Below are 86,413 nucleotides of genomic sequence, written 5' to 3'. Positions count from 1 at the left end.
TTAATGCTTTTTAGGCCTAGCGGAGTGAACAGTAACCAATCCTGACATCCAGTTGCCGTGTCATTTGTTGAATACTGTTTTACGAACAGTCTGCGGACGTGAAGACCCACCATTATATCATCAGCTTTGACCCCAGAGATGCAGCCGACAATGGCTTGACCATGGAAACGGCACAGGCTCTTGGCCTGAAATTCTGCGAAGAAAACTTCCCCGGTCATCCCGCCATCGTCTGCACTCACCCGGATGGGCACAACCATTCGGGAAACATCCATGTCCACATCGTGATTGGCAGCGTCCGAACGCGAGAGGTGGAGCGCAAGCCCTATATGCAGAAGCCCCGCGATTGGCGTGAGGGCATGAAGCACTCCAGCACCTCCCAGACCATGCGGCACCTCCGTGTCGAGGTAATGGAGCTGTGCGAAAGTGCCGGACTGTACCAGATCGACCTGCTCAACGGCTCGAAAGAGCGCGTGAGCGAAGCGGAGTATTGGGCGCGCAGGCGCGGCCAGTTGAAACTTGACCGTGAAAACGCAGCCCTCACCGCAGCCGGACAGCAGCCCAAGCAGAAGAAGTTTGAAAACGTGAAAGTCGCTTGTCGGGGCGAGGCCCCTCCATTTGCTGCACAAACCGCTCGGTCACTCAAAAGCCCCACTGGGGCTTTTGTTGCTTCGCAAACGCGAACCTTGCGGAAACAGATTTCTTCGGTGTTGCACCGCACAACGAGTTTTGAAGATTTTTCCGATAGGCTCATGCAGCAGTATGGCATCACGGTCAAGGAAAGTCGCGGATGCCTAAGTTATCTGCCTGCTGGAAGAACAAAGTTCATCCGGGCGAAACATCTCGGTGACAAATTCGATAAAGCGGCAGTGCTTGCCACGTTGCAGGCAAATCCTGAACGCAAACCCAAGGTACAGTCCAAGCAGGATACCATCGGGAAACTGATCGACATCCAGTCGAGGATGACCGAGGGCAAAGGCATCGGCTATAAGCGTTGGCTCACGAAACACAATCTCAAAGTTATGGCACAGACCGTGAAGCTTCTGCAGGAAAAGGGCTTGACCGACGAGGACGCCCTGAACCAGCACATCGCTGAACTGGAAACCAAGTATCACGACGCACTGGCGGTGGTGAAAGACCTCGAAGGTCGCATGAAAGCCAACAATGAGCTGCGCTATCATGTCGCAGCCTATACCAGCACCAAGGGTATCGTACAGCAGTTCAATACTGCCAAACGACCCGCAGCCTTTGAGGAACAGCACCGTGCAGAGCTGACAGCGTACCGAGCGGCAGCAGCCTATTTCAAGGCAAGCAACATCACCAAGCTGCCCAGCCCGAAAAATCTGGAAGCCGAGTATGCGCAGCTGGCATCCGAAAAGGCAAAGTTTTATGAGCAGTACAAGGAAGCCAAGGAAGAACTGCTCAAACTGAAAACCGCAAAGCAGAATGTTGCGTCCTTTTTCCGGGAGGAAGAACCGGCGCAGCAGGAGAGATAAAGGAGTGTGCGTATGATCAATCTGAAAATCGACCCGGAGTTCCAGTCTCAGATTCCTCCTCTGACCGATGATGAATTTAAGCAGCTTGAAGAAAATATCCTGAAAGAGGGCAAGCTGCTTTCTCCTTTGATTGTCTGGAACAATACCCTTGTTGATGGACACAACCGTTATGCCATTCTCCAGAAGCACCCGGAGATTTATTTCTCCACCATGCCGCTCCGGTTTGAGAACCGCGAAGAAGCCGTTGCGTGGATTTGCAAGAATCAACTGGGGCGGCGCAATCTTTCCCCCGAACAAAAGCGTTACCTGCTGGGGAAGCAGTACGAAGCCGAGAAGAAAGCTGCAAAAATCTTTCGGGGCAATCAGTACACTTTAGCAAAGAAAAGTGGTGGTGATCACGGTGATAACCACCACTCCGGGAAGAAAACCTGCGACCGGATCGCAGAGGAAAACGGTGTCAGCCGTGCCTCCGTTCTTCGTGCCAGCCACTATACACGAGGCATCGACATCGCAGATAATCTCTCTCCCGGCATCAAGCAGAAAGTCTTTTCCGGCGAAGTGAAGTTCACCAACGAAGAAATGTCCAAGCTTGTGCAGGCAAGTGTCGAGCATCGTTCAGATGTCCTTGCTCAAATCCTGTATCCAGAGGCATTGGAAGTGTTGGAATCTGCCAGCGCAGAATTTGAACCTGAAAAAGCGGAATCCGTTCCCATGCCCACACCACAAACAGAAGAATTTCGGTGCTATCATGTACCGGACGAGTTTATGAAGGTTTACAAATCTTTGAGCCGTGCGACCGAAATGATGAAAAACTCATGGAAGAAAACGCTCAAAAACAATCCCAGCTATTTCACTGACCCGGAAAAGCAGAAGGTTCTCCGCTTCGCAATGCAGCGACCTGCTAACTACCTGACTGAAATCGAAACCTATCTGGAAAAGGCTCTTGCAGAAGCCCTTGAAGAAGAAAAGACCGCATAACAGCAGACACCTGTAAGCCATCAATAAGCCACCAGCCGCATGTGCAGGGCGGAAAACATCCGCGCCCTTGCGCCTGATAAGAATTGGAACTTTGATTTTCTCGCCCGGCTTTGCCACGGTGGGACGATCAAAGGAGCGTGCGTTTGAACAAAAAGAAAAAGTCCACAAACATTTCCCCTTACCCCGATGATGTCATCGACCGTCTGGCACGGGCGTTCTACCCGGCCATCCTTGCCTGCTGGAACAGCGAGGAAGGACAGCGAGAGTTTGCCGCATGGCAGGCGGAACAGGCTCATATCTCTGGCAAAGAAAAACAGGAAGTTCCCGCTGGGGAACTCCCTGCCTTACTTATCGTGTGTGGATTTTTGCAGGGTGCGTCCGGGTGGGCGCACCCTGTTTTTGTTTGTGCTTATTTCTTCAGAATCCGCATTGCGTTCAGAACAGCGATGATCGTGACACCCACATCACCGAACACGGCTTCCCACATACCGGCCATGCCGAGTGCGCCCAGAACAAGGAACACGCTCTTGATGCCAAGAGCAATCACGATGTTCTGCATCACAATCCGTTTCGTAGCCTTTGCAACATCAATGGCTTCTACAAGTTTCGATGGTTCATCTGTCATCAGAACAACATCCGCAGCTTCAATCGCGGCATCCGAGCCAAGACCTCCCATGGCAATGCCGACATCTGCACGGGCAAGAACAGGGGCATCGTTGATGCCATCGCCCACGAAGGCGAGTTTGCTGCCCTGCCGTTTCTGCTTATCCAGCATTTCCAGCTTTTCGACCTTCTGGTCGGGCAAGAGCTGTGCATAATACGCATCCAGACCAATTTCGTCTGCCACCGACTTGCCGATTCGCTCATCATCGCCGGTAAGCATAACAGTTTTTTCCACGCCGATCTTTTTCAGCTCTGCGATTGCGCACTTGCTGTCCGGCTTCACTTCATCTGCGATCAGGATACAGCCTACATAGCTACCATCCGCTGCTACATAGAACTTTGTTCCGGCTGCATCGCAAGCGGCATAGGCAATCTTTTCAGATTCCATCAGCTTACTGTTGCCAGCCAGTACCTTCTTTCCCTGCACCATAACGCTGATGCCGTGTCCTGAGATTTCCTCAAAGCCAGAGAACTGCTTCTGGTCGATTGGCTTTCCATAAGTCGCAAGAATCGACTTTGCGATCGGGTGGTTGGAATAACTCTCTGCCTGTGCAGCATACTCCAATACCTGCTCTTTTTGGTATCCGGCTGCCGGAATGATATTTGCGACCTCAAAAACACCCTTTGTTAAGGTGCCGGTCTTATCAAAGACCACCACGCTCACTTTGTTCAGTGCTTCCAGATAGTTGCTGCCCTTTACCAGCACACCGCGCTTGGATGCGGCACCAATACCGCCGAAGAAGGTCAGGGGAATAGAAATGACCAATGCACACGGGCAGGAAACGATCAGGAACACAAAACCTCTGCGCAACCACTCAGACCAGCCGCCGCCAAGGACGAGCGGCGGAATGATCGCCAACACAGCCGCCATTCCAACAACGACCGGCGTATAGTATCGTGCAAAGGTCGTGATGAAGTTCTCGGTGGGAGCTTTTCTTGCAGAAGCATTCTCCACAAGGTCAGTGATCTTCGATACCGTGGATTCCCCGAAGCTCTTTGTGACTTTCAGCGTCAGCAAACCGCTCTGGTTGATGCAGCCGGACAGGGCTTCATCGCCTTTGCGGATGCTTCTCGGCACAGATTCGCCGGTCAGTGCCTTGGTGTCCAGCATGGATTCGCCATCCACAACGATGCCATCCAGCGGGATTTTTTCACCGGGTTTTACCACGATGATCTCGCCCACCTCAACGCTTTCCGGAGAAACGACCTGCAATACGCCATTCCGCTTAACGGTCGCCGAATCCGGACAGATGTCCATAAGGTCAGAGATGGACTTTCTGGAACGCTTTACCGCCAGCGACTGGAAGAACTCTCCGACCTGATAGAACAGCATAACTGCAACAGCTTCCGGGTATTCCCCGATGGCAAATGCGCCGATCGTGGAAACACTCATCAGGAAATGCTCGTCAAACACCTGTCCTCTGGTGATATTTTTCACTGCCTGCCATACGACATCCCAGCCAAGAATCACATACGCCACAATCAGAAACGCCAGTTCCGCCAGAGTCGGCAGCTTTGCGAATACGGTCAATGCCATACCGATTGCATAGACCACAGCACCCACGGCAAGCCGTATCGTGCGCTTCTTATCCTCATCGTTATAGACCGCCGCTTTTTCATCCTTTTTGACAGGTGCAGTCGCTTCCAGCTGCTTTTCCGACACTTCAACATCCGGCTCATGGCTGTGTACGATCGTGGTAACGGTATCCAGCAAGGAAGCAGCTACCGATGTTCCAGCCTGAACAGTCAGCGTCTGGTTCATCAGATTCACGGTCGAAGAAGTCACGCCATCCAGCTCACCGACTTCTTTCTCGATCTTTGCTGAGCAGTTCGGGCAGTCCAGACCTTTCAGGAGATAGACTTTCGTCACCGCAGGTTCGGTCTTTTCCGACACTTCAACATCTGGCTCGTGGCTGTGGACGATCGTGGTAACGGTGTCCAGCAGGGAGGTAGCCACCGATGTTCCTGCCTGAACAGTCAATGTCTGGTTCATCAGATTCACGGTCGAAGAAGCCACGCCACCCAGCTCACCGACTTCTTTCTCGATTTTTGCTGAGCAGTTCGGACAATCCAGACCTTTCAGGAGATAGACCTTCGTCACCGCAGGTTCGGTCTTTTCCGACACCTCAACATCCGGTTCATGGCTGTGAACGATCGTTTCGACCTGTTCCGCCAGTGTTGCATCCGCAGACTTTTCTGACTGAACGGTCAGTGTCTGCTGCATTAAATTCACAACCGAGGATTCCACTCCCGGCAATGCTCCGACCTCTTTTTCTATCTTGGCGGAACAATTCGGGCAATCCAGACCTTTCAGGATGAATACTCTTTTCATTTTGACCTCCACTACGTTTTCTTAATTGTTCAATCGCTCAACTTAAAAGACAAAAAGATAATCGCTTGCGCGATCATCCTCTTAAATGCTCAAATCCCTTGTCGATGATCTCCTTTACATGATCATCCGCCAGCGAATAATACACGATCTGGGCCTCTCTGCGGAATTTGACCAGTCCGGCAAGCCGGAGTGCTTTCAGCTGGTGAGAGATCGCCGATTTGGTGACGCCCAGCAGAACCGCAAGGTCGCATACACACATCTCGCTCTGTTCCAGAGCATGAAGGATCTGCACTCTTGTGCCATCTCCGAACAGCTTGAAAAGCGATGCAAGCTGGATGTAGTCGTCTTTCGGCTGCATTTTGCCTTTTACATCGTTCACGATGTCCTCATGGATCACATCGCAATTACAGGTGTATAAAGAATTTGACATCAGACGTTCTCCTTGTTTTGTAGTTGAACAACCATTCAATCATATTATATCTGCTTTTCCTCCGTTGTCAAGAGGAAAAGTTAGCATCTGCTTCCTGCGATTTGTCGTCTAACAGACCTTGACAGCCTCCTTATTTCGCATACAATATAGTTGAGCGTTTACTCAACTGCCGTATTTTGCGCAGAAGATTTTTCATTTGAACAACCATGCAATAAATAAAAGAGGTCTGCCTGTGAAAGGAAAATTCATCACTCTGGTTCTGACATTAGGATTTCTTGCCGCGTTTGGCGTATTTATGCACTCGCCGCCCTCTATTCTGGATGGGTTGACCGGTGCGACCCCGAAAGCGAAACGTGCCGCACAGATGGCCGCACCGCTGGAGGGCAACTATCTGTTCTGCATCAACCCTGCGCTGGAACCGTTTTCCGATGCGGATTTCCGGAATGATCTGAAAGCATTTGTTTCCGGTGAGACAGAAGTCCTTTCCGATGCCGGACTGCCGCACATGACGCTTTCGGTCTGCGAAACAGACTATCCCTTGCTTTGCTATGCAACGGCTCTTTGTGAACGCCTGACTGCTGCCGGAGCAGATGTCACGTTGAAGCAGTACAGCGAAACCATGCTGCGTTCCCGTGCAATCAATGGGCGGTATCAACTGCTGCTGGTTTCGGAAAATACGCTTGATGCAACAGCATTGCCGGATGCAGACATCCTTCTGCTCTCCGCAGAAGAAATGGAGGACCCCTCATGCGAAAACTGAACACCATTCTCTCCGTTCTGCTACTTTTCATCTGTCTGCTTCATGGGCTGATGGGCAGTTTTATGTTGCTGGGCATCAGTTCCGGGGCAGGAAAGTTTCTGGCATGGATCGGCGTTGGCATTCTGGCGGCGCACACCGTCCTTGGGCTTTTGCTGACCGCACAGACATTCCGGGCTTCCCGGTCCGGCGGAAAACTCTACGGAAAGCAGAATGCTCTGTTCTGGGCAAGGCGCACCAGTGGGCTTGCTATTTTGCTCATGCTCTTTTTCCATATTGGCGTGTTCGGCAGAGTGCAGGACGGCGTATACATTCTGTTTCCGTTCACAACGGTCCGGCTGCTGACGCAGCTTTTACTGGTTGCTTCGGTATTTGTGCATCTTCTGCTCAATCTCCGACCCCTTCTGGTATCGCTGGGCATCGTCCGGGATAAGGAGCAGCGCGGCGACCTCTATCTGATTCTTTCTATACTGGTGCTGTTTGCTGCCGGTTCGATCATTCTATATTATATCGGGTGGAACAATGTATGAAACACACTTTGGTGATCGTGGGTGCAGGGCTGGCAGGGCTTTCCGCTGCTTTGACTGCTGTGAAAAACGGCTGGACGGTAAAGCTGGTGTCCTCCCTTGCCTCCGAGCGGGCGCAGTCTGTTATGGCAGAGGGCGGAATCAATGCAGCCTTGAATACCAAGGGAGAGGAGGATAGCCCGGAGCAGCATTATACAGATACCCTGACCGCTGCCTGCGGACTTGCTGACCCGAATGCAGTCTGGGGGATGACGCAGGCTGCGTCCGAACTGGTGCGCAGCCTGCACCATCTGGGAGTACAATTCAACGTGACAGATGACGATGAACTCGACCTGCGGAATTTTGGCGGACAGAAGAAAAAGCGGACGGCCTTTGCACAAAGCGATACGGGAAAGCAGCTAATGACCGCTCTGATTGATGCTGTGCGCCGGGAAGAAAGCGCAGGAACGGTCGAACGCTTTCCACACCATAAGTTCCGCACCCTGCTGCTTTCCGGGAACATCTGCGGTGGCTGCACAGTGCAGGACACCTATACTGGCGAACTGCTGCGGTTTGTATGCGATGCCGTCCTGATTGCCACAGGCGGGCTGCATGGCTTATTCGGTGATACGACCGGCTCTCTTGCCAATACCGGAGAAGTCACCGCAGAACTGTTCCGTCTGGGCGTTCCGATGGCAAATCTTGAAATGATCCAGTACCACCCTACCACGGTCGAACTGGGCGAAAAACGGATGCTTCTGAGTGAGGCCGCCCGTGGTGAGGGCGGGCGGCTGTTTGCATTACGGAACGGGAAGCCGTGGTATTTCATGGAAGAAAAATATCCGGAACTCGGCAACCTGATGCCGCGTGACATCACCGCGCGGGAAGTCTGGACGGTCAGCCGTGACTATGAGGTGTTCCTTGATATGACAGAGCTTCCTAAAGAAGTCATGGAGCATAAACTTGCCGGACTGGTGGATGATTGTCAGACCTATCTGCACAAAGATATTCGCAAAGAACCCATTCCGATTTTGCCGGGTATCCACTACTTTATGGGAGGCATTCAGGTGGACGAGCGGCACCGCACTTCGATGCGGAATCTGTACGCTGCCGGTGAATGCTGCGCTCAGTACCATGGCGCAAACCGTCTGGGTGGAAATTCTCTTCTGGGTGCGATCTATGGAGGACAGATTGCTGCGGAAACTGCCTGCCGGGAAACAGTCAGTTCCCCCAATATGCCCTGTGCCGAAGAATCCTTTCTGCCCGAACTTTCCCCGGACGCTCAAATGCAGATGAATCGTATTCTGCTGAACGCACTCGGTGTCGTGCGGGATGCACAGACATTGGAAGCGGGCATTCAGGAAATCCGCAAACTGTCTGGCACCCTTCCGCTTCTGGGCTGTGCCATGCTGGAAAGTGCCCTCGCCCGAAAAGAAAGCCGGGGTGCGCACTGGCGGGCAGATTATCCCCAACGCAACGATGCCGTTTACTGCAAAACCACCGTGGCACACTGGAACGGGCAGCATATCGCCATCAGCTTTGAATCCATCCCCGAAAGGCGGCATGATTTATGAACTACACCATCCGAATCAAACGGCAGGAAAACCCGCAGGCTTCACCCTGCTGGCAGGAGTTTTCCTTTGAGGGAAGTGCGGACACCTCGATTGCTTCGGTGTTGAACGAGCTGAATCACCGCAGCCCTCTGTGCGAAAAGAGCGGAACGGTCGTTTCCCCCATTGCGTGGGAATGCGGCTGCATGATACGCAAGTGCGGTGCCTGTGCCATGCGGATCAATGGTCTGCCTCGTCTTGCCTGTTCCGTTTTTCTGCGGGACTGTAAGGGAAGCGTTGTTACTCTGGAGCCTTTGAGCAAATTCCCACTGGTGAAAGATCTGGTCGTAGACCGTTCCGTGATCTTTGAAGCGCTGAAGCGGACAAAGTTGTGGCTGGAAGGAGATGCGTTCCAGACCAGCTATACGCACAGCCAGCGGTATCAATCTGCTAAGTGTCTGCTCTGTGGCTGCTGCTTGGAGGTCTGCCCGAACTTTGACCCGAACAGTGAATTTGCTGGAGCTGTTCTGCCCGTCAACGCTTACCGTATTCTGAACGAAGAACAGGATATTGCCCATCAGACAGAACTCGCAAATGCGTATCGTCAGCTTTATTTTGAAGGCTGCGGAAAATCTCTTGCGTGCCAGGACATCTGCCCAGCCGGAATCCCGGTCGAAGAACTGATGTCACGTTCCAATGCCGCAGCGGTCTGGAAGCGATAAAGTGTAAAAGGGTATGCGGTTTATAGCCGCATACCCTTTTATGCTTAATCTTCTAATCCGTGACTTCCCGCCACATTCTTCAGATACTCCTCTGGTTCGCCGTTCAGAATCAAGTCTGCATAGCCAAGCGGGTCATTGTAGATGAGATAATCTAACTCCAACCTCTGCGCCATGGTCACGTCCAATTCATCCTCGACCCCAGTGCAGTCAATGGAGATCGTTCTCCCATCCCGGAGCAGCAGCTCCACGCAGCCGGTATCCATGTTGAAATGGCAGGCTCTTGCATCGTACTTCATGTTTGTGTCCTTTCTGCCTTACGGCACCTTTACAGTTGTGACTTTTGTTATACGGTTCTTCTGATAAGGTTTTGGACACACAGCCGTCGGGAAGGAGCCTTCATTTTGCTTTCCGAAGAAAACAAAAAATCCGAACCCTTCTCCTATCGAGAAAAGGTTCGAATTTTCATGGTTTGGTGCGAGTAGTAATACAGAACTTTTCAAAAACCATCGTATTACAATTTGTTTTTGAGGCTGTCGGATAGCAATTTGCTTGTATCGCACACCGATGAGCAGCTATGTTTGAAACCCAGTTGCCTTTTATATACCACACAACCTGAAAATTATCAAGTACGCGCAGCGTTCACTTCTCCCATCACCGGGAGCAAATGGACGCTGCTTTTTTTGTTTGCAACGAAAGGAGGCATCCGTGAAATGGCAGTATTTCGGGTAGAAAAGAACAGCGGCTACACGGTCATGTCAAACCACCACCTGCGGAACCGAGCCTTGTCCCTGAAAGCCAAAGGCTTACTCTCCCAAATGCTCTCCCTGCCGGAAGACTGGGACTACACCCTGCAAGGGCTGGCCCGTATCAACCGGGAAAGCATCGATGCGATACGGCAGGCTATCCGGGAACTGGAACAGGCGGGCTACATCCAGCGTTCCAGAGAACGGGACGAGAAAGGGCGGCTGCGCGGTGCAGACTATGTGATCTTCGAGCTGCCGCAGCCCGTTCCTGCATCGGTTTCACCTACATTGGAAAATCCAACGTTGGAGAATCCCACGCAGGAAAACCCTACGTTGGAAAATCCAATGCAATTAAATAAAGATAAACTAATTACAGAAAAACAAAAGAAAGAGGGATTAAATACCGATTCCATTCCTATCCATTCCCCAAACCCCTTGCCTTTGGACGAGGACGAGGCAGCGGCACCGCCGCCGGAACGGACAGGAAGCCGAAAGGAAGCGGCCTATCAAATCTACCGGGACCTGATTTTGGAGAACATCGAGTATGACACCCTCATCCAGAATTCCCGGATAGACCGGGAACAGCTGGACGAGATCGTGGACATCCTGCTGGAAACGGTCTGCACTTCCCGCAAGTCCATCCGGGTGGCCGGGGACGATTACCCGGCAGAGTTGGTCAAGGCGAAATTCTTGAAGCTGGACAGCCATCACATCGAGTTCGTCATGGACTGCCTGCGGGACAACACCACCAAAGTCCGCAACATCAAGCAATACCTGCGGGCCATGCTGTTCAACGCCCCCAGCACCATCAACAGCTACTATGCGTCCCTTGTGGCGCACGACATGGCGCAGCCCGATTGGGGCCGCCCGCCCAACACCTGACCGAAAGGAGCGTCCACCCATGAGAACCCTTTACCTGCGGCGGCTGGTGGTTCCACCCTAGCTGCCGCTCTGAATTTTCTGCAACAAGGAGGGATTCATATTGCAGGAAGAAGTCACCCAAAAAACCATTGCCCTGTCTATGAAAACGGGCAAGCTCACTGCCCAAGCGTTGCAAGCTGCCCTGAAAAAATATTTGCAGCATCGGGCCAAGGGACCAAAGCTGCACCACGGCAGGCAAAGCCTGAAACAGCTGAAAGCCCACGGCGCAGCCCTGACCAACATTGAAGTCACGGAGGCGAACATCGGGGCGTTCAAGCCCTGCGCCAAGAAGTACGGCGTGGACTTTACCCTGCGCAAGGACAAGACCACCCAGCCGCCCCACTACATCGTGATCTTCAAGGCCAAGGATGCGGACAATCTGGAACAGGCGTTCCGGGAGTTCACGGCCAAAACGCTCTCCAAGGAGCAGCGGCCCTCCATCCGCAAGGTGCTGGCAGCAGCCAAGCAGAAAGCCGCCCAGCAGCCGAAACGCGCTAAAGAAAAAATTAAGCAAAGGGGGTTAGAGCGATGAAGCCTGAACTGAAAAAGCTGCTGTTGCTGAATCTGCCGTATCTGCTGTTCGTGTACTTGTTCGCCAAATGCGGGCAGGCGTACCGTCTGGCGGCGGGCGCGGATGCTTCGGCAAAGCTGCTGCACCTAACGAGCGGCATCTCCGCCGCCTTTGCAAACCCGCTACCCAGCCTGCATCCGTTTGACCTCTGCGTGGGCGTTGCCGGGGCGGTGGCTGTCCGGCTCATCGTGTACAGCAAGGGCAAGAACGCCAAGAAGTACCGCAAGGGCGAGGAATACGGTTCTGCCCGGTGTGGTGCATAATCTTAACTGTAAGGAAAACTATGTGGACGCAGGAGGTATGCACATGAACGAATATAATAAAATTACAGCCCTTTACTCCCGCCTTTCCGTCGGGGACGAGGACAGAGATGGCGGCGAGAGCAACAGCATTGTAAACCAAAAGGCATTTCTGGAACGGTACGCCCAACAGCAGAGATTAACCAATATCCGGCACTACATTGACGATGACGAAAGCGGCAGGTTCTTTGACCGCTCTGCCTATTCCCGCATGATGGAGGATGTGGAAAACGGAAAAATAGGCGTCTGCATTATGAAAGACCTGACGCGCTGGGGGCGTGATTATCTCCAAGTCGGCAATGCAATGGAGGTATTCAGACGGAACAATGTCCGCTTTATCGCGGTCAATAACGGCATAGACAGCGACAATCCCGATACATTGGAGTTTGCGCCCTTTATCAATATCATGTCGGAGTGGTACGCAAAGGACATCAGCAAGAAAGTAAAAACGGGTATCAGGACCAAGGGTGCAAGCGGCAAACCCATCGCCACCGAAGCCCCATACGGATATATGAAAGACCCGAACAACAAGGATTTTTGGATAATCGACGAGGAAGCCGCCGAAGTGGTACGCTTGATTTTCCGTCTGTTTATCGGCGGGAAGAACAGAAACCAAATTGCCGTATATCTCAAAAACGAGCAAATCCTCACGCCTACGTTCTACCTCAAACAGCACGACAGAGGGACAGCGAAAAGCAGACCGCTGAACGAGGAAAATCGCTATAAATGGAACAAAGCAACCTTAACCAAGATACTCACAAGGCAGGAGTATTGTGGTGATGTTGTCAATTTCAAGACCACAAAGCATTTTCGGGACAAGCGCAACCACTATGTAGATAAAAGCGAATGGCAGATAACCGAGAATGTGCATGAGCCGATTATCGACCGCGCCGACTTTGAAACCGTACAGCGGATTTTGGAAAACGCGCCTGTCAGACGCCCTAACGGGGACGGAGAAATCCACCCTTTGTCGGGCTTGATGTTCTGTAAAGACTGCGGCGCAAAAATGCACATTCGCATAGATTACAGGAACGGCGGCAAGCGTCATGTTGCCTTTTGCAGCGAGTACCACAAGGGCAAAGCCAAAAATCCCAAATGCAATTCCCCGCACATCATAGACGCTGATTTAGTCATGCAGACTATCGCGGATGTTCTGAAAAAAGTTGCAGAATACTCCATAAGCAACCGGGAGGAATTTGAAGCATTAGTCCGAAAAAACCTTGATATGCAGCAGACGGACAAGAGCAAAAAACAGCAGAAGCGTATTCCGCAAATTACAACACGCCTTGAACAGATTGACAAGGTGCTGAATAAACTCTACGAGGATAACGCCCTCGGTGCTATCCCACAAGACCGATACGAGCAAATGTCACAGAAATATTCGGAGGAATACTATACGCTGAAAGCGGAACTTGCAGAACTCAAAGAACAGTTATCCGCGTTTGAGGACGCAGGAGGATGGGCGCATAAGTTTTTGAAGCTGATAGAACGCTACGCCGCCTTTACCGACCTTACCCCCGCCATTCTCAATGAATTTATCAGCAGAATTGAAGTGCATGAGCGCGATAAGAAAAGGGCAAAACAAGCTGTTCAGCATATCGGGATATATTTCAGCTATATCGGCAAGTTTGAAAACGAACTGACACAGCTTGCAGAGCCGACAGAGGAAGAAATCCGGCAAATGCGGGAGAAAATCGAAGAAGCCCAAAAGGAAAAGAGCCGCGCTTATCATCGGAACTACTCAAAGGAATACCGGGCGAAAAACCTTGAAAAACGCCGGGAGTATGAACGCATCAAGGCGCGGGAATATCGGGCAAAGCGAAAGGCGCAAGCCGCTGCGCTGCCCGTATCGTAAAACAGAATAACCGACAGCAGAAAGGGATTTTCCAACTATGGGAAATCCTTTTTTTGCACCCAAAGGAAGGAGTGACCCAATGACAGAAAAGAAAACCACAACCACCGCGCAGAAGCAGCCGGATGGTATCATCACAACACAGCGGAACGGACAGACCATCGTTGCGGAGTTGTTTTTCAATCACAGAAGCGCAGAAACATTCCGCGACAAGCTGCTGAAAGCGATACTTGCCGACTATTCGCATTTTTCTGCGTCTGACGGTCAAGAGCCGTAAAAACGGAATATTTGACGATTGGAACACTCTGGACGAGGAATGTATCGCCAGAGCATTTTCTATTGAAAAAACGCCGTTTTTCCCAAGTCAAGAGCCGAAGAAAACACCCGAAAAATGCCCCTACTGCGTAACAGGGGCGCAGAAAGGAGAGTTTATGAAAACAGGACTGAAAAAGCAGGAAAAGACCACCGATATTTGGTTTGACGAGAAAGACCCCCTTATCCATATCCGCACCCACAACACCGACTTGAAGAACAGGCTGACCGCGTACAGCCGCCGCTTCCCCTCTGTCTGTAAGCTGACCGACAGCGACCCGGAAACGGGCTGTATGGAGTTTGAGATTGCAAAGGGACGCTTCTCTTTCCGTCTGACCGCACCATACAGCGAGGAACGCAGACAGGCGGCAAGCGACTATGCAAAGAAGCATGGTATTTCAGCCGGGAAAAGCAAGCCATGACACAAAGATACAGTAAAATTATTAGGTAAGGACGGTTGATGTCTATGTAAAACGAACAGGAGGATAAAAATTGACTGGAAGCATTTACGGCTATGTGCGTGTCAGCACAAGAGAACAAAACGAGGACAGGCAGCTTATCGCCTTACGCGAGGTAGGCGTTTCAGATAAGAATATCTTTATGGATAAGCAATCCGGCAAAGATTTTGAGCGTCCACAGTACAAAAAGCTGCTTAGAAAAATGAAAAAAGACGACCTGCTCTATATCAAGAGCATAGATCGTCTGGGACGCAACTATGAAGAAATCTTACAGCAATGGCGTATCATCACAAAGGACAAGGGCGTTGACATTGTGGTTTTGGATATGTCCCTGCTTGATACGCGCCGGGGAAAAGACCTTATGGGAACATTTCTCTCGGATATTGTGCTTCAAGTGCTGTCCTTTGTGGCAGAAAACGAGCGCACCAATATCAGACAGCGGCAAACAGAGGGTATCGCGGCAGCAAAGGCGCGGGGTGTGCGCTTTGGGCGACCACCACGCCCCTTGCCGGATAACTTTCATGCTGTTTATCAGAGGTGGCGTGCCGGGAAAATTACCGGCACAGCAGCCGCAAAAGAGTGTGGTATGCCCCTTGCGACCTTTCGCTACCGGGCAGAAATCTACGAAAAAGCCAAATTATTGTAAATAGGCGGTTTTACAGAAAGGTGTACTTTCCTGTAAACCGCCTATTGCTTATAGGTATTTAATATTATACTTCTTCAGACGGCGTTTTTCAAGTCTTGAAATGTAAATATTCGTTTATATCCCGGCTAATTTGTCGATAAAATGCGTTTACAGGAAAGTACACGTTACTAAAGGGATAAGAAGGAGGGATTCGTCATGTTGGTATTCCAAATGCGTAATGTAGATAAAACATCTACTGTTTTGAAACAGACTAAAAACAGTGATTACGCAGATAAATAAATACGTTAGATTAATTCCTACCAGTGACTAATCTTATGACTTTTTAAACAGATAACTAAAATTACAAACAAATCGTTTAACTTCTGTATTTGTTTATAGATGTAATCACTTCAGGAGAGATTATATGAACAAAAATATAAAATATTCTCAAAACTTTTTAACGAGTGAAAAAGTACTCAACCAAATAATAAAACAATTGAATTTAAAAGAAACCGATACCGTTTACGAAATTGGAACAGGTAAAGGGCATTTAACGACGAAACTGGCTAAAATAAGTAAACAGGTAACGTCTATTGAATTAGACAGTCATCTATTCAACTTATCGTCAGAAAAATTAAAACTGAATACTCGTGTCACTTTAATTCACCAAGATATTCTACAGTTTCAATTCCCTAACAAACAGAGGTATAAAATTGTTGGGAATATTCCTTACCATTTAAGCACACAAATTATTAAAAAAGTGGTTTTTGAAAGCCGTGCGTCTGACATCTATCTGATTGTTGAAGAAGGATTCTACAAGCGTACCTTGGATATTCACCGAACACTAGGGTTGCTCTTGCACACTCAAGTCTCGATTCAGCAATTGCTTAAGCTGCCAGCGGAATGCTTTCATCCTAAACCAAAAGTAAACAGTGTCTTAATAAAACTTACCCGCCATACCACAGATGTTCCAGATAAATATTGGAAGCTATATACGTACTTTGTTTCAAAATGGGTCAATCGAGAATATCGTCAACTGTTTACTAAAAATCAGTTTCATCAAGCAATGAAACACGCCAAAGTAAACAATTTAAGTACCATTACTTATGAGCAAGTATTGTCTATTTTTAATAGTTATCTATTATTTAACGGGAGGAAATAATTCTATGAGTCGCTTTTTTAAATTTGGAAAGTTACACTTTTTAATAACGGAGGGAATGGAATGAAAAAACTTGTAACATAATTCCCCAACAGGGCGACTATTTCCAAACCGAAGTAGCCGCCCTTTTCTTTTACTAAAAATCAAAAAGGAGGGCTACCATGTCGAAGAAAAAACCACCGACCACCATCGAGGAATGTAACGCCGAAATGGAACTGACACAGAAGAAAATCCGGCAGTATGAGAACAGGAACAAAATGCTTGACCGCAAACTTGCCATTGAGAAGCGCAAGGAGCGCAACCACCGTCTTTGTTCGCGGGGCGGCTACCTTGAAAGCCTTGTCCCGGCACTCATTGATATGTCAGAACAGGAAGCCCGCGACTTCCTCTACACCGCGGTTTTCAGCGACAAAGCGCAGGAGTTTTTGAGAAAACGAGCCGGAGAAGCGACACCGAAGAATTACCCTTGCACACAAGGGCGCACTTATACACCCTAACGGGCGTGTGCGCTCTGCCGAGGGCTTTATCTCCGCACCGGGCATTATTGCCTTGTGCAGAGATTGGCGGCTTGCGCCGCGACAGGGAAACCTACACTTTCCCTGCGACAGCTTGCGCTGTCTACCCTTTTGTGTACCCCACGAAAGCGAACACCTTGCTTTGCAAGCTATTCACTTTCATGGGGTTTTGTTGACCGTATCGGGAGGTGATACTATCGCAATCTACCATTGCAGCATTAAGATTGTCAGCCGGGGAAAGGGCAAATCTGCCGTAGCCGCAGCAGCCTACCGCGCCGGAGAGAAGCTGACAAACGAGTGGGACGGACTGACCCACGACTATACAAGAAAAGGCGGCGTTGTTCATTCTGAAATCATGCTGCCGCCCCATGCCCCACCCTCTTTCTCTGACCGTTCTATTCTATGGAACAGCGTGGAGCAAATCGAAAAATCGAATAACTCACAGCTTGCGAGGGAAATCGAAATCGCCCTACCTGTTGAACTTTCAAGAGAGGAACAGACCCGCCTTGTCCGGGAATACTGTTCCTCTCAATTTGTTTCCAAAGGAATGTGCGCCGACTTCAATATCCACGACACAGGCAACGGCAACCCACACGCTCATATCCTTTTGACTATGCGCCCCCTTGATGAAAAAGGCACATGGGCGGCGAAGTCAAAAAAGGAATATGTCCTTGACGAAAATGGGGAGCGCGTAAAGCTGCCAAGCGGCAGATACAAGACGCGCAAGGTTGACCTTATGGACTGGAACAGGCAGGAGAACGCCGACCTATGGCGCAAGGCGTGGGCTGACCTTGCCAACGACTATTTAGAGCGAAGCGGCAGCGCGGAGCGTATCGACCACCGCAGCCATGCAGAGCGTGGTATTGAGGAACTCCCCACCGTCCACATGGGTGTTGCAGCTTCCCAAATGGAGAAGAAAGGCATAGCCACCGACAAGGGAGAAATCAACCGCATGATACAAAAGACCAACCGACTTATGCGGGAAATCCGGGGCTATATCGACAGCTTGAAAGAATGGCTTGCGGAGGTTTTCGCCGCTAAGAAGCAACTGCAAGCTGCCCCGCACTCTCCCGATATTGCCACGCTGCTTACAAGGTATTTGAGCATTGAACGAGAGAAAAGCCGGAAGTATTCACAGGGCTGGCAGCAACAGCATACTGCCGGGGAATTGCAAAAAATCAGCAAGGCGATTGTCTATCTGCAAAGCAAGGGCATTGCTACCCTTGAAGATTTGGACGCTGCCCTTTCCTCTGTTGATGAAGAAGCAAAGCGGCTGAATACAAGCGTTGTTGCCAAGCAGAAGCGCATGAGGACATTGGAAAAGTTTATCGAGCATGGCAGCAACTACAACCGCTTGAAGCCCATTCACGATGAACTGAAAACGCTGAAAAACGGATGGGGCAAAAAGAGAGAAAAATTTGAGCAAGCCCACGAAAGCGACCTCATTATCTGGAACGCCGCCAACCGTTTCCTGCACGCAAATCTGCCGGAGGGTACAAAGTCTTTCAAGGTGTCCGAGTGGCAGAAAGAATTTGACGAACTGAAAGCCCAATCCACAGGCGAATATGAAGAACTGAAAACAAAGCGCAGCGAGGTTAAGGAGTTACAGCAAATCCGAAAGTGCATTGATATTGTAGAGCAAGCCGAGCAGCGCACACAGGAACAGACACACCAAACACCAAGACGCAAAAAGGAGGATATTTCCCTATGACCTACACCAAAGAACAGATTGACCGGGCAAATCAGACCGACCTTGTATCATTCCTGCAAGCCCAGGGCGAACAGCTTGAACGCGCCGGACAGGAGTACCGTTGGAAACGGCACGACAGCTTGACGGTCAGAGAAAACAGATGGTATCGGCACAGCCAGAGCAAAGGCGGCGGTCCGATTGATTTTGTCATGGAGTTTTACGGCAAAAGTTTTCTTGAAGCCGTTGAAATGCTGATAGGCGAACGGGGCGAAGCACCCCCACCCGTCTATCTGCAATTCAGACTACCACCCAAAAGCCCCGACAACCAAACAGCGAGGAACTACCTTACAGCCGCCCGGCGCATTGATGAAGATGTGTCGGGCTTTTTCTTTTCCTGCGGCGATCTCTACGAGGAAGCCGCCCACCATAACGCCGTATTTGTCGGCAGAGATGAAAGCGGCATACCGAGATATGCCCACCAACGGGGAACGGTGGGCAGCTTCCGGCTTGATGTGAAAGGCAGCGACAAGACTTTTAACTTCTGCTACCGGGGCGAGGGCGAAAGGCTTTTTGTCTTTGAAGCCCCCATTGACCTGTTATCTTTCCTCTGCCTGTTCAAAAAGGAATGGCAGAAACAAAGCTATCTGTCATTGGGCGGCGTGAGTGAAAAAGCCCTGCTGCGTTTTCTCTCTGACCGTCCGAATATCAAGACCGTCTATCTCTGCCTTGACAGCGACAAAGCCGGGACAGACGCTTGCAGCCGCCTTAACAGCATTATCCCCCAAGGCTACACCGTCAATCGCCTTGTACCGTTGTTCAAAGACTGGAACGAGGTTTTACAGCGTAAAGAGGAAATTACAGACGGAAAATATCTGCGCGAAGCTGTCTATGGCTTGCGTGAGCCGCAACAGGAAGAAACCGTTGAAATTATCCGCATGAGCGAGGTTGACACACAGACCGTTGAATGGCTATGGGAGCCGTATATCCCTTTTGGAAAGGTAACAATCGTACAGGGCAACCCCGGCGAGGGAAAAACCACCCTTGCCCTGCGCCTTTGCGCCGCCTGTACCAACCGCAAGCCCTTTCCGGCTATGGCAGAGCATGAGCCTTTTAATGTTATCTATCAGACCGCAGAGGACGGTTTGGGCGATACCGTCAAGCCGCGCCTTATGGAAGCGGACGCAGACCTTGACCGGGTACTTGTCATTGACGAGGGCAAACAGGAATTGTCCTTATCCGATGAACGCATAGAAAGGGCAATCCGGCAGACCGGGGCGCGTCTTATAATCCTTGACCCCATACAGGCGTATGTAGGCGAAAAAACGGATATGAACAAGGCAAACGAAATACGCCCTATCTTTCGCCGCCTTGCCGAAGTTGCAGAGCGTACCGGGTGTGCCGTTGTGCTTATCGGGCACTTGAACAAAGCTGCCGGAGGTCAGAGCGCATACCGGGGATTAGGCTCTATCGACTTCCGAGCCGCCGCTCGTAGTGTGCTGCTCATAGGGCGCGTGAAACGAGAGCCGAATGTGCGCGTTATCATTCACGACAAATCTTCCCTTGCACCGGAGGGTAAGCCTATGGCGTTTTCGTTGGGCGCGGAAAGCGGCTTTTCATGGATAGGCGAATATGACATTACCGCTGATGAACTGCTGTCCGGCACAGGCGGCAACACCGAAACCAAGACCGAGCAAGCGGAAAGGTTGATACTCGATTTACTTGCAGACGGTAAGGAAATGGCAAGCGAGGATATTGTCAAGGCGGCAGCCGAAGCCGGAATATCCGAAAGAACGGTACAAAATGCCAAGCGCAGCATGGGCGGCATATTGGGCGCAAGGCGCGTTGGAAGTCAATGGTACAACTTCATCAAGAAGAAGCAGCCGCCCGAAACTGCAAAATGAAAGTGCAAAACGCAGAGCCTTTGCACCTTGCACTTTCGCACTTTCACTTTATCAACTCGCCCCATGTTGACCGCATGGGGCTTTTCTCTTGAAAAAATCCTGTTTTGCGTCAATAAATTGCGAAAAGCACTTGACAAAACGCTTCATGGGGCACCGCCAAAGACATTGCCCCGTACATCGACCCCAAGTTTGAAAACAACATCCTACTGACCCAGACCGAACGCCTGACCATGACCGGGCGGCCCAAAGACCCCAAGACGGCCCGGAACAAGAATGTGCTGGTGATCGGCGGCTCCGGCAGCGGCAAGACCCGGTTTTACGTCAAGCCCAACCTCATGCAATGCTTTCCCACTTCCGACTATCCCACCTCATTTGTGGTCACTGACCCGAAGGGTTACAATAATATAGGACAGAGAAAAAGTCACACGGTAAGACGAAAATCTTCTGCCATGTGGCTTTTTCTGTACCCTATACGAATTTCCAGAAAGGAGGAAGCCAATGGAAACCAAGAAAACCAAGTACACAGCCCTCTATGAGCGATTGAGCCGTGACGATGAAATGCAGGGCGAATCCAACAGCATTACCAACCAGAAGAAATATCTGGAAGAGTATGCACGGTCACAGGGATTTAAGAATATCCGCCATTTCACGGACGATGGTTATAGTGGTGTTGATTTCAACCGCCCCGGCTTTCAAGCTCTGATTGCCGCAGTCGAAGCGGGAGAAGTCGATGTTGTCTGCGTAAAGGATATGTCGAGGTTTGGGCGTAACTATCTGAAAGTCGGCTTTTACACGGAAATCATGTTTCCCGAAAAAGGTGTCCGATTTATCGCCATCAACAACGGCGTGGATAGTGCCAATCCAAGCGAGAATGACTTCACTCCGTTTTTGAACATTATGAACGAGTGGTACGCAAAGGACACAAGCAACAAAATCCGTGCTATCTTCCGTTCAAGGATGCAGGACGGAAAACGATGCAGCGGTGCTATCCCTTATGGCTATAAGCGTGACCCAGAGGACAAGAACCATCTGCTGATTGACGAGGAAGCCGCAAAGGTAGTCCGCAGGATATTCCAGATGATTATTGACGGTATGGGGACAAAGGCGATTGCAAACAAGCTGTCCGAGGAAAAGGTGCTGATACCGTCTGCTTATCTGGAACAGTCCGAGCATGGGCAGAGCCGAAACCACAGCTACCATGACCCCTATCGTTGGAACTGTACCGCAGTTGCCTACATTCTTGAAAAGCAGGAATATATGGGGCATACCGTGTTGGGCAAGACCATCTGCGAGAACTTCAAGACCAAGAAGCGAAGAAAAGCTACTCCCGATGAACTCATCATCTTCGAGAATACCCATGAAGCCATTGTCGATGAAGAAACATGGCATCTGGCACAGAAGCTCCGCAGGAAAACAAAGCGTACTCTGGCAAACGGGACTTACTCCCACCGCCTGTCTGGACTGCTTTACTGTTCGGACTGCGGAAAACGCCTGTCCTATGCAAGCCCACATTCACAGCACAGAGCAGACGGAAAAACCTACGATGCAGACAGTAACTTCCGCTGTCCTACCTACAAATCCATGTACGGCGAGTGTACGATGCACTTTATCAAGGCATCCACTCTGGACAGTCTGGTTGATGAAGCTATCCGCAAGGTTGCCGCCTATGTGCTGAAAGATGAACAGGCATTTTTACAGCAAGTCAAAGAGCTTACAAGTGCCAGTCAAGCAGTTATGCAGACCGACAGCAAAAAGGAGCTTGTAACCGCAAAAAAGCGTATTGCAGAACTGGATAATTTCATCAAGAAACTCTACGAGGGCAACGCATCCGGCAAGATACCCGACAGGCAGTTTGAAAAGCTCATGGCTCAGTATGACACCGAGCAACAGGAGCTTGAAGCAAGGGTCGCTGAAATCGAAGCGAAGATCAGCGAACTCCGGCAAGAGGAAGAAAGCGGCGAAATGTTTGTCCGACTGGTAAAGAGATACCGTGACTTTACGGAAATCACACAGACCATGCTCAACGAGTTTGTTGACAAAATCGTTATCTTTGAAGCCACAGGCGGCAGAACGGTCAACCGTAGCCAGAGGATTGATATTTACTTCAATTTCATCGGTCAGTTTGTGGTGGAAGATACCGAAGAAGAAATCCTGTCAAAGCAGGAGGAAGAAAAGCGACTGGCAGAATTTAAAGAGCAGGAACGCAAAGACCGCAGAAATGAGACTGTCCGCAGATACAGACAGCGTAAAAAAGAGAAGCAAGCCGCCGAAGCGGAAGCTGAAAAATCCCGTTGTGCGTAATCATCAAAATATATTTTCAAGGAGGAAAACATTATGGAACTCAATTTTATCAAATGCGGAGACTACTATGTACCCGACATCAAGCTGAAAGAAACGAATATCCGTCTCGGAAAATGGGGGCGAATGAGAAAGGAGTATCTGCGACTGGCACAGCCCATCACTTTCTCCGAAATGGTACTGTCCGAAACGCTCTATGAGCATTGTGCGGAGATTGAGGAAGCCGCCAAGAAGCGACTGGAAATCATCATTCCGCAGCTTGCAAAGGCATACGGCGTGACGGAGCAGTTGAAAGCCGAGAACCAAATCGAATGGGTTCGCCAGATGAACGCTTGTGTTGCACAGGCAGAGGAAACCATCAAGGGCGAATTGATTTACTGCTGAGAAAGGAGGACACTATGGTTTTAGAAGCATTATTCAACGGAGGGATTTACGCAAGCGAGAATGTCGTGCCGAAATCCGACAGTTTCCGACAAGCCACCGAGGAAATCGCCAGAATTATGACTTTCTTCGAGGGCAAGCTACCCCCAGAGGACTACGCCCTGCTTGAAAAGCTCTGCGACAGACACGCAGACGAGGGCAACATCACAAACGAAGTCCAATTCAAATATGGTTTCACTCTGGGCGTTCTGATGATGTGCGAAATCTTCCACAGCCCATTCTTCCCTCATACCGATTAAGGGAAAAATACTGGAAGTCCAGACCTAACAATTTCATACCGTAAGCAAAGCGGCAGATATTTCCTTGTGAAGTCTCTGTCGCTTTTCATTTTCACAATTTCAAGGAGGATTTATCTATGAAAATGTCTATGAACGAAAAGAAAGCCCTGTATGCCTTTGGCTGTCCGAACCGTGAAGCCACCGTTGAACGCTTGCGTTTTGTGGCTGCACTTGCTCCCGATCCTGCGGCAAAGAAGCTGTTCTTTATGCTGTCCGTCAAGTTGGACGATGAAAGTTGCGACAAGTGGTATCGCTGTTTCTTCTACAACATGAGACTGGAAGTGGAACACTTCGCCCACCACAAGTATCGCCCGGACAGTCTCCGTGTTCAGATTAGGGAGAGCGATTATGAGTAAGCTGACAAAATACGAAAAGGAAACAATCGTCCTGTTCAATGAGGGCGAGGACACAGCAGACATTCAGACCTATAACGCCGGATTAAGAACCAGACTGGCGGCGTTCTCCAAGAAGTACCCCGACCTCTGCCGACTGGATAAGACCTATGAGCAAGGCGGTGTGTCCTATGCTCTGGACAAGTCCCGACTGTCTATCCGTCTGCAACCGCCGTACAGTGAGGAACGCAGACGAAAAGCAAGCGAGAACGCCAAGCAAAACGGTTTCGCCAGTCAGACGGAATAATGTAGCGTTTAGGGTTGATATGCGGTCAAAATGTCGGGTCTGCATCCGATGTTTTGACCGCAATTACATACGGGAGTATAAAGTATCGTCCTACCCCAAATATGCGAAAATGAGCGTTTCAGAGAAAATTTCGATTTGATTTTCTTGTTGGTGCGTTGATTTTTTCACATTTGCGTGATATAATATTAGATAAAGCGAAAAGGAGGGCGAAATAATGGCAGTAAGCTATAAAAAACTGTTCCATCTTCTCATAGATAAAGGCATGACTAACGCCGAGCTGATGGAAAAAGGCGGCTTTAGTGCAAACATTATTACCAGATTGAAGCGTGACAACTATGTGGCATTAGATAGCATCGAAAGAATTTGCTATGCCCTCGATTGTGGCGTTGACGATATTCTGGAATTTATACCTGATGAAAAGGAGAACAGAAACAATGATTGATACAAAGAAAGAACAAGAGCGTGACGAGCTGCACCGTGCGATATGGGCAATCGCAGATGAGCTTCGTGGAGCCGTGGACGGTTGGGATTTCAAGAACTATGTCCTTGGCACAATGTTTTACAGATATATCTCCGAAAATCTGACCAATTACATTAACGCCGGAGAACACGATGCCGGTAATACTGAATTTGATTATGCTCAAATGTCCGATGCCGATGCAGAGGAAGCCCGTGAGGGACTGGTTGAAGAAAAGGGCTTTTTCATTCTGCCGTCTGAATTGTTCTGCAATGTAAATCTCAGAGCCGACAATGACGAAAATCTGAATGAAACCTTGGAGCGTGTTTTCAACCATATCGAAGCATCCGCAAAAGGTTCTTCCTCTGAAAGCAGTTTCGCCGGACTGTTCGATGATTTTGATGTAAACAGCAACAAGCTCGGTTCTACCGTTGCAAAGAGAAATGAACGCCTTGCAAAACTTCTGCATGGTGTAGCTGATATGAACCTTGGCGATGTGAAAGACCATGACATTGATGCCTTTGGCGATGCCTACGAATATCTGATGACCATGTACGCATCTGGGGCAGGAAAATCCGGCGGCGAGTTCTTTACCCCTGCTGATGTTTCCGAATTGCTCACCAGACTCGGCACGGTGGGCAAGACTGAAATCAATAAAGTCTATGACCCTGCGTGTGGATCTGGTTCTCTGCTTCTGAAAGCAGAAAAGGTTCTCGGTAAGGATGCCGTCAGAAATGGCTTCTACGGACAGGAAATCAACATCACTACTTACAACCTCTGCCGTATCAATATGTTCCTGCATGATGTTGGTTTTGATAAGTTTGACATTGCTTGCGAAGATACTCTGACCGCACCGCAGCATTGGGACGATGAACCGTTTGAGTTGATTGTTTCCAATCCCCCTTACTCTATCAAGTGGGCGGGCGATGATAACCCTCTGCTGATTAACGACCCTCGTTTCTCTCCGGCTGGTGTTCTCGCACCGAAGTCCAAAGCTGACCTTGCCTTTATCATGCACTCCCTTTCTTGGCTTGCATCCAACGGCACAGCGGCGATTGTCTGCTTCCCTGGCATTATGTATCGTGGTGGTGCGGAGCAGAAAATCAGAAAGTATCTGATTGATAACAACTATATTGACTGTATCATCCAGTTGCCGAGCAATCTGTTCTTTGGAACTTCCATTGCGACTTGCATTATGGTTCTGAAGAAAGGTAAAGCTGACAACAAGACCCTGTTCATTGATGCTTCCAACGAGTGCATTAAGGTTACGAACAACAACAAGCTGACACAGGCAAACATGGACAGAATTGTGGAGACCTTTGCCGCCCGTGCCGAGGAAGAATATTTCTCACATCTGGCAAGTTATGAGGAAATTGCAGGAAACGATTATAACCTTTCCGTCTCCACCTATGTTGAAGCTGAGGACACCAGAGAGAAAATCGACATTGTAAAGCTCAATGCGGAGATTGAACAGATTGTCGCAAGACAGCATATTTTACGAGTTGAAATTGATAAGATTATCGCCGAAATAGAGGGAGGAAAATAAGATGAAAGTATTCTTAGAGAGAAAACGCACAAACATCTCCGCACAAGGAGAATTTGACCCTACCACCAAGACTTTGACTGTTTTTAAGGGTAGTACCCTTTCCGAGAGTATTGCATATACCGAGAAATTTAGAGGTGCTGCTACTATCGAAAAGCATAGAGCTGGCATTGTAGAGAACAATGTTCTGTTGAAAGATGTCGTTTTTAAGAGTGCATCCACAGCCGCAAATTTTGTTACTGGAAGTAGTACCAATGGTCTGACTGCATGGAAAACCTCTGATGGAAAAGCAATCAGAGATTTGGTTAAGGCAGAGAAAGCGGAGGCATAAGTATGACATATTTAGACAAGCTGATTGCCGAGCATTGTCCAGATGGTGTTCCATTCAAAACACTTGGAAAGATTGGAACATTTTACGGCGGTTTGAGTGGCAAATCAAAAGAGGATTTCAAAGACGGAAATGCGAAATTCATTACATACATGAATGTGTTCAGCAATATTTCTTTGCGAGTTGATATGCCGGAAACAGTTAAGATTGCTCCGAATGAAAAGCAGAATACCATTCAGTATGGCGATGTTTTATTTACTGGTTCTTCCGAAACACCTGATGAATGTGGTATGTCCTCGGTGCTTACCGTGCATACAGATGAAAAGCTCTATCTGAATAGCTTTTGTTTCGGATACCGATTTAATGACCCTAACCTTGTTCTGCCGGGATTTTCAAAATATTTATTCCGTTCGGAAGCGTTGAGAAAGCAAATCAAAAAAACAGCAAGTGGCGTAACTCGCTTTAATGTTTCAAAGAAGAAGATGGAAAGCGTGATTATCCCTCTGCCACCTCTTGAGGTGCAGAGTGAAATTGTCCGTATTCTGGACAATTTCACGGAGCTTACAGCGGAGCTTACAGCGGAGCTTACAGCGAGACAAAAACAATATGAATATTATCGCAACTTGCTCTTGACTTTCGATGATGCTGCCGAGACAATTATGACAGACAGACAGACAGACAGACAGACAGACAGACAGACAGACAGACAGACAGACAGACAAGGCTAACTGATCTTCGTCGTGCTGTCAAGTGGTTTGAACTTCAAGAAATTGCAAATTTTCGCAATGGAAAAGGACACGAGAAAGACATTGTTGCAGAGGGTCGATATATCGTTGTTAATTCCAAATTTATATCTACAAGTGGGCAAGTAAAGAAGTTTTCCAATAAACAGATTTGCCCTCTGTTCACGGATGACATTCTGATGGTTATGAGTGACCTACCTAACGGGAGAGCATTGGCGAAATGCTATTTGGTAGAAGCAGATGATAGGTACACCCTTAATCAGCGTATCGGTGCATTGAGCGTAAGAAAACACGATGTTGTCGATACCAAGTATCTGTTCTATATCTTAAATCGAAATGAACAGCTTTTGAGATATGATAACGGAGTTGACCAGACCAACTTGAAGAAAAACGATATTCTCAGCATCCGTATTCCTATTCCTTCAATGGATGTGCAGAAACAAATTGTCGAGGTTCTTGACCGCTTTGATGCTATCTGTAATGATTTGAATATTGGACTGCCTGCTGAAATCGAAGCCAGACAGGTGCAATACGAATACTATCGTGATAAATTGCTAACATTTCAAAAAATGGCAAGTTAATACAAACAGGAGGATGCCGCATGAGCACTTACAACATCATTGCCGCAAGCAATGAGAGTACCGTTGTAGCTGAATATACGCCGGAAAGCTCACGCTCGGACAGTTTCCAGAGTGAAGCGGCTCTTGAAAAGGAATTTATCCGTCTGCTGACCGCACAGGGATATGAGTACCTTACCATCCATGACGAAAACAGTCTAATTGCCAACCTCAGACGGCAGTTGGAGCTTTTGAACGACTACACCTTTACTGACAGCGAGTGGAAGCGTTTCTTCACGGAAACGCTTGCCAACGCCAACGAGGGCATTGTTGAGAAAAGCCGTACCATCCAGACTGACCATGTAAAGGTACTCCGCAGGGATGATGGAACTTCCAAGAATATTCAGCTCATAGACAAAAAGAACATTCACAACAACCGCTTACAGGTTATCAACCAGTACGAGGAAACCGAGGGCAAGCACGATACTCGCTATGATGTGTCTATCCTTGTCAACGGTCTGCCCCTTGTCCATGTGGAACTGAAACGCCGTGGCGTTGCAATCCGTGAAGCCTTTAACCAGATCAAACGCTATCAGCGAGATAGCTTTTGGGCGGCAAGCGGCTTGTATGAGTATGTGCAGATTTTCATTATCTCCAATGGAACGCACACCAAGTATTATTCCAACACCACCCGAAACAGCCACATCAAGGAAATGGGCGAATCTGCAAAACAGAAATCGAAGAAAACAAGCAACAGCTTTGAGTTTACTTCTTTCTGGGCGGACGGCAACAATAAGGTAATTGCAGACCTTATTGATTTTACGAAAACATTCCTTGCCAAGCACACCATTCTGAATGTGCTGACAAAGTATTGTGTTTTCACAACGGAAGAAATTCTGATGGTTATGAGACCGTATCAGATTGCGGCAACCGAGCGTATTCTGAACCGCATTGAGGTTTCGACCAACTACAAGAAGATGGGAACGATTGATGCCGGAGGTTATATCTGGCATACCACAGGAAGCGGAAAAACGCTGACTTCTTTCAAGACCGCACAGCTTGCATCCGCACTTCCTTATGTGGACAAGGTTCTGTTCGTAGTTGATAGAAAAGACCTTGACTATCAGACCATGAAAGAATATGACCGCTTTGAAAAAGGTTCTGCCAACAGCAACGCTTCTACAAGGGTATTGCAGAGACAGCTTGAGGACAGGGACGAAAAAGGCGGCTTCCACCAGTATAAAATCATCATCACGACCATTCAGAAGTTGGACAACTTCGTGACCAAGAACAAGGGGCATGAGGTATTCAACAAACATTGCGTTATCATCTTTGACGAGTGCCACCGCAGCCAGTTTGGAGATATGCACGCTAAGATTGTAAAGGCGTTCAAGAAATATCATCTGTTCGGCTTTACCGGCACACCGATTTTCGCCGCCAATGCAGGAAAAGGAAAGCACATGGAACTGCTGACCACACCGCAGACCTTTGGCGACCAGCTTCACACTTACACCATTGTGGATGCTATCAATGACGGCAATGTTCTTCCTTTCCGTATCGACTATGTGAACACGGTCAAGGAAAAAGAGGACATCAAGGACAAGAATGTATCTGCCATTGATATTGAAAAGGCAATGGGAGCACCGGAGCGTATTCGAGAAATTGTCAAATATACTCTGGAGCATTTCGACCAGAAAACCAAACGCAATAGTTTCTACTCATTGAAAGGCAAACGCATGGCAGGCTTCAATGCCATGTTCGCTGTTAGCTCCATTCCTATGGCAATGAAGTATTACAAGGAGTTCCAGAGACAGATTGCGGAGAGCCACCGTCAGTTTACGATTGCCACGATTTTCAGCTACGCCGCAAACGAGGAAGACCCCGAAGATGTTCTGCAAGAAGAAGGCTTCGATACCGATGCCCTTGACCAGACTTCCCGTGATTTTCTTGAAAGTGCAATCCAAGATTACAATGCTGCGTTCAACACCAACTTTGACACTTCCTCTGATAAGTTCCAGAACTACTACAAGGATTTGTCTATGCGAGTGAAGAACCGTGAAGTGGATCTTCTGATTGTCGTGAATATGTTCCTCACGGGCTTTGATGCCACAACGCTCAATACCTTGTGGGTGGACAAAAATCTGAAAATGCACGGACTGATACAAGCATATTCCAGAACCAACCGTATTCTGAACTCCGTCAAGACCTACGGTAACATTGTATGCTTCCGTGATTTGCAGAAAGCCACCGATGATGCAATCGCCCTCTTTGGCGATAAGAACGCAAGCGGTATTGTTCTTCTAAAGAGCTTCAATGACTACTGGAACGGCTACGAGGACAACAACGGCAAGTATCATCCTGGCTATGTTGATTTGCTTGAAAAGTTGGAAACGGAATATCCTCTCGGTACTCAAATTGTCGGGGAACAGGCAGAGAAAGATTTTATCCGACTGTTCGGCACTATCCTCAGTATGAGAAATATTCTTTCATCCTTTGACCAGTTTGAAGAAATGGACAGTATCGCCGCAAGAGATTTGCAGAATTATCAGAGTATCTACCTTGACCTCTATGATAAGTACCGCAAAAAAGGCGATGCAGAAAAAGAAGATATTACGGACGATATTGAGTTTGAAATCGAGCTTATCAAGCAAGTGGAAATCAATATCGACTACATACTGATGTTGGTTGAGAAATACCACGAGGGCAACTGCGAGGATAAAGAAATCCTTGCTTCTATCCGCAAAGCGGTTGATGCAAGTATGCAGCTCCGCAGTAAGAAAGAGCTTATCGAAGCATTTATCAGCCATGTCAATGTTGACACACAGGTTACTACCGACTGGCGTAGATTTGTTCTGGAGCAGGAAGAAACCGACTTGACGGAAATCATCACAAGTGAAAAGTTGAAGCCGGAAGAAACCCGAAAGTTTGTTGCCAATGCGTTCCGTGATGGAGCATTGAAAACAACAGGAACAGAGATTGACAAGCTCATGCCCCCTGTATCACGCTTCGGTGGTGGTGGCAGAGCCAAGAAGAAGCAAGGTGTCATTGAAAAACTGAAAGCGTTCTTTGAAAAATACTTCGGGCTTGGAATTGCAGAGTTCAGAGCCGAGGAACAAGAGCAGTCAGTTGTTTATGAAATCGAGCCTACTTATCAGATGGTAGCCGAAGAACCTGCACCGTATGGAACGAAAGAAAATTAAATAATGACTAAGCCAAAGGCGATCAACCGTAAAAAGTTGGTCGCTTTTGTTTTACCCATTATTGCGAAAGGAGTTGACCCGATGCCCAATGAGAAATTGGAAAAGCTGAAACACGAACAGTATGTTGCGGAGCGAAAGCTGACCGCAGCCAAGCACAAGGAAAAGCGACTGGAAAGCGAAATCAAGCGACTGACCCGAAGCGAGAGAACCCACCGCCTTTGCACCCGTGCCGGAATGTTGGAAACCTTTTTGAGAGAACCGACCATTCTGACGGACGATGATGTGATGGAGCTTTTGACTTTCATCTTCCACAGTGAAGCGGTTCAAAAGAAGCTGACTATGCTGATTGAGAACCGAAAGGAAACGGAGCAACCGAACGGGAGCGAAAAACCCTGTTGAGAAACAGGGCGCAATTATACACCACCTAAAGATGGTGATTGCGTTCTGCCGAAAGCCCCTTGCAGGGAGCTTGATGATTTCCACAAAAGTCTTTTGCTCCAATCATCCAGAGGAAGCTACACTTCCCCTGCGCTGTCTTGCGACAGCTACCCCTTTGTGGACTTGCCGCCGATGAACGATTGCAAGCAATCATTCACCGCCGACAAGTTTATATTTTCACCCCGACCGTGCTGAAAAGTATCGGTCATTTTTTATTGCACCGAGAAAGGAGGTTCAAACAAAAATGCCAGTACCCCATCTAAACATACGAATTGTTCAGAGAAGCAAGGGCAATTCCGCAGTTGCCGGAGCTGCCTACCAAGCCGGAGAAAAACTGTTTTCCGAGTACGACCAGAAACACAAAGACCACCGCAAAAAACAGCATGAGGTTGTTTACACGGAAATCATGTTGCCGACAAATGCTCCACCCGAATATGCAGACCGAGCAACGCTTTGGAACTCTGCCGAGGAAGTGGAGAAGCAATGGAACTCACAGCTTGCAAGGCGTTTCGTTGTTGCCCTGCCGAGAGAAGTGCCGCTTGAAATGTGTCCGCAGATGATGCAGGAATACTGCAATGAGTATTTCGTGTCCAAAGGAATGTGTTGTGATTTTGCAATCCATGACCCAGATCCACCGGGACACAATCCCCATTGCCACATCATGCTGACAATGCGAGCCATTGACGAAAACGGAAAGTGGATGCCCAAGAGCCGAAAGGTTTATGACCTTGACGAGAACGGCGAGCGTATCAAGCTCCCGTCCGGCAGATGGAAAAGCCACAAGGAAGATACCGTTGACTGGAACGAACAGTATCACGCCGAGGAATGGAGACACGGATGGGAAGTCATTCAGAATAAATATCTGGAGCTTGCCGGAAGTGCCGAGCGTGTGGATATGCGTTCTTATGAAAGACAGGGGCTTGATATTATCCCGACTGTCCACATGGGAGCCGCCGTGTCTGCTCTGGAACGCAAGGGCATTGAAACCAACATCGGCAATCTCAACCGAGATATTAAAGCCGCTAACCGCATGATGAACGCTATCCGCAGTACCATCAAAAGTCTGCGAGACTGGATTGCGGATATTGTGTCTGCCACAAAAGAAGCGTTTGCGGAAATGGAAGCCGAAAAGAAAAACGCTTCTCCCGACCTCTCCATTCTGCTTCGTGATTATATGAATCTGCGAAAGGCAGAGCGTAGCGACTGGTCGAGGTACGGACAGCAGAAAGGCACAGCCGATGATTTGAAAGCAGTTTCCAAAGCTCTGATCTATTTGAAAGAACACGAGCTTTTCTCTCTGGAAGATTTGGACACCGCCCTGCAAGGCGTGAACCAGAGAGCCGGAGCAATCAGCAAGGAAATGAAAACCGCATCCGACCGAATGAAAGTCATTACCGCTATTCAGACTGCGGTTGCCGACTGTCAGACCCACAAGGCAGTCCATGACAAGTATATCAAAATCGGTTGGAAAACAAGGCAAGCCGCTTTTGCTGAAAAGCATAAGGATGAACTGACTTCCTACAACAAGGCGTACCGTACTCTGAAAAAGCATGGCGTTGATTTGAATGTCAATCTGGATGCCCTGCAATCCGAGTATGACAAGCTGAAAGCGACCCACACCGAGCTTGCCGGACAGCTTGCTACCGTCAAAGAGGAATTACAGCCGATGAAAGAAATCCGCTACTGGGTGGGCAAAGTCCTCACGCCGGAACAGGCAGAGGTTGAGAAGAAGCCCGAACCGAAGCACTCCCTCAAAGAACGCTTGCAGTATGAGCAGGCAGAAAGCAAAAAGAAGCAGGAGCAGAAAACTCCGCAGCACAAAAAACAGAATATGGAACTCTAACAGGCACTTGCCGTTTTCTCTTGTGAAAATGTCGAGTGCCTTTTTGTTTCCCGAAAGGATGATGCAATGAATGTATTTGAAGCAGTAAAAGGCAATGTTACCACCCGACAGGCGGCAGAGATATACGGCATCCGTGTCAACCGTCACGGCATGGCAGTCTGCCCATTCCACAATGACAAAAATCCGAGCATGAAAGTGGATATGCGTTTCCATTGTTTCGCTTGCCAAGCAGACGGGGATGCAGTTGATTTTGTTTCCAGACTGTTCGGACTGCCAAGCAAAGAAGCCGCTATGAAATTAGCTGACGATTTCGGTATCTGCTATGACAGCAGACAGAAGCCATCCGTCAGACCCAAGATAAGAGAACCTACCCCAGAGCAGAGATACCAACAGGAAGAAAACCGATGCTACAAGGTGCTGACTGATTACTTCCATTCTCTCCGAGCGTGGAAACAGCAGTACGCACCGAAACAGCCGGAGGATGAATGGCATCCCCTGTTCGTGGAAGCCCTGCAAAGAGAAAGCTATATCGAATATCTGCTTGATGTTCTTTTGTATGGCACTCCCGAAGAAAAGAAAGCTCTGGTTGCCGAACAAAGAAAAGAGGTGATGAAACTTGAACAGCGATTTGCAGAACACACCGCCGAGCATGACCGTAGAAGAAGTCAGAGGAAGTCTGGACTTGACCGATAGCGGAGCAATCAAGAACAGCATAAGGAACTGTCTGACCGTCTTTCAGAATGACCCCCATCTGCAAGGTGCTGTCAGGTACAACATTCTCACGGAGCGTATCGACATTGTGAAGCCCCTTTGGTGGAGCAAGCAGACAGCGACCTTGAACGATACGGATTTGAATTATCTCATGCTCTATCTGGAAGATAAATACGGACTAACGAGCGAGAAGAAAATCCAGAAAGCTATTTCCATTGTCGCTGACTGCAATCAGTACCATCCCATCCGTGACTATCTGAACAGTCTGGAATGGGACGGCACGGAACGCATCCGTTACGCTCTGACCCGTTTCCTCGGTGCGGAGGACAGCGAGTACACTTATCAATGCTTGCGACTTTTCATGTTGGGAGCTATCAGCAGAGTGTTCAAGCCCGGATGCAAATTTGAAGTCATGCTCTGCCTTGTTGGTGGGCAAGGTGCAGGAAAGTCCACTTTCTTCCGACTGCTTGCAGTCAAAGACGAATGGTTTTCCGATGACCTAAAGAAGATTGACGATGACAATGTTTACCGCAAGATGCAGGGACATTGGATAATCGAAATGTCGGAAATGATTGCCACAGCCAACGCCAAGAGCATTGAGGATATTAAGTCCTTTATCAGCAGGGCGAAAGAAACCTATAAAGTGCCGTATGAAACCCATCCGGCAGACCGACTTAGGCAATGCGTGTTCGGCGGTTCTTCCAATACGATGGACTTCCTACCGCTTGACCGAAGCGGCAACCGTAGGTTCTTGCCCATCATGGTACACCCCGAAAATGCCGTGGTTCACATTCTGGAAGATGAAGCTGCATCCAGAGCGTTCATTGACCTTATGTGGGCAGAAGCCATGTTCATCTATCAGAATTTCCCTGTAAAGCTGACCTTATCAAAGGATATGGACAAGGAACTGAAAGAACTGCAAAAGCAGTTTATGCCGGAGGACACCAAGGCAGGACTGATACAGTCTTTCCTTGATAATTACAACGGCACACAGGTCTGCTCCAAGCTGATCTATGCAGAAGCTCTGAACCATCCCTTTGACGAGCCGAAGCAATGGGAAATCCGAGAAATCAACGAGATAATGAACAACAGCATTGAGGGATGGACACCATTCTCCAATCCCCGTATCTTTGCCAAGTACGGCAGACAGCGAGGATGGGAACGCACCCCAACGTCCGGCAACGAGCTATCGGCAACAGGCTCAAATCTGCTTGACGGTTTTCGGGAACTGACCGAGGAAGAAGCCCGACAGATGGAACTTCCATTCTGAAAAACTGACCGTGTTGCCGACCCTGTTGCTATCCCGTTGCCGACCCCGTTGCAGGGCTAATCCCTTAAAACCCCTTTGTTTACAGGGAGTTTTCTTCTCTGACAACGAAAGCAACGGAGAAATCAAAGAAAAAAGTAAAAATAGTAAAAGAGCCAGATAGGACTATGTTCGAGGTTTTTTGAAGCCCGTTGCCGGACTTCGTTGCCGACCCTCACACCCTGTCTGGCTTTTTCCATTTCAAGGAGGTATTCAATGGCAAAAGTAAAGAACACAGCAACCACAGCCACCGAGCAGACCGCACCCGTACTTGTCAGAAAGATTGGAAAGACCACCTACATGGTGGGCATCCATTTCAGCCAGACGAGCAAGGAAACAATGGACGATAAGGTGCTACGCCTTATCAAAAACGACATTCGCAACGCCGCTATGTGCGGATAAAACCACCGTCAAGGCTGAATGTGAGTTGTTCATAAAATGTTTGCAAATAAAATGCACATTCTGTCTTGACGAAACGCTTCCGAAAGGTACTCTGGTTCTCGAAACGGGCCAAATGTTCCAGCGGGCAGGCTACCGGGTGAAAATCCTGAACACGATAAACTTTTCCAAGTCCATGAAGTACAACCCCTTTGTCTACATCCACTCGGAAAAAGACGTGCTGAAGCTGGTAAATACCCTTATCGCTAACACCAAGGGCGAGGGTGAAAAATCAGCAGAAGATTTTTGGGTGAAGTCGGAACGGCTGTTCTACACTGCGCTTATCGGCTACATCTGGTATGAGGCCCCGGCAGAAGAAATGAACTTCACCACCCTGCTGGAAATGATAAATGCCAGTGAAGCCCGCGAGGACGACCCGGAGTTTCAAAGCCCAGTGGACCTCATGTTTGAACGGCTGGAACAGAAAGACCCGGACCACTTCGCCGTCCGGCAGTACAAAAAGTTTTTGCTGTCGGCGGGCAAGACCCGTTCTTCCATCCTGATAAGCTGTGGTGCCCGTTTAGCCCCATTTGACATCCGGGAGGTGCGGGAGCTGATGGAGAACGATGAAATGGAGCTGGACACCATCGGGGATGAAAAGACCGTGCTGTTTTTGATTATGAGCGACACGGACACCACCTTCAACTTCATTCTTGCCATGCTCCAAAGCCAGCTTATCAACCTGCTGTGTGACCGTGCGGATGATAAATACGGCGGTCGGCTGCCTGTCCATGTGCGGCTGATTCTGGACGAGTTCGCCAACATCGGGCAGATTCCCAACTTCGACAAGCTGATTGCCACCATCCGCAGCCGGGAAATCTCGGCATCCATCATTTTGCAGAGCCAGTCGCAGCTGAAAGCTATCTACAAGGATGCGGCCGAAATCATTTCAGACAACTGCGATTCTGTTCTCTTTTTGAGTGGGCGGGGCAAGAATGCAAAAGAGATCTCCGATGCGCTGGGGAAAGAGACCATCGACAGTTTCAACACCAGCGAAAACCGGGGTTCTCAAACCTCCCACGGACTGAACTATCAAAAATTAGGAAAGGCGTTGATGTCAGAGGACGAAATCGCAATCATGGACGGCGGCAAATGTATTTTGCAGCTGCGGGGCGTGAGGCCGTTCTTCTCGGAGAAGTTCGACATCACCAAGCACCCGCACTACAAATACCTTGCGGACGCGGACAAAAAGAATACCTTTGAGGTGGACAGGTTCTTATCCACCCTGCGCCGGAAACGGCAGCAGGTAGTCGCACAGGACGAAAGTTTTGACCTGTACGAAATCGACCTGTCGGATGAAGATGCAGCCGCCGAATGAGGCGGCATTTTTTGAAAAAATTTTTGAGTGCCGCAGAACAAGCGGCAGAAAGTGAGGACCTTATGGAATTTTTCAACAGCGCAGTTGATACTTTGCAGACGATTGTGGTCGGTCTGGGCGGTGCCCTGTGTGTCTGGGGTGGCATCAACCTGTTGGAGGGCTATGGACAGGATAACCCCGGCAGCAAGAGCCAGGGCGTGAAGCAGCTGGTCGCGGGCGGCGGCGTTGCCCTGATCGGCGTGACCCTTGTCCCGCTGCTGTCCGGGCTGCTGGGCTAACCTCAACTTATCCGTACATCCACCTTTGAGACCCCACCGCGCTCTCCCGCTCACATGGGAGGGCGCGGGAAAGGAGGTATCTTTGCTTGATTAGTGAGATCATCGAGAAATGGATAAAAGGCATTTTGATAGATGGCATCACGGGCAACCTCTCCGGCCTGTTCGACAATGTGAACGCCAAGGTGGGCGAAATCGCTTCGGACGTTGGTTCTACCCCGCAGGCATGGAACAGCGGCATTTTCAATATGCTGCGCAGTCTTTCCGAAACGGTGGTGCTGCCCATTGCAGCGGCCATCCTTGCCCTTGTGATGTGCCATGAGCTTATCCAGATGATTACCGAAAAGAACAATATGCACGACTTCGATACTTCCATGTTCTTCCGCTGGATTTTCAAGTCTGCCTTTGCCATCCTCATAGTCAGCAACACATGGAATATCGTTATGGGTGTGTTCGATGCCACCCAGAGCGTTGTCAACCAAAGTTCCGGCGTTATCATTGGCGAAACATCCATCCACTTTGACCGCCTGATACCCGGACTGGAATTTCAACTGGAAAGCATGACCATCGGCAGTCTGCTCAGCCTGTGGTTCCAGACCCTTGTGGTGGGCCTGACCATGAACATCCTGTCCATCTGCATCTTCCTTGTGACCTACGGCCGCATGATTGAGATTTACGTTGTGACCGCACTGGGGCCTATCCCGCTGGCGACCATGGGCAGCAGCGAGTGGCGCAGCACCGGGCAGAACTATTTGAAATCGCTTTTGGCGTTAGGCTTCCAAGCGTTCCTGATTATGATTGTCGTGGGCATCTATGCGGTGCTGATACGCAACATTTCAGGTGCAGCGGACATTGCCGGGGCCATCTGGGGCTGCATGGGCTACACCGTGCTACTCTGTTTCTGTCTGTTCAAGACCGGCAGCATCAGCAAGTCGGTGTTTGGTGCCCACTAAGGCCGAGAAAGGAAAAACGTATGGCGTATGTGACCGTTCCCAAAGATTTGACCCATGTAAAATCCAAAGTCTTATTCGGGCTGACCAAGCGGCAGCTGGTCTGCTTCGGCGGTGCGCTCCTCACGGGCGGACCGCTTTATTTTTTGGCCCGGAACTATCTTTCCAACAGTGCAGCGGCGTTGCTGATGATTTTTGCCATGCTGCCGGGGCTGCTGTTCGCTCTGTTCGAGCGGCACGGCCAGCCCCTTGAAGTGGTGATTCAGCAAATGATTCAGTGCTGCTTTATCCGTCCCAAGGAAAGGCCCTATCAGACCAACAATGCTTACGCCGCCCTTGTGCGGCAATACCAAATGGAACAGGAGGTAAAGGCCATTGTCCAGAAAAACGACACCCCGCGAAACCGAAAAGCCCAAAAAGCTCACCCGCGCCCAGAAAAAAGAAATTGATGCCGTTCTCCGCAAGTACAAGGGTGACGGCAAGCCCCGCACGGCACAGGCCACCATCCCGTATGAGGCCATCTACCCGGACGGTGTGTGCCGCATTGACCGACGCACATTCTCCAAGTGCATTGCCTTTGAGGACATCAGTTATCAGCTGGCTCAGCCGGAGACCCGCACCGCCATCTTTGAATATCTGTGCGACCTGTACAACTATGTGGATGCTTCCATCCATGTGCAGCTTTCGTTTTTGAATCGCAAGGTTGACCCGGTGCAGTACGCAAAAAGTTTTGAGATCGCACCGCAGGGGGATGATTTTGACGACATCCGCGCCGAGTACACGGCCATCCTGCAAAAGCAGCTTGCCAGCGGCAACAACGGCATCGTCAAAACGAAATACCTAACCTTCACCATCGAGGCCGACAGTCTGAAAACAGCGCGGGCCCGTCTGACCCGCATTGGCCTTGACCTGCTGGGCTATTTCAAGACCATGGGCTGCGTGGCGCACGTCATGGATGGGCGGGAACGTTTGGAGGTGCTGCACGGCATCTTCCACCCAGACGGCGAACCGTTCCGCTTTGACTGGGACTGGCTGGCACCCTTTGGCCTGTCTACCAAGGATTTTGTGGCCCCGTCCTCCCTCTGTTTCGGTACGGCCAAAACCTTTGGTTTGGGCGGCAAGTATGGAGCTGTGAGCTTTTTACAAATCCTTGCGCCGGAACTTTCGGACGAAATGCTGGCCGACTTCCTCAAAACGGAAAGCGGGATTCTCGTCAATCTCCATGTGCAGGCCATCGACCAGACCGAGGCCATCAAAACCATCAAGCGAAAAATCACAGACCTTGACGCCATGAAGATTCAGGAGCAGAAAAAGGCTGTCCGTTCCGGGTACGACATGGACATCCTCCCCAGCGATCTTGCCACCTACGGCGAGGATGCCAAAAAGCTGCTGAACAAACTGCAAACAAGAAATGAGCGATTGTTCATGCTGACTTTTTTAGTGCTGAACGTGGCCGACACCAAGCAAAAACTGGGCAACGATGTGTTCCAAGCGGCAGGTGTGGCCCAGAAGTACAACTGCTCTCTTGTCCGGCTGGACTACCAGCAGGAGCAGGGCCTTGTGTCCAGTCTGCCGCTGGGCATCAACCAGATAAGGATTCAGCGCAGCCTTACCACCTCCAACGTGGCGGTGTTTGTGCCCTTTGTAACGCAGGAGCTTTTCCAGAGCGGTGCGGCCATGTATTACGGCATCAACGCAAAATCCCACAACATGATCATGCTGGACCGCAAGCAGGCCCGGTGTCCCAACGGCCTAAAGCTGGGCACGCCCGGCAGCGGCAAATCCATGAGCTGCAAGTCTGAAATCGTCAGTGTGTTTTTAACGACTGCTGATGATATTTTTATTTCAGACCCAGAGGCCGAGTACTACCCGCTGGTCAAGCGGCTGCATGGGCAGGTCATCAAACTTTCGCCCACCAGCAAGGACTATGTGAATCCTCTGGACATCAACCTGAATTATTCCGAAGATGACAGCCCGCTGGCCTTGAAGTCGGATTTTGTGCTGTCGTTCTGTGAGCTGGTCATGGGCGGCAAAACAGGTCTGGAAGCGATTGAACGCACCGTGATAGACCGTGCCGTGAAAGCCATCTATCGCCCCTATCTGGCGAATCCCAGCCCGGAGAATATGCCGATTTTGTCTGACCTCCACCAAGCCCTGCTCGACCAGCACTTGCCGGAAGCGGACCGGGTAGCGCAGGCATTGGACTTGTATGTGTCCGGCTCGCTGAATGTGTTTAACCACAAAACGAATGTGGACATCCACAACCGGCTCGTGGCCTTTGACATCAAAGAGTTAGGCAAGCAGTTAAAAAAACTGGGGATGCTCATTATCCAAGACCAGATATGGGGCCGTGTCACCCAGAACCGCAGCCAAGGCCGGGCCACATGGTATTTTGCAGACGAGTTCCACCTTTTGCTGAAAGAGGAACAGACCGCCGCGTACAGTGCCGAGATTTGGAAGCGCTTCCGCAAATGGGGCGGCGTGCCCACAGGTGCCACCCAAAATGTGAAGGACCTTCTTTCTTCCCCGGAGATTGAGAACATTCTGGAAAACAGTGACTTCATCACGCTGCTGAATCAGGCATCCGGCGACCGCAAAATCCTTTCGGAACGGCTGAACCTCTCCGCAGACCAGCAGAAGTACATCGACAATTCGGAACCGGGCGAAGGACTGCTGATTTTTGAAAACGTGGTGCTTCCGTTTTCCAACCCCATCCCGAAAAACACACAGCTCTATAAGATCATGACCACCCGGCTCAGCGAGGTGGTGGAGCTATGAGCTTAACACATTTCAGCTTGTTTTCCGGCATCGGCGGCATCGACCTTGCCGCGGAAGCAGCGGGGTTTACCTCTGTCTGTCAATGCGAGTGGGCGGCATTTCCCGCCGCTGTGCTGGCAAGCCACTGGCCGGAAGTGCCCCGTTTTCAGGACATCACCACTGTAACAAAGGAGGCTTTCTTTGAAAAAACAGGACTTCGCACCGTCACCCTCATTTCAGGCGGCTTCCCGTGCCAACCGTTCTCCACCGCAGGGCGGCAGCGTGGCTTCCACGATGAACGCTATTTGTGGCCCGAAATGCTGCGCGTTATCCGGGAATTGCAGCCCCGTTGGGTGCTTGGAGAAAATGTTGCTGGCTTCCTCCGTATGGGGCTCGACAAAACGCTCATTGACTTGGAGCAGGCAGGTTACGATGTTCGGGTTTTCGTATTACCTGCTGCTGCCGTTGGCGCGTGGCACGAACGGAAACGGGTATTCATCATCGGCTCCGCTGCTTCCCACGCCCCTTGCCAGCGACACCGGGGATGTGGGCAAGGGGCTGGACATCCAAATCTCTGCGAATGGCAGTTACCGCAAGATGAACAAGGATGGCAAGGCGTGGACGGCGCGGCTTTCCCATGTGGTCTACCGAATGACACCCACCACGCTGGAAAAGCCCTACCTCAACCCGGACTGGGTAGAGTGGCTGATGGGTTTCCCGCGCAAATGGACGGACATTCCCTTTGGGCCGAAGAACCCGCCGACATCTCGCGCCTGACCGAAGATGTGCCGAACCGCAGCAAGCGGATGAAAACACTGGGCAATGCAGTTTCGCCGCCGCAGGTGTTCCCGATTCTCAAATACATTGCGGACATTGAAACGGGCCGCTGTCCGATGGGAGGTGAAGAACTTTGAAAGAATTGCAGGCAAAAGCCAAAGTCATCCAGACCATGACCCGTGACGGTCTGGTGGTGGAAAATCAAGCGGACGGCACTGTAGAGAATGTTTCCAGTCGGGAAACGGAACAGGACTACTCCACGGATGCCGAGGGCAAGGCCGAAAAAATTCTGGAACGGGCCGAGGACATCAAGGACGGGCATAAAAATAAAAAGAAAGCGAAAAAGGCAGCAGAAACAGCAGCCACCGCCGAAAGCGAAGATGGTCTGCACCGTTCCGCTGCCCGTCTGGAACTGACCGAGGACGAACGGGCAGACCCGGCGTTGCAGCCGTATATCCAAAAGGCGGGAGCGAAAGCCGACAAACTGGATGCAGCCCGCGCCGCTCTGCCGAAAAAGCGTGTTCCGGTCAAGGGAAAAGTCTACGATGCTGTCAGCGGCAAGGCAAAATCCACCTTGCGTTTTGAGAAGCAGGACAAAGGCCCACCCAGCCTGAAACCAAACCCGGCCAGCCGCCCGCTGTCGGAAGCGTTGCTGTTCGCTCACGGAAAAATCCATGAAGTCGAACACGAAAATGTGGGTGTGGAGGGTGGCCACAAGGGTGAAGAACTGGTGGAGCATCAGACCGCCAAGGTTATCCGCAGCGGCATCCGGCACCACAAGATGAAGCCCTACAAGGCCGTGGAAAAGGCAGAGCGTCAGCTCATGTCTGCCAATGCAGAATACTTTTACCAGAAATCCTTGCGGGACAATCCGCAAATTGCACAGGCGGCCAGCAACCCCATTTCCCGGATGTGGCAGAAACGGCGTATCAAACAGCAGTATGCCAAAGCTGCACGGCAGGCCGGACAAGCCGCCGCGCAGGGTGCAGCCGCCACCGCAGAGAACGGTTTCCGGGTAACGAAGCTGGCGGCCGAGGGCGGCGAACGGGTAGCCGAATTTGCGGCCCGGAACTGGAAAACCATTCTGATCGTGGCGGTGTTCGGTCTGCTGGCTCTGCTCTTGATAACGGGTTTGCAGTCCTGCACCGTGATGGCGGGTACCGCTGGAACCGGCGTGACGGCATCTTCTTATTTTTCCAAGGACAAGGATATGCTGGGTGCAGAGAAGGCTTATGCCAAGCTGGAACAAAAGCTGCAACGGTATCTCGACACCTACGAGGCCACCCACAACTATGACGAGTATCATTTTTATCTGGATGAAATCGAGCATGACCCCTATGTGCTGATCTCGATTTTGTCCGCGCTGCATGACGGCGTGTTCACACTGGCCGAGGTGCAGGGCGAACTTGAAATGCTCTTTGAAAAGCAATACATCCTGACCGAGACCGTGACCATGCAGATACGTTACCGCACAAAAATGATGGTCATTATTGGCCCGTATGGTGTGCCGCAGGTTATCACCTATCAAGAACCGTATGAATACTACATCTGCACGGTCAAGCTGAAGAACAAAGATTTGTCCCACCTACCCGTGGAAGTGCTGACCGAAGAACAGCTCAGTGCCTATTCGCTCTATATGCGCACACTGGGCAACCGGCCGGATTTGTTCGGTAAAGCGCAGTACCCCAATGCGTCCACCATCAAGCAGCCCACCTACTACGATATTCCCCCGGAAGCACTAAAGGATGATAGGTTTGCCGCCATGATGGAGGAAGCCACGAAGTACATCGGCTACCCGTATGTGTGGGGCGGCAGTTCGCCCAGCACCAGCTTTGATTGCAGCGGCTACATTTCGTGGGTGCTGAATCACTCCGGCTGGAACGTGGGCCGCCAGACCGCACAGGGCCTTTACAACCTCTGTACTCCTGTTTCGGCCGCACAGGTCAAACCGGGCGACCTTGTGTTTTTCAAGGGAACCTACGATACCCCCGGCGTGAGCCATTGCGGTATCTATGTAGGCAATTCCATCATGCTGCACTGCGGCGACCCGATCTCTTACACAAACCTCAACTCGAAATATTGGCAAGAACATTTTTACAGCTATGGGCGTTTACCGTGACGCCAGAAAGGATTTTGTATGGCAAAAAGACTTTCCCGCATTGAGCGCGACATTGAACGGCTCAAAGAAAAAATCTCTGAATACCAGCAGCAGTTGAAAGAACTGGAAGCTGCAAAGACCGAACAGGAAAACTTGCAGATCATTCAGCTGGTGCGCAGCATGAATATGAAGCCGGACGAGTTCGCGGCCTTCCTGCGCAGCGGTGCGCTGAATGCTGCACCCACCGCCACACCGTACCACAAACAGGAGGATGCCGCCAATGAAACCTGATTGGAACCGCCGTTTTGCAGCTGGGCTGCTGGCTATCCTGCTCTGCCTCTGCTCCTTTTCCATGCCCGCTTTTGCAAGCGGCTCTGACCCTGCCCCGGAACCTCTGCCGGAGATTATCGAAGAAGAACCCACCACGGGCGGCATGGAGCCGGAGGGTGTGCCCATCACGCCCAAGGGCAATGCAACACTGGTGGATGATTTCTATGGCGACAAGCAGCTTATCACTGTGACCACCAAGGCCGGGAATTATTTTTACATTCTCATTGACCGTGCCAACGAGGACAAAGAGACCTCTGTTCACTTCCTGAACCAAGTGGACGATGCCGACTTGCTGGCCCTGCTGGATGAAGAGCCGCAGGCCGCCGAAGTCTGCACCTGCACCGTGAAGTGTGATGTCGGGGATGTCAATGAAAACTGCCCCTTGTGTGAAAAGAGCCTGCGCAACTGCACGGCCCCGGAAGCTGTGAAAACTGACACTGAAACGCCAGAGGAAAAACCGAAGTCCAGCATGGGCAGTCTGATTGTCCTGCTGGTGCTGGCTCTGGCGGGCGTCGGCGCGGCACTCTATTATTTCAAGTTCCGCAAGCCCAAGGCCGATACCACCGGGCACGATGATCTGGACGAGTACGATTTTGGCGAGGACGAGGATGCAGACGAGGAACCGGCTGAAATTGAGAGTTCTAATGATATTTCCCAATAATCTTTCTCTTATCATAAAGGAACCGGGTCCACCCATTGTCGAGCAGACCCGGTTCTCATTTTTCAAAATCGTGAGAATTGGGATTGTACCAGCGAGAATCGTTCAAAAGAACAAGATTTCCTCTTTCTTTGCGCTCTCCCTCATAAATCGCGTGGCAATTAGGGCAGGTAAAGAAAAATCTATAATGGTTTGAACTACTCAGCGTTTCATACTCTCCTTGCATTTGTGAGCCGCAGAACTTGCACGTTTGAAACATTTTATCCCCCTGCCTTTATATCACTGATTGCTGCCTGTAACATTGCTGCCGCAACAGCAGCGGCAATATCTTTTACCGTATCCAATGCCAAAGGCAATCCCTTTTCCTTTATAACTTTTAGGGTTTTATTCCACACGGTGTCATTCTTTATTTTGTCTAGGAACTCATGTCCTTCCCAAGTTAGTCTGCCTACATAAAAAGCATACAATCTATCATCTGCATAACGCGACACATAGGAAGATACCAATTGCGCATCATGTAAAAGACTACAATGATATGCAACCACTTCTGGTGTATAATCGTTCAATCCCAAATCGTGATATGATAAAGCCCTGTCTGTGTATTTTTCCTCTATTGCAAAAAGAATTTTTCGGATTAGCACCATATCTCTTTCCATTGTATCACCCCTTTTTTAATCATTATACCACATATTTCATCTACATAAAAGGATGGTGTTCTATATGAATTTAGTTATTGCCGAAAAGCCCAGTGTGGCCCGCAGCATCGCCGCCGTGATCGGGGCCACTGAAAAGCAAAACGGCTATTGGCAGGGCGGCGGGTATCTGGTCAGCTGGTGCATCGGGCATCTGGTGTCCTTTGCCGAGGCGGGCCAGTACGATGAAAAATACTGTAAGTGGCGGTATGAGGATTTGCCCATCCTGCCCCAGCCGTGGCAGTTCATCGTCCCGGACGAGAAGAAACAGCAGTTTGAAATTGTCCGCGCTCTGCTCAACCGCCCGGATGTGGACAGTGTGACCGCCGCGACCGATGCAGGCCGGGAGGGAGAACTGATTTTCCGTTTCGTCTACCAACTAGCCGGCTGCACAAAACCCGTGAAGCGGCTCTGGATTTCCAGCATGGAGGATGCCGCTATCCGGGAGGGTTTTGCAAACCTGCGCCCGGATTCGGATTATGATGCTCTGTATCAATCGGCCCTCTGCCGTGCAAAGGCGGATTGGCTGGTGGGTATCAATGCTACGCGACTGTTTTCGGTGCTGTACCACAAGACCCTGACCGTGGGCCGGGTGCAGACCCCGACACTGAAAATGCTGGTGGACCGGGATGCAAAAATTCTGCGCTTCCAAAAAGAAAAGTATTACACGGTCGGCATCCAGTCCGGCAGCTTGAAAGCGGACAGTGGGCGCATTGCCAGCATGGACGAGGCCAACACTTTGAAAGCTACTTGTGCCGGAACATCTGCCATCTGTACTTCTATCAAGCGTGAGAGAAAGGCAGAACAGCCGCCTAAGCTCTATGACCTGACGGCCTTGCAGCGGGAGGCAAACCGTCTGTTCGGTTTCACAGCCAAGCAGACCCTTGATTACGCCCAGCAGCTTTACGAAAAGAAACTGCTGACCTATCCCCGCACGGACAGCCAATATCTGACCGAGGATATGGGCCAGACGGCACAACATCTTGTGTCTGACCTGCTGGGACTGCTGTCCTTTGCCCAAGGGCTTGACTTGACCCCGGAAGTGGGCCGGGTGCTGAACAGTAAAAAGGTATCGGACCACCACGCCATCCTTCCCACAGCCGAATTTGTAAAACAGGGCTTCACCGGCCTTGCGGAAAGTGAGTGCAAGCTGATGAACCTTGTCTGCTCCAAACTGCTCTGCGCGATAGCCGCGCCCCATGAGTACGAAACTGTGACTGCTGTGTTCTCCTGCGCCGGGAACGAGTTCACCGCCAAGGGAAAGACGGTGCTTGTTCCCGGTTGGAAAGAGATCGACCAGAGGTTCCGCTCCACCCTGAAAGCAGATACCGAGGAAGAAGTGCTGAACACCCTGCCGGAACTGGCCGAGGGACAAAGTTATTCTGTTGTATCTGATATTTCGGAACATTTCACGTCCCCGCCGAAAGCCTACACGGAAGATACACTCCTGTCAGCAATGGAGCGGGCAGGGTCCGAGGATATGCCGGAGGAAGCGGAACGTAAGGGGCTGGGCACTCCGGCCACCCGTGCCGCGATTCTGGAAAAACTGGTGCAAATGGGCTTTGTGCAGCGCAAGGGCAAGCAGCTTGTCCCCACCAAGGACGGCATCAATCTGGCGGTGGTTCTGCCGGAAAGCCTGACCTCTCCCGCTCTGACTGCTGAATGGGAAAACCGTCTGACCGAGATTGCCAAGGGCAATGCAGACCCGGACGAGTTCATGGCCGAAATTGAAGCGCAGGTGCGTCAGCTGGTCAAGACCTACTCCTGTATCAGCGCGGACAAACAAAACCTGTTCCAGTCGGAACGGGTTGTCATCGGCAAGTGTCCCCGGTGTGGTGAAAACATCTACGAGGGCAAGAAAAACTTCTACTGCGGAAATCGTGGCTGTCAATTCGTAATGTGGAAGAACGACCGCTTCTTTGAGCAGCGAAAAAAGGCGTTCACCCCAAAGATCGCCGCCGCTCTGCTCAAAAACGGCAAGGCAAAGATAAAGGGTCTCTACTCCGAGAAAACAGGAAAAACCTATGATGCAACGGTGCTTCTGGCAGATACGGGAAGCAAGTACGTCAATTACCGAATTGCGACAGATTCTATAATGTGATAGAATAAACTTAACTAACGGAACTTTGCAGGGGGATGCCGTAATGAAATTCACAGATAGATGTCCAGCTACTTGGAAAGAGCTACAGGATGATGTTGCGTTGCTTCTAAATCAATCGGGATATCGAGCAGTTAGCCCTTGTACAATTGATACCGTTCGTGGCAAAGTGGAAGTTGACGTTTTGGTCGAATCTCCTGACGAACTAGTTAAAAGAATTGTGTGTGAATGTAAATTCTGGAATTCTTCAGTTCCAAAAGAAAAAGTGCACGCATTCAGAACGGTTGTACAAGATTCTGGTGCATCATTGGGTCTTTTGATTTCACAAGCCGGCTTCCAATCCGGCGCGATTGAGGCTGCAAATCTTTCAAATGTACGCTTGATGACGTGGAATGAATTTACAGATATAATTGCCGACAAATGGACATTAACGCGATTAAAGCAGCTCAAAAAGGAATCTGTTCCATTGTCTGAATATACCAGCCCTCTTCATTTTCCATTTGATGACTTAAAAGATGAAGATGTCGGACGCTATCTAAAGGCTTGTGATAAATACAGGCCTTTGCGTACTACCTGTTGGGAAATTACTAGAAAAGATTTGAAAGAAAATGATTCTCTAACAGATTTTTGGTATAAGGGGTCGGAGTTCACAACAATCGAAAGCTATCTAAATTTTCTTTCAGATCAAGTAACAGCAGGTCTAAAAGAATTTGGCGAAATTCTTACAAATTCCAATATCACAATTCCACCTGAACGGCTCGAAAAGTCGTATGGGTATATTTATATGTCCCTTTAACAGATTTCGGATAAGTTCATAATAAAATTACGAGGGCCGGTTATGGTAAGGTGAAGCATTCATTTTGCCATAACCGGCTCTCTCTATCCGTAGGATAGGGACAGTTCTTTGAAAGGAGCGTGCGATAATGAGCGAACTATTTTCCATCCAGCTGCAAAATCGGCAGCAGCAAGGCAGGGATGGCGTCTGGCTGGACCTGCCTACCACAACCGAACAGGTACAAGCGGCCCTGCGGCAAATCGGCATTTCGTCCGATAATCCGCAGGGCCTTTTCATTTCCGGCTATTTTGCCGAGGAAGAAAAGCGTTTTGCCATCCCCTACAACATGGTGCTGGCATCCAATGTGGACGAACTGAACTTTCTGGCATCACGACTGGAAACACTCTCTACCGGGGAACGCGCAGAACTGAACGCCGCCTTGCAAGCCCCGCAGAGTGAGCTTTTCAGCATCGGGAGAATCACCGACTTTCCCGAAAACGTGGACTACTATGTGCATCTGCCGGATGTGCACGGGCCTGCCCAGCTAGGAGATTACTACCTGAATCGCTCCGGCATGGTGGATATGCCGGAAGAATGGAAAGGCGGCATCGACACGGCACAGTTTGGCCGGTATGTGGCTCAGCAGGAACAGGGTGCGTTCACCCAGTACGGCTACCTTGTCAAAAGCGGGGACGAGTGGCAGAAAGTCCACGAGGGCCAGCCCGTGCCGGAGGAATACCGGGTGCTGTCCTTTCCCACGCCGGAAGTTCTGCGGGATGCGGCCAACATCCCGCCGCCTGTTCAGCCTGAAACGGAACCGCAGAAAGTTATCCCCATCATCCTGAACGGCAAAGACAGCGCGGAACGGATGAAAGAAATTACGGACCGGCTGGAAACAGGGATTCAAGAGCTGTTCGACAGCGACCGCTACAAAGCCTACCTCACCACGATGGCGAAATTCCACAATTACAGCTTCAACAACACCTTGCTGATCGCCATACAAGGCGGGCAGCTGGTGGCGGGCTTCAACAAGTGGAAAGACACATTCCACCGCACCGTAAAGAAAGGCGAAAAAGGCATCAAAATCCTTGCTCCTGCGCCGTACAAGGTCAAGCAGAAGATGGAAAAGCTGGACGAACAGGGCAAGCCGATTCTGGACAAGGACGGCAAGCCGCTGACGGAAGAAAAAACGGTGCAGATTCCGGCCTTTAAGGTGGTTTCCGTGTTCGATGTCAGCCAGACCGAGGGCGAACCGCTGCCATCTATCGCAGTGAATGAACTGTCCGGCAGCGTGCAGGACTATCAAGATTTTTTCAAAGCGTTGGAGCAAGCTTCCCCGGTGCCCATCGGGTTTGAGGACATCGAGGGCGGGGCGCACGGGTACTTTCATCTGCTCGACAACCGCATTGCCATCCAAGAGGGCATGAGCCAGTTACAGACCATCAAGACGGCTATCCATGAAATTGCCCACGCCAAACTTCACGCCATCGACCCCACCGACCCGGAACAGACCAACCGCCCGGACAGCCGCACCCGCGAGGTGCAGGCCGAAAGCGTAGCTTATGCAGTCTGCCAGCACTACGGGCTGGACACATCCGAGTATTCCTTTGGTTATGTGGCCGGGTGGAGTTCGGGCCGGGAACTGGCCGAGTTGAAAGCCTCTCTGGAAATTATCCGCAATACGGCCCATGAACTGATCTCCGCACTGGACGAACATCTGGCAGAGCTGCGCCAGCAGCGGGAAACAGAACTTTCCACTGCACAGGAGGCTGCATTTGCGCTGGACAACGGCAATACGCTGTTCATCCAGACCTGCGATTCCGGCTATGACTACACCCTGTATGGCCCGGATAATAAGGCTCTGGACGGCGGGCAGTTGGACGCACCCGGTCTGACCCTGCCGGATGCCGGGCAGGAAGCGCTTAATCTGTTGGGGCAGACAGCCGCAGTGTCGGAAGTCCTGTTGGGCGACAAGCTGGCGGCGTTCCAAGAGGCGGCGGAAAAGGCCAACGAAATTCCCGCACCCGTTAAAATTCCAGACCCCGCCGCAGAACCTACGGTCACAATTCTTTGGAGCGAAAGTGACAAGCTGCAGGACGGCGAAATCATGCCGCTGTCCGTGGCAAACCGCGTCTTTGAAGAACTGGACACCGCCCAGCACACGGACCGGGAAAAGGACGGCTACACGGGCGGCTGGTACGACAAGACCGCATTCCGTATTGATTTTACCATGAACGGCCAACCCGACAACTACGAGGGACGGCAGGATTTTGGTGACGGAGAGGGTTCTTTGGTTCAGCATATCCAGAACTACCACGAATACTACGCCAAGGACGAGAACTGGAAAAACTTCGTGCTGCACAACAAAGGCCCGGAAGCGTGGGAACAAGACAAGGCAGAGCGGGAAATGGTGCTGACCGAGTTTATCCCGTACCTCAAACAACATTGCAATCTTTCGGCCATGGAGCAGGCAGCCACCGCCGCTTTGCGGGAGGGACAGAACATTTCGCCGGAACAGGCTGCCTATTACAACACTGTTGTGGCCTATGTGCAGGACTGCCGCCCGCTGCTCAACCAAGGCCAGTATAACTTGCCGGAACCGCCCAAGCTGGCCGACTTTGACCAGACCTTGCAGGACTATAAGGCACAGGTACAGGCCGAGATCGAGCAGGAAGCGGCTGCTGCCGGAATGACCGTAGAGGAATACGCGGCGGCAGGCTTTGAAGCACCGCAGCAGGACAGCTTTTCCATCTACCAGCTGCGCAATGAAGATTCCACCCGCGATTACCGTTTTGAGCCCTACGACCGCCTGCAGGCTGCCGGTTTGACCGTGGACAAGGCCAACTATACGGAAGTATACGCCGCGCCGCTGACTGCTGGCACCACGTTGGATGACATCTACCGCACATTCAATGTGGACTATCCGGCAAATTTCAAGGGACACTCGCTGTCTGTTTCGGATGTGGTGGTGCTGCACCAGAATGGGCAGGACACCGCCCACTACTGCGACAGCGTAGGTTTTCAACAGGTACCGGAGTTCTTGAGGGAAAATCCGCTGCGCACCGCAGAGCTTTCCACCGAACAGAACGAAAACATGATTGACGGTGTGCTGAACAATGCGCCCTCTTTAGGTGAGTTTGAAGCCAAAGCAAAGGCCGGAGAACAAATTTCTCTGACGGACCTTGCCGCCGCAGTCAAGGCCGAAGAAAAGGCACCGAAAGCCAAGAAGTCCCACACGGCCAAGCCGAAAAAGCCATCCATCCGGGCACAGCTGGATGCCGCAAAAAAGGAGCAGAGCAAGCAAACGCCGCCACGGGAAAAGGCAAAGGAATTGGAGGTGTAAACCGTGCAAAAGTTTGAAAATTTGGATGTGATTGCTGCGCTGGAAGCTATTATGCACCAGAACACCGCATACTATCAGAGCGATTTTGCCTATGACATCAAGATGCTGCGGGAGGCCGCCCGCAGCGACCAGCCGGAAGATAAGCTGCTGTTGTGGCTGTCCCGGCCTTCTGGAACATTCTGCTTCCGGGAACGGGACGTGCTGCTCAAAGACACGCAAGCCTACAACACATGGAAATTCTGCGGCGAACAGACCCATGACAGGATTCTTGCCTATGCGGTGGAGTTGACCGGTGCGGCCAACGGAACCGTGCAAGGCAATCTGTATGAACTGGACTACCAGCAGCATTTCCAGCCTATCCGGGATGCCGCTCTGCCCGTGGGCGCCAATCGCCTGATCTACGAAAGCGGGATGCGGGAGATTGGCCCGAAAGAGCATTTCGACAGCCGCCCGGATAAATATTTCGGGGAGTTCGTGCGGCATGAAATGCAGACCCGTGACCCGGAACTTCTGCAAACGGCCATCCGGCAGGAGCAGCGCAGTCGGGAATCTGCACAGCCCGGTGATTTCAAAGAACACCTTGCGGCATTGCACACCGGGCTGATCGAGGCCGAGGCCCAGCGCATTGCGGCAGACATGAAACGGCTGGCTGCTCCCAACAGCCCGGACAAGAATCATTTTATGGTGGAGGTATCGCCCTATTTTACCAAACTGGCATCCAGCCGGGACACGGACCAGCTGCTTGCCATGCTGCCGTACAAATCCATGCACCTTTCCAGCGTGAAAGACCGTTTCGGCATCTATGCGCTGGTTGACAAAAAGGAGAACCGGGACAGGGGCATCCGCAAGCCCCGTGCTTCCGTCCGCAAGCAGCTTTCCGAAACAAAACAGGCCGCCAGCCCGAAAAAGGCAGCGGCCCGCAGCAAACAACATGAAATGGAGGTCTGACCATGAATTTCAGCGTAGAAGAAGAAAATTTGATTTGTATGTACCACACTTCTGACCGCCACCGGACGATGGCGCGGATGCTGGCCGCCCTGCCGGATATGGATACGGAAATGCGGCGGCTGGCGAATGGCACCATTGCAAAATTGGAGCACATGACTGATGCCGACTTTGACGGACAGAGGTTTGATTTTACGAATGAATAATACCGCTAGCTCGACAACCGCACATTATTTTTAATCAAAGTAATGTGTCGTTGTCAACACAGAAATAGCCGGACACGGTGGCCCTGTGGCTGCTGTGTCCGGCTGTTTTTATTTTCGAGGGTGTTCTTTAGCTAATTGTTTTTCTTCCTCTTTCCATTTTTTTGTCGTTTCTAAGAACCACATTCGCTGTCTGGGGTTTGCCAGTCTCCGCATAGTAGTGATTTCATCCATGATTCCCTGTCCCCATTTAACATCAATCAAACCTATACGGTGATAAGTTATTTCGCTTGTGCATCGTTCAATCTTGGCATGACCTTCATTCTCTGGTAACAACGTATATGGATATTGTAGTCGTGCAATCGTTTGAGAATCTTTTGTCTTTGGATTGCTTTCGTCCCAACATAACAAGATAAATTGTCCACTGTTAAATCGAAATACATACGATAGGAGTAGCCCCTCCATGGATTCGATTTCCAGTTCTTTTCTTGGAAAGATTTTTCCAGTTGAATAATTGATAAATTCAACCATACTATTTGATAGAAAGACAGGCTTTTCTGCCCATTGTAGTTTTAGATTTCCAAAGAAGTAATCTGGAACAGGTGATGTGTTTACAGCCAGCCCTGCCAAAATAGATACATTTGAAAGCGGTGTAGCAAGAGTTTCATTTAATAAAAACTCCCGGACATCTTTTGTGAAAAACGATGTGTCTCCATGATGCGAACGCAAATCATTAAAGGCATATTTTAATAGTACCTTTTGAAGCAAAACATAGTTGTATTGAAAATCCAATATTGCATCTTCACTATAATCTACAACAAAATACTGTTCAATAAACTCCCGTGCATAATTGTCAATATATGAAAGTTTTTGATTGTTACACACGGAACATACATCTTTCACAACAGGGTCTGATGCATACGCTTTTCCTCTCGCATTATCTATGGTTGCAAAACATTCTGGAAATAAATCCAGTACGCTACTAGAAATAATATGCTCTTTAGTATAATCTGATCGTTCTCCACAGTATGCACAACTCATATATCCCCCTGATTTGGTAATTTCACTTCTTACTATCCTTTTCCTCTGGCAGTTCGGCGGCATCTGCTACAATGTCAGTTACAAGCTGCTGGAAGTCAACCGCATTCTTTTCCGTGATAACGGGTTTGCCGGTTTCCGCTTCAAGAGCCTGCCGCGCAATGCCGGCCACCTTGCCGCCGCGTTTGGCAACCTGCTTGTTTTCTTCAAAGGTCTGCGGCTTTGCAGTCTTGGAAATATCCGTAGTGGAGGCTTCGGCCAGCATGGTCAGAACAAGCTCTAAATCGGTCATATTGTCACGGAGATTTTCTTTTGTCAGACCTTTCAGCCGCTTATACTGCCCTGTGGTCATACCAGACCATGCACGGGAGATTTCATCGGTCAGAATGGCGTACTCCCTGCCTTTTTGCACTCCGCGCTTCTTCCATTCATCTGTCAGTTCGTTGCGGATGCGGATTGCCAAAAGCCGCTGGTGAATCCATTCTTCGGAGTAGCCTTTTTTCAAATAGGTATCAAGTGCGCGGTCGATGGCCTGTTCCGGGTCGATGGTTTCCTCGATGCGTTCCTTGCCTACCATTGCCAGCCATGCCTTGAACGGCTCAGCTTTTGGAGACGGAATAGACTGGATAATGCGTAGGAGCTGTTCAGTGTTAGCAACATCCGTCTTGTACCGTTTTCCATCAGAGGATAACATTTTCAGTTGTACGATTTTTTCGTACAACTCATTTGCTCCCTCAGTTTTCAGCTTACGTTTCAGGTCGCTCCAATATCGCCGTGGATTTGCTGTTCCAGTTAAAACAGAAATAACATCAATAATTGAAAAATACCATTCTTCCTTTTCTGCATCCCATGCAGTACGGATTTTCTGATCTTCAAAAAGCTGGATAGAGCTATTGTCTTTCACTTCTGCCATAGAGGGTTCCTCGCTTTCGTTGTCTGGTTCTATTTTACATGATTTCGGGTGGAAACGCCACCCAGTCTAAGCGTTTGTAGTTCAAAAATCCAACCAATATTTTGTGCAAATTTACCGTTCCTGCATCTGCTCCTTTCCCGGTGTTGTCCGCAGGATGCCATCCACATTCTGCTTGATGATACCATACTCCTGCATCTGGCGTTTGGCTTCGACGTACTGCCGCTGCAACTGGTCTTTCTGCTCGGCCAGCTGCTTATACTCGGCTTTCAGGGCGTAGAGATCGGGCAGCTTTTGGAGGCCCTGATTTTTCAGTGCCTTGGCCGCCGCTTCGTAGAGAATCAGAGCACCTTCGTGCTTGCGCCGGAACTGCTTTTTATCAGCGGCCCGCTGATATTCCTGCACCAGTGGGCGCAGTTCCTTACAGGTGGTGACATCCTTTATCAGTACGGCCATTTCTGCAAGCCGGCGTTCGGCTGCTTTCAGCGCAGCGGCAGCCTCGGTGTTGGCGGCGGTGATCTTGGCCACCCGGCTTTCCAAATCCGGGTAACTATCAATTTTATGCTCCGTCAGGAAGTTCAGCGTCCGGGCAGCCTGTTTCAGATTGTGGAGTTTTGCCCACTTCTCATACCTTGCGGACTGCTGGGCCTTGATGCTGTTCTCCAAATCAATCCGCAGCGAAATTTTGCGGTTTTCTTTGGGCTTCCGCTCCGCAAACCGCCCTTTGATGCGCTCGGTGATAGCTTCCTCGGCGTAGGTTTCACCCAGCGTTTTGCAGCGGGTGAACCGTTCCTGTCCGGGCGCGCGGAACGAAACATACTTGCCACGCTTGACCTCGTAGCCCTGCTCCTGCAGGAGCCGCAGAAAATCGTCAAAATCCTTGGCCTGCGGGATGGCTGCATCTATGGCGATTTTCAGCTTCGCCTTCCAGCTCGTGCCCTTGCGGTGTGCATCCCACTCGGCATAGCTTTTGCCCCGGTCTTGACCGGGCATCACCACAGACAGACCATGTTCCTTGCACAGCCGGTCGCTTGTGCGCCGGATGTAGGCATAACTCTGTCGGTTGGAAACATACTTTCGTTGGTTCACCATGTCCACGGCACAAAAGATGACGTGGTTATGGATGTGCCCCTTGTCAATATGCGTGGTCAGCACATACGGGTATTTGCCTTGCAGGACTTCATCTGCAAGCTGCCGGCCAATCTCGTGGGCCTGCTCCGGCGTGGTTTCGCCCGGCGCAAAAGACTGTATCAGGTGGTGGGCCAGATTGTTGCCTTTCTGCATGGCTTGTGATAGCAGCAGTTCAAATTCGATGTCGGCGGTTTCATAGGAGCAGGCAAAGGAGGACACCAGCATTTTTTCATCCGTCTTGGCTGGATTCTCGATGTAGTCCAGTGCCTTTTTCAGCGTTGACTTGATAGGATGTATCTTTGTAACTGCCATATCTGTGCCAGCGCTCCTTTGATGTCCGCAACATCTTGTGTGTACAGCGGCCCCATGCTGTTCAGCCGCCGTGCGATCTGATTGACGTTGACACCAATCTTCTGCAATTCGGCGGTCTGCGCCCGGATGTCGGTGGTGTCGATGTGGACAACATAACCATCTATCAGCATCTTCCGGGCGTATGCAGAAAAGTTCCGGGTATGCAGCAGAGCCATCTTCTGCCGGATAAGTTCCTGTTCCTCCGGCGTCACGGGAACCCGCAGGACAATTTTTCGGGTTCGGTTCGTCATAGTTTCACCTCGTTTCTTGGGGGTCTGGGGTACTCCCCAGCAAGCATTTTTGCCGGGAGTGGCTACACTCCCTATGCTTGCTACGTTACCTTTCCCCACTACTATGACACCACAACACCCCCGTTTTGCCCGCAAAATGCAAAAAAATAAGAGGACGCTTTTGCATCCTCTCAATGACCGTGCATGACAATCAGACACACACGGGCTCTTTTTCCTGTTCATGGATTCGTAAGGCACCGTCAATGGCACCTTCTACGATGGGTAAGTATTCTTCCGGGCAAAGCTGCAGCTTGTGGCTGACCCGCTGACGTTCCGCACTTTCTTCCCGCATGAGTTCCGGGTTGAAGTACCGCTCCACGGGCAGACCACATATTTTTATCAGCTGAATCACCACCGGCAGGCTGGGCAGCGTGCCTTCGTTTTCGATGTTCGCAAGATACCGGCTGTCACAATGTATCATGTCAGCCAGCGCACTGCGGGAAAGTTGTTTTGCCTTTCGAGCTGCCTTGACATCCGCTCCGAACGTTTCAAAGCCGGGACAGTCCTCAATTTTCGCCATTCTGCATCACCCATATACATTTTATAGTTCATGAGCGATTGGCGAAATGTTGCTATATCCGTTCTGTCTACATTTTATAATTCATATTTTGATACTACTATCATTCACTTGATTATACATAATCCTTTGCAGTAGTTGTCAAAGCGAACACAAGAATATAAACACGAACGCTTCCTTTCCTGCCAAGATCAAAATAACATACAGCATCCAGAAGTTCATTCCAACGATATGTAGAGAGTTAAAATGCCACTTGTTTGAGTAACAGTAAAGCTTAAATTCTAGGTAAACTGCTCTATTTTTTTTTCGTCTTTATTCTAAAGGATTTATTTGATTCTCTTTTAATAAAGCAATCCATGCTTGGATTGCTTCCACCAGTACATACTGCTGACGCAAAACAGCCATACCTGTTGCGGGAATACTGGGTTCATTTTCTTTTTTCTGTATATTATATTCCAGATAGGATTTTAAGGTACTAATATTTTCCTCAATTTCTGCTATACACGATTTTTGTTTTTCAGGTGGCAAGGAATCCAAATTCACAATAACTGCGTTGAAGTCTAGAAAAATGTTAATAGGTTTTTCAGAAATCTCAAACATGAGCCGTTCAAATTCTGCTTCTCCGGCATCCGTCAGGGAATAAATCACTTTTTCTGGCATCTTCCCTTCTTTTACGATTTCGCCTCGGATTAGCCCCTTTTCTTCTAACTGAATGGCTTTTTTATAAATGGATGGAGTGCTGATTTTTACCCATTTGGATATGTTTCTATATTCTACCAACTTTTGAATATCGTAGGCACTCATTGGCTCCTTTTTCAATATTCCCAATACAATTAAATCTATGGTTGCCATGTGGAATCACGTCCTTTCGCTATGTTTTCTGAATAAAAGAACACCGTCAAATTCACTATAAAATATAGTATTGTATTTTATACTTTTTGTCAAGATAAATTGCCTCACCTCTTGACATATACTATAAATTATAGTACTATTATTTATACTGTGCAGCACTATGGCCTACACTACTGTAAATTATACCTGAAGAGACGAAAGGAGTTTTAACAATGAATGAACGCAACAACAAACTTGAGCTTTTGGGCAGTGCGCCTATCCCCAAAGCTCTGATGGCTCTCGGCATACCGATTATGATTGGGATGTTGATCAATGCACTCTATAATCTGGTGGATGCCTATTTTGTGGCTGGTTTGGGAAAAAGTCAAATGGGTGCTATTTCTATCGTATTTCCGTTGGGACAAGTTGTGGTTGGTTTAGGTCTTATGTTCGGTAACGGAGCCGCATCCTATCTGTCAAGACTATTAGGACGCGGAGATAAAGATACCGCCGATAAAGTGGCAAGCACCGCACTGTATAGCAGTATTCTGATTGGTGCTATTATCATTCTACTTTCTACGATTTTCCTTAAACCAATTTTGGTGATGGTGGGAGCGACGGAAACAATTATGCCGTATGCCTCGACATACGCAAGAATTTATGTGCTGTCCTGTATTTTCAATGTGTTTAATGTAACAATGAACAATATTGTAAGTAGCGAGGGTGCAGCAAAAACGACCATGTGTGCCTTGCTATTGGGAGCCGTATTGAACATCGGATTAGACCCTCTTTTCATTTATATTTTGGACATGGGAGTAGAAGGTGCAGCAATCGCCACAGCAATTTCGCAAATGGTATCCACGCTTGTTTATCTCACCTATGTTCTTCGCAAAAAAAGCGTATTTACGTTCAGCATAAAAGAGTTTTCTCCTACGAGGCAAATGATGGCGGAAATTTTAAAAATTGGAGTTCCCACTTTGGTGTTCCAACTGCTGACAAGTCTTTCGATTGCGCTAATTAACCGCGCGTCCAGCAATTATGGCGATTCGGTCATTGCAGGTATGGGGGCGGTTACGCGAATTACTTCTATGGGAACTCTTGTTGTTTTTGGATTTCTGAAAGGGTTCCAGCCTATTGCTGGATTCAGCTATGGGGCAAAGAAGTTTGATCGCTTGCGCGAAGCAATCAAAACCTCAATCATTTGGTCTACAAGTTTCTGCTTAGTCGTAGGTTTGGTGATGGCTGTTTTTTCTATGCAGATTATCTCTCAATTTACTAAGGGAGATACTCAAATGATTTTAGTGGGTCAAAAATCACTGTTTGCAAATGGGATCACATTCATTCTTTTTGGTTTCTACACGGTTTACTCCTCTTTGTTCCTTGCCTTGGGTAAAGGTGCGGCAGGTTTCTTTTTGGGAGCATGTAGACAAGGTGTCTGCTTTGTTCCTGTCATTTTGCTGCTGCCTATGGTATGGGGAATGAACGGAATCCTATATGCCCAACCCATCGCAGATGTGATTTCCGTAGTAATCACTGTATTTATGGCGTTACACCTTCATCGGGAATTGTCTATGGCTGAAAAACAGGTTATGTCCAATTCGGAAATGTAAAGAGGCGAAGAAAAAACGTCAGCTTGCTATACGGTAGTAAAAGAAGAAAACTAAGCACAGAGGAAGATAAGATGAAGATAGAATGGATTTTATGTCCCTTTTGTGGAAGCAAAACGCGGTTGAAAATTCGCAATGATACAATACTGGATAATTTTCCGTTATATTGTCCTAAATGCAAACATGAAACCCTGATTGCGGTAAGAAAACTAAATTTATCTATCATCCAAGAGCCAGACGCACAGACGCAGAGCCGGTAATGCACAAGGTGAATTCACTTGTGATTATCGGTTCTTTTTTTCAGTATATGATGAGAACCTGCCCCGACTAAGGGGAAATAAAAAAGCCGTTGGTTTGAGCAGGTAATTTTATGCGCTCATTTTGAACCAGCGGCTTTTGAGAAAATCAAGGCCGCCGGTTCTTTTTGCTTATCAAAGCGTTCCATCGTCCGTATGGCGGCCACTAGGAGGATGCCGCTATGCGCCTGATATTCTATCGAACGCCTAGCTTTGAACTGTCAAAAAAAGCCTTGCTCCCGCACAGGGTCAGCAGGGCTTTTACTATGTACTATACGATGTAGCTGCTGCGCGTTTCGTGCTGTCATTATGCCCAGTTGGCCGTTTTCGGTCTGCTGGGCTTTTCTATTGCCGCCTGAAAAGCTGCCTGTTTCAAAAATATTTTTGGAAATTTTCAAAAAAGCGGGCAGAATCGGGTGTTTCAGGTGTCATATTAGCGGAAAGGGAAAAATCCACCCGACATCCCCACGGAAAGGGGGTGAGAAGATGGAAGCTATCCCTCGCAACGATGGCGAACAGTACCGATTCGATGCGTTCTGCAAAGCGGTGCTGCGAAATGAGGCCCGGAACTATCACCGAAATAAGAAACGTCTGCTTGACCGTGAAAAGTCATTCAGCGTTCTTTCGTTGGAAGAACTGGGGCAGCTCACGAGTGTAGACCATTATCCAAGTGAAGAATTTGTATTTTCATCCTACGGCTGTGATCTGCACATCGACAATGAACTTGTTGCCAATGCGTTTGCCACTCTGCCAAAGCAGGAACAAAGCATTTTGATTCTGTTTTGCGTTCTGGAACTGGGCGATGGCGAGATTGGCGACCTCATGGGAATGTCCCGGAGTGCTGTACAGCGCCACCGGACAAAAACGCTGAACGAGCTGCAAAAAAAGCTAAAGGCGCACTTGCCGGAGGGAGGTTAGGCGTAAATGAACTCCTATGAACACACGAGCAGAGAGTTTTTACCGCTCTCGGTGATTCGCTCTGCCTGCGCTGGGGACACCGATGCAGTTGAACAGGTTTTGCGACATTACAGAGGTTATATCAACAAGCTCTGTACAGGCATTCTCTATGACAAGCACGGTCAGCCTCATGTGTGCATAGACGAGTACATGAAACGCCATCTGGAAATCAAACTGATTTCTTCTATTATAACCAAAACCGAAACGGTCTGACCCTTTCCACGTTTCGGGACTGCACCTTGAAAAATATGCCCGCAGGACAATGGCGGTGCATCATAGGGCAAACGGATACGTTGCTGTCTGTATCGAGCCGGACGGCGGGTGCGCCACGATGCTTTTCTCTGAAAAGTGGAGCGATTTCCACCACGCCGCAATGCAAGCGCGGCTGCTTGCGGGCCATGACATATAGGCAGGCTGATACTCCCTTACCGTCAAAGTCCGAGCGTTCAGAGCGTCGCAGGCAATGAGTAGGGCTGCATGAGGAATGCAGGGGTGAGATTCCCGTGGGCTGCTGCCAGCAGCCATCCGTTGGCTCATTTTTTGATTTTTAAGAAAGGGGATTTTTACGATGCAAGCGAAAAAGACAAACCCTGAAAAAACAAAAAATCCAGAGATGCTTACTCTGGATTCGACTTATCGTATTGGCAATCGCTCCTTTATCGTTGAGCCGGTGTTCAAAGAAGAAAGCTCCCAGACCTTAGGAGAAGTTCTTCTCCGGCTGATGAAATCCGAAAGCGAAAAATTATAATGACCTTTCGGGAGGCAGCGGACAGAGAAAGCGGATCGTGTTATAATATAGGTATACAAGTGAATTTGCTATTCGACTGTCCCAAGAAAGGAGCGAGTATGAAACAGTCGAGTAACAAGAAATCCCGTGAAGTAACCGCTTTTCTCTATGAGCGTCTTTCCCGTGATGATAATTTGGAAGGCGAGAGTTACAGCATCGGCAACCAAAAGAAACTGCTCACCAAGGTTGCAAAGGAAAAAGGCTATACCAATCTGGTTCACTTTCTGGATGATGGCATTTCCGGCGTGACCATGAACCGTCCCGGTTTCGTTGAAATGATGCAGCAGCTTGAACAAGGGAAAGCCTCCGCTGTGTTCGTCAAAGACCTTTCCCGTCTGGGCCGAAACTATATCGAGGTCGGGCGGCTGACAGAAGAATTTTTCCCAGACCATGACATCCGACTTGTTGCCGTTTCGGACAACATCGACACGGCCGAGGGCGAAAACGAACTGGCACCCATCCGAAACCTGTTCAATGAGTGGTATGCCCGCGACATCAGCAAGAAACGCCGTATCAGTAATAAAATCAAAGGCAACTCCGGCGAACCGATGGGACTTCCTCCCTATGGGTATATCAAGGACCCGAACAATCCCAAGCATTGGGTCATTGACGAAGAAGCTGCACAAGTTGTCCGGCGCATTTTTGATATGACGTTGGAGGGCTTTGGCACGGAACAGATTGCCACCCAGTTTGAAAAGGAAGGCATCCTGACGCCGCAGGCCTACTGGATTCAGAAAGGCATCGGCCGTCCCGGAAGGAGCAAGATTCGTCCAGCCACCAAGTGGAATGGCTCCACGATTACCCATCTTCTGTACCAGCAGGAGTATTGTGGTGATGTTCTGAACTTCAAAACCTACTCCAAGTCCTACAAGAACAAGAAGCGGATTCATAACGACCCGGAAAATTGGGTGGTGTTCCAAGATGTTCACGAACCCATTATTGAACGTGCCGTGTTTGAGCAGGTACAGCAGAAGCGTGGAAAGATGCGCAAACGCCGTACCAGCAACGGAGAACACAATATGTTCTCCGGCCTACTTGTCTGCGCAGACTGCGGCTGCAATCTGCACTTTCACTTCAATCAGGGCAACCCGGAAATCAAGTATTTCAACTGCTCCAACTACAAGGGCAACCGTGGTACCTGCCAATCCACCCATTACATCCGTGTAGACTTTCTGGAAGAAGTGGTGCTGGGCGAAATTCGGCGGCTGACCAAGTTTGCCAGCCTCTATGAGGACGACTTTTTGAAGGCTGTTATCGGGCACTCCCAGCAGGCGGACGAAGCCGACCGCAAGCTGAAAGAGAAAGAGTTGAAAGCACTCCTTGCCCGTGATGAAGAACTGGACGGCCTCTTTGAGCGCATCTATGAGGACAATGTTTCCGGCAAAATCTCTGACGAACGCTTTTCCAGAATGTCCCGGAGATATGAGGACGAGCAAAAGGAGCTGACCGAGAAAATCAAACAGCTCCGCTCCGAAATCGAAAAGCAGAGCAGCCGCACCATGACAACGGATATGTTTATCAGTCTGGTTCGCAAGTACACCAGAGCAAAAAAGCTGACACCCCGGATGCTGAATGAACTGGTGGAAAAAATCGAAGTGTTCAATGCAGAAAAGGTCAACGGTGTATGGGAGCAGCGGCTCCGCATTCACTACAACTGCGTGGGCACCATCGAGATTCCAAGCGCACTTCCTTTACCGACACCCGATGTATCGGTGAATACAAGAAAAGGCGTAGTTGTGAACTACGCCCCCTGTGATGTCGCTATTTAGCAAATAAAAAAATGACGAATGTTCTTTGACAGCTAAATGCTGTAAGAACATTCGTCATGGTGCGGATAAGAGGACTTGAACCTCCACCGAGTTGCCCCGATTAGAACCTGAATCTAACGCGTCTGCCAATTCCGCCATATCCGCATATTCTGTTTTGTTCGCTGCCGTTCGGCTCGGAACGATAGTTATTATACCACGGAAAACGGGAAAGTCAAGCTTTTTTTCAAAAAAGTTTTTGCATTCTTTTCCGCATATTTTATCTTGCGTCCCTGCGCACAAAAACACAGACATCTGCCCCGGTGATGCCTGCTTCCGGGGCAGATGTCTGCCAGACCACGCTTTTTCTTTTGCAGTTTTTCCTGAATTTTCTCAGATGCCCCAGAACAGCCAGAGGCTCCCTGCCCCCACGAGAACTGCCGCCAGTGTGAAGGGTACGCCGATGCGCAGGAAGTCCCGGGTGCGGACAGTCTCGCCGTTCTTGCGGAGAATGCCGATGGCCGCGATGTTGGCCGACGCGCCGATGGGGGTCAGGTTGCCGCCCAGCGTCGCGCCGGTAAGCAGGCCGAAGTAGAACAGCTCCGGCTCAATGCCCGCGCCGCCGTTCATGAGGGCGGCGACGCCCTGCACCACCGGCAGCATAGCCGCCACATAGGGGATGTTGTCGATGAAGGCCGACAGCCCTACCGACGCGGCCACCAGCAGCAGATAAAGATGCAGCGGCTCGTCTCCGGCTGCGGAGTGGAACAGCTGCGCCGCCGCATCGATGACGCCCGCCCTGCTCACTCCTTCCAGCAGAATAAAGAGGCTGAAGAGCAGCAGCAGGGTGTCATAGTCCAGCGCCCGGAACGTCTCGGCCAGCGGCTTCAGGGAGCGGCTGCGCCAGCAGGCGCGGGCGGCACCGAAGAGGCACAGTCCCATGCAGACGAGCCCGCTGCGCAAGGTGTAGAGCAGATGCAGCACGCCGCCAGAGGGCTCGGGCAGGAAGGACGCCGCGATGAGCAGCCCCACCGTCAGCAGAAGAAGCGCCGTGGGGACATCGTCCTCCACCTCCGTTTCCACCGTGACATGGACGGGCTGGCGCTGGTCCCGGAACAGCCAGAACAGCACCCCCAGCGAGGCCAGCGCTCCCAGCTCCACGCTCCAAAAGATGCCGGGCCGGCCCTCCATCCAGAAGAAATCGAAGAAATTCATCCCCGCAAAGCCGCCCAGCAGGATGCTCGTGGTGTCTCCCACCAGCGTTGCCGCGCCCTGCAGATTGGATGATACCGCAATGGCGATGAGCACCGGCACCGGCGATAGCTTCAGCCGCCGGGCGATGGCAAGCCCTACCGGAGCCACCATAAGCACGGTGGCCACATTGTCCACAAAGGCACTGATGAACCCCGCCAGCAGCGCCAGCACCGACACGGCCCACCGGACATCCGGCACATGGGCAATGAGCTCTTCGGCCAGCCGAGCGGGCATCTTGCTCTGGATAAAAAGAAAGACCGTACCCATCATTCCCGCCATCATCAGCAGGACATTGAAGTCTACGGCCCGGGCGGCGTCCGCCAGCGTGAAATCATACACGCCCAGCTTCCCCAGCAGCAGGAACGCCCCGGCGCCGCCCAGCGCGACCCAGGGGCGGTACTGCTGCACCGCCAGCATCAAAATATAAAACAGGACAAACAGGCTCAGCGCCAGTGTCATTTCGTCTCCTCCGCAGGTTCCAGAGGCTTTGCGTCTTCTTCTATCATCCGATAGCCCACGCCAAGCTCGTTGAGGATATAAGTATTGCTGCCCGGGCGGCTGCCCAGCTTTTTGCGGATATTGGCCATATTCACCTGCAGCTTCTTGGTGCTGCTGGCGTCCGTGTCGCCCCAGATGGCCCGGACGATGGCCGCATAGGTCATCACGCGCCCGGCGTGCTCGGACAGGAAAGCCACGATGTTGTACTCCGTCTGGGTCAGGCGCACCTCCTGCCCGTCCACGAACACCTTGCGGCGCTCGTAGTTGATGGTGAGGCCCTGTGCGCTGAACACCCCGCCGGGCAGACTGCCGCCGCCATAGCGGTTCACCCGCAGCGCAGCCCGCACCCGGGCCAGCAGCTCACCGGTACCGAAGGGCTTGGTGATATAGTCGTTGGCACCGAGGTCGAGGGCCTCGATCTTATCCTGCTCGGTGGTGCGGGCCGACAGGACGATGATGGGGGTCAGATACTTCTGCCGGATGGAGCGGATGGCGTCCAGACCGTCCCGGTCGGGCAGACCGAGGTCCAGGATGACGAGGTCCGGGTTATAGGAGATGAACATGGTCATGCCCATCACGCAGGTCTGGGCCACCAGCGCCTGATAGCCGTTGGTCTCCAGCAGGGTCTGGATGAAGCTGCAGATGTTCGCCTCATCCTCGATGATAAGTACCTTGAATTTATTATTGCTCATCCTCTGTTTCCTCCGTATCCACTTCTTCGGTCTCCAGCCAGAACCGGATGGTCGTACCCTCGCCGGGCGTGCTCTCGGCCTTTATCTCGCCGCCGTGGGCTTTGATGATGGCCGCGCACACCGACAGCCCGATGCCCATGCCGTGCTTGCCGCCCGACGAGGTATCCTGCGTCAAGGTCGTGCCGGTGAAGAGGGTCTTGAGCCGCTCTTTCGGGATGCCGCAGCCGTTGTCAATGACTTCAAACACCGCCCGCTGCCCCAGCGTGAACACCCGCAGCGTCAGGCAGGTCATCCCCTTGGCGTGGAGCACCGCGTTTTCTAAAAGGTTCGTCAGCACCTGCTGGATGAGCATGGAGTCCATCGGGATGACGATGAAGTCATCCGGAAGCTTTACTTCCACCGGTACGCCGGGGTGGAGCTTCTGGAACCGCACCAGCACCGTATCCACCAGCTCTTCCAGCACGGTGGGCGTCTTCTGGATGGCGACGCCGTCGGCGTCGATGCGGGTGACGGAGAGCAGATTTTCCACCATCCGGTTGAGCCACTGGGCGTCGGCACAGGCCTCGGAAAGGAGCTTTATCTTCTGCTCCCGGCCCAGCGAGTCGTAGTTGTCGATGACCGTAGAGCAGGACCCGTAGATGGACGTCAGCGGGGTGCGCAGGTCGTGGGAGACAGCCCGCAGGAGGTTGGCCCGCATTTTCTCTGTCTCGCTCTCCATCCGCAGCTGCTCCTGCTTTTTGATGCGGGTGGTCAGGGTGCTCGTCATAAAGGAGACCACCAGCATCACCACGCCGGAGAAGATGTTCTCCGGGATGGTGAAGTTGAAGGCAAAGTAGGGCGTGCGGAACGCGAAGTTGACCGCCAGCACGCTGATGACAGAACCGGCCACGCCCCACCAGTAGCCGTCGGTGTACATGGAAACAAAAAACACCGCCAGCAGGAACACCATCGAGGCCACACCGTCGATGCGGCCGCTGATGAACTGGATGAGCGTCACACAGGCGAACGCCCCGATGAGCGCCGCCAAAAGTACCCAGACGTCCTTTTTCCGGAGCATCTGCTTCATTTGCTGTCCCTCCCGATCTATATTCGGTTACACTGTAAAAGTATACCACAAATAAATTAAAGATACAGCAAAGGGTGGGTATTTTTCCATGGTTTCAAAGGGTTGACAAACGTGCATTCCTGGCTCACAATAGAATCATCTTCTTTATCGTAATAAAGGAAAGGGAAAGAATATGCTGTATTTTGAGAACGACTACTGCGAGGGTGCGCATCCCGCCATCCTGCAGAAGCTGACGGAAACGAACTTCGAGAAGGTGTCCGGCTACGGCACCGACCCCTACTGCGCCAGCGCAAAAGAGAAGATCCGCGCCGCCTGCGCCTGCCCCGCGGCAGACGTCTTCTTCATCTCCGGCGGCACCCAGGCCAACTCCATCGTCATCGCCTCCACGCTCCGCCGCTGGGAGGGCGTCATCGCCGCCGCCACCGGCCATGTGGCCGGTCATGAGGCGGGTGCCATCGAGTTCACCGGCCACAAGGTCATCGGCCTGCCCCAGAAGAACGGCAAGCTGGATGCCGCCACGGTGGAGGATTTCTGCAAGACCTTCTACGCCGACTCGAACCACGACCACATGGTCTTCCCCGGCATGGTGTATATCTCCCACCCCACCGAATACGGCACCCTGTACAGCAAGGCTGAGCTGGAGGCCCTGTCCGCCGTCTGCCACACCTACCATATGCCCCTCTTCGTGGACGGCGCACGTCTGGGTTATGCGCTGGTGAGCGAAGGCACCGATGTGACCCTGGCCGACCTCGCCAGGCTCACCGACGTCTTCTACATCGGCGGCACCAAGGTGGGCGCACTCTGCGGCGAGGCCGTGGTCTTCCCCCACGGCGCACCGGCCCACTTCATGACCATGGTCAAGCAGCAGGGCGCTCTGCTGGCCAAAGGCCGCCTCATGGGCATCCAGTTCGACGTCCTCTTCACCGACGACCTCTACACCCGCATCAGCCGCAACGCCATCGAGACGGCCAACGCCCTCAAGAAGGGCCTCGCCGCCAAGGGCTACCGCTTCTTTATGGACTCCCCCACCAACCAGCTCTTCGTCGTGCTGGAAAACACCCAGCTGGCCGCGCTGGAAGGCAAGGCAAAGTTCGGCTTCTGGGAGAAGTTCGACGACAGCCACACCGTCGTCCGCATCGCCACCAGCTGGGCTACTAAGATGGAAGAGATCGAGCAGCTCATCGCTCTGATGTAACTGCCAAAACTTTTCCCTCCATTTTATGCGAAACGACGGTTGCTTTTGGGGCGTCAGTATGCTATCTTTGAAAGAAACATGAGTGGAAGGAAGGTTTTCTCTATGGGCTTTTTTGACAGGCTCTTCGGCGGCAGGGCAAAGACTGCGGAAGAGACGCGGTTCCCCGGTGAAAAGATGGTCGTCAAAGCCCCCATGGACGGCATCGTTCTCCCGCTGGAACAGCTCCCGGACGAGACGTTCGCCGCAGCCATCCTCGGCCCGGGCTGCGGCATCGAGCCCACCGGCAGCACGGTCTACGCTCCCTTCGACGGGAAGGTCACTTCCATCGTCTCCACCCTCCACGCTGTGGGGCTGGAAAGCACCGAGGGCATCGAGCTGCTCATCCACATCGGGATAGACACCATCGCCCTGCGAGGCAGCGGCTTCACCCCGCTGGTCAGGGAAGGACAGGCTGTCAAAGCCGGAACGCCCCTGCTGAACGTGGACCTCGACGCCATCCGCGCCGCCGGGCTCTCCACCGAGAGCGCCGTCATCGTGACCAACGCCGACGACCTGCCAAAGCTCCATATCATCGCGGGCGGCATCGTCTCCACCGGCACGCCGCTGTTCAAATTCGAGTAAGATACAAAAAAGACATCTGCCGTCGGCAGATGTCTTTTTTGTTATGCTCATGCTTTTTCGGGCTTATACTGCAGGACCCGCTCGGAGACGAGGCCGTTGAAGAACTGGATGAAGGGTCCGAGGCAGAACGCGCAGATGAGGGTGCCCAGACCCACAAGACCGCCCAGGAGCCAGCAGAGCAGGGCGCAGAAGGCGTCGGTGAAGACGCGGCAGCCGAAGTACTGGAAGTGCGTGTAGTCCCGCAGACCCAGCGAGAGGTAATCGTAGGGCGCGATGCCGAGGTCAGCTGTCTGGTAGAGAGACGCGCCCAGCGCCGTCACAAGGACGGCCAGCACCACCCACACCAGCTGTTCCGGCAGGGACGCTGCCGGGCCAAAGGCCGCGGCAATGGGCTCGTAGAAGAAGGTTATGATGAACCCCATGCCGATGCCGTTGACGAAGGTGCCAAGGCCGATGTACTTGCGCCCGAACCAGAATTCCAGCGCAAAGAAGAGGATGTTGGTGGCGACGTTCTGCACGCCCAGCGAGATGCCCAGCAGCTCGGCAAGGCGCATATTCAGCGCGCTGATGGAGTCGTTGCCGAGATGGGATTGCTTGAAGAGGGCGATGCCCAGACCAATAATGACAATGCCCACCACCATGCCCACGATGCGGCGGGTGGTCGGCTTTTGGGTGGTCGAAGTGCTCATGAAACGGCCTCCTGATCTATTTTTCTCTATTATAACGCGGCAGGAGGGTCAGCGCAATCAATATTGCACAATGATCTGTTTCATTGTGGAAAACTCATCGTCTCAGGTCTTCTTCCAACCGGGCCTTGTCCAGCCCCTCGCCGATGACGATGAGCACCTGCTGTCCCTGCGGGATGGGGGCCGCTGTCAGACCGTCGGCGGCAGCATTCAGCTCGTACCACCGGCCATCATCCTCCACGAAGCCTTTCACACGGAGGACATTTCCGCAGGCGGGGTCGGTGAAGAGGGACGGGATGTTCTTTTCCAGCTGAGCACGGGGCAGACCCAGCTCGAGGAAGTAAGCCGAGGTGAAAGCATCGTGCGCGTCGAAGTGGAGCTTTTCGCAGCTGGCCTGCCGATAGCCGCACTTTGCGATGCGGGCCATGTCGTCGGCCGTCAGATCGGCCCAGTCCTTCGCAATGATCTCCTCCGGGCCGAACTTCCGGGAGCACTTGCAGGCTTCCAGCGCACGGGCCAGATGGGCTTCTGCCCCCTGCTTCTGCGCCTCAGAGGCCAACTGACAGCGGCTCAGGAGGACGCTGCCCGCCCATGCACTCTCGGAAGCGAGGATATATTCTGCCTGCGGGGAAAGTTCTTCCGGCAGAAGGGCATCCACGATGGCGATGACATTGCCCAGCTGATACCAGCGGTCCAGCGGCTCGTCCCGCAGCACGTCAAAGAACTCGTCCACGTCAAAGATGCCGCTGGGCTCCACGATGACCCTCTCCAAGCCCCGCATGGCCATGGAGATGAGCTTTGTCCGCATCCGGCGCTGGTGGGTGTCGCAGTCGCAGCCGCCGCTGATGGTCTCCAGCTCCACGCCCCGGGCCTCGAGGTCCTGCAGGAGCATGGCGTCCACGTTCACCGCGCCGAAGTCGTTTTCCAGCACACAGACTTTGACGCCCTGCCCGGCCCACCATGCCGCGTATCTGCGCAGAAAGGTGGTCTTCCCTGCCCCGAGAAATCCTGTGATAAGGTCTACCTGTACCATATTCCGTCCCTCCGTCGGTTTCTTTTTCCGCTGTCAGTATAAGCGAACGAGGCCGGATTGTCAAACGCAAGAAACGGCCCTTTCCCGGTCTGGGAAAGGGCCGTTCCGCCGCAATGCTGGGAGTTCCTTACAGAAATTCGACGCTGCCGTCCTCGATGTGGTACATCGCACCGACGACCCGCAGGCCCGTTTCCTCCTTGATGTCATGGATGCACAGGCTCTTTTCGATCTCCTGCACACTGTGCCGGACATTGAGACAGCTGGCCTTGTAGGGGTCTGTTTCATCCCCGATGGCCTTCTTGATCTCGTCCGTGATGTAGCGGATATAGCCGGAGGGCTCGTGGTGGATGGCGGCATCCACCGCACCGCAGTGGGTGTGGCCCAGCACCACCACCAGCCGACAGCCCAGATGGCCGGCAGCGTACTCGATGCTGCCCAGCTGGTGGTCATCGATGATGTTGCCCGCCAGCCGGATGACGAACAGCTCACCGATGCCCGCCGAGAAGATGTTCTCCGGGATGACCCGGGAGTCCGAACAGGTGACGATGATGGCGTAGGGCGACTGGCCCTTCGCCCAGGTGGACATCCGGATACGGCGGGAAATATCGCCGCTCCCGTTTTCCGCGTTCAGGTATTTCAGATTGCCCGCCGCCAGCTTGTAGATGGCATCGGCCGCGGTGCAGACTGGGGTCTCACGCATTGCAGCAGCCTCCTTGGGAAAAAGTGGTAAAAAGTATCCTGCAAAAATGCCCGGCCGTCCAACGAAGGGCAGCCGGGCGGGAACTCAGTTTATCAGAAGTGGATGACGCCGAGGATCAGACCAGCGACGAGGCAGACGATGGAAACGCCCCACTGCCAGCCGAAGCAGTACTTGATGTGGTCCTTGATCTCGACACCGGCCAGACCGATGCCCAGATAGGTAGCGGGAGCCACCGGGCTGATGAAGGTAGCGCAGTTGCGGCAGACGACCATTGCGATGGCGATGTGAGCCGGGTTGACGCCGAACTGGTTGCCAACGCTGACCAGAACGGGCAGCAGGCCGTAGAAGTAGGAGTCGGTATCGAACAGCAGAGCCAGAGGCACGCTCAGGATGCCGATGATGATGGGCAGGAAACGGCCCAGAGATGCCGGGATGAAGCTTGCCATGACGACTGCCATCTTCTCCATGATGCCGCTCTTGCTCAGGACACCGAGGAAGACACCGGCACACAGAATGGTGGATGCCATGCTCAGACCAGCGGAAGCGTGGCTCTTGATGATGGAGTTGTGCAGCTTCTTGCCGCGGTAGTTGACCAGAATGCCCAGAGCGCAGCCGACCATGAAGACGTAGTAAGAGGGGAAGATGTCCAGAACCAGCACGATGATGACGGCCAGAGTCAGGATGACGTTGAAGATGAAGTTCTGGGGACGAGCCAGAGCCTCATCCTTCTTGCCGTCGTCGGAGTCGTCGTACTTGCCGGCGTCCTCAGCAACGATGGCATCGCCGAGCTTTGCGATGCGCTTCTTCTCCTGCAGGCCCCAGAAGATGGCGGTGCCGACAGCCAGCACCAGGCCGACGATCTGCATGGGCATGAGCTGGAACCACAGGTCGTTGGGCTCCATCTCGATGACGTTTGCGGCGCGCATGGTGGGGCCGCCCCAGGGCATCAGGTTCATGACGCCCATTGCGGTGACGCAGATGAGCAGCAGGGTCTCACGGCGCATGTGCAGGCGCTTGTAGACGGGCAGCATGGCGGGGATGGTGATGAGGAAGGTGGAAGCGCCGCCGCCGTCCAGATGGCCGATGATGGCGATGAGGCAGGTCATCAGAGCAACGCCGACGACGTTGTTGCCGACCTTCTTCATCAGCGCGCCGATGATCTTGTCGAACATGCCTGCATCGGTCATGACGCCGAAGAACAGGACGGAGAAGATGAACAGGACAGCCGTACCGTGGACGCCCTTGACGCCCTCCTTGATAAAGCCAGCCATTTCATCCAGGGTGAAAGCACCGGTAGCCACCAGAATGGCTGCGGTGATGGTCGAGACGCTGACGAATGCCAGTGCAGGGACCGTGACATTGCGCAGCAGCAGGACGATGACCGCAATCACCGTTGCAAAGCCGAGCAGAGCGAGGATCGTATCACTCATGGGTTTGTACTTCCTTTCCTTTTTTCATGTGCCGGGGATGCATTCCGTTTTATTCTCCGGAATCATTCCCCTTCGTTATGGTTCCAGTATACAGGCTCAAACTTACAGCCCAAAGCCCTTCTCGTTACGGTTTGTTAAGAAATCCCTTAATATCCTGTAAGATTCCGTATGGAAGGTTGGATACAATAAAACCGAAGCTGCGCAAAAAAAGAAACAAAAAAAACAACAGGCCCCGGGGTGTTTCCACTCCGGAGCCTGTTGTCATCTTTATTTATGGGGAATCTATCGCCTTGCGGCAGTCCTCACATGGGGAAGCGGGAATTAGGCGTTAGTCTTTGCGACCACATCGTTGACGATGACGACCAGCATGTACTTGCCGTCACTGGTCTTGGCAATGCCCAGCTTGCCGGTCTCAGCAACTTCATGCTTCATGTCGTTAACGACAGCGGCCTGAGCCTCGAACAGAGCGCCATTCACAATGCCAGCCTGCAGGTTTGCGTTCTTCGTGGCATTCTCGGTCTTGACCAGAGCAACACGGATCTGCTTGCCAACATTTGCCTTCTCGGCATCAGAGCCGCTGTTGAGCACGCCCAGAGCCTTCTGGACTGCACCAGTGGCATCGGTGTTGCCGTCGATGCGCTCCTGACTGATGACCTTGCCGGTGACCTTCTCAACAGCATTGTCCAGAGTGATCTTGTTGGCGGAGTCAGCAGCGATGATAGTCTCGATAGCCTTCAGGGTGTTCTCAGCAGTCTTATCCACGTCCTTGCTCTGCTCGACCTTGACGCCCATCTTGGTCAGAGAGTCAGCGATGTCCTTGCTCTTGACGCTATCGCCGCAGCCAGTCAGAACGGACAGTGCCAGAACGCCGGCGAGGGCGACGGCCAGAAACTTCTTTGCCATTTTCATGATTTTTGCCTCCATAATTATGAATGATCTTACAGGCAGGCTGTCCAGTTCCGGTCGTCGGCCTGTCGGCCTTATTGTACCCCCCCCCCCTATAGATTTGTCAATATATTCCTTGAATTTTTATCATATCATCGAATTATGAAGGATGCCTCTGTGCATATTCCACAAATTCACAAAAAACAGCCGCTCTTCACTCTTTCCGGCTGCTCCGTATCTGAGCCAGCAGCGTAGACGCCGACACCGGTTTTACCACATAGCCGTCGATGACGCCGTGGCTGCGGGCGTCCACGATCTCCCTTGTGGGGGCATTGGTCATCACGATGCGGGTCATGCCCGGGTAGCGGCCCCGGATGGCCATGCAGAGATCCACGCCGCTGCTGCTCATCAGGCTCTCGTCGATGGCGAGGACGTCGAAGGGCTGCTGCTCCAGCAGCTGGCGCAGCTCGCCCCGGCGGGAGCAGGTGGACACGCTCAGGCCCAGCGCGCTGAGGTCTTTGTCCAGCAGGTCGAGGACCTTGTTGTTGTCGTCCGCCGCCAGGATGCGCAGCTTGCTGTCCACGCCCCACTGCAGCTGTTCGCGCTCCTGCTGCTGCTCCAGCACCGGCAGATAGACATAGAAGGTCGTGCCTCTGCCGATGGTGCTCTCCGCCCGGATGCGGCCCCGGTGGGTGCGGATGATCTGGTCCGCCAGAGCAAGGCCGAGGCCGGTGCCTTCGCCGGTCTTTTTTGTGGTGAAGAAGGGCTCGAAGATGTGCTGCATCGTCTCCTTGTCCATGCCGCAGCCGGTGTCGGTGACGCTCAGGCAGACGTAGCTCGACCATTCTTCGGAAATCTTCTCTTCCGGGAAGAGCGCCGCCAGCTCACTGCGCGGCACGACGCTGCCCCGGATGGTCAGCTTTCCGCCCTCGGCGCCGATGGCGTGGATGGCGTTGATGCTGATGTTCAGCAGCACCTGCTGCAGCTGGGTCGCGTTGCCCAGAACACATTCGCCGCTCAGCTCATTTTCTTCCTTCAGCTCCACATTCTTCGGGCAGTTCGTCTCCACCAGCTTCCTCGTCCGATGGAGCAGTCCCTCCACCGACACGGCGTCGTAGACCGTCTCCACGTTTTTCCGGCTCATGGAAGAAATTTGTTTCACGACCTCCTGCGCCTTCTGCGCCGCCTCGCTGATCTCCATCGCGTTGTCATAGATCTCGCTGCCCGGGTCGGCGTCGGCCATGATGAGGTCGGCATAGCCGGTGATGGGGGTCAGGAAGTTATTGAACTCATGGGCGATGCCGCCGGTGAGGGTCCCCATCATCTGCAGCCGCTGGCCGTGGGCCAGCGACTCTTCGCTGCGGTGGAGCTCTTCGAGGGTCTGGTTCAGGGTCTTCAGATCGCTGATCTCGGTCGCGCTGCGGCGGTCGCGCTCCTGCAGCCGGAACATCTGGAACATAAAGAGCACCAGCACCAGCGCCACGCCGCCGAAGATGAGGACCACCTTCACGAAGCTCTGCTGTACCGGCTCGTAGAAATCGTCGTAGTCCACCACGGCGCTGACGATCCAGAAGCTGCCCCCCACGTCCAGATGACGGAAGGCGCTTATCTTATGCACCCGGGGCAGATCCGGGTCGGCCCACCAGTAGGAGTAGTAGTCCAGCGTGCCGGATTCCTCTTCCTGCTGAGCGCGCAGCAGCTCACTCAGACTGCTCATGTCCAGTTCCTTCCCCTGATAGATGCGCTGGCGGCCCTCCACGACCTTGATGCCCCACTGAACGGCTTCGGGGTGCATGACCACAAGGTTATCGTCATTCTTTATCATGATGTAGCCGTTCCTGCCGACATGGATCTCCGAGATGAGCTGCTGATACATGACCGTGGAGTCTACCACGAGGCAGGCTGTCTCACCCCCGGCCTTCTTCTTCATCACAAGATAGTGCTCGTCGCCGCTGTGGTACTGCCAGTAAGAGATGTCCTCCGTCCGGGTGATGAGGACATCGCAGACGGCGCTGAGGCCGTAGCAGCTGTAGATGACCTCGCCGTTGCTGTTTTCCAGCCAGACGTCCCGGATGGTATCGCTCCGGGCCACCGTGGGGCGGAACGCTTTGCCGGCCTCCGCTTTTCCGGCGATGGAGTCCAGCCGGTCGGCGTATTCTTCCAGCAGGACGCGGATGCTGTCGGCGGTGCTCTGCACCACCAGCTCCATCTGCCTCGTCTGGCTGTCCATCATGGCGGTGCGGTAGTCCTTCCACACCATACCCACCACGACAGCCAGTGCGGCTACCGTGACGACGCCGATGGCCAGCGGCGCCCACAGGGTGCGCAGCGTCTGGAAGCGTATCTTTTTCGGGGCGTTCTCCTTCATATCGAGTCCTCCTTTGGGGCGGTCTTGCTCTTCCTGTCTAAAAATGTTATAATTTTATTTATCGCAAGTGAAACAAATTTTCCGGTCAGAAAAGTGCAGGGAGTTACCATGTCGTATCATGTTCTTATTGTAGACGATGATCCAGCGATTTGCAAACTTTTATCGAAAGTTATGATAAGCAATGAGATGGACCCTCTCGTCGTCAACAGCGGCGCGGCGGCGCTGGACCTCATCGCGCGGCAGAGCAGCACGCTGGATATGATCCTGATGGACATCACGCTGGGCGACATGGAGGGCTTCGATGTCATCCAGACCATCCGGCGCAACGGCGTCACCACGCCGGTCATCATCATCAGCGGCCGCAACGAGGACTACGATTTCATGTACGGCCTCTCGCTGGGCGCCGACGACTATGTCACCAAGCCCTTCCGTCCCCAGATTTTGGGCGCAAAGGTCAAGGCCCTCATCCGCCGCAGCAAGAGCTTCTCGCAGGAGAACAACCAGCAGATCAGCTGCGGCCCCTTCCTCTGCGACACCACCACCATGCGCTTTTATAAAAACAATGTGGAGCTGAACCTCTCCGAGAAAGAGCGCAGCCTGCTGCTGCTCTTCGTGCGCCACCCGCAGCAGGTGTTCACCAAGGATATGATATACGAGCAGATCTGGGGCAACCTCATCGCTGTGGACGACAACGCCATCATGGTCTATATCAACCGCCTGCGCAGCAAGATCGAGGACAACGCCCGCACGCCCCAGCACATCATCACCATCCGCGGCGTCGGCTATCGTTTCGTGCCGTAAAGACGCGTTTTTCTTGCGTCTCTCCTGAAAATATGGTATTCTTGAATCGTTTTCCGTCAGGAGGTGCATTCTATGGGACTTTTAGAAGTCAACGGACTTTCTCTGCCACTCCTTGCAGAGCTTTCGTATCCATCCCAACTGGGGCGTTCGCTCAAAAACAACCTCGGCTCTTTTGACAAAGAGTCTCTCCTTCTGGATGCGCTGTCTGCCGCTGAATGGCTGGACATGAATCCGCTCTTGGGTGAAGTCGCCATCGACTATCGCATCAAGTCAGAGGAATCCATCCGCACCAAGTATGAGCGCTACTATCCTGACCGTCCTGTTCTGAAAGTTTTCAACGACATTCTGGGCTTCCGCTCCTGCTGTGACGATTACACGGAAGTCCTTTCTCTCGTTTCCCCGCGGCTCAAGGTTGTGGATATGTCTCGCGGAAAAGCCCGTGATGACGGCTACCGGGGTGTTCATCTCTATTACCATGCCGACAACTTCCACTATCCGATTGAGCTGCAGTTTAACACGCTCTATGACCGCCAGCTCAACAACTGGCTGCACGATTACCTTTATAAGAAAGACTATCCAAACTCCATCGGTTGTATCCTGAGAGAACGGTATGAGCATGGAGAATTTTTCAATCTTGAAACCTTTGAGGAGGTGCTGCACGATGTGCTATCTGGTTGCCAAAAATAAAAATGCCCACGGCTGCTACGCGCTCAAGACCGTTCATGGTGTCCACCTTGTGGATTTGAAGCGGCAGCTGAACCAGTTTGCAGTACCACATGGCATTCAGCTTGTGACCATCAGCCGTCCCAACGCTTACGGAGAGTATGCACCTTATCACATTCTGGACAGCGAAGAGGATTTTGTCCAGACTGTCCGAAAACTCTGCTCCATGTAAATCCGCATTTTTATTTTTGCCAAATCGATCCGATAAACAAAGAAGAGCAGCCAACTGCGCGCGGTGCAGTCGGCTGCTCTCTGGTTTTATGCCGGTATAAAACACAAAACCTTGAAAAAGGAGAATCGCATGAAGTTTGTGTGCATATTTAGCCGCAAAAGCGGGGGTGAGAAGAGCGAAGGAATCTCCGTGAATCCATTCCGAAGCGTGGTTGGCAAGCCACATTCCCGCTTTTACGCTATATCACTCAATCTTCGCGGAAAGAGAAAGGCTTGACTTCGCGGACGACGTCCATGACAGTGCCGTCGCGGGCCTCGATGATGCCCACGATGCGGTCGCCGAACTGGACCTTCTCCGGCTCGCCGACGATGGAGTAGGCGATGTCGCGCAGCTCCTCGATGGTCTTCAGAGGCACGCAGTCAGCGGCCTTCAGAGCCTCCAGCAGGTCGGGACGGCGGGGGTTGACAGCCACGCCGTAGTCGGTGACGACGATGTCAACGCTCTCGCCGGGGGTGGTGACGGTGGTGACGTCGGTGCAGATGGCCGGGATACGGCCCTGCAGCAGAGGAGCGATGACGACGGTACACTTTGCACCCTGTGCGGTATCGGGATGGCCGCCCTGTGCGCCGGTGATGATACCATCGGAGCCGACGACGACGTTGCAGTTGAAGTGGGTATCAACTTCCAGAGAGGCCAGGATGACGTAATCCAGCTTGTTGACGAACGCGCCCTTGTTCATCGGGCTTGCGTACTCGCCAGCAGAGATGGGGAAGTGGTTGGGGTTGGAAGCGACGTTGTTGACAGCGTCCAAATCGAAATCCTGGGTATCCACCAGCTTGCGGGCCAGGCCGCGGTCCAGCAGCTCGCACATGGGCTTGGTCAGACCGCCGACGCCCAGACCCATGTGGATGTTCTTCTCTTCCATGATCTTGGACAGAGAGATGGTGGAGGCGATGGATGCGCCGCCGACACCGGTCTGATAAGAGAAGCCGTCCTTGAAGTAGGGGGTGTTTGCAACGACCTGAGTGCAGTACTCTGCCATCAGGATCTTGCGCTGGTCGGTGGTGGGCTTGGCTGCGCCGGTGGCGATCTTCTCGGGGATGCCGATCTGGTCCACGACGCAGACGTAATCCACCTTGGTCTGGTTGATCTCTGCGGGGTAGTTGGGGTAGTCCACGAGGCAATCGGTGACAGCGACGACATAGTCAGCCATCTCAGCGTCCACGTAAGCATAGCTCAGGACGCCGCAGTTGGTCTTGCCGCCCATGCCGGAGCAGTTGCCGTACTCGTCGCAGGAGGGTGCGCCGATGAAGGCGATGTCCACATGGGTCTCGCCGGTCTCAATGGCGCGGACACGGCCGCCGTGGCTACGCATGGTGGCCAGCCCCTTCAGCTTGCCATGAGAAATAGCATCGCCGATCTTGCCGCGGACGCCGGAAGACTCGATGTTGACGATGGTGCCGTCCTCGATCATGGGGACGAGGGCGTCATGAGCCTTGCCCAGAGAGCTTGCGCTCAGGGTGATGTTCTTGAAGCCCATCTTGTGGATCTCTTCCATGACCATGCAGACCACGAGGTCGCCCTCGCGGAAGTGGTGGTGGAAGGAGACGGTCATGCCGTCGTGGGCGTTGCACTTGACCAGAGCCTCGTGGATGTCCTTGACCATCTTGTCGTGGTCATTGCGCATCACGGGGGTGACCTTCGGGCTGGCCTTCTGGAAGGCCTTGCCGTCCTTATAGTTGTTGCCCTGGAAGACCTCTTTGCCGGTGCGCTCGAGGATCTCTTCGGGAATTTCTCTGCCGACTGCGTTCAACATAATTACAAATCCCCCTTATACACGCCGGATGCCTTTGCCAGATCGATGGTGCGCTTTGCACCGTCGTAGAAGGCGATGTCGATCATCTTGCCGTCCACGGTGAAGACGCCGATGCCCAGAGCCTTCTTGGAGTCGATCTCCTTGACGACCTTCTCAGCGAAGATGATGTCCTTCTGGGTGGGAGTAAAGATCTCGTGGACGATGGGGATCTGACGGGGGTTGATGATGGATTTGCCGTCGAAGCCCATCAGGTGGATGTTCTCGACGTCCTTGCGGAAGCCGTCCATATCCTTCAGGTCGGTATAGACGGTGTCGAAGCACTGCACGCCTGCTGCGCGGGCTGCAATGATCATCTGCTGGCGGGCGCCCATCAGCTCAATGCCGGTGCCGGTGATGTGGGTCTGCAGGTCCTTGGTGTAGTCGCCGCCGGACAGTGCGATGCCGAACAGGCGCTCATCGCTCTCGCAGATCTCCAGAGCGTTCATGACGCCGCGGGCAGACTCCAGAGCGGCGATGATGAGGACTTCGCCCTCGGGACGGCCATAGGTCTTCTCGTCCTCGGCGATGGCCTGCGCCACGCGGTGGACATCCTCGGCGTGCTCGGTCTTGGGGATGCGGATGGAGTCGCAGCCGCCGGCCACGCAGGCGCGGATGTCTTCCCGCCAGTAGGGGGTGTCCAGACCGTTGATACGGACGACCCGCTCTGCACCGCGGTAGTCCACGGTCTTCAGGGCGTGATACAGGCTGAAGCGGGCGACATCCTTCTGGTTCTCGGCCACAGCGTCCTCCAGGTCCAGCATCAGGGAGTCGGCCTTATAGATGTAAGGGTCTTTGATGAGGCCGGGCTTCTGCGCATTCAGGAACATCATCGTGCGGCGCAGGCGCTTCTTGTTCGGATTATTCATCGAATGGCACCTCCCCAGGGCAGATTCTCATACTGGTCAACAGAGCGGAACACCGCGCCCTCGATGCGGGCCTTCAGGGTGCAGTCCAGCGCACCCTTGTCCACGATGGTGATGCGGACGTTGTCGATGTCCAGATCCTTCAGGGTCTCCAGCGCGACCTTGCGCAGCTGGTTGCCATACTGGTGGATGACAGAGCTTTCGAGGGAGAAATCGATCTTGCCCTCGCCCGGCTCGACGGTCACCATGCAGTCGCTGGATTCCAGAGTGCCAGCCGTGGCTGCTTTCTTGATCTCCATGCTTTTTTCCTCCTTGACAGGTGGTTTCTTCAATCGTTATACCGTTCTTGCGGGGCGGCACCTCACTGCGCCGCTCCTGATGGTTCTATCATAATCGGACAATCTTACAAAAGGCATAGCGTCAGTCTTAATATTCGTTAAGAATCGCCAAAAATTTCTCTTGTACACAAGATTTATTCCATTTGGTCATGCTGCTGGCGCATTTTCTCTTCCATTTTCCCTCCTTTCCTGCACGAGATGCCATCCGGCGCTGTTTTTGCCTTTTTCTCAGCTCTATCCTACCGCACCCGGCGGCATTTGTGAAATGAAAAGATGGAATCCTTATCCATCCAAAAAGGGAATGGGTAGTGCAAAGCAGGCAAAACCACTGGCTGTGCGTTTTGCCTGCTGCGGAAAGATCCTTTTTTACACAGGGCTGAAACCCTTACCGATGATCTCGCTGGAGTTTTCTATCATGATAAAGGCTGTCGGCTCCTGCTGGCGGATGAAGTTGCGCAGGCGGATGGCCTGACTGCGCCGCATGGTGGTCATGATGACCGTCTTGTGGGCGTCAGAGTACGCACCGCGCGCTTCAAAGGTGGTCGCGCTGCGGTTCAGCTCGTGGATGATGAAGTTGCAGATAGGCTGCGGGTGCTCACACACGATGTTGAAGCACTTGCAGAGGTTCATATTCTCGATGACGTTGTCCACCACCATCGACTTGGCCACCAGACCCATGACGGAGAACAGACCGGTGGAGGGGCCGTACATTGCAAACGAGAGGCCCACAGCCGCCACATCCGCTGCCATCAGGGCAGAACCGATGTTCATGCTGGTGTACTTTTTCAAAATCATGGCGATGACATCCGTTCCGCCCGAGGATGCGTCGATGTTGAACAGGATCGCCGAACCGATCGCCGGGAGCATAATGGCAAATACCAGCTCCAGCATCGGCTGGTCGGTCAGAGTACCGTGCATCGGCACCAGCGCGTCCAGTACCTGCAGGCTCACCGACATCACGATGGTCGCATAAACGGTGCGGACGCCGACGCTCTTGCCCAGAAAGATGAAGCCCAGTACCAGCAGCGCGTAGTTGGCAGCGGTGGTGAAGGTACTTGCCGAGCAGTGGAGCAGCTGGCTGAACACGGTGGAAAAGCCGGTCACGCCGCCGAAGGCGAAGTGGTTCGGGAATTTGAAAAAGTAGATGCCGATGACCATGATCCAGATGCTGACGGTGATGAGGCCATACTCCGCCAGCGTCCGGAGCCATGGATTTTTGATTTCCTTTATTGTTGACGCCATAGTCTGATTTTTTGCCGCCTTCCGGTTTACATGGGGCCAAGGTGGATCGCCTGTGCGATCATCAGCATCACAGAACCGACGGCCAGCCAGATGAGGAACAGCTTCCACATGAACTTCATCCAACGGTCATAGGGGATGTTCACGGCGCTGATGATGCCCATCAGAGCGGTGGAAGTGGGCAGGACGTAGTTGCAGAAGCCGTCGCCGAAATTGAAGGAAAGGATCGCGGTCTGACGGGTAACGCCCACGAGGTCGGCCAGAGGTGCCAGAATGGGAATGACAGCTGCGGCCTGACCGCTGCCGGAAGTCAGGAAGACGTTGATAATGGTGTTTGCCAGCAGCATGGCGGGTCCGAGCAGGATGGTGGGGACGAAGTTCAGGCCGTTTGCCAGTGCATGGACAACGGTATCGGTGATGTGACCGGCGTTCATGATGCTGCTGATGGCCTGTGCCATGCCGATGATGAAGGCCGCGCCCAGCATCTTCTTGCAGCCCTCAAGGAACTCCTTGGAGATCGCGGAGGGGCCAAAGCCGCCCAGTACGCCTTCGATGACAGCCAGTGCGAGGAAGACAGCTGCGGTCTCAGACATATCCCAGTCGAGCTTGATGCCGCCGTAGACGATGAGGATAAGGGATGCGAAGAAGACCAGCATGATGAGGATCTTGCGGGCGTCCAGCTTGCCGAAGGAGTCGAGGTCCGCAGCGTCGCGGAACTCGCTGGTCTTGTCGAGCTCGTACATAGGGCTGAGTTCGGGGTTCTTCTGGATCTTCAGTGCGTAGCGGATGAGGTAGATGTTGGTGATAACATAGAACACAGCAAAGCAGATAAAGCGGTATCCCACGCCGGAATACAGCGGCAGCCCGGCGATTTTCTGAGCCACGATGGTGGTGTTGATGTTCAGAGGGCCAGTGGAGAAGCCGATCGCGCCGCCCAGCAGGATGATGGATGCACCGGTGATGGAGTCCAGACCCATCGCAAAGGCCATCATGACCATGATGGGCGCAAAGGCAATGAACAGGTTGACGCCCTGCGTGGTGCAGATGAGGCCGAACACCAGCGTCAGGATGGGCAGGAACAGATAGACGCGGGTGGAGAAGACCTTCGCCATCTTGGCCACCACGGCGTGGAGTGCGCCGGTCTTGGTCAGGATGTGGAAAGCACCGCCTGCGAACATGATGACCAGCATCAGATCAATGCGCTTGATGAAAGCCTTGACGATGTACAGAGGAATTTCAAGCGGATTGACGGGAGTCTTATCAATGTAGTTGAAATCGTTGGGGTCGATGACCTTGATGCCTGCTTCGTTCTCGAAGCGGGTGTAGGAGCCTGCCGGGATGATCCAGGTCAGCAGGACCGCAAGCAGGATGATGATGCCGATGATGACGAAGGTATGCGGCATCTTGAATTGTTTCTTTTTCGTTTCCATAATTTTTCCTCTCTTTTGACACACCAAAGCGTCAGCTCTGGCCGTTCAGTTCTTTGGCCAGATTCTCATGGAATTCCTTCTTGATGGCTTCCAGCTTTTCCGGGTCTTCAATGAGCCGTGCTCCCGTCAGAGCCAGGATCTTTGCGCCGTAGACCACCGCATTGTGGGCCTCTTCGGTCTTGCCGGCGTCCAGATACTCCTGCGAGTGAGCCGCTGCGCCCTCCGGGACAAAGGCCACGCGGATGCAGGTGCCGGGTACATGGCGCATCACGTTGCCGAAGTCGGTGGAACCGGTCTTCTGGCGGGCCGGACGGATGCAGGGAGCCTTGACCTTCTCGGCCTGCTCCATCACCAGCTCGTTGAGAGCCAGCACCGGGATCTTGTTGTCGAGGCTCTTTTCCTCGATGATCTCCACTTCCGTCTCGGTCATCATGGCCGCGCCCTGAAGTACCTTCCTGACGCGGGCCACCACGCCGTCTAACTCCGTGCGGTTGTAGGAGCGGACATACATACTCGCTTCTGCATAGCCGGGTACCACATTTGCCGCCGTGCCGCCGCAGTTGACGATGGTGTAGTGCATCCGAACATCCGAGGGAACATGCTCCCGCAGGAACTCGACGCCCTGACAGGCCAGGATCAGGCCGTCCAGTGCGCTGCGGCCCTTTTCGGGCTTGAGCGCTGCGTGAGAGCAGACACCATGGTAGATGATCTTGAGCTTGTTGAGTGCCAGCGACTTGACGTCCACCTGCGTGGCCGGGCCGCCGTGCATCATGAGCGCCACATCCAGCTCCTCAAAGGTGCAGCCGTTTTCCAGCATCACGACCTTGCCGCTGATGCTCTCTTCGGCAGGCGTGCCGTAGACCGTGATGGTATACGGTGCGTCGATGGCTGCATCTTTCAGTGCCTTGGCTGCGCCCAGAATGGCCGGTCCCTGCATGTGGTGGCCGCAGGCGTGGCCCAGACCGGCCAGAGCATCGTACTCGCAGAGCAGGCCAATGTTCGGGCCGCCCTCGCCGTGCTTCCAGACAGCTCGGAACGCGGTGTCCATACCAGCAATGCCTCGCTCCACAGTGAAGCCTTCTTTTTCCAGCCAGCCGGTCAGGGTCTCAAATGCATGAAACTCCTGCAGCCCCACTTCCGGGTGGTCGAAGAAGTCGTCTGCCATTGCAGTCAGGGCAGCTGCGCTCTGCTCAACGCTTCGCTCCAGTTTTTCCTCCAACATAATAAGCACCTCCGTTTTTTGGTACTTTCAGTTTACCAAACCGGAGGTGCTTTGTACATTTTGAAAAAATTATATCTTCATTTTGGAATTCTTATGTTCAGTTTATCAGAGCTTCAAATACTCCTCTGCCGCATCCTTCATCTGCATGATCATCGCCCGCATGGGTTTGGTCAGCTCCACATCCCGGCGGTAGGCCACCACAACGTCCTGTCCGTACCTGGAAATGTCGATGGTGTAGTATTTCACCGGCTTTGGATAGTGGATGTTCTTCTGATAGCCCTGCCGGATAAAGCCCACGCCCAGACCCTCGGCCACCAGCTGTGCGCCAAGCTCCATATTGCGTACTACCCGGATGCGGCCCGGCTTGACCTTGTGATCTTTCAGGATCTTCTCTTCCACCCGCCGGGCGCTCTGCATCTCGGTGTTCAGAAATATCGTCTCACCGCTCAGAAGGTGCGGGTCAAGGAAGTCGAACATTGAGCCTTCGACGGGGACCGCCTTTTCGTTCAGCGGGTGGTCTCCGGGCAGTATCAGCAGAAAATCTTCCATGCCCAGCGGGACAGCCTCCATCTCGGACGTTACGTCGCTCTGGCTCAGCACCACAAGGTCAAGCTCCCGGTTTTTCAGCATGATGGTCAAATCGGCCAGATTTCCTTCCCGGATGACCACATCCACCTGCGGCCACTCCCGCTCGTACACCGACAGTACCGCCGGCAGAAACCAGATGCCGCGCCGCTGTGCGATACCGATCCGCACCTGCCCGGCATTCTCCCGCTCCGCCTGCCGCCTCACCGCCTCGAACTGCCGCTCCAGCTCCAGCATCTGAGAAGCCTTTTCCACATACTGCTTGCCTAGCCACGTCAGCTCGAATTTCCGGCCATTCCGCTCGAACAGCCGCGCCCCCAGAATCTTTTCCACATTATTGATGTACAGGCTCAGTGCGGGCTGTGAGATATACAACCGCTCCGAGGCGCGGGTCAGGCTCTTGCATTCCGCAAGGGTGCAGACGTACTTTTGCTCCTTCAAGTCCATTCGATTCCAGCCTCCTCACCAAATAACGACATTTTTCTTATTATAGCACATTTGAGCACAAACAAAAAAGCCCACCTGCATCTTTCCTCGCTGAGGAATGACACAGATGTGCTTATCCTGCTGATTATTTTTTATGCGTGATTGAAGCCCTTGCCGAACACCTCGGTGGTGCTGAGCATCGAGATAAAGGCGTTGAGGTTTTCCTTGTGGATAAATGCCTGCAGCTGCAATGCCTCGCGGTGGGTGAGGGTCGTATAGATCATGTAGTGGGGCCGGTCGGTGTAGGCACCGTAGCAGGGCGTATAGGTCGCGCCGCGCACCAGCTTGCGCATGACGAAGTCACAGATGGGGTCTTTGTCGTCGCAGATGATGAGGATGGCCTTGCACATCTTCATCTGCTCGAGGACGGCATCGACGACGAGGCTCTTGACCGTCAGACCCACGAAAGAGTAGAGAGCGGTGTAGAGGTCGAAGACGAAGCAGGCTGCCAGCACCATGGCGAGGTCGGTGATAAAAAGCGCCTCGCCGGTGTTCTTCATATGGGTGTATTTTTTCAGGATGAGGGCGACGACATCGGTGCCGCCGGAAGACGCGCCCACGTTGAAGAGCAGAGCCGACGCAATGGCGGGCAGGGCGATGGCGAAGACCAGGTCCAGCATGGGCTGATCGGACAGGGGGCCGCTGAGGGGAACATATTTTTCAAAAAGAGCCAGCTCTGCCGTCATGACGACAGTGGCCCAGCCGGTGCTGATGGCAAAGTCCCTGCCGAGGAATATCCAGCCCAGAATGAGCAGGAGGATATTGGCACCGGATGAAAAAGCTGAGGCCGACAGGGGCGTGAGCTTTGCCACAAGGGCCGCGCCGCCGGTCACGCCGCCAAAGACGAAGTTGTTGGGGAATTTGAAGAAGTATACGCCGATGGTCATGATGCTGA

General features: G+C 52.0%; 83 protein-coding genes, 1 tRNA gene and 5 pseudogenes (1 of these 89 running past the window's edge). 61 read left to right on the top strand and 28 right to left on the bottom strand.

Features of this window, described 5'->3' with window-relative positions; translation table 11 throughout:
• Window positions 1–98: 98 nt before the first annotated feature.
• Both F3G95_RS02685 and F3G95_RS02680 read left to right on the top strand, forming a co-directional pair.
• The gene (locus F3G95_RS02685; protein WP_243130249.1) at window positions 99–1,493 is read left to right on the top strand and encodes a relaxase/mobilization nuclease domain-containing protein; all 1,395 of its coding nucleotides are present in this window, start codon (window positions 99–101) and stop codon (window positions 1,491–1,493) included.
• A 12-nt stretch (window positions 1,494–1,505) separates the two neighbouring features.
• Window positions 1,506–2,471 carry a hypothetical protein gene (locus F3G95_RS02680; protein WP_149793696.1) on the top strand — a complete coding sequence of 322 codons (966 nt, stop codon included), beginning with the start codon at window positions 1,506–1,508 and terminating at the stop codon, window positions 2,469–2,471.
• A 409-nt stretch (window positions 2,472–2,880) separates the two neighbouring features.
• On the opposite strand, the gene F3G95_RS02670 is transcribed toward F3G95_RS02680, so the two are convergent.
• Both F3G95_RS02670 and F3G95_RS02665 read right to left on the bottom strand, forming a co-directional pair.
• Window positions 2,881–5,466, bottom strand: coding sequence for a heavy metal translocating P-type ATPase (locus F3G95_RS02670; RefSeq protein WP_149793695.1), 2,586 nt, complete (start codon window positions 5,464–5,466; stop codon window positions 2,881–2,883).
• A gap of 73 nt (window positions 5,467–5,539) precedes the next feature.
• Window positions 5,540–5,896, bottom strand: coding sequence for a metalloregulator ArsR/SmtB family transcription factor (locus tag F3G95_RS02665; protein ID WP_015536701.1), 357 nt, complete (start codon window positions 5,894–5,896; stop codon window positions 5,540–5,542).
• Window positions 5,897–6,128: 232 nt separating this feature from the next.
• Between F3G95_RS02665 and F3G95_RS02660 the strand changes: the two genes are divergently transcribed.
• The 4 genes from F3G95_RS02660 to F3G95_RS02645 are packed head-to-tail and all read left to right on the top strand — an operon-like array spanning window position 6,129 to window position 9,431.
• Window positions 6,129–6,656 (top strand): hypothetical protein, encoded by a 528-nt coding sequence (locus F3G95_RS02660; protein WP_005935827.1) that lies wholly within the window; start codon window positions 6,129–6,131, stop codon window positions 6,654–6,656.
• The gene (locus F3G95_RS02655; RefSeq protein ID WP_005935830.1) at window positions 6,644–7,183 is read left to right on the top strand and encodes a hypothetical protein; all 540 of its coding nucleotides are present in this window, start codon (window positions 6,644–6,646) and stop codon (window positions 7,181–7,183) included. The genes F3G95_RS02660 and F3G95_RS02655 overlap by 13 nt, the downstream gene beginning before the upstream one ends.
• Before the next feature lie 11 nt (window positions 7,184–7,194).
• Window positions 7,195–8,733, top strand: coding sequence for an FAD-binding protein (locus F3G95_RS02650; RefSeq protein ID WP_347562899.1), 1,539 nt, complete (start codon window positions 7,195–7,197; stop codon window positions 8,731–8,733).
• Window positions 8,730–9,431, top strand: coding sequence for a 2Fe-2S iron-sulfur cluster-binding protein (locus F3G95_RS02645; protein WP_149793694.1), 702 nt, complete (start codon window positions 8,730–8,732; stop codon window positions 9,429–9,431). The genes F3G95_RS02650 and F3G95_RS02645 overlap by 4 nt, the downstream gene beginning before the upstream one ends.
• A gap of 44 nt (window positions 9,432–9,475) precedes the next feature.
• Here F3G95_RS02645 and F3G95_RS02640 read toward each other — a convergent pair whose 3' ends face one another.
• Window positions 9,476–9,727, bottom strand: coding sequence for a DUF6061 family protein (locus F3G95_RS02640; RefSeq protein WP_149793693.1), 252 nt, complete (start codon window positions 9,725–9,727; stop codon window positions 9,476–9,478).
• A 414-nt stretch (window positions 9,728–10,141) separates the two neighbouring features.
• Here F3G95_RS02640 and F3G95_RS02630 point away from each other — a divergent pair, with 414 nt between their 5' ends.
• From F3G95_RS02630 to F3G95_RS02445, 39 genes and pseudogenes are all read left to right on the top strand, one after another.
• A complete protein-coding gene (locus tag F3G95_RS02630; RefSeq protein WP_149793691.1) occupies window positions 10,142–11,056 on the top strand; it encodes a DUF6017 domain-containing protein in 915 nt (304 codons plus the stop codon).
• 100 nt (window positions 11,057–11,156) lie between these two features.
• The gene (locus tag F3G95_RS02625) at window positions 11,157–11,627 is read left to right on the top strand and encodes a PcfB family protein (RefSeq protein WP_149793690.1); all 471 of its coding nucleotides are present in this window, start codon (window positions 11,157–11,159) and stop codon (window positions 11,625–11,627) included.
• A pseudogene (locus F3G95_RS02620) lies at window positions 11,624–11,923 on the top strand (conjugal transfer protein TraG); the annotation flags it as partial. The gene F3G95_RS02625 and the pseudogene F3G95_RS02620, both read left to right, overlap by 4 nt.
• A gap of 49 nt (window positions 11,924–11,972) precedes the next feature.
• On the top strand, window positions 11,973–13,820 hold the full coding sequence (locus tag F3G95_RS02615) for a recombinase family protein (RefSeq protein ID WP_207732025.1): 1,848 nt from the start codon (window positions 11,973–11,975) through the stop codon (window positions 13,818–13,820).
• Window positions 13,821–13,899: 79 nt separating this feature from the next.
• The gene (locus tag F3G95_RS02610) at window positions 13,900–14,094 is read left to right on the top strand and encodes a transposon-encoded TnpW family protein (RefSeq protein ID WP_071143486.1); all 195 of its coding nucleotides are present in this window, start codon (window positions 13,900–13,902) and stop codon (window positions 14,092–14,094) included.
• 154 nt (window positions 14,095–14,248) lie between these two features.
• Window positions 14,249–14,551 (top strand): hypothetical protein, encoded by a 303-nt coding sequence (locus F3G95_RS02605; RefSeq protein WP_071143485.1) that lies wholly within the window; start codon window positions 14,249–14,251, stop codon window positions 14,549–14,551.
• Window positions 14,552–14,621: 70 nt separating this feature from the next.
• Window positions 14,622–15,233, top strand: a complete 612-nt coding sequence (locus F3G95_RS02600) for a recombinase family protein (RefSeq protein ID WP_149793688.1) — start codon at window positions 14,622–14,624, stop codon at window positions 15,231–15,233.
• A gap of 195 nt (window positions 15,234–15,428) precedes the next feature.
• A complete protein-coding gene (locus tag F3G95_RS02595; RefSeq protein ID WP_001814874.1) occupies window positions 15,429–15,512 on the top strand; it encodes a 23S rRNA methyltransferase attenuation leader peptide in 84 nt (27 codons plus the stop codon).
• A gap of 124 nt (window positions 15,513–15,636) precedes the next feature.
• Window positions 15,637–16,374, top strand: coding sequence for a 23S rRNA (adenine(2058)-N(6))-methyltransferase Erm(B) (erm(B), locus tag F3G95_RS02590; RefSeq protein WP_001038795.1), 738 nt, complete (start codon window positions 15,637–15,639; stop codon window positions 16,372–16,374).
• Window positions 16,343–16,411, top strand: a pseudogene (locus tag F3G95_RS13930) (rRNA adenine methyltransferase); the annotation flags it as partial. The gene erm(B) and the pseudogene F3G95_RS13930, both read left to right, overlap by 32 nt.
• Window positions 16,412–16,532: 121 nt before the next feature.
• Window positions 16,533–16,868, top strand: coding sequence for a DUF3847 domain-containing protein (locus tag F3G95_RS02585; RefSeq protein WP_071143482.1), 336 nt, complete (start codon window positions 16,533–16,535; stop codon window positions 16,866–16,868).
• 160 nt (window positions 16,869–17,028) lie between these two features.
• A complete protein-coding gene (mobQ, locus tag F3G95_RS02580) occupies window positions 17,029–18,597 on the top strand; it encodes a MobQ family relaxase (protein WP_242700206.1) in 1,569 nt (522 codons plus the stop codon).
• Window positions 18,594–20,477: an AAA family ATPase gene (locus F3G95_RS02575; RefSeq protein WP_071143481.1), complete on the top strand. Its 1,884-nt coding sequence runs from the start codon at window positions 18,594–18,596 to the stop codon at window positions 20,475–20,477. The genes mobQ (F3G95_RS02580) and F3G95_RS02575 overlap by 4 nt, the downstream gene beginning before the upstream one ends.
• A gap of 96 nt (window positions 20,478–20,573) precedes the next feature.
• A pseudogene (locus tag F3G95_RS02570) lies at window positions 20,574–20,872 on the top strand (type IV secretory system conjugative DNA transfer family protein); the annotation flags it as partial.
• A 103-nt stretch (window positions 20,873–20,975) separates the two neighbouring features.
• Window positions 20,976–22,778 (top strand): recombinase family protein, encoded by a 1,803-nt coding sequence (locus F3G95_RS02565; protein WP_149793687.1) that lies wholly within the window; start codon window positions 20,976–20,978, stop codon window positions 22,776–22,778.
• A gap of 33 nt (window positions 22,779–22,811) precedes the next feature.
• Window positions 22,812–23,159 carry a TnpV protein gene (locus F3G95_RS02560; RefSeq protein WP_149793686.1) on the top strand — a complete coding sequence of 116 codons (348 nt, stop codon included), beginning with the start codon at window positions 22,812–22,814 and terminating at the stop codon, window positions 23,157–23,159.
• 14 nt (window positions 23,160–23,173) lie between these two features.
• Complete coding sequence (locus F3G95_RS02555; protein ID WP_149793685.1) at window positions 23,174–23,455, top strand: DUF6809 family protein; 282 nt, start codon at window positions 23,174–23,176, stop codon at window positions 23,453–23,455.
• Window positions 23,456–23,571: 116 nt separating this feature from the next.
• Window positions 23,572–23,850, top strand: coding sequence for a ferredoxin (locus tag F3G95_RS02550; protein WP_243130248.1), 279 nt, complete (start codon window positions 23,572–23,574; stop codon window positions 23,848–23,850).
• Window positions 23,843–24,133, top strand: a complete 291-nt coding sequence (locus F3G95_RS02545) for a molecular chaperone (RefSeq protein ID WP_149793684.1) — start codon at window positions 23,843–23,845, stop codon at window positions 24,131–24,133. The genes F3G95_RS02550 and F3G95_RS02545 overlap by 8 nt, the downstream gene beginning before the upstream one ends.
• 214 nt (window positions 24,134–24,347) lie before the next feature.
• Entirely contained in the window at window positions 24,348–24,575 is a 228-nt protein-coding gene (locus F3G95_RS02540) for a helix-turn-helix transcriptional regulator (RefSeq protein ID WP_149793683.1), read from the top strand.
• On the top strand, window positions 24,568–26,136 hold the full coding sequence (locus F3G95_RS02535) for a type I restriction-modification system subunit M (protein WP_149793682.1): 1,569 nt from the start codon (window positions 24,568–24,570) through the stop codon (window positions 26,134–26,136). The genes F3G95_RS02540 and F3G95_RS02535 overlap by 8 nt, the downstream gene beginning before the upstream one ends.
• A 1-nt stretch (window position 26,137) precedes the next feature.
• Window positions 26,138–26,464 carry a DUF4357 domain-containing protein gene (locus tag F3G95_RS02530; protein WP_149793681.1) on the top strand — a complete coding sequence of 109 codons (327 nt, stop codon included), beginning with the start codon at window positions 26,138–26,140 and terminating at the stop codon, window positions 26,462–26,464.
• 2 nt (window positions 26,465–26,466) lie between these two features.
• A complete protein-coding gene (locus tag F3G95_RS02525; RefSeq protein ID WP_149793680.1) occupies window positions 26,467–27,189 on the top strand; it encodes a restriction endonuclease subunit S in 723 nt (240 codons plus the stop codon).
• A 32-nt stretch (window positions 27,190–27,221) separates the two neighbouring features.
• Window positions 27,222–27,785, top strand: a pseudogene (locus tag F3G95_RS02520) (restriction endonuclease subunit S); the annotation flags it as partial.
• A gap of 20 nt (window positions 27,786–27,805) precedes the next feature.
• The gene (locus F3G95_RS02515) at window positions 27,806–30,961 is read left to right on the top strand and encodes a type I restriction endonuclease subunit R (RefSeq protein WP_149793678.1); all 3,156 of its coding nucleotides are present in this window, start codon (window positions 27,806–27,808) and stop codon (window positions 30,959–30,961) included.
• 81 nt (window positions 30,962–31,042) lie between these two features.
• The gene (locus F3G95_RS02510) at window positions 31,043–31,360 is read left to right on the top strand and encodes a DUF3847 domain-containing protein (protein ID WP_149793712.1); all 318 of its coding nucleotides are present in this window, start codon (window positions 31,043–31,045) and stop codon (window positions 31,358–31,360) included.
• A 283-nt stretch (window positions 31,361–31,643) separates the two neighbouring features.
• A complete protein-coding gene (gene mobQ / locus F3G95_RS02505; protein WP_149793677.1) occupies window positions 31,644–33,242 on the top strand; it encodes a MobQ family relaxase in 1,599 nt (532 codons plus the stop codon).
• Between the two features lie 66 nt (window positions 33,243–33,308).
• Entirely contained in the window at window positions 33,309–33,935 is a 627-nt protein-coding gene (locus tag F3G95_RS02500; RefSeq protein WP_149793676.1) for a CHC2 zinc finger domain-containing protein, read from the top strand.
• Entirely contained in the window at window positions 33,892–35,223 is a 1,332-nt protein-coding gene (locus F3G95_RS02495; RefSeq protein ID WP_149793675.1) for a virulence-associated E family protein, read from the top strand. Before F3G95_RS02500 ends, F3G95_RS02495 begins: the two co-directional genes overlap by 44 nt.
• A 252-nt stretch (window positions 35,224–35,475) precedes the next feature.
• Window positions 35,476–35,661 carry a transposon-encoded TnpW family protein gene (locus F3G95_RS02490; protein WP_149793674.1) on the top strand — a complete coding sequence of 62 codons (186 nt, stop codon included), beginning with the start codon at window positions 35,476–35,478 and terminating at the stop codon, window positions 35,659–35,661.
• Between the two features lie 79 nt (window positions 35,662–35,740).
• Window positions 35,741–37,015, top strand: a pseudogene (locus F3G95_RS02485) (type IV secretory system conjugative DNA transfer family protein); the annotation flags it as partial.
• A gap of 62 nt (window positions 37,016–37,077) precedes the next feature.
• Window positions 37,078–37,293, top strand: coding sequence for a Maff2 family mobile element protein (locus F3G95_RS02480; RefSeq protein ID WP_005922889.1), 216 nt, complete (start codon window positions 37,078–37,080; stop codon window positions 37,291–37,293).
• Between the two features lie 86 nt (window positions 37,294–37,379).
• Window positions 37,380–38,243, top strand: coding sequence for a VirB6/TrbL-like conjugal transfer protein, CD1112 family (locus tag F3G95_RS02475; protein ID WP_005927770.1), 864 nt, complete (start codon window positions 37,380–37,382; stop codon window positions 38,241–38,243).
• 20 nt (window positions 38,244–38,263) lie between these two features.
• Window positions 38,264–38,689, top strand: coding sequence for a PrgI family protein (locus tag F3G95_RS02470; RefSeq protein ID WP_008982752.1), 426 nt, complete (start codon window positions 38,264–38,266; stop codon window positions 38,687–38,689).
• Complete coding sequence (locus tag F3G95_RS02465) at window positions 38,616–41,018, top strand: VirB4-like conjugal transfer ATPase, CD1110 family (protein WP_149793673.1); 2,403 nt, start codon at window positions 38,616–38,618, stop codon at window positions 41,016–41,018. Before F3G95_RS02470 ends, F3G95_RS02465 begins: the two co-directional genes overlap by 74 nt.
• Window positions 41,015–41,911, top strand: coding sequence for a DNA (cytosine-5-)-methyltransferase (gene dcm / locus F3G95_RS02460; protein WP_149793672.1), 897 nt, complete (start codon window positions 41,015–41,017; stop codon window positions 41,909–41,911). Before F3G95_RS02465 ends, dcm begins: the two co-directional genes overlap by 4 nt.
• Entirely contained in the window at window positions 41,908–43,893 is a 1,986-nt protein-coding gene (locus tag F3G95_RS02455) for a C40 family peptidase (RefSeq protein WP_149793671.1), read from the top strand. Before dcm ends, F3G95_RS02455 begins: the two co-directional genes overlap by 4 nt.
• Window positions 43,894–43,911: 18 nt before the next feature.
• Window positions 43,912–44,163: a DUF4315 family protein gene (locus F3G95_RS02450; protein ID WP_117554029.1), complete on the top strand. Its 252-nt coding sequence runs from the start codon at window positions 43,912–43,914 to the stop codon at window positions 44,161–44,163.
• Window positions 44,153–44,863: a DUF4366 domain-containing protein gene (locus F3G95_RS02445; protein ID WP_149793670.1), complete on the top strand. Its 711-nt coding sequence runs from the start codon at window positions 44,153–44,155 to the stop codon at window positions 44,861–44,863. The genes F3G95_RS02450 and F3G95_RS02445 overlap by 11 nt, the downstream gene beginning before the upstream one ends.
• Before the next feature lie 257 nt (window positions 44,864–45,120).
• Here the strand turns inward: F3G95_RS02445 and F3G95_RS02440 are convergent, their stop codons facing one another.
• The gene (locus F3G95_RS02440; protein ID WP_112121137.1) at window positions 45,121–45,516 is read right to left on the bottom strand and encodes a DUF2513 domain-containing protein; all 396 of its coding nucleotides are present in this window, start codon (window positions 45,514–45,516) and stop codon (window positions 45,121–45,123) included.
• Window positions 45,517–45,580: 64 nt separating this feature from the next.
• Here F3G95_RS02440 and F3G95_RS02435 point away from each other — a divergent pair, with 64 nt between their 5' ends.
• From F3G95_RS02435 to F3G95_RS02415, 5 genes are all read left to right on the top strand, one after another.
• A complete protein-coding gene (locus F3G95_RS02435) occupies window positions 45,581–47,653 on the top strand; it encodes a type IA DNA topoisomerase (protein WP_149793669.1) in 2,073 nt (690 codons plus the stop codon).
• Between the two features lie 43 nt (window positions 47,654–47,696).
• Window positions 47,697–48,446 (top strand): restriction endonuclease, encoded by a 750-nt coding sequence (locus tag F3G95_RS02430; protein ID WP_120120746.1) that lies wholly within the window; start codon window positions 47,697–47,699, stop codon window positions 48,444–48,446.
• A 127-nt stretch (window positions 48,447–48,573) separates the two neighbouring features.
• Window positions 48,574–51,768: a YodL domain-containing protein gene (locus F3G95_RS02425; RefSeq protein WP_149793668.1), complete on the top strand. Its 3,195-nt coding sequence runs from the start codon at window positions 48,574–48,576 to the stop codon at window positions 51,766–51,768.
• Window positions 51,769–51,789: 21 nt separating this feature from the next.
• On the top strand, window positions 51,790–52,716 hold the full coding sequence (locus F3G95_RS02420) for a hypothetical protein (RefSeq protein ID WP_149793710.1): 927 nt from the start codon (window positions 51,790–51,792) through the stop codon (window positions 52,714–52,716).
• Between the two features lie 2 nt (window positions 52,717–52,718).
• On the top strand, window positions 52,719–52,919 hold the full coding sequence (locus tag F3G95_RS02415) for a transposon-transfer assisting family protein (RefSeq protein ID WP_149793667.1): 201 nt from the start codon (window positions 52,719–52,721) through the stop codon (window positions 52,917–52,919).
• Between the two features lie 108 nt (window positions 52,920–53,027).
• Here F3G95_RS02415 and F3G95_RS02410 read toward each other — a convergent pair whose 3' ends face one another.
• The 6 genes from F3G95_RS02410 to F3G95_RS02385 form a co-directional block, all read right to left on the bottom strand.
• A complete protein-coding gene (locus F3G95_RS02410) occupies window positions 53,028–53,957 on the bottom strand; it encodes a hypothetical protein (RefSeq protein WP_097793620.1) in 930 nt (309 codons plus the stop codon).
• A gap of 22 nt (window positions 53,958–53,979) precedes the next feature.
• Entirely contained in the window at window positions 53,980–54,867 is an 888-nt protein-coding gene (locus F3G95_RS02405; RefSeq protein WP_097793621.1) for a Bro-N domain-containing protein, read from the bottom strand.
• A gap of 111 nt (window positions 54,868–54,978) precedes the next feature.
• On the bottom strand, window positions 54,979–56,307 hold the full coding sequence (locus F3G95_RS02400; protein ID WP_149793666.1) for a relaxase/mobilization nuclease domain-containing protein: 1,329 nt from the start codon (window positions 56,305–56,307) through the stop codon (window positions 54,979–54,981).
• On the bottom strand, window positions 56,268–56,597 hold the full coding sequence (gene mobC / locus F3G95_RS02395; protein WP_015536573.1) for a plasmid mobilization relaxosome protein MobC: 330 nt from the start codon (window positions 56,595–56,597) through the stop codon (window positions 56,268–56,270). Before mobC ends, F3G95_RS02400 begins: the two co-directional genes overlap by 40 nt.
• A gap of 190 nt (window positions 56,598–56,787) precedes the next feature.
• Window positions 56,788–57,156 carry a helix-turn-helix transcriptional regulator gene (locus F3G95_RS02390; protein WP_005927725.1) on the bottom strand — a complete coding sequence of 123 codons (369 nt, stop codon included), beginning with the start codon at window positions 57,154–57,156 and terminating at the stop codon, window positions 56,788–56,790.
• A gap of 309 nt (window positions 57,157–57,465) precedes the next feature.
• Window positions 57,466–58,005: a PadR family transcriptional regulator gene (locus tag F3G95_RS02385; RefSeq protein ID WP_097793623.1), complete on the bottom strand. Its 540-nt coding sequence runs from the start codon at window positions 58,003–58,005 to the stop codon at window positions 57,466–57,468.
• Window positions 58,006–58,217: 212 nt separating this feature from the next.
• On the opposite strand from F3G95_RS02385, the gene F3G95_RS02380 reads away from it, so the two are divergent.
• The 6 genes from F3G95_RS02380 (at window position 58,218) to F3G95_RS02350 (ending at window position 63,400) form a co-directional block, all read left to right on the top strand.
• On the top strand, window positions 58,218–59,594 hold the full coding sequence (locus tag F3G95_RS02380) for an MATE family efflux transporter (protein WP_097793624.1): 1,377 nt from the start codon (window positions 58,218–58,220) through the stop codon (window positions 59,592–59,594).
• Between the two features lie 71 nt (window positions 59,595–59,665).
• Window positions 59,666–59,851 carry a cysteine-rich KTR domain-containing protein gene (locus tag F3G95_RS02375; RefSeq protein ID WP_097793625.1) on the top strand — a complete coding sequence of 62 codons (186 nt, stop codon included), beginning with the start codon at window positions 59,666–59,668 and terminating at the stop codon, window positions 59,849–59,851.
• Window positions 59,852–60,373: 522 nt separating this feature from the next.
• Window positions 60,374–60,805 (top strand): sigma-70 family RNA polymerase sigma factor, encoded by a 432-nt coding sequence (locus tag F3G95_RS02370; RefSeq protein WP_118623520.1) that lies wholly within the window; start codon window positions 60,374–60,376, stop codon window positions 60,803–60,805.
• 6 nt (window positions 60,806–60,811) lie between these two features.
• Window positions 60,812–61,057, top strand: a complete 246-nt coding sequence (locus tag F3G95_RS02365) for a helix-turn-helix domain-containing protein (RefSeq protein ID WP_149793665.1) — start codon at window positions 60,812–60,814, stop codon at window positions 61,055–61,057.
• A gap of 355 nt (window positions 61,058–61,412) precedes the next feature.
• On the top strand, window positions 61,413–61,592 hold the full coding sequence (locus F3G95_RS02355; RefSeq protein WP_005927535.1) for a hypothetical protein: 180 nt from the start codon (window positions 61,413–61,415) through the stop codon (window positions 61,590–61,592).
• A 98-nt stretch (window positions 61,593–61,690) separates the two neighbouring features.
• Window positions 61,691–63,400, top strand: coding sequence for a recombinase family protein (locus F3G95_RS02350; protein ID WP_149793664.1), 1,710 nt, complete (start codon window positions 61,691–61,693; stop codon window positions 63,398–63,400).
• A gap of 57 nt (window positions 63,401–63,457) precedes the next feature.
• On the opposite strand, the gene F3G95_RS02345 is transcribed toward F3G95_RS02350, so the two are convergent.
• From F3G95_RS02345 to F3G95_RS02330, 4 genes are all read right to left on the bottom strand, one after another.
• Window positions 63,458–63,544: transfer RNA gene (locus tag F3G95_RS02345), tRNA-Leu, on the bottom strand.
• Window positions 63,545–63,769: 225 nt separating this feature from the next.
• Window positions 63,770–65,089 carry an SLC13 family permease gene (locus F3G95_RS02340; RefSeq protein ID WP_149793663.1) on the bottom strand — a complete coding sequence of 440 codons (1,320 nt, stop codon included), beginning with the start codon at window positions 65,087–65,089 and terminating at the stop codon, window positions 63,770–63,772.
• On the bottom strand, window positions 65,086–65,820 hold the full coding sequence (locus F3G95_RS02335) for a response regulator transcription factor (RefSeq protein ID WP_149793662.1): 735 nt from the start codon (window positions 65,818–65,820) through the stop codon (window positions 65,086–65,088). The genes F3G95_RS02340 and F3G95_RS02335 overlap by 4 nt, the downstream gene beginning before the upstream one ends.
• A complete protein-coding gene (locus F3G95_RS02330; protein ID WP_149793661.1) occupies window positions 65,810–66,886 on the bottom strand; it encodes an ATP-binding protein in 1,077 nt (358 codons plus the stop codon). The genes F3G95_RS02335 and F3G95_RS02330 overlap by 11 nt, the downstream gene beginning before the upstream one ends.
• Before the next feature lie 172 nt (window positions 66,887–67,058).
• On the opposite strand from F3G95_RS02330, the gene F3G95_RS02325 reads away from it, so the two are divergent.
• Both F3G95_RS02325 and F3G95_RS02320 read left to right on the top strand, forming a co-directional pair.
• Entirely contained in the window at window positions 67,059–68,081 is a 1,023-nt protein-coding gene (locus F3G95_RS02325; protein WP_149793660.1) for an aminotransferase class I/II-fold pyridoxal phosphate-dependent enzyme, read from the top strand.
• A 102-nt stretch (window positions 68,082–68,183) separates the two neighbouring features.
• Window positions 68,184–68,702 carry a PTS glucose transporter subunit IIA gene (locus tag F3G95_RS02320; RefSeq protein WP_149793659.1) on the top strand — a complete coding sequence of 173 codons (519 nt, stop codon included), beginning with the start codon at window positions 68,184–68,186 and terminating at the stop codon, window positions 68,700–68,702.
• Between the two features lie 47 nt (window positions 68,703–68,749).
• On the opposite strand, the gene F3G95_RS02315 is transcribed toward F3G95_RS02320, so the two are convergent.
• The 6 genes from F3G95_RS02315 to F3G95_RS02290 form a co-directional block, all read right to left on the bottom strand.
• The gene (locus F3G95_RS02315; protein ID WP_149793658.1) at window positions 68,750–69,391 is read right to left on the bottom strand and encodes a hypothetical protein; all 642 of its coding nucleotides are present in this window, start codon (window positions 69,389–69,391) and stop codon (window positions 68,750–68,752) included.
• Window positions 69,392–69,485: 94 nt separating this feature from the next.
• Complete coding sequence (locus F3G95_RS02310; protein WP_149793657.1) at window positions 69,486–70,421, bottom strand: GTP-binding protein; 936 nt, start codon at window positions 70,419–70,421, stop codon at window positions 69,486–69,488.
• A gap of 127 nt (window positions 70,422–70,548) precedes the next feature.
• Window positions 70,549–71,121, bottom strand: coding sequence for a carbonic anhydrase (locus tag F3G95_RS02305; protein ID WP_149793656.1), 573 nt, complete (start codon window positions 71,119–71,121; stop codon window positions 70,549–70,551).
• Between the two features lie 92 nt (window positions 71,122–71,213).
• Window positions 71,214–72,551 carry a citrate:proton symporter gene (locus F3G95_RS02300; protein ID WP_149793655.1) on the bottom strand — a complete coding sequence of 446 codons (1,338 nt, stop codon included), beginning with the start codon at window positions 72,549–72,551 and terminating at the stop codon, window positions 71,214–71,216.
• Window positions 72,552–72,872: 321 nt separating this feature from the next.
• On the bottom strand, window positions 72,873–73,460 hold the full coding sequence (locus tag F3G95_RS02295) for a hypothetical protein (RefSeq protein ID WP_149793654.1): 588 nt from the start codon (window positions 73,458–73,460) through the stop codon (window positions 72,873–72,875).
• Between the two features lie 190 nt (window positions 73,461–73,650).
• The gene (locus tag F3G95_RS02290) at window positions 73,651–75,804 is read right to left on the bottom strand and encodes an ATP-binding protein (protein WP_149793653.1); all 2,154 of its coding nucleotides are present in this window, start codon (window positions 75,802–75,804) and stop codon (window positions 73,651–73,653) included.
• 108 nt (window positions 75,805–75,912) lie between these two features.
• Here F3G95_RS02290 and F3G95_RS02285 point away from each other — a divergent pair, with 108 nt between their 5' ends.
• The 3 genes from F3G95_RS02285 (at window position 75,913) to F3G95_RS02275 (ending at window position 77,500) form a co-directional block, all read left to right on the top strand.
• Window positions 75,913–76,605: a response regulator transcription factor gene (locus F3G95_RS02285; RefSeq protein WP_149793652.1), complete on the top strand. Its 693-nt coding sequence runs from the start codon at window positions 75,913–75,915 to the stop codon at window positions 76,603–76,605.
• Between the two features lie 72 nt (window positions 76,606–76,677).
• Complete coding sequence (locus F3G95_RS02280; protein ID WP_149793651.1) at window positions 76,678–77,292, top strand: RelA/SpoT domain-containing protein; 615 nt, start codon at window positions 76,678–76,680, stop codon at window positions 77,290–77,292.
• Window positions 77,267–77,500 carry a DUF6718 family protein gene (locus F3G95_RS02275; protein WP_015565471.1) on the top strand — a complete coding sequence of 78 codons (234 nt, stop codon included), beginning with the start codon at window positions 77,267–77,269 and terminating at the stop codon, window positions 77,498–77,500. The genes F3G95_RS02280 and F3G95_RS02275 overlap by 26 nt, the downstream gene beginning before the upstream one ends.
• Window positions 77,501–77,747: 247 nt before the next feature.
• Here the strand turns inward: F3G95_RS02275 and citF are convergent, their stop codons facing one another.
• The 8 genes from citF to F3G95_RS02235 form a co-directional block, all read right to left on the bottom strand.
• Window positions 77,748–79,316 (bottom strand): citrate lyase subunit alpha, encoded by a 1,569-nt coding sequence (gene citF, locus F3G95_RS02270; RefSeq protein ID WP_149793650.1) that lies wholly within the window; start codon window positions 79,314–79,316, stop codon window positions 77,748–77,750.
• Between the two features lie 2 nt (window positions 79,317–79,318).
• Entirely contained in the window at window positions 79,319–80,221 is a 903-nt protein-coding gene (locus F3G95_RS02265; protein ID WP_112115859.1) for an aldolase/citrate lyase family protein, read from the bottom strand.
• Complete coding sequence (gene citD, locus F3G95_RS02260; protein ID WP_015565468.1) at window positions 80,218–80,517, bottom strand: citrate lyase acyl carrier protein; 300 nt, start codon at window positions 80,515–80,517, stop codon at window positions 80,218–80,220. Before citD ends, F3G95_RS02265 begins: the two co-directional genes overlap by 4 nt.
• 405 nt (window positions 80,518–80,922) lie before the next feature.
• A complete protein-coding gene (locus tag F3G95_RS02255; protein ID WP_347562898.1) occupies window positions 80,923–81,798 on the bottom strand; it encodes a YitT family protein in 876 nt (291 codons plus the stop codon).
• Between the two features lie 26 nt (window positions 81,799–81,824).
• The gene (locus F3G95_RS02250) at window positions 81,825–83,225 is read right to left on the bottom strand and encodes a Na+/H+ antiporter NhaC family protein (protein ID WP_347562897.1); all 1,401 of its coding nucleotides are present in this window, start codon (window positions 83,223–83,225) and stop codon (window positions 81,825–81,827) included.
• 31 nt (window positions 83,226–83,256) lie between these two features.
• A complete protein-coding gene (locus F3G95_RS02245; protein WP_149793649.1) occupies window positions 83,257–84,447 on the bottom strand; it encodes a M20 family metallopeptidase in 1,191 nt (396 codons plus the stop codon).
• A 105-nt stretch (window positions 84,448–84,552) separates the two neighbouring features.
• Window positions 84,553–85,479: a LysR family transcriptional regulator gene (locus F3G95_RS02240; RefSeq protein ID WP_149793648.1), complete on the bottom strand. Its 927-nt coding sequence runs from the start codon at window positions 85,477–85,479 to the stop codon at window positions 84,553–84,555.
• A 131-nt stretch (window positions 85,480–85,610) separates the two neighbouring features.
• On the bottom strand, window positions 85,611–86,413 hold the 3' portion of the coding sequence (locus F3G95_RS02235) for a YitT family protein (protein WP_149793647.1). 67 nt of this gene lie beyond the right edge of the window; the window shows 803 of its 870 coding nt (coding positions 68–870); its start codon lies off the right edge, out of view; its stop codon occupies window positions 85,611–85,613.

Origin of the sequence: Faecalibacterium sp. Marseille-P9312, assembly GCF_902497445.1 — a bacterium.
Classification (GTDB): Bacteria; Bacillota; Clostridia; order Oscillospirales; family Ruminococcaceae; genus Faecalibacterium; species Faecalibacterium longum.
The sequence above is the reverse complement of the archived record's forward strand: the minus strand, read 5'-3'. Positions and strand labels throughout refer to the sequence as shown.

Bases quoted from the DNA above. Each gene is read 5' to 3' on its own strand.
- F3G95_RS02585 (WP_071143482.1), top strand. From the start codon at position 16,533: ATGTCGAAGAAAAAACCACCGACCACCATCGAGGAATGTAACGCCGAA.
- F3G95_RS02425 (WP_149793668.1), top strand. From the start codon at position 48,574: ATGAGCGAACTATTTTCCATCCAGCTGCAAAATCGGCAGCAGCAAGGC.
- F3G95_RS02495 (WP_149793675.1), top strand. From the start codon at position 33,892: ATGACCGTAGAAGAAGTCAGAGGAAGTCTGGACTTGACCGATAGCGGA.
- F3G95_RS02530 (WP_149793681.1), top strand. From the start codon at position 26,138: ATGAAAGTATTCTTAGAGAGAAAACGCACAAACATCTCCGCACAAGGA.
- F3G95_RS02390 (WP_005927725.1), bottom strand. From the start codon at position 57,156: ATGGCGAAAATTGAGGACTGTCCCGGCTTTGAAACGTTCGGAGCGGAT.
- F3G95_RS02315 (WP_149793658.1), bottom strand. From the start codon at position 69,391: ATGAGCACTTCGACCACCCAAAAGCCGACCACCCGCCGCATCGTGGGC.
- F3G95_RS02320 (WP_149793659.1), top strand. From the start codon at position 68,184: ATGGGCTTTTTTGACAGGCTCTTCGGCGGCAGGGCAAAGACTGCGGAA.
- F3G95_RS02550 (WP_243130248.1), top strand. From the start codon at position 23,572: ATGAAAATGTCTATGAACGAAAAGAAAGCCCTGTATGCCTTTGGCTGT.
- F3G95_RS02655 (WP_005935830.1), top strand. From the start codon at position 6,644: ATGCGAAAACTGAACACCATTCTCTCCGTTCTGCTACTTTTCATCTGT.
- F3G95_RS02325 (WP_149793660.1), top strand. From the start codon at position 67,059: ATGCTGTATTTTGAGAACGACTACTGCGAGGGTGCGCATCCCGCCATC.
- F3G95_RS02265 (WP_112115859.1), bottom strand. From the start codon at position 80,221: ATGAATAATCCGAACAAGAAGCGCCTGCGCCGCACGATGATGTTCCTG.
- F3G95_RS02350 (WP_149793664.1), top strand. From the start codon at position 61,691: ATGAAACAGTCGAGTAACAAGAAATCCCGTGAAGTAACCGCTTTTCTC.
- mobC (WP_015536573.1), bottom strand. From the start codon at position 56,597: ATGACGAACCGAACCCGAAAAATTGTCCTGCGGGTTCCCGTGACGCCG.
- F3G95_RS02615 (WP_207732025.1), top strand. From the start codon at position 11,973: ATGAACGAATATAATAAAATTACAGCCCTTTACTCCCGCCTTTCCGTC.
- F3G95_RS02490 (WP_149793674.1), top strand. From the start codon at position 35,476: ATGGCAAAAGTAAAGAACACAGCAACCACAGCCACCGAGCAGACCGCA.
- F3G95_RS02525 (WP_149793680.1), top strand. From the start codon at position 26,467: ATGACATATTTAGACAAGCTGATTGCCGAGCATTGTCCAGATGGTGTT.
- F3G95_RS02240 (WP_149793648.1), bottom strand. From the start codon at position 85,479: ATGGACTTGAAGGAGCAAAAGTACGTCTGCACCCTTGCGGAATGCAAG.
- F3G95_RS02670 (WP_149793695.1), bottom strand. From the start codon at position 5,466: ATGAAAAGAGTATTCATCCTGAAAGGTCTGGATTGCCCGAATTGTTCC.
- citF (WP_149793650.1), bottom strand. From the start codon at position 79,316: ATGTTGAACGCAGTCGGCAGAGAAATTCCCGAAGAGATCCTCGAGCGC.
- F3G95_RS02375 (WP_097793625.1), top strand. From the start codon at position 59,666: ATGAAGATAGAATGGATTTTATGTCCCTTTTGTGGAAGCAAAACGCGG.
- F3G95_RS02410 (WP_097793620.1), bottom strand. From the start codon at position 53,957: ATGAGTTGTGCATACTGTGGAGAACGATCAGATTATACTAAAGAGCAT.
- F3G95_RS02680 (WP_149793696.1), top strand. From the start codon at position 1,506: ATGATCAATCTGAAAATCGACCCGGAGTTCCAGTCTCAGATTCCTCCT.
- F3G95_RS02440 (WP_112121137.1), bottom strand. From the start codon at position 45,516: ATGGAAAGAGATATGGTGCTAATCCGAAAAATTCTTTTTGCAATAGAG.
- F3G95_RS02610 (WP_071143486.1), top strand. From the start codon at position 13,900: ATGACAGAAAAGAAAACCACAACCACCGCGCAGAAGCAGCCGGATGGT.
- F3G95_RS02370 (WP_118623520.1), top strand. From the start codon at position 60,374: ATGGAAGCTATCCCTCGCAACGATGGCGAACAGTACCGATTCGATGCG.
- F3G95_RS02560 (WP_149793686.1), top strand. From the start codon at position 22,812: ATGGAACTCAATTTTATCAAATGCGGAGACTACTATGTACCCGACATC.
- F3G95_RS02250 (WP_347562897.1), bottom strand. From the start codon at position 83,225: ATGGAAACGAAAAAGAAACAATTCAAGATGCCGCATACCTTCGTCATC.
- F3G95_RS02365 (WP_149793665.1), top strand. From the start codon at position 60,812: ATGAACTCCTATGAACACACGAGCAGAGAGTTTTTACCGCTCTCGGTG.
- F3G95_RS02665 (WP_015536701.1), bottom strand. From the start codon at position 5,896: ATGTCAAATTCTTTATACACCTGTAATTGCGATGTGATCCATGAGGAC.
- F3G95_RS02290 (WP_149793653.1), bottom strand. From the start codon at position 75,804: ATGAAGGAGAACGCCCCGAAAAAGATACGCTTCCAGACGCTGCGCACC.
- F3G95_RS02445 (WP_149793670.1), top strand. From the start codon at position 44,153: ATGAAACCTGATTGGAACCGCCGTTTTGCAGCTGGGCTGCTGGCTATC.
- dcm (WP_149793672.1), top strand. From the start codon at position 41,015: ATGAGCTTAACACATTTCAGCTTGTTTTCCGGCATCGGCGGCATCGAC.
- F3G95_RS02340 (WP_149793663.1), bottom strand. From the start codon at position 65,089: ATGACACTGGCGCTGAGCCTGTTTGTCCTGTTTTATATTTTGATGCTG.
- F3G95_RS02385 (WP_097793623.1), bottom strand. From the start codon at position 58,005: ATGGCAACCATAGATTTAATTGTATTGGGAATATTGAAAAAGGAGCCA.
- citD (WP_015565468.1), bottom strand. From the start codon at position 80,517: ATGGAGATCAAGAAAGCAGCCACGGCTGGCACTCTGGAATCCAGCGAC.
- F3G95_RS02640 (WP_149793693.1), bottom strand. From the start codon at position 9,727: ATGAAGTACGATGCAAGAGCCTGCCATTTCAACATGGATACCGGCTGC.
- F3G95_RS02515 (WP_149793678.1), top strand. From the start codon at position 27,806: ATGAGCACTTACAACATCATTGCCGCAAGCAATGAGAGTACCGTTGTA.
- F3G95_RS02545 (WP_149793684.1), top strand. From the start codon at position 23,843: ATGAGTAAGCTGACAAAATACGAAAAGGAAACAATCGTCCTGTTCAAT.
- F3G95_RS02255 (WP_347562898.1), bottom strand. From the start codon at position 81,798: ATGGCGTCAACAATAAAGGAAATCAAAAATCCATGGCTCCGGACGCTG.
- F3G95_RS02305 (WP_149793656.1), bottom strand. From the start codon at position 71,121: ATGCGTGAGACCCCAGTCTGCACCGCGGCCGATGCCATCTACAAGCTG.
- F3G95_RS02535 (WP_149793682.1), top strand. From the start codon at position 24,568: ATGATTGATACAAAGAAAGAACAAGAGCGTGACGAGCTGCACCGTGCG.
- F3G95_RS02540 (WP_149793683.1), top strand. From the start codon at position 24,348: ATGGCAGTAAGCTATAAAAAACTGTTCCATCTTCTCATAGATAAAGGC.
- F3G95_RS02335 (WP_149793662.1), bottom strand. From the start codon at position 65,820: ATGAGCAATAATAAATTCAAGGTACTTATCATCGAGGATGAGGCGAAC.
- F3G95_RS02330 (WP_149793661.1), bottom strand. From the start codon at position 66,886: ATGAAGCAGATGCTCCGGAAAAAGGACGTCTGGGTACTTTTGGCGGCG.
- F3G95_RS02450 (WP_117554029.1), top strand. From the start codon at position 43,912: ATGGCAAAAAGACTTTCCCGCATTGAGCGCGACATTGAACGGCTCAAA.
- F3G95_RS02565 (WP_149793687.1), top strand. From the start codon at position 20,976: ATGGAAACCAAGAAAACCAAGTACACAGCCCTCTATGAGCGATTGAGC.
- F3G95_RS02275 (WP_015565471.1), top strand. From the start codon at position 77,267: ATGTGCTATCTGGTTGCCAAAAATAAAAATGCCCACGGCTGCTACGCG.
- F3G95_RS02470 (WP_008982752.1), top strand. From the start codon at position 38,264: ATGGCGTATGTGACCGTTCCCAAAGATTTGACCCATGTAAAATCCAAA.
- F3G95_RS02630 (WP_149793691.1), top strand. From the start codon at position 10,142: ATGGCAGTATTTCGGGTAGAAAAGAACAGCGGCTACACGGTCATGTCA.
- F3G95_RS02595 (WP_001814874.1), top strand. From the start codon at position 15,429: ATGTTGGTATTCCAAATGCGTAATGTAGATAAAACATCTACTGTTTTG.
- F3G95_RS02310 (WP_149793657.1), bottom strand. From the start codon at position 70,421: ATGGTACAGGTAGACCTTATCACAGGATTTCTCGGGGCAGGGAAGACC.
- F3G95_RS02645 (WP_149793694.1), top strand. From the start codon at position 8,730: ATGAACTACACCATCCGAATCAAACGGCAGGAAAACCCGCAGGCTTCA.
- F3G95_RS02500 (WP_149793676.1), top strand. From the start codon at position 33,309: ATGAATGTATTTGAAGCAGTAAAAGGCAATGTTACCACCCGACAGGCG.
- F3G95_RS02405 (WP_097793621.1), bottom strand. From the start codon at position 54,867: ATGGCAGAAGTGAAAGACAATAGCTCTATCCAGCTTTTTGAAGATCAG.
- F3G95_RS02400 (WP_149793666.1), bottom strand. From the start codon at position 56,307: ATGGCAGTTACAAAGATACATCCTATCAAGTCAACGCTGAAAAAGGCA.
- F3G95_RS02355 (WP_005927535.1), top strand. From the start codon at position 61,413: ATGCAAGCGAAAAAGACAAACCCTGAAAAAACAAAAAATCCAGAGATG.
- F3G95_RS02435 (WP_149793669.1), top strand. From the start codon at position 45,581: ATGAATTTAGTTATTGCCGAAAAGCCCAGTGTGGCCCGCAGCATCGCC.
- F3G95_RS02285 (WP_149793652.1), top strand. From the start codon at position 75,913: ATGTCGTATCATGTTCTTATTGTAGACGATGATCCAGCGATTTGCAAA.
- F3G95_RS02245 (WP_149793649.1), bottom strand. From the start codon at position 84,447: ATGTTGGAGGAAAAACTGGAGCGAAGCGTTGAGCAGAGCGCAGCTGCC.
- F3G95_RS02555 (WP_149793685.1), top strand. From the start codon at position 23,174: ATGGTTTTAGAAGCATTATTCAACGGAGGGATTTACGCAAGCGAGAAT.
- F3G95_RS02280 (WP_149793651.1), top strand. From the start codon at position 76,678: ATGGGACTTTTAGAAGTCAACGGACTTTCTCTGCCACTCCTTGCAGAG.
- F3G95_RS02415 (WP_149793667.1), top strand. From the start codon at position 52,719: ATGAATTTCAGCGTAGAAGAAGAAAATTTGATTTGTATGTACCACACT.
- F3G95_RS02300 (WP_149793655.1), bottom strand. From the start codon at position 72,551: ATGAGTGATACGATCCTCGCTCTGCTCGGCTTTGCAACGGTGATTGCG.
- F3G95_RS02430 (WP_120120746.1), top strand. From the start codon at position 47,697: ATGAAATTCACAGATAGATGTCCAGCTACTTGGAAAGAGCTACAGGAT.
- F3G95_RS02605 (WP_071143485.1), top strand. From the start codon at position 14,249: ATGAAAACAGGACTGAAAAAGCAGGAAAAGACCACCGATATTTGGTTT.
- F3G95_RS02575 (WP_071143481.1), top strand. From the start codon at position 18,594: ATGACCTACACCAAAGAACAGATTGACCGGGCAAATCAGACCGACCTT.
- F3G95_RS02480 (WP_005922889.1), top strand. From the start codon at position 37,078: ATGGAATTTTTCAACAGCGCAGTTGATACTTTGCAGACGATTGTGGTC.
- F3G95_RS02380 (WP_097793624.1), top strand. From the start codon at position 58,218: ATGAATGAACGCAACAACAAACTTGAGCTTTTGGGCAGTGCGCCTATC.
- F3G95_RS02295 (WP_149793654.1), bottom strand. From the start codon at position 73,460: ATGAAAATGGCAAAGAAGTTTCTGGCCGTCGCCCTCGCCGGCGTTCTG.
- F3G95_RS02510 (WP_149793712.1), top strand. From the start codon at position 31,043: ATGCCCAATGAGAAATTGGAAAAGCTGAAACACGAACAGTATGTTGCG.
- mobQ (WP_149793677.1), top strand. From the start codon at position 31,644: ATGCCAGTACCCCATCTAAACATACGAATTGTTCAGAGAAGCAAGGGC.